Origin of the sequence: Enterococcus sp. DIV1283b, assembly GCF_051710965.1 — a bacterium.
Lineage (GTDB): Bacteria > Bacillota > Bacilli > Lactobacillales > Enterococcaceae > Enterococcus_B > Enterococcus_B lactis.
Map to the genome: position 1 here is coordinate 1 of NZ_JBIOLR010000003.1, position 99,956 is coordinate 99,956.

Sequence of the window (99,956 nt, forward strand, 5' to 3'; positions counted from 1 at the left end):
ACAACGAAGAAGCTCTCTTTTTTTATTGTCTGCTCCTTTATTGACCGTTCTGAATCTTTTTCTATTTGTATCAGTGATCCCTAGAGGCTATTTATCCTGTTATCTACTCTTTCCCTTAAATCTATTTCATACGACATTAAGGTTCGGTTTTCCAACGATTTGCGCGTTGATTGTTGGTGGATTAGGTACAGGAAGTTGGTTAATTTATTATGCTTCTTTTGTAGAAAAACGAAAAGTAATTTCGAAAGAAGAACGGCAACAAGAGATTCTAAATTCGAAAGAATATAAAGCAAGGTTGAAAAATAAGTACAAAGAATCACAAAAATATACCAAAGAATATCAACGAGAATATGCTCTAGCCATCGTTATCAAAGACGTTGCCCTTCGAAATAAACGACTAGAAGAACTGTCTAAAGTATTGTTATTGGGAACGGATGAATACGGCTTGTCTTATGTTATGACGTTTAAAGAATTGAACCAACATGCCATCTTACCTGCGACAACCGGCTCAGGTAAAACGACTTTGATTCAAGTCCTAATAGAACATGCGGCGAAGTTTTCGATGCCAGTTATTTTGATTGATGGAAAGGGTGCATTAGATACTTTAGAAACTGTTCGAGAGATTGCGGAAGCCTATGATCGTCCATTTCGGGCATTTGTCGACCATGGAGATATGCGTTATAACCCAGTGAAAAATGGGAATGATGTTGCCGTTCGAGACAAATTGATTGGACTAGCAGAAACAGAAAGTGTTTATTATTCGACAGCTGCTAAATCGTTATTAATGGTCACTATCCAGCTAATCGACGAATTCAAAAAGACACATCCAATTGAACGAAGTCTGCCTTTTATTCAAGAATATTTCTTACCTAGAAACGTCTTAAAGCTTTTTGCGGATCGAATTTTAGAAAAGAACCCTAAGCTATTTGAAATGGAAGTGGAAGCAAAATCTGAAAAGAAAACGAAAGAAAAAGACGAAAAAAACAACGAAGAAAATCATAATGAATTTGACTTGATGATGGAAGAACAAGAGGATTCTTTAGAAGTAGAGGTCATTACTTTAAATCCAGATACGCTTCGTTTATTGGATTTTTACTATTTGATCAAACAAAATAGGAGATATATGAGTGCAAAAGAACAAGATATTTTTAATCGGTTGTTTGTACGTTATGAACATAAGAAAGATCCATTTTATTTGTATGTCACATCGGAAAACTTACAAAATAATATCAATATGTTATTGGACAGTGAATTAGGAGAACTATTCCAAACAATGGGCGCAACCGATGAATTAGATATCAAAGAAGTGGTGAATCAAAATGAAATTCTTTATATCTCTTTAGATGGTTTGTTATATAGCGAGTACATTAGTGTTTTAGCACAAATGATCGTTGGAGACATTAATTTCTTTTGTTCAGAAGTCTATAAAAAAGCCAAAGAGCAACAAGAAATCAAGGATGTATTAGTCATTTTTGATGAACCTTCTTCTTATTTGAACGACGATTTCATCAGTCTTGTGAACAAAGGAAGAGGAGCAGGAATTCATGCTATCTTTGCCCCACAAACGATGGCAGATATCGACAAAATCAATATTCATTTAAAAAATCAATTGGTGGGAAATGTGAATACTTTCTTTATAGGAAAGACCAATGCACCGAATGAAATCGAATTTTGGGGAAATGTCATGGGAACTTACAGTGATATTGATGTGACAGATGTGGTCACACAAGAAGCTGGATTTTCGGATGCAAGTAAGCTTTCTTGGGAAGGAGATAAGGGAACAAAACGCCAAGTTGATCGTTTCAAAATCAATCCCAATCGACTACGAGATTTGCGACAAGGAGAGTTTGTCGTCTATCGAACTGCCTTAAATGTACGAGAGATTCCTCGTGTCGTTTATATTCGTAAGCCAAAAGTAAAGGAGTAAACAAAGGATGAAAAAGAGCTTTTTTCTTTGGAGGCTTGTATTTATCTCCGCTGTTTTTGTTTGGGTAGTGTCCATTTCTTTTAAAGGAAATGGGCATTTTTATCCAGAGAATTCTTTTCAAGAAGTGATAAAAAAGAAAGAGGAAAAGCAAACCTTTTATCTTTATCTTGGAAGAAAAGATTGCAAAGAATGTCAACGAGTCACTAAAAAAATCGAAAAACAATCTCAATTATTGCCTATGGATGTTTACTATGTAGACACGAAAGAAGAGACACAACAAAATCTTTTAAGACAATTTTTATCTAACTATCAAATCAAGACAGTGCCGACTTTTTTAGAAATCAAAAGAGGAAAAGTTCGAGTAGTAGAAGAAAAAGTTGTACTACATGATGGGTGGATCAATCAAATTTTTATGAGAAAGAAAAAATAATTTACAACTGTAAACAATTGATGTTTATAGTTGTAGACTATCAAACTATATGGTGACTTATTGTTTAAAATAGGTTGAAATTTCACTCAAGTTTTGGTGGAAAAACAAAATAAATTTTAATCAATTTTGTTGAAAAAATCATAAAAAAACAAACATAATTTTAACGAAATTTCAAAAAATTCATTTGAAATTTCGTTTATTTTTTTGGAGAATTTTGATCATCGTAGGGTCATTGTAGGATCATTATGAGATCATCGTAGGATCATCGAATAAAGTATGGGAGAGGCTTGCGGCGCTTGGTATTAAAGGCATTCTTCGCCTCCCAGGTTCCTGACCATTTTCTCTCAACGTGGTAAAAATCCCACTTATGAGAGAAAATGGTCAGGAACCTAAACGGTCGGCGAAGAAAACATACCAAGCGCCGCAAGCCAAACAAGATAGAGAAACAATAAGAAAAGTAAAATGAAATAGTAAAAGATAGCATAAAATACAAGGGAAAAGATCAACCCCTACCCCAGTCTTTGGGGTCTCAAAACTAACTCCCCCTAACCCCTCTTTCAACCTCTTTTGAAAGAGGGGAGAATCAACCCCTGGGACAGCGCCCCAATGTTCTTGGGGCTGTCCAAAATGAAGAAATTTGTAAGAGAGTAAAACTTAAAACAGATATAGAGAAAATAAAATAGAATTGGAAGAGATTAACGAATGAAATATCTATTGCATGGTTATTATATTGACTATCATTCAGAAAATAAGGCGAAACTTTGTGTATTATGTTTACTTCATGAGTTGCGAGTGATTTCTAGAACACAGTTATTGGATTTATTGAATTTAGAAATCTCTTTTAGAAGCAGTAGTCTGACAAAGGTATTACGCTACCTAAAAGCTAATAATTTAATTGATAAAAAGAAAAATGGAAAAGAGGTATATTATTTTCTGACAAAAGAAGGTCATCTTAGTATCGGTGGATTTTATACTTTTCCAAAAGTTCCAGAATATAATTTAAATCATCATCTTCAAATCAATAATTATTTAATAAAAACGATTCGTTTGGTAAAAGATCATGAACATCTAAAGCGAATTATTTCCGAACGAAGAATTGTTTATGAAGCCAAAGATTTAAATAGTCATGCGAAAGGTCGAAAATTTTTTGTGCCAGATTTTCGCGTGCGATTTCGAGATAAAAATCGATTAGAAATCAACTGGTCTTTTGAAATTGAGCTGACGATGAAAACACGAAGACGTTATCGAAGTTCGATTTTTCCTAAATATATCAAAGAACTTGAAAAAAATAGAAACGCTCATGTCATTTACGTAACACCGAGTGGAGCAATTCGTGAAGAGTTAGAAGCATTCAAACGAGTTTTTTATCAAGCAGAAACGAAAAAAGATGCTCGTTTAGGAGAACTGTTCGATCGTTTCCATATTTTGTCTGATAAAAACTTTGAGACTGAATTAAAATATTTGCTTGAAACAGATCCTGGAATCAATTGGTTACCAGAAAAAGAAAATAATCTCTATCAGGATGGATCGGTTCAGGAGACATTAGAATTATTTGTGGAAGAGAAAAAAGGAGAAGAGAAAGAGGAAACTGAAAAAGAAGAAAATAAATCGAGCAAATCAAAAATGAAATTCAATCCAGAGGCATTTTGATGGAGATTGATTGTTTTTTGTTAGGAAGGCATGCTATAATAAAAATGAAAAGAGGAGTTGCGTCAACAACTCCCCTTTGGACAGCACCGCTAAAGACGGTGGCGAGGTTAACTATTTATAAAAAGAAATAGCTTGTCGTCTCGCTAAAGTGACGGCTATTTCTTTTTGCTTTTTTTAGCTTCGATCAATGCTTGAATTAGTTTCACGACTGCAGTTAAAAACTCAAATAGAGCTTTGCCACAAGGCGCAAGAACTAAAATCAAAGCAGTGATTTCCGCAAGATGCAAAAGGCGTCTCCTTTCTATCAGATTTTGGAAGTACGCACATACGCACCACCTCACTTTCGATTGGATAGCCACCGCCATTAAACTTTACTGTCTTTAAAAATTATAACACAGAAATATGACCTCTAAAGAGAAATCTTTGGAGGTTTTTTTGTATAAAAACATGGAACAAAAGAGGTATTTCGCCAGCGGTGCAGTAGCCCTTGGCTCAGAACATACCTCTTTTTCGTTTGTTGGTTCATTGTCCATTAAATTCTTGGTGACTTCGTTCCTCCGTCAGTCGAATTTGCCTTTGTTTGCGCCGTTCCTCTACAAAGTCGGCACATGGACACTGCCCCATTTTTGTGCGAGTCACAAAAAGCCAAACGAGTAGATTGAAAGTGTGCGTTCGCTGCCCTCACGCGAAAAAGGAAATAATCCTTTCAGGATTATCCCATTCTCAATTTTTTGGTTTTGCGCTCCATTTTTACCATTTCCTACGCTTTCTAACTGCGAAAGCAGGTCGAAGCTTCAGCGCAAGCGCTGTTCAACCTGTTTCTCGTAAGAAGCTTCAAAAAAGGACAAGGGCAAGGCAAGTCGCTGCGCGCCCCTTGTCCTTTTTTTGAGGAAATGGTAAAAGCTCCGCAACAAAACGCAAAAAATTCAGCCTTTTGGCTCACGCTAGGCGTAGCGTAAAACCAAAAATTTGAGAAAAGAGGGTCATATATGTCGAAAGAAATAAAGACAATAAAAGACTTACAAGAACAATTAGATACTTATGAATCAAATCTATTACTTTCGATTGTAGATGATAAAAATGGATACTCAGATATTGAGTGGATTAAGGAAAAAGGTAGAAAACAGAATGTATTGTATCAATGGATCAAATTAGTAGCAAATCATTCTTTGAACTTAAATACCGTCGAAACCTTTAAAGAAAAAATCGCTCAATATCCTGAACAAATGATTGTGACGTTGAGAAATAGAGAGGGAAAATATTCACGACTATTTTTAGTTTTAGAAGAACTAGATAATCAAAAATGGGTCATGATTGTAGATGACTTGACGTATCAAGATTATTATCAGGAAAACGAAATCAATTGGAAAAATAAAGCCTTAGAAAAAATGTTAGAGGAAATGAAGCAAGAACATTCAGATACGGAAGATTGTATCCATACATGGTTGTGCCAACAACAAGATGAAAAATTATTTCAAGGTATTTTAAAAGAAGACCGTACAATCAAGGGTGCTGTTATGTATTGTTTATCTGAAGCCAAAAAACAAGCTGGAACAAATCAATCAGCAATGGTTTCTGATGAGGTAGTTTTTTCTTGGATAAGGGAATACTTTTTATTAGAAAAGGTAGAAGTAACACCTATTCAAGGCTCAGTTGATATGAATAAACCAAAAGAGAGAAAGTCGAAAAAGAAAGAAGAAAAGGTGGTGGACGGACAAGTTAGCTTGTTCGAGGAAGTATGAAGGATAATTTAACGAAAAAAATTGGAAACCCTTTAACACCACCAAAAGCTTTTATTGATTGGTGTTACGCTCAATTACCTATTTATGAATGGAAAAATAATCAAGAAACACTTCGTTCGTCGAATCGAGCGAATGGTTTCTTGATAAAAAAAAGACTAACAAAAGCTTCAAAATTAACCTTTCCGACTAAGTTTTACTCGTTTTCGATTATTTTAGTTTCCTCTACCAGAATAGAAATACAGTCTCATGATTTTTGGCTAGAAATTGTGAATGGAAAAGAAGAATTACATTATGAAATGACTAATTTTGAACGGTTTTCTAAAGGGGAACATTTAAAAGCACACTGTTTAAAAGGAAAATGGTATGAAGGACTTTTGAGCAATTATGGCATGATGAGTGGGGCTTATACCAATACTATTTTTTATCCAAATAAGTGGAATGAACAATTACGAAAAAGGTCAGAATTGCGTTATTTAGACTTACCGATATTAGATTTTAGAGAAATTGCCAATATCTATAAATATCGGTTAGAAATCGAATTTTGCCAAAAAATCAATGCACCTGTATTGGCAGATGAAATCATGTTTCCTTCTTATCGTTTTATTGGTGGAGAATATCGAAAACGTGTAGATATGCGTGTTTTGACAATGAAATGGCTGAAACAAAATAAATGGCGAATTAAGAATACAAAAAAGACTTTCTCTCAATTAAAAATGGAAGAAATCGCGCAACAGAGAAAAAGTCACATTGTACAAGGGATTGAGCAATACCTTGACTATCATGATTTCTCAAAAATTCCTCAACATGTCGGATTCAGAAAATTTCAACGTTGGATAATCGAAAATGAAGTGAATTTCAAGTATTATTTAGACTACATTTCAATCTTAAAATTATTGGATACGCCTCTAACCAATAGTTTAGTTTTAATGCCGAGAAATTTACAAGAGAAGCATGACGAAGCAGTAAATACTTTTAACCAGCTAAAAATCGAATTGGAAGAAAAAGCATACAAAAAACGATTAGAAAAACTAAAAAAATTAGAACAAGAGATTGATGAATATGCTTTCCTTGTGCCTAAAAAGCTTGAAGAGATTGTTGAGGAAGGAAAAAATTTAAATCATTGCGTAGGTGGTTATGTAGAAAGACATAAGAATGGGGAAACAACGATTATATTTATGCGCAAAAAAGAAGCACAAAACCAATCACTATATACGATTGAATACAAAAATAAACATATTGTACAAATTCAAGGTTATCAGAACAAAGAAGTCATACCAGAAAAGGTGCGAGAAGTAGCAAACAAGTGGGTAAAAAAAATTAGTTAAGATGTTTTCCAGTATAGAGAACAAAGAGAAGCAAAAGAGGAACACGATACTGAAGTATGAGTAGCCATTTTTTTATTTTATGGGTAATCAGCTAAAAAGAATATTTTGCATTTGTTCATTTTTATGAGTATAATATAATCAAATAATGCGTATTTTATATTTTTTTGAGTATAATACACTCCTAAGGAGAGAAGAAAATGAAAACCAAAGAAAAAGGAAGAATACAAGTAGGAATCGATAAAGAGTTAAAAGAAAATGCAGAACAAATTTTAGAAGAACTTGGTTTAAATGCTACCACAGCTATTACAATTCTATATAAGCAAGTGGTATCAAGAGGGGAATTTCCAATGGAAATCAAATTAAGTGAAGAAGAAAAGCAAGCAATCAAGTTACGTCAGTTAGCACAAAATATGCCTGTACAATTACTTGATACACAGGAAAAGCTAAATGAGTGGTTCAATGAAGACGAATGAAATAGTAACAGTTTATGTTGCATTTGCCGATAAAGAAGGTGGAAAAAGAAGACCTATATTAGTTGTACAAGATAGAAATGATCGTATTGACTTTTTTAGTATTACCAGTAAATATAAAAATAAATCCAAAAAGATACAACGAGTATATTTTCCAATAAAAAATTGGAAACAATCAGGACTAAATAAACCATCGTGGATAGATGTAGGTATTCTTAAAGCGATACCTAAAGATAATGATGAAATAAAATATACTAAAGTAGGTATGTTGACAAGCGAAGATAGCCAAAATTTGATTGATTTTATCAAGAACTTACAATAAAAATGAAATATAAAGTACGAGATAGGACAAGTAATTGCTTGTCCTTTTTTGTTTGAAATAGATAGAAGGAACAAAAGAGATATTTCGCCAGCGGTGCAGTAGCCCTTGGCTCAGAACATACCTCTTTTTCGTTTGTTGGTTCATTGTCCATTAAATTCTTGGTGACTTCGTTCCTCCGTCAGTCGAATTTACCTTTGTTTGCGCCGTTCCTCTGCAAAGTCGGTACATGGACACTGCCCCATTTTTGTGCAAGGCACAAAAAACCAAACGAGGGATTGAAAGTTGTTCGCTAAAGCTCACTCAAAAAAGGAAAAGAATAAATGTGCCATTTATTCTGATTGGTTTCGTCGTCAAGGACGACGAGGGGGTTGGACGCCTAAGCGTCCAAAAAATAGTTTTTCACGCACACAACTCCTTTCGTGAGAAATCTGTTTTCAAGGAACAAGAAATCTAAACATTTCCTAATCGTCTATCAGTCATTCGGCAAGTATAACCTAAAACATAACCTGCCAATTGCCAAGGGTAAAATGTACGCTGCGCGCCCTTGGCAATCGTCAGAACATGTTTTCGAGACGGTTATGCCGAACGACTGCTATACGAAAAGGAAATGTAAATGGCATTTCTCAGTGATCCTTGAAAACTAAATCAATTTCTCAAGAAAAGAAAGGAGTGGTGTAAAAACTATTCATTTTTAAGACCTTAGGGGCTGCCGCCCCACCCCCCGCGCCTCCGACGAACTACCGAAAAGGTTGGGGGACAGGATCAATCACAAAATATTTATTTTAAACAGGAGTTGAGCGAAATGGCAAAAAATCAAATGTATCAAATTGGAGATATCTTTTACAGCAGTTGGGGTTATGAACAAACCAATGTGACCTTTTGGCAAATTGTAAAACTAACGGAAAAAACAGCGTGGTTTCGCCCGATAAAGAAACAAAGCGTAGAATCCTATACTTCAATGAGTGGTAAAACTATCCCACTACCAAATGAATTTACTGATTATCCATTAGCCAAAACAAAAGATAGCATCGTAAGAAAGCGAATCAACTTAGAGCATCCGAATGAGTTCTACGGTACAGATGGTTGGAATACCTTTTATCGTTATAATGGTCAACCAGTCTATGAAAGTAGCTACTATTAAGGGGATTTTTCTCCTTTCAAAAATAAAAAGAGAAACGGAGAAAATAGCACATGATAATGACAGAAGAACAAGCAATATATCACTAAATATTTAGGAAAAACTTGCCAAATTGGCTATGCTTAAAAATTAATAGAAAAAGGAAAGTAGAGAAAAAAAGATGAAAAAACAACAATTAATTCAAGAAAAGAAAAAGCTATATGCAATATTTACTGAAGCAATTCCTTCTTTTCTATGTGCGCTTATGGGATTGACTGTTTCTTTTGTAGCGTATTTTCGGTATCAATGGAAGTTCCTTTGGTTTTTAATTAGCTTTTTTGGTTTGTATATAGGAGTTATTCTTCTTCTGTTTATCGTTTTTGTAGTAATCGTTAAACGAAAAGAACGAAGAATTGAAGACGAAGATGACGAACTAAAATTTTAGAAAGAGGGAAACATCATGTTAAACACAGTACATTTAATCGGAAGACTAACAGAAACAGTAGATTTAAGTTATACACCATCAGGAAATGCGGTAGGAAAATTCTTACTTGCAGTAAATCGTAACTACAAGAAGCAAAATGGTGAACGTGAAGCCGATTTTCTTCGTTGTGTCATATGGAAAAAAGGTGCTGAATTATTAGCAGATATGGCAGTCAAAGGAAGTCTAGTACGAATAAGCGGACGATTACAAACACGTACCTATGAGAATAAAAATGGACAGAAAGTTTATGTGACAGAAATTTTAGTCATAGAGTTTGAAGTATTAGAATCAAGAGAAATGACTGAAAAACGTAAAAGTAACCAAGAAAATGGTGTGAAAGAAGAACCGTCTATCAATTATCCAGATAGAGAAGAAATTGAAGTAGAAAATGATGATTTGCCTTTTTAAATCAAAGAAAAGAAAGTAGCTAAGAGAAATTAGCTACTTCCTTTTTGCGCCAAAATGGAACAAAAGAGGTATTTCGCCGGCGGTGCAGTAGCCCTTGGCTCAGAGCATACCTCTTTTTCGTTTGTTGGTTCATTGTCCATTAAATTCTTAGTGACTTCGTTCCTCCGTCAGTCGAATTTGCCTTTGTTTGCGCCGTTCCTCTGCAAAGTCGGCACATGGACACTGCCCCATTTTTATGCAGAGCATAAAAAACCAAACGAGTGATTGAAAGATGTTCGCTAAAGCTCACTAAAAAGGAAGGGAATAAATGTCCCATTTATTCTGATTGTTTCGTCGGCAAGCCAACGAAAGGTTTTCGTCCGCCTAAGCGTCCGAAAAATTTATTTTTCATAGACAATCCATACATAAGGAATCAATTTTCCAAGATAAAGAAACGACAAACATTTCCTAATCGTCTATCAGTCATTCGGCTAGATTAACCTAAAACATAACCTGCCAATTGCCAAGGGTAAAATGCACGCTACGCGCCCTTGGCAATCGTCAGAACATGTTTTCGAGACGGTTATGCCGAACGACCGATAGACGAAAAGGAAATGTAATGTTCATTTCTCATTTGATCTTTGAAAACTGAATAATTTCCTGATGAATGAATAGGATTCGTCTAAAAATCAATCATTTTTCAAGACCTTAGGGGGCGCACCCCCTAAAACCCTGCGCCTCACTCTCTCAACCGAAAAGGTGGGAGGGGTGGCAACCAAATCAAAAAATTACTTTTTCAGGAGTGAAGCAAACATGACAAAATTAATACAAGCAAAAAATAAGTTGGAACGTTTACAAAAAGAACAAGAACTAGTTTGTCAGTCAATTAGAAATGAGTATAGTGAAATTCCTCTCGGACAGCCGAATATTATCGGGCGTCCCAATATTTATAAACAAGTTAATCGCTATTTTGACAAGTCTTGTCAGTTAATGAAAGAAGAGAAAAAACAACAAGATCGTGTAGCCATGCTAGAAAAGGAGGAAAAATTAAAAAAAGAAAATGAATTATTGAAGGATACCCATGTTGTAGGAAAAACAGCTTACGCTACTATTGGAGCGAAAACGAGCGTGAATAACTTAGACTATTTCAAACAAAAATTAGTTGATTTAGAACAAAAGAATGAAGACGCAAAAGCTTACAACAAGACAAAGCCACCGATTAAGAAAAAGACATATGGGGCAGAAATTACGAAATTGAAAAGAAAAATTTCCTATTTAGAAGAAATGATAGAAAAAGACCAAAAGAAAGTTTTGAGTGAGAAAACGCAACAACTGATAGATAGTGGGGCAGTAAAGCAATGGCAAAAGAAACCCATTTATTATTTTGTTCAGGGACTGAGAAAAGTAGCCTTGGAAATTGATGAGAAAGGAAATTTTTATACTTCTGAACGTTATCCAGCCTATACAGAAAGTGAAAAACAATTTGTCAAAGAGTTACTAAAATAGCGTTGCAAGAGGTTATTCTCTTGTAACAATCAATGAAATAAGGTGAACGAAATGACGTTAAAAGAAAAAATTTTATTTTTAGAAGAAAAAACTGGAATTGATATGACAGGAATCAAAGAACAAAAGATCAATTGGTACATGGATCTTTTGAAAGATCCCTTTCCGCTATTACAAAGTGATTTAATACCAGTTATTAGAAATGATGTTTATTTTACTAGACTTTACGGACATAAATAAAATTGATCCTCGACACACTACCAAGGATAGTGTGTCGAGATAATTAATCAAATAATGATGAATTTTTAGGAGGATAAAAATGGGAATTATTGATGTATATGACGAGGTAACATTGGAATATATTGGTTCTTTTGAAAACACAAACCAAAATATTGTTAACTATGTCGCAGGACTTTTACCATTTGAGAACAGAAGATTAATTGATTATTCGAGTGATGAAATCGTGTTAACAACGATTGGTAATTTTTTAGATCACGTTCCTGACCAGTTATGGTTAGAAGAGATTCGTCCGTTATTGGTTGCGAAACAAATGGGGGAGGTTTCTATAGAAAAGGTAAAACTATTTGATCATTATGAGAAAGAAAATGAAGGATTTTGATGAAAAGGAGAGATTGTAGACGTGTTTTCAAATCGTGCATGTTTTTGGGGAAGATACAAAATCCCTGTTGACCAATTTAATCAGCAGTATTGTTGGCCACCTACTTATATCAAATGTGATTGTTCTGAATTAGCGAAACATAAAACTTATATGAAAAGTGGTCATTTTTATGATACGTATATTTGGGAATGTCCACGCTGCCAAAAAGAATATCGATTGATACGAGGAACAAAAAATTTTGAGCGATTTTCTGAAGAAAAGAGCCTTTAGGAAAGGAGTATTTTGATGGAGTTACAAGAGTATGTTGATCGCTACATTGACATGATCAAAATAGCTATCAAACGTTTATATCCTGAGTGTGACTTGACTAGCAAACATTCGAAGGAACTTTTGCATAACGAGTATCTAGTAGCCGTTCAAGATTTTGAAGACTTTGTATCCCTTCACGGACGTACTCCAGATCATTGTATTCTAATGGCTTATTTTGAACGTTGGGGGGTGAATAGATCTGATTTATTTTCGGAAAATGAACGAATTATCTCGGAAGATAATTTTGTTAATTATTATTTAAATCATGTAAAAAATAGTATGTTACTAAAAGCAACAGATTTTACAGAAGAAGATTATCATTTTATTTTACAGCGTGAAAAATATTTAGCACGCCAGATGTTTCAACAAAATTGCCCTGGTGTATATGGCTATCAAGAACTAAATATTCGTCAATCGAAAAAAAGACAAGAATATTGCTTAAAAGCATTAAAAAGACGGTTTGAAGTAGATTGTTCCGGTTTTTATGTTGGAATGAAAATCAATGCGGAAAGGGCTTATTGTGGTAGCAGCTGTTAGAAGAAAGGTGTGAGAATGAATTAGAACAAAAAAATCTTATAGAGGAGAATAATATTGAAAAAATTTCTTTCAGGTATTGTCTTATTTATTGGTGCAATAGGTATTGGAATTAGCGTATTTCAACCACAAGAAGTGAAGCAAGTCACTTCGATTGTTGATCAAATATTTAACAAGCTATCTGACAAAGAAGTTGAACAGACTTCAGATCAAGTAGAAGTAAAAAATCAAAATAAGCCAACTTTTTCTTCTAAAGACGTGTCTTTAGATAAGGGTAATTGGCAAGTATTTTCTGATTTAGATTCGCTAAATCGAGTCGGAGAAGCGAATGCGATGTTACACAAAAGTATGATGCCGACTGAAGAGAGAGAACGGTTATATATCAAACCTACAGGCTGGAAACAAAAGAAGATGAAAAATGGTGATTATCTATATAATCGTTGTCATTTGATTGGTTATCAGTTGACTGGAGAAAATAATAATCCAAGAAATCTAATGACAGGTACACGCTCGTTTAATACTCCTGCAATGGTAGAGTATGAAAACAAAGTAGCAGAGTATCTAAGAGCTACTGGAAATCATGTCCGTTATCGTGTCACACCAGATTTTCGAGGAAGTGAACTAGTTGCTAGAGGAATCCAAATGGAAGCTCAAAGCATAGAAGATAATGAAATTTCTTTCAATGTTTATATTCATAATATTCAGGAAGGCTATGTCATTGATTATCAAACAGGAAATTCTAGAGTTCAAAACTAATTAAGGGCGTAAAAATAGAGGTTACTTCCGCAAAAAGTAACCTCTGTACAATATAGAACCTACGCCCTATTCTAACAAGAGAATGGAGAGAAATCAAGATGAAGAAAATAAATAGTAATTTAGCAATGCTTATATTAACAGTAGGTATTTGGATTAGCTTTTTATCCATTGAATGGAAAGTTATTTTATCTGGAGGAACAATGACTTACTTGTTTTGTTCGTGGGATGAATATATTGTAGAAGAACTACCGAGAATTTGTAAGAAGTCATTGGAAAATCTTCAGATAAAATAAGTGGAAGAAGGTAGTTTGTGATATGGAAAATAAGCAGATAAAATTAGAATACCGGCAGCAATTATTAGATTTATTAAATAAATATCCTTATCCAGAATGGTATGAAAGGCAAGATATTAGAAAAAAAGTAGAGCATCTTGGAATGTTATTGAGTAAGAATAAAATGGATAAATGTCATCCGTTGAAATCAGGGTCAATTCAGGTATTAACTACTCAACATATTCATGATTTACTTGAGTTAGGGTACACCAAAAAACATATATGTCAAGCAGCAGGAATCTCAAAACATGAGTTTTCAAAGTTAAAGATTACTAGAAAGGAATGATTAAAATATATGGAAAAGAAATATCGAGCAAAATTATCTTCTACATTGTCTAAAAGAAAAGACGAACGTTATGTTATGATCAATTTAGAAACTGGAGAAATAGTAGACGATTGTCGAGGATATGGTTATAAGACGAAGCAATCTGCTTATGCTTGTTTTGGATATAAACTAACACGAATGAAGCGAGGAGAACCATTTTAAAGAATTGTAGGATACTTTCTTTATTCCGAAAAGTGAATAGCTCTTTTAATAAAATAGATAACTTGAAATGAACATCATTTTTGATAAACTAGTATTAGTAAGTATCCATACTCTAGACTTTTTAGGTACTGTTCGTTAGTGAAGTTTCAGGTAGTGCCTATCTTTTTAATTGATTCATAGAGGCTATACTCAAGATGCAGTAAGGTAGCATTTTTTATCTATTTCTGAAACAATTTTAGGAGCTATGTTTGTGCATAGCTTTTTTTCATGCATAGTATATTCTTTGGTAAGTGGCCAATATATTTGATGAAGGGGAAGTGAATTAGTTGTTAGTAGAAGCTGTTCATGTTCAGCCAGCACATGGAAGGATAAATGATTCCGTTTATTTGAAAAATAAAGTATTTACTTTTCGTGTAGCAAAAAAATTAGAAAAAAAGATTCAAAAGGGAATGCTTGTTTATTCTAAAGATGGCCAATTGGTTTATGTAAAAAACATAATTAGTGGTAGATCCAAAGAAGAAGAAAATGAGTATACTGCGGTCATTAGTAAAATTTTTAACGAAAACCCTAGTGTTCTCCCTGCGCGAAAAGGAGAAGGAACACCTAAAATACGGTTCATAAACAAAAATACGATTTTTGAAGGATTATTGTTGGAGTTAAAAGATAAGACCTTATACAAAACTAAATGAAAAGTTTATTTTAAAGCACCACCAACTGTTCATAAGAAAATTGGCATAGGGGATATTGTGATTTTTTCTGTTAAAGGTAAAAAGTATCATGTATTAATTATCCAAGTCTATAAACCAACAGAATTGGATAAAGGAGTATCTTTTATCCAACCAAAATTTAAATCATTCTTTTTAAAAAAAGCTGCGAAAGGTTTCCAAAAGACCCAATATGTCACTATGCCAGAAGAGGAAAGTATTGTAACTTCTGATAAAAATCAAGAAATCAATCGTAAACGTCCTTTTATAATAAGGAAAACAAGTAAATAATGTGTGCATTTGGGACGAAGAAACTATAATTCAATTCTTAAATATGAAAATTTTATACAAAAGAAGCACAAAGACAAGTTTACAGCGAATAGATTTGTCTTTTTTCATTTGTTGTACCCTTAGATTAGGTTGGGTGGCAAGTATTGATTATTCAATAGACGTTTTTAGGTTTACTATGTATGTACATTGTACATACATAGTATGTACAATGTGTTTGGTTTGTGATATAATATAATTATTAAAGGGAGTGATAAGGTGTCAAGACTAAGTATTCGAATTGATGATGAATTAAAAGAACAAGCGAGAGAAGTTTACGAAGAAATCGGGATGGACTTATCAACTGCAGTCATTGTTTTTCTGAAGCAAAGTGTACGAGAGAGAAAATTACCTTTTCAACCAGGTAATGAACCTAGAGAAGATATCATAGCTAGATATGAAGCAGAAAATGGTATTACTACAAAAGTTTCTTCTGTAGATGAGTTGATGGAGAAATTAGATGCTGACGATTGAGTTTACGTCAAGTTTCAAACATGATTATAAACGAATGATGAAAAAGCATTACAATGAAACAGAATTTAGAAAAGTGATTAATCTGTTAGTTAATCAAGAGCAGGAAGTATTGAGAACGAAATATAAAGATCATGCTCTTCAAGGCAACTGGAAAGGTTTTAGAGAATTACACGTACAGTCAGATTGGTTGCTTATTTATAAAATAGATGGTAAAAAACTAATTCTTACGTTAGTTAGAACAGGTAGTCATGACAAAATTCTATAAAAACTTGAAGTGGGGGAAGAAACTTAAAAGTTTCTTCCTCATTTTTGATTCTTCATTCCACAAATCTTTCAGTAGTCCAAATAATTAAGTCAGAAAGTCCCACTTTATAGAGTCTAACAGAGTATACTTTGTTGGACTAAACGTTGGAATAGGTACTTCATTTACAACTGATCCTTTTGTCAGTATTTGTTTTGATATAAGTACTGGTAAAGTGATTTGATTTGTATTGCCTCATCTTTGAATAGTTGAAAAAAATGTCAAATTCCGTTCTCAACAGTCCATATTCATTCTATGATCCATGTACTCATGAAGCTGATTTTAAAAAACAGCAACAAACCGAAAAAGAAGAAACGGAAAAACAAGCAATATCAAACGAGCTTAAACAAGATTTATTAGAAAACTTACAAAACTTATTCGATTGAAGCATAAGGAGTATTTATGACAGATAAAACGATCAAAGAACTCGCGGAAGAATTTCATGTTTCAAAACAAGCAATTAGGAAAAGGCTATCAGCTGATTTTAGAGAAAACTATGTGCAAACTGTTACTAGGAACGGAGTGAAAATCTTAGTTGTCAGCTACAAAGGATATTTGCTTTTAAAACAACATTTTTTAGGTAGTAACACCACTGGTAACCAAGTAGAAACCGTTACTAGTAACGATGAAAACTCGATTATTGTTTTTTTACATGAACAGCTCCAAGAAAAAGATACTCAAATAAAACAAATGCAAAAGTTACTCGACCAGCAACAACAACTCACCTTGCAGGCAAATCAACAGATAGAAAAACTGCAAGAACAGTTACAATTAGCTTATACGGAAGAACCTGAAGAAGAGGAATTAACTTCTGTCAATAAAGAAAACAACAATGCAATAACAACAGAAAAAAAGTGGTGGAAATTTTGGTAACAATTACCAACTTTCCATAAAGAAGAAATCAATTTCTATAGACTTTATCTTTCTAAAAATAAAAAATATGTTTAGGTGATCAAATGACTATAAGTAAAGTAATCAAACAAAAAAGAATAGAAAAACAACTAACTCAAGAAGATTTAGCTGAAATGCTTTTAGTATCTAAAAAAACCATTTCTAATTGGGAAAATGGTAGAACAATACCAGATACAGAAAATTTAATTCAATTTGCTAAGTTATTTGATTTATCACTAGACAATATTTTGTTAGGAGAAGAAAAATTTATGTTAAAAAATCATACAAAGACACTAATACTATTATTTCATTTTGTAATTTTTTTAAGTTTATTTTTTACCTTAATTCAGTCCAAATTCTTTTATTTTAGCCATTCAATTGCCACTTGTTTATTAATATTTTTTCTAAGTTCGCTATTAATCATCAATACTTTGATTATTATTTTTAATAAACATAAAAATTTATTTCTTCATAGTGTTTTTCCAATTATTTTGCTGAGTTTTTTATACTTTGTATAAAGTATAAAAAAAGACTGCTCTTCCGAGCAGCCAGTTAAAAAAATAATGAGAGTTTATTCTTGAAAAAGCAACGCGCTTATGAAGCGCTACCAAAAATTTATCATATTTTATGAAAAATAACAACCCAGTAAAAAATGACTGGTAAAAATTCACAAAGAAACGGAAAGAAGCAACTGTAGAAAATCAAGCCTTAAAAAGAGCTTTTTACCTAGACCAATCCAAAATCACAAAGTGAGCCCCTGTATCGGTTGATACAAGGGCTACTTGGCATACTATACATTATGTAAGCTAACTTTTAATATAACATATTTTTCTAGTCCATTATAACTATACCAGACTAACAAAAGTGTAAGCATTATCCTTATTAAACAACCATTGACAAGACTATACCTTTTATTTTATGATTTTTACATAGAAAACGCTTTCTCTAATATTTTTTATTTAGAGGTGATTTTTTATGATTTGCAAGAACAAGAAAAAAATTATTGCTATTATTGCTAGTTTCTCTTTGATTTTTAGTACTACATGTACTGTCTTATTAACAAATACTGCTAATGTTGAAGCTGCAAGCTCTTCTTACAAACATAATCATGCTGGCTATAGATGTTACAAAATGAGTTATTATGTAAGTCCTTCTAAATGCAAACAAATAGCTCGCCAAACCAATAAACTTAATACCGTCTCAGCTATTGCAAACTTTATTGGATTATCTGGATTAACACCTGGGATTATATCATTAGTTTTCGGATCAGCAGTTAGTGCTAATAATGTATTTGTTACAGCCGCTAGAAGAGGAAAAGGTGTTCAATTAAATTATATTGCTCATTTCAGTAATACAACTACCTATAATTATAGTTCTAACCAAAATTATGTTATAAGATAATTAAAACTTTAAACTAGGAGGAATACTCTATGAAATTAACAAAAATTGCTGTAATTTTAGCTGTTATTGCTGGCATTATTTTATATTTTGTATTGCCTGCTAATCAATTCTTCCTTTACTTTGGAATACCTGCGATTTTAATAGTAAATGGCGTAAGAATCTTTGAACAACGAAAAAAATGTAGCTCTAGCTAATCGTTACAAAGCAACAATTTCACCGAAGGTGAAACAAGCGAAACTTTACAAAAAGTGGCTAGCATTTGCTAGCCTTTTTTGTATTGTGGAGCGTGGGTTTTGAGGGGGATTCAAGGGGGAGCTTGCGCCAAGTTGACTATTTCCATAAGATGCTTCTTTTAAAACAGAGCAAGTTGAATCGTCTGTCATAAAGCAAGCATCTAATTTTTCAGAACTAACGTCTAAACCGACAAATAGTTTCATGTGGAAGGACCTCCTTTCATTGATTATTCGGAAATTGCTTGGGTACTGTGGGATATCCCAGAATCACGTTGTCTAACGACAGCCTCGCATAATAGAGTTTCATTCATTAAACCTCTAAGCCACCCAATCTCTACTAGGATTGGTAGAGGTCAATGGACTCAGCTAGTGTGTTGGAGGTTATACCAACGGTTCGAGTCACAGACTTTCTGTCACAGTAAAACTGCAGAAGGTGATAGCGTCTTCCCGTAAGTCCTTTCCAAGACTTATTATTCAGGAATATCCTACAGTATCCAAGTAGTAATCGTTATTTTATTTAAACATATTAGGAATAGCCCCTAAGGGCGATTGAAGGAATGAAAGTTTCTTCAAAATATATATTACGAGCAAGGTGAATTTATGTTGGATAATGAAAAAAATCGAATGGTTTATTCCTACAAAATTCTGATTAGTAAAGAGGCAGTAAGAGAAAAATATGATTCGTATTCGTTGAAAAATCATATTATGTTCAAATTACATGGATATACGTATAATCCGTATGATCGGATTAACTATACGATCAAACTTTCTCTAAAAGAAATGGTATTGACGATGACTAAAAAAGATGGACGTCCATTTTCTAAAAATGAAAGAGCATTTTTTGATCGAATTCTTTCTGAATTTTTTGAGGAGTCAGAAGTAGAGTTTATACAAGAAAAAGAAATGAGGGAGAATGAAGAGGAAGATCTGAGTGAATGCCACGGTCTCAGACTGTAGACAAAAGACGTCTCGAACTCGTAATTTGAGTTTGGGACGTCTTTTGTCTACAGTCTGCAATATTTCTAGAAAAATACCAATTAATAATCTGCTTTTATAGTAATTGATAGAAGTTATAAAGATTGATGATTAGTACCAGGAAAATCACTGTCTGAAAGACCAGTGTCACTTTTTGGGGTGAGAGAACATTGCTGACTTTTGCCCCTAACAAACCGCCAACAATCGCGGCTGGAATCACGAACCACAAAATCTTTAAGTCATAGAGGACAAATCCAGTGGTCCCAGCGATTGTCACGATTTTCGCTAATTGAGAGAAAAAAATCGTACAAATCGAATAGACTGTCGCTTCTTTGATGGGTAAAGCAAACATCAGCATCAGCAAAGAAACATTGATCGGTCCGCCGCCGATTCCTAGAAGACTGGCTAGAAAACCAAGGACTAGACCACAGAAGCAATACCAGAAGTTTTTTTTCAGTTGGAATCCGGGCCAGTCATATTTGGTATAAAAGAAAGCAAACAGCAGTGTCACAACGGTCAAAAAGATCTGAATCATTTGTACCTGATCTTCATTCTGAAATAAAAGCAGCAGGTGATCAAAAGCGACATTGCCCAAGATACCTCCTAAGACGGCGCCGCCTGAAACCCAAAGGACGATTTGCCAATTGATTTTACGTCCGCTAGCCAACTGTCTTGCGGTCGAAACCAGCGACATGGTAAACACGGCTACGGCAGAATAAAACGAGATGGCCGCAACAGAATGGGCACCGATAAAATCAAAAATAGGTTTGATCAGAACGCCGCCCCCCATGCCTGAAACGGCACCAACCGTATTCGCCAACACGATCACTATAAAATAAATGAACCCAATCACACACTTACCCCCTGTAACAAACCTAAAATCCGATTAATCTGCGGCACAAATTCCTGCAAAAGTTGCTGATAACCACAATAGTCCCCATCCACATAGATGGCATCTTTCATTCGTTTGCAGCCGCCACGACACATTTTTTGAAACGGGCAGCTCAGACATTTCTTTGGCATTTCGGGCCGTTGACACACAAACGTTTTTGCAATGTCCTGTTCAAATAACTGACGCAAGGTCTGTTCTTGAATAAACCCCATTCGATAGTCATCTAACACATAGAAATCACAAGGATAAACACTGCCATCTGCTTCAATGACATATTGCACTTGACAGTTTCCTAAGATCCCGCAGGCGGTGACTTGTTGCTTGACCAATAGATTCAAAAGATCATCAAAAAGCTTGATACTCACATAATGCCCCTCCGCTAATTCTTGCAGCCATAACTGCAAAAGCTGGTGGTAAAATCCCGCAAAACGTTTTGGTGTGAGGGCATAACTATTTCTTTCTTTCGCATCTAAATCATCTAAACAAGGAATAAACTGGACAAAATCGATTTTTTGTTCTTTTAGAAAGCGAAAGACTTTCTTAGCCTCTTTAGCCAATGGATTGGTCAGGACACAAAGCACATTGTAGTCAATCTCAAAGTGGTCAAACAGCTGCTTTGTTTGTAGCACCCGCTGAAAAGTGCCTCTTCCTTTCGGATCAACCCGATTCAGATCATGATAAAGTGGATGGCCATCGATGGACAGGCCTACTAAAAAATCGTGTTCTTTCAAAAAAGCACACCATTTCTCATTGATGATTGTCCCGTTGGTTTGAATCGCATAATGGACCTGCACTTGTTTTTGTTGTTGCGCCACTAATCGGATCACTGTACGAAAATAATTGAGGCCCGCCATCGTTGGCTCTCCACCTTGAAACGCTAATGTTAATTGATCGCCGTCTTCTAAGTCTGCATAAATATTTTCAATCATTTTCTCTGTCACTGCTTCTTTCATTTTGCCAAACGAGCGGACTTCCCGCAAGGAACTGACATTGGCATAAAAGCAGTAGCTGCAACGAAGATTACAAATAGAAGATGCCGGTTTGATCAATACTGAGATATGTTTCATAGTAAGAACCTCATTTTTTAATATAGTTTAATTATGAAAAATTACTATAACGAACAAAGTAGAATCAAATTCAGTAGTAGTTAATTAGACAGGAGTTGAATCTTATAGAAATTCCATTTTTTATAACTTTCAACATATTCTATAGGTTTATTATTTTCAGATAAGCAGGATAATTTGGTTTGAAAAACGACAGGCTCAGATTCATTTATTTCTAGTTTTTTACATACACTATTAGGAGCCGGGAATAAAATTTCGTTTGTTTCCCTAAAGTTTTCTTCGTTTAAATCAATGTTGTAGTCTGATTTTAAACGTTTGTAAATAGAATTGTAATAATTAATTTCTGGATAATTAGAATTTATATATTGTTCTGGCAAATAAGATTTATGGTAGATATAAGGTATTTCATTAGCTTCTCTAATTCGTTCGATTTGATAATAATATGAATCAGTTGATAATTTTAATGTATCTAATATTTGTTTTTTATTTTCGCGTTTAATCGAAAGAACGTGTGTTTTATCATTGTCAAATGAAAATATTTCTATATCAGAAAATTTTACTATTTTTTCTTTTCTTGCACGTGAAACGAAAGTTCCTATTCCTTGATAACGTACGATATACCCCTCGGCAACTAATTCTTTTAAGGCACGAATTGCTGTTATAGAACTAACATTATATTTTTTGATAATTTCTGATTCTGAATAGAATCGGTCGCCATTATGAAATTGACCGGTTACAATTTGTTGTTTTAAATCCTGTTTGATTTCTAAATATTTCGGTTTTATTATAAGCTCCCCCTTTAAATTACTCGCATCTATATTAACATACTTAAAAAAAATTGTTGACTTTTAATACAAAATCCTTAATATACTAAGTATATTAATTAATTGAGGTGAAAAGTAACAGATGACTACATTTGAAATAAAAGAAGAATTTTTATTAAATGGAAAAACATTTAAAATACTGTCTGGTGCAATTCATTATTTTCGGATTCCCCCATGTGATTGGGAACATTCTTTGTATAATTTAAAAGCACTAGGATTTAATACAGTAGAGACATATGTTCCTTGGAATTTACATGAGCCTCAAAAAGGAGAGTTTCATTTTGAAGGGATATTGGATTTAGAGAGATTTTTGACAATCGCTCAAGACTTAGGATTATATGCTATTGTGCGACCATCGCCTTATATTTGTGCTGAATGGGAATTTGGAGGGTTTCCGTCATGGCTACTCCGTGAACCGATTCATATCCGAAGAAATGAAACCGCTTATTTGGAACATGTAGCAGATTATTATGATGTTTTGATGAAAAGGATTGTTCCCCATCAACTTGATAATGGGGGAAATATTTTGATGATTCAAATTGAAAATGAGTATGGATCTTTTGGGGAAGAAAAGGAATATTTGCGTGCGATAAGAGATTTGATGAGTGAGCGAGGAGTGACAGTTCCTTTTTTCACTTCAGATGGACCGTGGAGGGCTACTTTACGAGCGGGAAGCATGATTGAAGATGATATTTTGGTTACTGGTAATTTTGGTTCTAAAGCAAAAGACAACTTTGACTCTATGAAGCAGTTTTTTAAAGAATATGATAAAAATTGGCCACTGATGTGTATGGAATTTTGGAATGGTTGGTTTAATCGTTGGAAAGAACCAATCATTCAACGAGATCCACAGGAACTCGCTGAAGTGGTAAAAGAGGTATTAGAACAAGGAAGCATTAATTTATATATGTTTCATGGAGGAACGAATTTTGGGTTTATGAATGGTTGTTCAGCAAGAGGAGTGATTGATTTACCACAAATTACTTCTTACGATTATGGCGCACCATTAGATGAGCAGGGGAATCCAACAGAAAAATATTATGCATTGCGGAAAATGATTCATGATAATTATCCAGAGATTAAGCAGTTAGATCCTGTCATTAAACCCACGATTGAAAAGAAAAAGATTTCTTTGACGAATAAAGTAAGTCTTTTCGCGACTTTAGATACCATTAGTCAACCAGTTCAATCAAAGTATCCAAAGACGATGGAAGAGTTGGGACAAAATACAGGTTATCTATTTTACCGAACAATGATAGAGAGGGATGCAGAGGAAGAACGATTACGGGTAATTGATGGCAGAGATCGCAGTCAATTATTTTTGAATCAAAAATTACAAGCTACCCAATATCAAACAGAAATAGGTGAAGATATACAAGTTAGTATGACAGAAGAAATCAATCAAGTGGATATTTTGATTGAAAATATGGGACGTGTCAATTATGGACATAAACTCTTTGCAGAAACGCAAAAAAAAGGAATTAGAACGGGAGTAATGGCAGACTTACATTTTATTACAAATTGGCAACAATATTCATTGCCTTTGGAGAATTGTAAAACTGTGGATTATTCAAAAGGATGGCAACCCCAACACCCAAGTTTTTATCGCTATGAGTTTCTTTTAGAGGATGTCGGTGATTGTTTTATTGATTTAAGTAAATTTGGTAAAGGAATTGTCTTTGTTAATCAGACCAATATAGGTCGTTTTTGGGAAGTAGGGCCAACGCTTTCGCTGTACATCTCTAGCGGTTTTCTAAAAGTTGGTAAGAATGAAATTGTTATTTTTGAGACAGAAGGCACCTATGAACCAGAAATCAATTTATTAAAAGCACCATTGTATAAAGAAATGAAAGAGGGATGAACAATGAGTATTATTGGAGTAAGAATTGATGGACGTTTAATTCACGGGCAGGTAGCCAATTTATGGACAACCAAATTGAATATTTCTCGAATTATGGTTGTGGATGATGAAGTGGCTCAAAATGATATTGAAAAAAGCGGATTGAAATTGGCTACCCCAGCAGGTGTGAAACTAAGTGTTTTGCCAATTGAAAAAGCAGCGCAAAATATTTTAGCAGGAAAATACGATTCACAGCGTTTACTGATTATTGCACGAAAGCCTGATCGATTATTAAAATTAGTAGAATTGGGCGTTCCAATAAAAGAGATTAATGTTGGAAATATGTCACAAACTTCTGAGACTCGATCAATTACGAAATCAATTAATGTTGTCGATCAAGATGTAGAAACGTTCAACCAATTAAATGCAAAAGGTGTCCATTTAATTGCGCAAATGGTTCCAAGTGACAAAGCAGATGACTTTATGTCTCTGTTAAATAAATAAAAATATATGTAGGGGGAGAAAAGATGACGGGGCATTTAGTCTTAATTAGTCATGGACGATTTTGTGAAGAGTTAAAGAAAAGTGTCGATATGATCATGGGAACACAAAAAGATATTTATACTGTAGGGTTATTACCTGAAGAGTCAGCAAAAGATTTTCGAGTAAATTTCGAAAAAACAATTAATGGTTTGAAAAAAGTTACAGTTATGGCTGATCTAATGGGAGGCACTCCTTGCAATGTTGTTTCTCAATTAATTTTAGAAGGAAAAGAAATAGAACTATATGCAGGAATGAATATGCCAATGGTTATAGGCTTTGTTAATAATCAATTTTTAGGAGAAGATAGTTCTTTGGTAAATAAAGGAAGAGAAAATATTATACATGTAAATGAATATTTGGAAGCAAATCCAATAGATTTAGAAGATGAATGAATGTGGAGGAATTTATGAATATAAAAAAAATCCAAATATATTTTATTGCAACTTGCTGTTTGATCAGTTTATCTATGTTAACAAAAGTCGCTCATGCTGAAAGTAAACCCATTGGTAATTGTTACTATGTTAGTTCTCAAAGAGGGAGTGATACTAATTCAGGATTATCTAAATTGGAGCCTTTTAAAAGTTTAAACAAAATAAATGAACTTAAATTAAATCCAGGGGATAAAGTTTTATTAGAAAATGGATCGGTTTTTGATGATCAGTATTTACAAATAAAAAATTCAGGAAATATAAAGGCATGTATTGAAATCAGTAATTATGGTGATAGAGGGAACCTTCCGATTATCAATACTAATGGGAAAGGAGTTTGGTATCAAGATTATGGAAAACCTTTACCAAATTCATGGCATAAATATAAAGGTAATGTGTCTAGCGCTATCTTATTAAAAGATGTTGAGTATATAAAGATTAAAAATATAGAGATAACAAATGATCGTGAAAAAAGTCAACCAGATCATTTAGCTTTTAATGATTTAAAAGTAATGGATAGAACCGGAGTTGCAAGTGTTGCTAAAAATAAAGGAACCCTTGAGAATATTGTGTTAGAAAATTTATATATTCATGATATAGATGGGAATATATACAATAAGCATATGGCTAATGGTGGAATATATTTCATTTCTGAACTTCCAGATAATGAAGAAAAAACAGGCATTCCAAAGTATGACAATATTATCATTAAAGGTAATAGAATTAAAAATGTCAGCCGAACAGGACTTGCAGTGGCATATTCTGCCTATTTTGATTTATTTCAAAATTCTGCAGAAATAGACCAGGAGCTAATAGAAAAATATGGAAATACAAATGTTTTAATTGAAAACAATTATATCGAAGATGCAGGTGGAGACGGTATTGTAACGATGTATTGTAGTTCTCCAATTATTCAAAGAAATGTTTCTAATGGAGCAGGAAGGCAAATGAATACAACAGACTATCCAATTGCCACACAACGTGTTGCAGCAGCTATGTGGCCGTGGAAGTGTAAAAATGCATTGTTCCAATATAATGAAGCATATTGTACAAAAAATGCAGATCAAGGAAATGGTGATGGTCAAGCATGGGATGCAGATTCGGCTGATGGAACTATTTATCAATATAATTATAGTAGTGGAAATTCTGGTGGAACAGTTATGTTTTGTTTAGAAAACGCAGTAAATAGTACATTCAGATTTAATATTAGTCAAAATGATAAAAAAGGCATTTTGAATTTGCCTAATAATCCTGATGCCCATATCTATAATAACATTTTTTATATAGATAAAGGGGTACCGTTTGTGAGAAAGGATATGAATACTGGGGCAGCTCTGATTGAGAATAATATTATATACAATGCTGGAAAACAACCAGTAAATGAAGAGTGGAATCCGAATAATCGCATTATCTATAGCAATAATTTATATTGTAACTATAGTAATTTACCAAGCTCAGATAATACTGCTTTATTAGTAAATATCCAAGAGTCGAATATATTTGTTTCTCCTGGAAATGGTCCCGTAAAACCTAATTTTAACTATTTGACATATGATCGATTCAGTCAGAATACAGTGTTTGATGGATATAAATTGGAACAATCATCTCCTGCTATTCATAGTGGGAAGAAGGTTATCGATAAAAATGGTTATAATTTAGGAACTGATTTTTTTGGTATTAAGTTAGATGGCATACTAGATATTGGGGCAGTGAAAAGTTCAAAATAATATAAAGGAGTTAGTTTGATCATGAATGATATTTCTTTTTTTCAGATATTTTCTTTAATATGTTTAGCTATACTAGGAGGTATAGATCCTTATCTGTCAGGGTTACAATTAAGTAAACCGGCAATTTCTGGTTTTCTAGCAGGAATTATAATGGGAGATATTAATACAGGCTTATTAGTAGGAGCAACATTACAACTGATGGTCTTAGGTGTAGGAACATTTGGTGGCTCATCAATTCCTGATTTTGGCACAGGTGCAATCATTGGTACAGCATTAGGTGTTGTTAGTGGAAAAGGAATTGAATTTGCAATAGGTATTTCTGTTCCTGTAGGCTTATTATTAGTTCAATTAGATATTTTAGCTCGTTTTTGTGGAGTTTATTTTTTACATCGTGTGGATAAACATATAGAAGAAGAAAATTTTCATAAGATTAGTTTAGAAGCATGGTTAAGTTTAGTTCCTATTGCATTATCTCGTGCAATACCAGTAGGCTTATGTTTAATTTTTGGTAATGAAGTAGTAAATACAGTATTAAATTATGCACCGGATTGGTTAATGGGAGGATTAAAATTGGCAGGAGCTATATTACCAGTTGTTGGGATTGCCATTTTACTACATTATTTGCCAATTAGGAATTTTTTCGGTTTTTTAATTATTGGGTATATTTTAGCCGCTTATTTAAATATTCCAATGATGGGTATTTCTTTTGCAGGATTGGCAGCTGCTATTATTCACTATAAAAAATTACAAGATAAACGTTTATTAGAATCAAAACTAGATACTATCAATCATATAGAAGTAGTTAACGGAGAGGTTGATGATGATGAAATCTAATGTTAGCAAATTAAGTAGCAAAGATCTGAGAAAAGTTAGTTTAAGATATATGTTTGGAGCTCAACTAGGTTGGAACTACGAACGAATGATGAATGTGGCATATGTTCAAGCTGTATATCCAGCTTTGAAAAAGCTATACAAAGATGAAAAAGAATTAAAAAGTGTGTTGCAATCAGAAATGCAATTCTATAATACCAGTCCTTTTTTAAGTGCATTTATTATTGGAATTGATTTAGCATTGCAAGCAGAAGATGGAAGCAAATCGAAAGATGCTGTTGCAGCAATTAAAACGAGTATGATGGGACCTTTTGCAGCTGTAGGCGATTCTTTATTTGGGGCAGTGATTCCAACAATTTTTGGATCTCTAGCAGCTTATATGGGATTAGAAGGAAATCCATTAGGTGTACTACTTTGGTTATTAGTATCTCTCATTATACTATTTTTGAGATATTTTGAGTTACCAATTGCTTTCCGAGAAGGTAAAAAACTGGTATCCAGTGTAGGTGGATTGTTGAAAGATTTAACTGAATCAGCAACTTTACTTGGTGTAGTAGTATTAGGAGGCTTGGTTCCTAGTGTTGTAAAGGTTGGTGTTCCATTCAAATTAGTTATTGGTGATAAGAAACTATCTTTCCAAAAAGAAATGTTAGATCCTATTATGCCAGCTATAGTACCTGTTGTTTTAGTTTTATTGGCATATTGGTTATTAAGCAAAAAATCTCTCAATTCAACCAAGGTTATTTGGATATTTTTAGTTTTATCAATACTAATGTATTCATTAAATATTTTAGCAGTTTTGTAATAGATGTGGGGGCGTGATCAACTAAATTATGGCATGTCCCCTGTTTAATTTTCTAAATATTATATTTTTAAATAAGTGAAAAGAAGATATAGTATTAGAGATTTAATGAATAATAAGTTATATAGGTAAAAAATTAAAGACATTTTGATATCAAGGTTTATTTTATTATAAAGTGTTCGTAACTAATCAATCATACGCTATAAAGTTTGGTAATCCATTTAAATTTTTTGTTATCACCAAAAAATATATTCTTTCAAAAGGAAATATCAACTTCTTAAATCAAGAGAGGTTATTTGGATATTTTGAATGATTGGAGTTTTTAATATGAAAAAGAATCAACCCAATGTTGTTTTAATTGTAGTAGATCAGATGAGAGCAGATGCGTTATCTTTGAATAGTCAAGATAAATTCATTAGTACGCCTACATTAGATATGATGGCTAGTCAAGGATATAATTTTGAGAATTGTTATTCGCCTGTTCCAAGTTGTGTTCCAGCAAGAGCAGCATTACTGACAGGATTAGATCCAGAAACTTCGGGAAGGGTAGGTTATGAAGATGAGGTTCCATGGGATTTTAAAAATACACTTCCAGAAGTTTTTAAAGAACAGGGATATCAAACTGAGTGTATTGGGAAAATGCATGTGTATCCTTCAAGAAAACGGTTGGGATTTGATCATGTACTATTGCATGATGGGTATCTTCATGTTGATCGAAAATATGATAAACGATATGGAGAACAGTTTGAATACTCTAGTGATTACTTAATGTTTCTAAAAGAAGCATTGGGCTCAGATGCAGATTTGATTGATGATGGGTTAAATTGCAATTCTTGGGAAGCACGACCATGGATGTATCCTGAAAAATTTCACCCAACAAATTGGGTGGTTTCAGAAGGAATAAACTTTTTAAGGCGGAAAGATCCTACAGTACCATTTTTCTTAAAATTATCATTTGAGAAACCTCATGCTCCATTGAATCCACCCAAATATTATTTTGATATGTATATGGATAGATTACCAGACACATTAGATTTGCATATTGGTAATTGGGAGGAATTGAAATTGGAACATAATGTTCCAGATATTTGTGCCTTAAGAGGAAAATTAAAAAAGGACGATCAAAGAAGAATGCTGGCTGGATATTATGGACTTATTTCTCACATAGATCATCAAATTAATCGATTTTTAATGGCTTTAAAAGAATTTAGACATGACAAAGATACAATCATTTGGTTTATTTCAGATCATGGAGATCAATTAGGAGAACATTTTTTATTTAGAAAGGGGTATCCCTATCAAGGAAGTATCCGTATCCCATCATTTATTTATGATCCAGGAAATATTATTTCGGCTAAAAATCATATCATCAAAGAACTTGTAAAAATACAAGATATATTTCCTTCACTAGTTGATTTAGCATTAGAACAATGTGTTGATACAGATGGGAAAAGTGTTAAACAATTACTTTATGGACATTATGAGGGATGGCGGCAAGAAATTCATGGGGAGCATAGTTTAGGTATTGATTCTAGTCAGTATATATTAACGGAGAAATGGAAATTTATATGGTTTCCCGTAAAAAATACGTATCAATTATTTGATATGATAAATGATCCAAATGAGATGAAAAACCTATTTTATGATAAAAAATACGAATCGATCATTTCTGAAATGAAACATAAATTAGTAGGATATTTAAAAGATAGAGAAGAAGGATTTGTTAAAGATGGACAGTTAATTCAAGTAGGTATTGAAAATATTGTTTCAACTTTAAATAGTAAGAAATAAATTAAAACTGAAGATTTTATAAAGAATCAAAATATATTCAGATATAAACAAAACTGGCTTTTTGTCAGTAGGCACTGACAATTTGTGCAAAATCAAAGCTGAGTTAGGATGAACCTCATTCTAGCTCAGCTTTTTTATGAGTTTAGTCAGTTTCGTTCGCGTAGCGTACGAAACAAAAAAAACGCACGTTTTTATGTGTGGACGAAATTGGATGAATTTTGATTGGAAAAGTAGTCAATATTAAACCATTTCTCCTTTTTTAATGAGTCTTTAAAAAAACTTTTCGGATGATTGAGCAGAACAAAAAAGATTTGGTAAAAAAATACAGGATTTCTATACTAGAAGAAAAAAGAAAGACAGTAAAGGAATTTGCCTATGTTTAACGAATTAGATTTTGAACGAGAATACCAGGAAAAAGCGATTGAACGGTTTCTAGAAAAGCTCCATGCGATTGAACGAAAAGTAGGGATGGAAGTTCAAGCACAAGGATGGAAATATGTGAAAACAGCTCAACGGACAGTGATTTTCACCTTTGGTGAAATTACTTTTTCTCGAAAATGTTATCGACGGAATCATGAGTATCGATATCCAGTAGATGAAGTATTAGGGTTACCCAAATATACTCGTTTTTCGATGGAATTATTGTTGCAAGTGGCAGAACTAGCGACAAAAATGCCTTATCGTGAAGTCGTAAGAACGTTTCACCTTTTGAAAGGTATTTATATCACAAAGGATACGGTTAGCAAGGCTGTACAGCTTGCAGGACAGTATTATCAAGAACGAGAAGTCTATCGTTATTATGAGGAAAACCAAATGAACCAACGTCAAAAAGTGCCGGTCTTATACATTGAAGGAGACGGGATTCGAATTAAAACGAATCGTCAAGGGGAACAGACCGCTGAGTTGGCTCATTTTGTAATCCATCGAGGTTGTGAGGAAGAATATCGCAATCGAAAACAATTAATAGATAAACATGAGATTGTATCAATGAGTAATAAAAAAGCACGGGAAGAAGTTGTGGATTATATCTATAATCACTATGAATTAGGGGAGAAAACGATGGTGATTACAAATTCTGATATGGGAAAAGGATATACTCCGTATGTTTTTAAAGAACTTGTTGCTGGATTTTCTGGCAAGCATCTTCATTTTTGGGATCGCTATCATTTGAATGAACGAATTAAGGACTTTTTTAAGAGCTATCCTCCGACACTGCAAGAACGTTTCTTTCAGGCAATCGCTACACATAATAAGCAAGAAGCTCGTTTGGTGTTAGAGACGATCGAATCAATCGTTGAGACGGAGGAAGAAATGATTCGATTTGAACAATTTAGCAAGAAATTTTTGCGTGTTTTTGTGTATACCCAATCACCTAAAACCTATGGTTTTTCTAGTGATGGAATTGGGATTATGGAGTCGCAGCAATCAAAGATTGCCAATCATATGAAGAAAAAAGGGATGTATTGGTCTGCATTAGGGGGTGAGACAATGGGAAGGATGATTGTAGATATGAAGGAAGATCAGTTAAGAGAACTCTTTTTTGGTAAGTAGCGGGAAGAGTACGCCCAATTTGAATTACTGGATCAACCAAGAGTACAATTAAAAAAAGAACGAGAAGAAAAAGATTTAACTCGTATTCGGGTGGATCAAATCCGAAAAATAATGAAATAAAAAGAATTTAGAACTTATATGCAAAAAAATCAAATAAAACTATTGCAATTTTCTAAAAAAGAGGTACACTCGTAATAACAATAGGATATAAACCTATTTAGTTTTATTTTTCGTACAATAAAATGAAAACGAATTTCTTCAAAATCCTCTAAAAAACTTCTAAAATTCTTATCAGATATGCACTCAACTAAAATTCAGACACATACAAACCCACTTTTTGTCTTGTTTAGTTTGTTTTATTTATGATAAAGTTGTTATTTTACAATGATTAATGGATAATGCTAATAATATAAAATAAGATATCGCATAGTATTTCTAGTATTCTAGATATTGTTTTTTTAGTAGAAAAAGATAATCTTTTTAGTTTCATCTTTTTATCCTCCAAAAATAATATTCCCCAAGTAATGAAGAAGATAATGATTATTTGAACAATTATTTCTGTACCAACTGATGCAAATGCTGATTTTGTGATTTTTCATTGGTCTAGCTAAAAGAGACTTTTTAAAGACTTATTATTTTTTGAGCATTTGAGATGCTTTTTTGTACTTCTTCATTTTGCAATATTTTCTATTATTGATGAATAGGATAAGCTTATTTTGAACTACTCGTTAGAGCAGTCTTTTTTTGCTTGTCTGATTCTTTTAAAAAAAACTCCTCATTAGGACTATTGTAGTAATTTGAATTTATTTTTAATTCACCTTTTTTATTTCCTTGATTGATAACAGACAATAGCATAGGACTAAATCCTAGTATACCTAAAATAATTGAACCAATAAGAAGTTGTGATTTTTTCAGCATAAGTACTCTTCCTTTCTGTTATTGTGGAACTAAGAACTTTGATAAGAAGTAGTATTTGAGATAGTATTTCTAAAACACTATCGATTATTTTTTACTGCTGTAGATAGATTCATTTTATTTATCGCTTAACTTTTATTTTTTGTTTTTCAATTATAATTCCTCTTTTCAAAAAATAGAATTTATTATATATAGCATTAGTTTTCATTTACTATAATTATTATATTAACTAAGAAATAAAACCCATAATAGTTATTTGAATGATTATTTCTGTTCAGTAAGAATAGTGAATAGAGTTAGGAAAAAAATTTTTTTCTTTGCTTGATTAGTTAATTGGTATTGCTATGATAATAATATATCTAGTAACCGAACATAACTTGTAAGTCATAGTGTTATTATTAATAAATATTTTATAATATGAATATATCAAATTTTTATCAAGATAGCGATATTCTGAGTAAAATTACTAGATAAATCTAGTCCAATATAAATTCACAAAATCATCGGCTGTATCCTTTGATAGAGGGGCGAATCGGCATACTGTACATTGTTTTTACTAGTTTTTAATATAACACATTTATAAAATAAACCCTCTTGACAACATTGAATTGTCTGATTATTTTAAATATATAAAAAATATTTTTTTATGCTCGAGGTGATTTTGATGAAAAAACAGTTATTTAAAACGTTTTTATTATCTACTTCTATTTTAGCTTTTGGTTCTGCTATTATTCCTAGTGGTGCTGTATTTGCTAATGAAAATATTAATCAAACTAACATAAGTAATAACCTAAATTTAGAACAATATGAGAATTCTCCATACTGTGACACTACTTATGATTCTGAAAATAATACGACAACTGTTACTATTTCTGATTCTAATTTAGCTCTTTTCTTAGCTTCTCAAGGTATTGATGTACCTAATGAGCTTTATAATTTAGCTAGATTAAGAAGTGCTGGAGTAACTAAAATTGTATGGCATGGAAAAGCTCGTTATGGAAATGTAGATATTTATTTAAGTAAAGCTTTTTTAACAAACATGAGTCGTAAGAGTAGAGCAGCTATTATAGGTGCTTTAGGAGGAGCTGTAATAGGAGTTATTGCTGATGACATAAAAGGAAAAACATATAAGCATGGAAAAGTATATGTATTCAGAAAATTCGGCTACCAGTATTCGTATTTACAATAACATCTATAGGACGTGATCTAAGTTGAAAAAAATTACACTTAAATCCATTCTCTATCATTTAATTTGTTTTTCACTGACTCTTATTTTAATAAAAATCATTAAAGCTTACTTTAACAACCAGTTAACATGGGAGTATTTTAAATCACATATTTTCAATGATTATTTATTTATTCTATCAGGTTATCTATTAGGATTTATTCCCATTTCTTTAATTCGAGTTCATAATTCTAAAAAAAGGTGATTTTGATGAAAAAAACAGTTTTATTAAGTATGGTATGCCTTTGTTTCCCCTTTATAGTAGCTCAAACAAGCTATACTGATGAGTTTTCATCTATAAATACTTCTTCAAAAAATGATTTTATTGATAATCAACAAACTGTTTCTGATGAAGCAATAATCACAGAAGAAAATATAGAATTTCCAAAAACTCGAGCAGCTTCTTCTATAAATGCTACAGTATGGATGAAAGTTCGAGATAATGCAGGAAAGCCGGATTTAAAAAAATATTGGCATGTCAAATACGTCAATGGTAAAAAATATCAAGGATATGTAACTTGGACCGGACAAAAACGATTATCTAAATTTGGAACTGGATTTTACTTTGAATATCAATTTAAAGGAAAATTAAACCGAGCCTGACATGTACTTGAAACTTTTCAACTTAACGAGAAACAAGAAAAACAATACAAATAAGTATCTAGCATTTGCTAGCCCAGACTGTAGACAAAAGCATCGGTTTCCTCTTTGCTAAGAGTGTAAACTGATGCTTTTGTCTATTTTTGTATAATAAGCGATATGAAGACATACGCTTCTACTGCCAAGTGGCCAATTTTTTAGGAATCGTTTTGACAGTTGCTCTTGAACTACGACTCATTGAGCCATCCATTAATTCTTCTTTTGACGCCTGTGTTGCATTTGCTTCACTTTGTCCTGCTTTTTCTGGCGCTTCCAGTATGACTTCTTGTCCATTAATAACTGCTGTTTGCGGTTGTTCTACACTATTTGTTTCATCAGTAGTAGTTGTTTCCGTTAAAGATTGTGTCTCACTGGTAACTTGTATATCCTCAGTAGAAATCATTGTTGATTCAGTCGTAATTGTCGAATTTTCTGTGTTCATTTCCTCTGCAGATACATTTACTCTCATACTAACACTCATTAGTACACTAAAACTTGTCAATAGATAAAAGTATCGTTTCATTTTTTCCTCCCAAATAAATTATTCTCATAAGAAAATTATATCGAATAAAAAAACGTATTCAATATTTCCGTTGGAAAAAATAAAAAAATTCTTCTGTTTCTAACAAGACAGAAGAACACAAAAAGAAAAATCCATTATACTATTTTTTTACGAGTTTTCTTACCATACGAATAAGTAAAGAGATAGTTGGAATAATCATCAAGTACATGACTATATACCAAAAATCCACTAATGCATTTTCCCATGTGACCGGAACAAATATCCCCATTAACAAAATGACCGCAAGAATAATCGAATTGAAAATAAATGCTGTCAAAAACTCATTTATACTAACGGTTTCTTTATACTTAAAACTATTTTTCCAATAATTAATATATAGTATATATAGTTGAATCATTATCTTTTCTCACCTCTACTTAAATTACAATAAAGTTTAGAAACAGTATAATTACAAATGTTCTACTTACAAAATATTATGATTATTGAAATCACCTTTCCCATCATATCGAGGAAAAGTATGATCTTCTTTCCGAAATTTTCTTTTTGAGATTAAATATCGTTCAACACCATAATCGGTTTCATGCTCAATAACAAACGTATTCTTTAAAAACCTAACTACTCTTCCTATACAAGGCTCCCCATTTACATCAATCGTTGAAAGTTCCATGCCTTCCTGAATCAACATATCCCTCACCTGACTTTTACTTTTCTTTTTTTCGACTGCTACCATCTAATATTAATAACTGACTCAAAGTATTCACTTGATGTATAATTTCTGGTTTTTTCATCCAATCCTTATCCTCAGTTAAATCAAGAATCTTTTTTCTAATGACTGCTTTTCTATTCATCCTATCACCTGCATAATAATAGAATAGAAAGCTTTTGTCTCATGAATCAACAAAAGCCTTCAAACATTATGACTATAAGTTTCAGAGTGTATATTATGTTAACAAACAAAAAAATCCGTTCAAGTATTTCTTAAAAAGAATTTTAATGCGTTTGAGACTAACTTATCAACTAATAGCTAATTAGTTACAAAAGAATTAAAAATCTTTTCTATATCTTTTTTGTTCCAGCTTACATCAATAACCATAAAATCCTTGAAATATTTAGAAGTAACTATTTCTAAAGACATTTTTTCATCTAATTTCACAGTTTTTGTTTTCATCATTCTTTATTTTCCCTCCAGTTTATCTAAGTAACGATAAATGGTTGTTCTAGAAACATTCCAACGTTCCGCAATTGTCTTAATCGGTGTTCCACTATCTACTAAAGTCTTCAGTAATTCCAAGTCTTGTTCAGTCAATTTTTCAGGACGACCGCCAAACCTTCCTCTTGCACGAGCAGCTGCTCTTCCTGCTGCAGAGCGTTCCAAAATTAGATTTCGTTCAAATTCCGCGAACGCTGCGAATAGATGAAACATAAGTTGACCAGTAGAGCTAGATTTATCCATCGTGATATTTTCTTGAAGACCATGAAAACTCACACCGCGTTCATTCAATCGATTGACGATTGAAATCAAATCTTCCATATTTCTTCCCAGACGGTCTAAACGCCAAACGACAAGTGTGTCTCCAGAACGAACAAAATCGATGGCCATTTCTAATCCTGGTCGATTACTTTTTGCCCCACTCATATGATCGGTAAAAATTTTCTCACAGCCAAATTTATTTAAACTATCTTCTTGTAAATCTAAATTTTGTAATCCGGTAGATACCCGGGCGTATCCTATTTTCAAAAAAATCACTCCTCATTAAAATCTATTGTACCATAACTTTATCAATATAGTTTAATTGAACATAGATTTTGTTATGGGTTTATGAACATGAAATGAATTGATTTCTTGAACAATAAAGCTAAAAAATAAAGTGTCCAGAAATGGGTCATTTTATGGACACTCGATATTTACAAACACATATTATGCAACTCTTTGCGTTACTTAGTGTTGTATAGTAATATAAATAAAAAGTAGTGATTATGTGATTATTACAAAATCTAGATTACAAGAAAGTTCCGTCGTAATCACATTGCCGTCTGATAACGGTAAAAAGCCTTCAGAGAATCAAGAATATATTGTTGTTTATTCTGAAGATAGAACAATCACGTTAGTTCCTAAAATCGAAGATCCATTTAGTGGTGGAGAAGAGGCAGAGTATTATGAAAAAGATGAATGGGGAGATGTAGCTCTTGAAGGGAGAGAAATTTTATAATGTCAGAAGAAAGAAACTATATTCCTAAAAAAGGGGATATCGTTTGGATTGATTTTGATCCTTCTACAGGAAAAGAAATTCAAAAGAGAAGACCAGGATTAGTTGTCTCTCGTTATGAATTTAATCGTAAAACAATGTTTGCGGTCATTTGTCCAATTACTTCTACTATAAAATATAAAAAAATTACCTACTCGATATACTCTGTCTGAAGATTTGGATACCAACGGACAAGTACTTATTTCTCAATTGAAATCACTAGATTTCAAAGAAAGAAAACTAAAAAAATTGAGAATTTACCTTTAAAAGATATGGCCAAAATTGATCAAATCATTGAATATATTTTTTGATAGAATTCTCGATACTTCATTATGTTATATATGACTTTAAATATTTGTTTTTATTTTATGTAAAAATAAATTGCTATTTTGTTGCTCTATGTTATAAGCGGAAAGTTATTTCTCATTCTAGTTCTGCAAAAAAATATTTTAAAATTTATAGCTTTTTCTAATAGTATCTTTTTTGGATAAAATCGTTACAAAATTTTTAGATTTGTGACGTTTTTTCAGTTTCCAGGAAAAGTAATTTCTCCATTTTTTCTAATATTTTGATCTCGTTTATGCATATAATTGGCAAGAAATACTAGTTTCAGATGTTATGATTAAAAAAGGAAAAAATCAATTATTTTTACGTGTTAAGACAGGTATAAATAAAGATTTGATGGGGAAAATATAACAGTTTATTTTGAAGTATAGAAACTTTTAGAAACTATAGGTATGTTATTGAGATTATAAAAAGAACAATCGTTTTACTGCGTGGGTCAAAAATATAAATTTATAATTTTATTCTCCTGTTTACAATAAATTTATTGTTTTTACAACAATAAATTTATTTAAAAAAAGAGGAAATAAGAATGAAGTACAAAAAATTAATGACAACAGTTTTATTGTCAACATCTATTTTAGGAACGGTGACACCTTTGACGACTACTTTTGCTATGGAACATCATTCAGAAGTAGCTACTCAAAAGCAAGAAGAATACTGGAAATGGAGCATGAAAGAAAATGTAATTACTTTAGATAGTTATGTGGGAAAGAGTAGTAATGTCGTTATTCCTACGGCTAAAGACTTAGGATATGATGGAGCGACTGTAGAAATTAGCGCAGATGTATTAAAAGAAGCTGCTAAAGATGCACAAACTCTTACTACTTCTAATAATGGAGATAAAATTATAGTTACAAGCAATTCTTTACAAAATTTATTCTATAATAACGACTCTCTTTACAAAGTTTCTTTGAACAATTTAGACACTAGAAATGTAACTAACATGATGGGGATGTTTGCTTTTTGCCGAAATTTGACTACTGTAGAAATTAGTGAGTGGGATGTAAGTAATGTTGTGAATATGTGTAATATGTTTTGGTATTGTACAAGTTTGAAAAATATAGGTTTAACTAATTGGAACACTATGAATTTGACTGATATGAGCTTTATGTTTGCTGCTTGTGTAGGTTTAGAAAACTTAGATTTAAGTAAATGGAATGTTAGCAAAGTCAACAATATGAATCATTTATTTTTTTGTTGTGAAGGTTTGATAAGTATAGATTTAAGTAACTGGAATACGGAAAATGTTACTGATATGACATTTTTATTTTATGGATGTTTAAATTTAAACTATGTTGATTTAAATGATTGGAAGATTAATGAGACTACAAAAATTCCTGAATTATTTGTAACTACGGAACCAACACCATTATTAGTTCGTGCATCAGATGAAAGGTTAAAAAAATATAACTTTTCAAAAGATAATCGTACAAAATTTGGCACATTAAAAATTGATACCCAATACGGAAGCTTTAATGGAAAACAAATTACAAACTTATTTGATTATACAACTCAATATCCATTAACAGAATGGTTAATTAAACAAAGATTAGAGGAAGCTAAAAATAGCATATCTTTTGAAAAAAGCATTTCATTTGTTAAATGGGAGTGCGAGGGTACCCCAACAACACTTTTAGAAAAATCTCAGAGCGTTTACAATGCTCATGTAAGAGCACAAACACCAGAATGGTCAATTGGAACAGTAGAAGCTGGAATAGATGGTTTGAAATCTTTAAAAGATTCGTTTGCATTAAAAAGAGAAGTCCCTTTTATTGGACAATACGGTTATAAATTTGAAGATGATAGTGATTTATATAGTGTAGGTAATAATTCTTGTGATTTTATTGGAGTGAATGAACTCACTAAAAAAGTGACTATTGCAACTTCTTGTAATGGTATACGATCAACTGTACTTTCAAGGAAATTTGAAACGAAACCTGGTCAAAAATATCATTTTTCTGTAGATATGGAAGCCAATAAAATAATTAAGAATTTTATTTCTGATTCACCAGTCCAGTCAAGTTCTCAATTTTCAGAAAAAAATATTTTGATTGAATTCCAAAATCGAGATGGCAGTCATTTAGCAACTGTTACGTCACATAGTTTAAATAAAAAAGAACAAACTTATGGTATAGATATACTTGCTAAATCCAATGAAACGAAAGCTACAGTTATGTTAGCAAATCCTGGATTAGCACTTAAGGGATTTTATAGTGTACAGTTGAGTAATTTATTTTTAAATGAAAGTACCTATTAAAATAATAGAAACAAAGATATAGAAACAAGAAATTTAAACATATATACTACCTACAATTTACTGCATTAGATTAAAAGAGTGAACAACTAGAAGACAACCAATTCTATTTGTCATAGAGTTGGTTGTCTTCGTATAAGTTAAAATAAAGATTTTCTAATAATACTTTAGAACTAACTTATTTAATATTATTAGATTCTTATTTATAAAACTAGTTAGCTATAGAAAAATTATACAAGCAATCAACAATTTGTTTAGAAATATTATTTAATTCAGATTCTGAAAGAGCAGGTAGATAAAAGTTATTTTGATGATTGTTAGAATAAGAAAAGAAGTAATCATCAGAAATAATAATATCTTCAGGACGTACGCGATTTAATAATTCTTCTTTAGAACTAATCCAATAATCAATTAGAGGTATTCTAACAGCTAGTTTATTTTTTAAGGAATCGCTTGTTTCAGTATATTTTATCCAAGAATCAGTATAAATGAAAAGTTTTGGGGAATCGTCTAAACTTTTCAATTTTATCAATTTTTCAAATAAGTTATTTAATATAGGAGTAGGAAGTATTAATTTTAAATCATTTTTTCTATTCCAGTCGTGAAAAATTTCAATGAATTGATTTTTATTATCGTCTAAATTACTTGTTAGTTCAAAGTTCAATGGAAGTTGCCAATTTATTACACAAAGTTTTAGATGATTGTACAATATATTGAACGCAATTTCATTTTCTTTTATATTAATGTTTAGCTTGTTTTCAAGTGTATGAATCAATTCAGATATTTCTGGATAATCAAATAAGAGTTTCACAATTTTATTCTTGTAATTAGGCATAATTTTAGGCGAAAAAGCATGTGTGCTGAGTAAGAAATAACATAATTTAGCATAATTTAATAAACTTTTTTTATTCTGACAATTGATTATATTAAACAAATTTTTTAAATCATTTTCTAAAAAAGGAGGTGAAATTATTGAAGCAAATAATTTTTCTTCTTTTGATGTAAGAATGACTTCATTTGGATTTCTTAAAATCAAGTTTAAATGGTATAAAAAAATTTTAGATTCTCTTTCAGTTAAGTAACAACTTTCTATATTATTAATTTTTTGAATAAATCTGTCAGCGTGGCAATAAATGAAATCGCTTTTCTGCAAGGGGTAAAACCCGTATTTTATACTTATTATAGATTTGATCCAGTTGATTTTTAACCGACTTCCAATCACCAATTGATCTTTAATTTCTAGGTCATTTATTTTAAGAAATTGTGTTACTTTAGATTTGACGTAATAAAATTTAGACCTGGAAATAGGCAATTCTAAAGTTTTTTTTCTGGTAGTGTTGAATAAATAAAACGACAAAAGTGATAAGAAATCTGACTGTTTATATAATTTATTTAAAAAGTATTCTGCTTGTTTTTCATTTATCAAATTTAGATAAACTATTCCAGACTGAATTTTCACGAGATCTTGTGATAGTTGATTTATTTGATCTATTTCTTTATATAAAGTAGGTATAGATATGTTAATAATCTCACAAATATGCTTGATATTGCTGCTTTTTTTAGAAATTAAATATTCAAAAATTTTTTGTTTTCTGTATATAGGTACTTCAATAAAATTTTTTTCAATATATTTTTCCATGTTGTTCCCCTTTCTATCTTCATTTTTTTTATTAATTTTGAAATAATGTTAAAAAATAATGTTTGTTATTGCAATAGAAATTTCTTCATTTTATAAATGTTTAAAATTTTTTACTGTCCAGTTCGTTTAAAGGGGATTGGAACGTTGACGATAAATGTATAGTATATATATCAAAAATAGAAAGAGTGAACGAAAATGAAATGTAAAAAAATTGTTGCAACTTTAATGCTTTCAGCATCGGTATTAGGAACAGTAACTCCTTTAGTTCCAACGTTCGCGGAAGAAAATAGGCAAGCAGTAACACAACAAGAAGGAGTTGTGCCAGATTCGGCTTTAAGAAAAGTTCTTAATTCAGCACTAAATCAAGAGGAAAACACAACACTTACAAAAGAACAATTAAGTTCGATTACCGAAATAACGGGTGCCTATGGTATGGCAAATGGGACCCTTTCTTCATTAGAAGGGCTACAATATTGTACGTCATTAGAAAAAATGGTTTGCTCATTTGATGGTACAGTAACAGATTTTAGCATTTTGGGAACATTGGCTCCCCATGTAGAATTCGGAATGATGAGTGAGATTGACTCTAATTTAAATAAAACTATATCTATGGAAAAAGATGGTGTAATTACGGTTGATAATCCTTACAAAGATGCTAATGGAGATGTAATGATTCCTACTAAAATTTCAAATGGTGGAACTTATGATCAAGCAACTAATAAGATTGTATGGAAAGATTTAGACGTAACGCATGATTATGATCTTAAGGTTGAATATGACCAAACACTTGCTGGTATAAATAATTCTGAATTAATTATTTCTGCTCAGATAAATGTCGATGCATTAGCTAATAATTGTGAAGAAATCAAGTTCAATGATTCTCATTTGGCAGCAGGTTTAATTAAAAATTTAAATGAGCAACAAATTAATGGGAATACTTCCCGCCAATTAACTGATCCAATTTACGAAAACGAACTACAAAAACTCACTAAACTAGATTTATCAAATCAGGAAATTCAAGATTTATCTGGATTAGAAAGTTGCACAAATTTGCAATATTTGAATCTTGCAAGTAATTTGATTTCAGATAATTCAAATCTTTCCAAAGTTATTGAGTTATCACGTTTAGCAGAAATTGATTTGTCTGATAATCAATTAACAGATGTTTCTGTTTTTTGCGCAACGAAATCTTTAGGAACAATTACAGTTAACAACAATAAAATTTCAAATATTGATCCGATGATGTTGACTCAGATGTCTACATTGCGTCATTTTAATATTTCAGGAAACTTTTTAACTAATTTTGATTTTGTGACTAATTGGGGAGATCAGTTGTATCAACAAGATGTATATTTATGGAGTCAGTGTTCTGCAGATGCGACAAATCAAAAAGTGCCCGAGATTACTGCAAAAGTAGAAAATAATGAAATTCATGTGAAAAACCCACTAAAAGGTATTTCTAAATTTACTTTATCAAATAATGGAACTTACGATAAAGAGACAAATACTTTTATTTGGAAAAATATTGCGAATATTCCATCGTTGACTGTTTCGGCGGAAGAAACTAATGGTACCTTTAAAAAAGGTGGAACAATTCAAATTAACATTGATCAATCACAAAAAGAAGAAAGTGCGACACAAACAATTAATATTGGTGGACAAGGTATTGGTGGATATTCCGATCATTCTCATGATAGTGGTTTTTCTCGAGTATCTTTAGAAGTAAAAGATCATAAAGCTTCTTTAGTAAAACACTCTGATTATCAATTTCATTGGAGCGGGTGGAAAACAAGTAAATATGCTTCAATTAAACTAACAGATCCAAATGGAAATGTATTATATGATCAAGCTTGGAAAGGAAATGAAGCTGTCAAAGGCAATGGTTATAAAAAATTTGGTGCTTTTGCTCAATACGATTTACCAGAAGGAAGTACAGTAGAAATTTATCATGCAGAAGGACCTGGGCATCGTTTGAGTACAAATGATAACGATAATTTAAAAACAAAACTTGAAAAAACAGGTTATACCTACACATATAAAATGCAAAACAACCAACTTATTTTAACAAATGTTGACGAAAATGCAAATGGAAAACATGAAGATGGAAAACAAGTGAAAAATTTATTTCATAATCCCGAATTTAAATTAGCACGAAAAGAAAATCATTGGTTAGTTTCTGATTGGTCAGTCGCAACTATTGCAGATAAATTTGATGGAGTAAATGGGTTCAACGATACATTTATGGATAAAGAACCAGCTCACAATATTGGGCAAGATAGTATAAAATTTAAAGATGGTAGTGATTTGTATCGAGTAGGGACAAAAGATTGTGACTTTATTGGCGTAAATGAAAAAACACAAAAAGTAACACTTGCTACTTCTTGTAATGGTACAAGATCAACATGCTTCTCTCAAACAGTCGATACAAAACCAGGTCAAAAATATCATTTTTCAATCGATATTGAATCAAATAAAGTGACAAAGGATACAATTGGTGGGAAAAAAGAAATTTCAGAGTTTTCAGATAAAGATTTTGTCATTGAATGTAAAAATGAAGATGGTAGTCATTTAGTGACATTGATTCCACATAGCTTAAAGAAAAATGGCAACACATACAGTGTCGATAATTTATCAGCAAAATCCAATAAAATTAAATTTTATATTTTCTTAGGTAATAGTCAGGGACTATACAATGCTTTTAATAGTGCTCAAATCAGTCATTTATCGTTAACAGAAAATAAATAATGTTAATAATCTCTTGAAACAAATCATTAATACGTTTCAAGAGATTACTTTATGTATTTCGATGATCTATTTTTTTATTTTAGAAAAATAAATTTAGACACCAATAAGACTATATACTCTTATACTAATAATAATTTTATGATAATAAAGAAAGGAACTAATTATATGGAATGGTTGAATTTAGATAAAATAGAAAAAACAATTTTGTTGTTTAGAGAAAAAGAAATGGATTCTTCAAATCAGCAGTGTTTAGAAGAACAATTAGCTATTGCTATGGAAGAAATAAATAAGCATAAGCAAAAAGGATTGAAGCTTTTAAACTATGAAGAAAATATAATGGATATATTATTTCAGTTGTTAGAGATTGAAGCAACAGTGTTGTCTATTGTCGATACTATAATTTATTCTCCGTTGGAAAAGGATTTGTATTTTTATTTAAAACAAAATAAGCCATTTATTTATAAAGATTATTTTGAAATGGTATCTTATTATGCATCAGAATTTGCAGAGTTCAGTTTTTTAGCAAGATTTTATTTAGTGAATGTAAAAAACGATAATATTTTTTAATATCATTTTAAATATAAAGTAATTAAAAAGGAGCTAAGTAATGAAGATTATTCGTGAAAAAATACAAGTAGAGGAGTTTTCTTATTTTAAAATTTGTTATTCAGAAGATGAAGAGAACATATTATCGCCTACTTTGAAAAAGAACCATCAAAATTGCTATGAACTTTGTTTGCATGTTCACTTGATCTTGGAAAACTGTCAATTTGTCGGAACCCTGTCCCAACGATTTTGTTTACAAGCTCAAAATCCAACAGAAGAACTTCAACTTCTTCATCAAGAAATTACGGATTCTTTAACAAATGAGCTTTTACAGCCTTTTTTTCAGTTACTCAATCGTTTAGTTTATGAAATTACAAAAATCACTTTTAATGACCTAGGAATAAAACTATCATTTATTACTGAGTAACAACAAAAACTATTATTTAAATAACCTAAAAAACGGGAATGAAACATATGAATATTTCTTCCTTTTAGGTTATTAAATAATTTTGAACCTTCGGAAAATAGTACTGGTAAGTTCAAATTGAAAGAATTTTATCGAGAATCAATTGAAGCAGAAATACGCTTCGATTGATTCTTTTTTGTTTTGGTTTGATCTTAGAAAAACAAGCCCTGAAACAAGAGAATACGGTAACCATAAGTGATTCGTTTAATGACCTTGATTTTATTGTTTGGCCCTTTTAATGCTTCGTTACTATGGAAGGTATTTTTGTTTTCTTTTCTTTATTTATTGAAGAAAGAGAGTTTCTTACGAAACTCCTCAGGAAGCCTTGTATCTAAGGTACTCAACACTTCGAAAAAGGAGTTCATCCTCTTTTTGCTTATAGTGATAGAGAGGGAGTTGACAAGTATCATAAGCCGACTTCAATGATGGCATTGCAACTTAGTAATTTCTCAACGATAGCTTTTTCAGTCATCGGACGTTTAAAAGAATAATAATATTGATAGGGTGATCATGATTTGAATACGTAAATGATTCAATGTCTGGTAAATATATTTGATAATATGAAAACGAACCGTAACAATTTGCGCAGGAGAAAAATACTTTTCGCTTTGTATAACAAGAGCGATTGTAATTTAAGCGTCTATTTATTACTTATTGGTATAACCGTGCTACTTTACGTTTTTGGTTTTGATAATTTTTTACTTCAAACAAATTTATATTTGAGTTTATTTATTATCAAATTTATCTGACAGAAAGAATCGCAAAATCCTGTTTAAAGGGGCCATTTTTAAATTGGCATAAACAACGAGATTGCAGGAAAAGTATTTCTAGATTTTTTTTTGAGGAGTAAAGAAAAATGGATTTTTGACAATCTAGTTTAGAGTAATCTAACTTGTGTAATCAATATACCTTTCCCTACAGATTCATTTGCTAATAAGTTAGGAGGAAAAAATGAGTAAACAAAATAAGTATTATTTTTTTTGGGGGAAAAGATTTCTAGATATTTTCTTAGGTTTGCTAGGATTGTTGGCATTACTTCCCCTTTTTTTCTTTATTTCTATTTTAATTAAACTTGATTCTAAAGGTCCTGTTTTTTTCTCACAGATACGTGTAGGAGAAAATGGGAAACTATTTAAAATATATAAGTTTAGAACGATGTGTCACCATGCAGAGGAAATGAAAATATTATTACAAGAAAAAAATGAAATGGGTAGATGTCAATTTAAAATAAAAAATGATCCACGTATTACAATAATTGGAAAGTATTTAAGAAAAAGTAGTGTAGATGAGCTTCCTCAATTATGGAATGTTTTAAAAGGGGATATGAGTTTAATTGGGCCAAGACCTGCTTTGCAAGAAGAAGTACTAGAATATTCTGATATAGAGAAAGAAAGGTTGAAAGTTAAACCAGGATGTTCTGGGTTATGGCAAGTTAGTGGACGAAATCATTTAACGTTTGATTCAATGATTGAATTAGATTTGAAATATATTGAAAATATTAATTTAAAAAATGATTTGGTTATTATATTTAAAACTGTAAAAATTATGCTGACAGGTGAAGGTGCTTATTAGGAGGAATTTTTTTGAAAGAACACTTATTCGGTATTAATATAGATAATTTAGCAATGATGGATCTTGTTCAACTAATTGATCAAAAAGTTAATAATCAAGAACCAGTACATGTTTTGGGAGTAAATGCAGACAAGATAGTAGCTATGAATAATAATAGAAAATTGCAAAATATTATGGCTTGTGCAGATATTATTCATCCAGATGGTGTTTCTATGATTTTAGCCTCACGTATTTTAAAGAAAAGAATACATGAAAGAGTGGCTGGAATTGATTTGATGGAAGAACTTTTAAGTTTAGCGAATTCTAAGAACTACACAGTTTATTTTTTAGGAGCTAAAGATTGTATTTTGAATAAGATGATTAAAAATTTGATGGGAAAATATCCCAAATTAAAGATTGATGGATTTAGAAATGGTTACTTTTCGCAAGAAGACTGGCCTAATGTAGCGAATGATTTAAAAACTCTAAAGCCAAATTTAGTATTTGTGGGAATTACTTCGCCCAAAAAAGAATATTTGATTGATTATTTGATGGCTCATGGAGTTAATACAGTGTTTATAGGCGTTGGCGGGAGTTTTGACGTGTTATCTGGAGAAATCAAACGAGCTCCTCTTTGGATTCAAAATTGTCACTTAGAGTGGTTTTTTCGCTTGTTGCAAGAGCCTAAAAGGCTGTTCAAAAGGTATTTATTTGGAAATTTAAAATTTTTGAAACTTATTATTCAAGAAAAAATCATATAAAAAATAATTTTATTGTGAAAAGGAGTGGTGAATAGATGAATAGAAAAGAATTTTTTTTTATTTTAAGAAAAAGTATCATTCCAGTAATTTTACTTGCTTGGATGACTGCATTTTTAATTGTGGGTGGAGTAAAGTATTTTAACATATTACCGAAAACTTATGTTATTCAAAGTCAATTAGTCGTTAATCCAAAAATATCAGATAAAAACGATAGTGTGAAGAGTATGGATCTGTTGAAGTATAACGAAAACTACAATCTTCTTGTTTATAGTCCTTCCTTTTTAGAGAAGGTAGCAAAAAAATTCGATAATGAACAATTTAAAGATCCTTTGAAATTAAAATCTCAAATCAAAGTCTTATATTCTGTTAACTGTCAAGTACTGACGTTACAAGTTCACATGACTAATGAACAAGAGGGAATAAAATTAGCAAATATCCTGTTAGAAGAATTGCGGACAGAAGGAAATAAGCAATTTGTTCATTGTGGTTTATCGGTACTTAGTCAGGCGGTCACCACATATGAGTTTACTTATAGTACAAGCCTACTTTTAATAGTGCTAAGTTTTGCTTTCTTGGTGGTCTATTTACTTGTCGTCTTATTTTACCATTTAAGATCAACACATAAGCATGCTAAAAAAGGCAAAGTAAAAAAAATGGTGTGATAAATGATGAAAGTAAGGCTTGCTAAAGTAATTCTAATTGTTTTTCTCTTAATGCCGGTTGTAGAGTCTATCAATGGTTATTTTTATGAAATGAACATTTCTGATATGTACCGGTTGTTTATTTTTATTTTGATAGCATGGTATTTTTTACGATATGTGAAATATTTATCCAGTAACGTATTCAAGCTTATGTTTGTTGCATGTACAATGTTGGTTCTTTTGTTACTACAGTTTTTTTTATTTCATAAAAATCAGGAAGTTTTTTTATCTGATATCAAAAGTACATTAAGAATTTTATTGACACCGATTTATGTTGTGTTTTTTTATGAAGCAATGCGATCAAAGACTATCAATCGTGAAAATCTGAGGAGATTGATTTTAGGTTATAGTTTGCTATATGGCCTGTTAGTTATCGTACCTTATTTGCAAGGGGTAGGTTACCTTAGCTATGATTTTGACAGAAACGGGTTGATGTCAAAAATGTCAGAGGCAAATGGTATAGGCTGCAAAGGTTATTTTATTGAACTCAATTCTTTGATTGCAATTTTAAGCGTTTGTTCTTTTTTTCTGAAAGATATGATTATACACACTATAAATAAGAAACAAAATGGACAGATGTTATTCGTAGCAATCATTTATCTTCTTCTAATTACTACTTTATTTATTACCGCTACAAAACTAGGAATCGTACTTGCTTTATTATGTACCGGTATACTGATTATCCAAATATTACGATGTCAAAGAATTTTTCGTTATAAATTGGGTATCATACTGTTTATAAGTTGTTTTTTGCTTTTTGTACGTTTCTTTCTAGGAAACTTGTTTACAGAAGTATTTAGCCGTTTGGATTACTTTTACAAGCAGTCAGATGGCGATGTTTTAAATGTAATTACTAGTAATAGATTTAGATATTTAATTGAAAGTATGCAGCAAATTGATCAGTCTAGTCATAGCTGGTTTATTGATTTATTTGGTGCAGGATACTCCTCTTCTTTTGTATTAGATGGATTCAAGAGAAGAATTGTGGAAATGGATTGGTTTGATCTTTATTTTTCTTATGGAATCATCGGGTTCACTGCGTATTTGTACTTTTTTAAAGATGCAATATTTTCATTGTTTGTTTCAAAAAATAATGAAATGAAAAATATGTTGCTTATTTTTTTTATGTACAGCTTTTTGGGAGGACACGTTATCGTCAATTCGATGACCGCAACATTTTTAGCGATTTGTTTGAGCTATTCATATGAGATTTGATATCACTGTATGAAATATTTACTTTTAATAAGAATAAAAGGAGGTTGGTCAGATGATATTAGTCGTGTCAAATATGTATCCATCAAAAGAATATCCTAATTATGGTGTATTTGTAAAAAATTTTTATGAACAGTTATCTTTATCAGAAAAAACAGACATCATCTATCTCCATAAAACGACAAGCAAAGTGCAAAAACTCATCAATTACTTGGATTTTTATGGCAAGACGTTCAGGCAATATGCATTTGGCAAATATGAAGTCGTCTATGTTCATTATGCTGGGTATAATGCGCCCCCCATCTTGCTTGCAAAAATGTTCAACAAATCAACAAAGCTGATCGTGAATGTTCATGGCAGTGATGTCACGCCAGAGAAAAAATTGGAAGAAAAGACTAATTTTTTAACTAAATATCTAGTCAGAAAAGCTGACTTGACGGTTGTACCTTCCAGTTATTTTGAAGAGGTCGTTATAGAGAAGTATGGGGAAAATAGCCCTATCTGGATTTCTCCATCCGCAGGTATTGATTTCAGTCTTTTTAATCACCAAAACAAGCAAGTAGAAAATGAGGTCTTCACGATCGGCTATGTCAGTAGGATAGATAAAGAAAAAGGCTGGGATACACTACTCCATGCGTTCAAAAATCTAATCCAGCATAACAAAAATATCCGTTTGATCATGGTGGGGGACGGCGCACAAAATGACGAGGCATTGGCATTGATCAAAGAATTAGGACTTGAAACGTACGTGGAAAAACATAATTGTTTGACACAAAAAGAATTAGTCAACATCTATTCAAGTCTTGATGTATTTATTTTTCCCAGCACACGAGCAGGTGAAAGCCTAGGCTTAGTCGGGTTAGAGGCCATGGCTTGTGGTACGCCGGTGATCGGAAGCAACTTAGGCGGGATTAAAACGTATGTGAAAGATGGGGAAAACGGCTTTTTGATTGCTCCCGGCAACCAGAAAGAATTGGAAATGACTATTGAAAACTATAGAAATCTAACAGTTGAAGAAAAGAAAAAGTTTTCTCAGCACGCAGTTGAAACAGCCAAAAAATATGACAGCAAGAAAGTAAATCAACAATTGATCGAGAAAATCAAGGAAGTTTCTGAGAATAGGTAGTATATATGAAATGTATTTATTATTTTATCTCGTTCTTTTTTGGTTACGTGGGAAAAAATGGTATTAACTCAAAATTAAAAATTTCGTATTTAAGCAAAATTTCTATAGGTAATTGCAATAGGATTATAACCTCTGGAGATTTGGCGACTGAGGCTGATGGGATGGATTTATGATCTTTTACTCAGAAACGTGCTATTCCTCCAATAGAATAGGAAAAAGCTGATTTAGGATAAAGTGGTAACGAGAGTACTCATTGAAGCCGATGTCTGGATTGGGTCTAAAGCTATTACTTTACCTGGGGCAGAGATTGGAAAACGAACCGTTGTTGCATGTATCATTGTCCCAGGAAAATTCTATTCAGATAGTGTTACTCTAGGAGGAAATCCGATAAAGATCATTAAATCTATAAAATTTGAAGTAAGACAATAAAGAAAGGGGTATCCGATTGAAAAAAATAGGGATTATCACATTGAATGGTGAGTTCAATTATGGGAATCGGCTACAAAATTTTGCATTGCAGAAAGTACTAGAAAGCTATAACGTACAAGCAGATACTATCGAGATTAAAACGAACAGGTTGCATAACCTTAAAAAACATTTATGGATTGGAGGTATTCATGGAATAAGCGATTTTAACCAAATGTTGAAGAAAAATTTTTCTAAGATGACTCCTTCAAGCATCGTAAGAAGAAAAAACTATAGAGCAATGCAAGCAGCAAAATGGGGAATCATTGGCCGATTTAGCCAAAAGAATATCAGTACGCTTAAAGTTGAGAAAAAGTACTTAGACCACCTAGAACAACATTATGATCTCTTTATTGTAGGAAGTGATCAGGTTTGGAATCCTCATATTATCGAGTTTGATCCAACACATTTTTTAGATTTTATACCAAAAGAAAAAAGATACAGCTATTCCGCAAGTTTTGGAGTTGAACAGCTGCCAAAAAAACCACATGGTTTAAAGGATCACTATAGACGATATTTACAGCAAATGGCCTATCTATCTGTCAGAGAAGCGTCCGGTGCAAAGTTAGTAGAGGAACTGACAGGAGAAAATGCAGATGTTGCACCTGATCCAACGTTATTATTGAGTAAAGACGAGTGGCATCGTGAATTAGGCATTACAGGTGCAAAAGGATCACGCTTTTTGCTGATTTACTTTGTAAGTGAGCTCTCCGCTGAAATTTATGAAGAAATCCAAAGATTTGCAAAGAAAAAACAATTGCAGATTGTGCAGATTATGGGGGATACATTTGGGGAAGGTCGAATAGTAGCAGATCCTCAGCAATTCGTCGAGCTGATTGCCCAGGCAGAATATGTCTTTACCGATTCTTTTCACGGGAGTGTTTTTTCGATCATTATGCAAACTCCATTCTTTGTTTACGAACGTACAGATCACCAAGAAATCTATACAAGAATCGAAAGTCTAACACGTCAATTTCATATGGAATGTGCGAACGTTTCAGTAGGAGATGAACTGACAGAAAAAGAGAGTTTATTCGATTTTGAGCAATCTGAAAGGTTACTGGAAAATGTACGAGAGCGGGGAAGACAGTTGATCGAACAAAAAATTTTGAATCATAGCAAGGCTGAAAAATAGATGACGAATAGGAGCAAAGGAATAATCCTATCGTATCTGACTGTGATTGTCAAAAACATCTCGTTACTGATCTATACGCAACTGCTTTTGAGGTTTTTCGGTAAAAGCGAATATGGGTTGTATCAAATCGCTAACTCGATTATTAGTAATCTGACTTTGCTGAATCTAGGTTTTTCATTTGCCTATATCAAATTTTACACTGGTTTTTCCATAAAAAAAGAAGAAACGCGTATACGTAAGTTAAATGGAACGTATCTTCTCTTTTTTACTTTGATTTCAGTGATTGCGTGTTTGATTGGTGCTATTCTAATGCAAAAAAGCGCCCATTTTTTATCCTCGTCTTCTGTTTATGAGCAAGAAATGCTAAAGAAACTCATGTTTTTTATGATCATGAATGTTGTTTTAACTTTCATAGGTTCTACGTTCGAATCCAATATCCTAGCGAATGAACGGTTTGTTTTCCAACAAGTCAGGCAAATGCTTCAATCCATTCTTTTGCCAGTCATGACGGTACCTGTCTTACTCTGCTTTCGTACAAATGTCGTCACAATCGTAGTGGTCCAGATAGCCATCACATTTGTTAGCCTTTTGGCGAATGTTTATTTTTGTATCAGCAAAATAAAAATGAAGTTTTCCTTTAAAAATCTGGAGTTTTCTTTTATGAAAGAAGTCGGTATTTTTTCATTTTTTATTTTTCTCAACCAATTATTCAATCAAATCAACGATAGTGCCCCGGTATTTACACTAGGGATTTTGGCAAACACCAAACAAGTAGCTGTCTATTCTGTCGTGAATCAATTAAAGGCGTTGTTCCTAACGTTATCTCAAGTGTTATCGACGATTTTCATTCCAAAGGTCAATCGCCTCGTCCATCAATCAGATGATAGCAGCGAATTGACACAATTGATGATCAAGATCGGTCAATATCAAGTATTGATCTTAGGTTTGTTTTTGGGTGGCTTCATTCTTTTAGGGAAGATATTTTTGTATCTGTGGCTGGGGAAAGGATTCGACGAGGCCTATTATCTATTGATTTCGATTGTTATTCCATTAGTGGTCCCTTTATCTCAAAATATCGCTATTGAGATCCAGCAAGCACGTAATCAGCATTTTTTCCGTTCAATCATGCTGACTGTCTTTTCTTTTTTGAATATAGGCATCACGGCAGTTTGCGTAAAAATGTTTGGCATAAATGGTGCCACTGTCGGCTATATTTTCAGTTTGATATTTGGCTATGGTTTGGTAATGAACTGGTATTACCAGAAAAAAATGAAATTGGATATGAAATGCTTTTGGCAGAAGATGTTACCTGGGATGATTCCCGTTATTTTGTCGGTGATGATAGGCAGGGTATTCCTGAATTTGTTTGGTACAGAGAATATCTTTTCATTCGTCTTAGTGGGCAGCGGATATTGTGTCATCTATGGTTTCTGTACGTTTTTGTTCATGCCGCATATTTTCCAGCAGTTTCTCCGAATATTTGCTAAAAAAGAAAAGAGGAAATGAGATGTACGATAAAGTAAAGAATCGTTTACCGTATCCTGTTTTAGATAAATTAAAAGCAGTACGAAATTACGGACGTAGTGTTTATTTGTTCAGAAAGGACAAGCAGCGGTTTTTAAAAAATTTCTCACGAAAAAATACCGTTGAAGAAGAACAGCTGAAAGCTCGATTGTTATTTTACAGTCACTCTGTAGAGAAGGGTTTATCAAGAGAGAATCTACGTTATGGATTCGGCAAAACAGTAGTCCCAGAATTATATGACTTGGTCAAGATCTATCATTCTCAAGAATATAATCCGTATAACGTCGTGTATTTGAATGCCTTGTCCGTCTTGAACCAGTATATCAATCTTCATCAAGCGCGAGGATACGATATCGAGAGTTTGATAGATACGGAAGAATTCATTACTACTTATTTGAGTTATGATTTCAAAATCGGTGGAATGAACGAGGTCAGATGTGAAACTGTCAATGAAAAAAAGATCAAGAATTTCAAAGAGCTGGCTCTCGGCAGAAGTAGCGTCCGAGATTATCAGGAGTCAGCGGTAGACGTGAAAAAAATCAATGAAGCGATTGAAATCGCCACGAAGTCTCCGTCTGTCTGCAATCGGCAAAGTACACGTGTACGAGTGATCCGCAATCAATCTGTCATCGAGCAGGCATTACGTATTCAAGGTGGTTTCAACGGGTATAGCTGTCCGCCGTGCTTGCTTCTGATCACAACCGATACTAGATATTTTATTGATGTAACAGAGCGGAATCAAGTATATGTAGATGGCGGTCTGTTTGCGATGTCTCTTTTGTATGCACTGGAGTATGAAGGTCTTGCGGCATGTGCTTTGAATACGATGTTTGATCCGAAGAAAGAAGCGGCTACAAGACAATTGCTAGCGGTCAGTGAGGCGGAGAATTTCATTATGTATATGACGGTCGGCAATTTTAAAAAAGAATATAAGGTACCTAAATCTCACAGATTAAGTGTAGATGAAATAACGACTTATATATAAGAAATAGAGGGATAGGAGGTAAGAACATGAAACGTATTTGTGTATTATCGGTCTTTGGCACGAGACCTGAGGCAATCAAAATGGCTCCATTGGTTAAAGCATTGGAACAAGACAAGCGTTTTGAATCTAAAGTAGCAGTAACTGCACAGCATCGGGAAATGCTTGATCAAGTTCTTGATGTATTTAAAATAACACCAGATTACGACTTGGATCTTATGAAGAAAAACCAAACTCTTCCGGAGTTGACTTGTAAAATTTTAGAAGGATTGACACCGATTCTGAAAAAAGAAAAACCGGATATTGTGCTTGTACATGGAGATACGGTCACAACGTTTGCCAGTGCAGTCGCAGCCTTTTACGAGAAAATAAAGGTTGGACATGTAGAAGCTGGTCTTCGAACGAGAAACAAATGGTCACCATTTCCAGAAGAAATGAATCGGCAGCTAACTGATGTGATCAGTGACCTTTATTTTGCTCCTACGATTGAAAGCAAAAGGAATCTGATAGAAGAACATCATTCGCCAGAATCCGTGTTTGTGACAGGTAATACAGCGATTGATGCAATGGCTTACACCATTAACAAGAACTATCAGCATGAAGCACTATCTGATAAGAATGACAAACTGATCTTAGTAACAATGCATCGTCGGGAAAACATGGGTGAACCAATGCAACAAGTATTTCGAGGGATTGCTCGAGTTGCGATGAATTATCCCGAAGTGCAGATCGTGTTCCCTATGCATTGTAATCCCAATGTACGAAAAGAAGCACAATTAATTTTAGGGGAAATAAATAATGTTCACTTGATCGAACCCTTGGAAGTCGATGATTTTCATAATTTTGCGGCCAAAAGTTTTCTTATTCTAACCGATTCCGGAGGCGTGCAGGAAGAAGCACCTTCTTTAGGTGTACCAGTATTGGTTTTACGGGATACGACTGAACGGCCAGAAGGTGTAGCTGCAGGAACACTGAAGCTGATTGGGACCGAAGAGGAGACTGTTTTTCAAGAAGTCGTGCGATTACTTGAAGACGAAGAAGTATATCAATTAATGGCACGAGCTTCTAATCCATATGGTGATGGAAAGGCTAGTGAAAGGATTTTATCTTTTCTTTTGTATATGTTTGGACATACAAAAACGAAACCTTCTGAATTTTCAACTTCTATATAAATTTATTTATAAAATGATTTTAAGTAGCTAAATATTTTTTTGATAATTAAGAAATAAGGACTTGTAGATAATAAGAATATATTATTTTTATGTCAGGTGTTACTTTAAGAATCACCTCCTTCAGGTGTTACTTTAAGAAACACCTGAAGGAGGTGATTCCAATGATTAATGCAACTATTTAAAATAGGAGATTGTCGATGATGTTTGTGAATTATAATATTTTTTACCGAAGGGGGTAAAAAAACAGGAAGGGAACTCTATTTTTCATATTATAATTTAAGTACATTAAATAAATGGGGGAGAGAAACAAATGAATTACAAAAAAGGAATAGCATTTTTGATGATTTCTACTACTGTGTTAGGAGCAACAGGCATGCATACTCTTTCTAGTTTTGCAGAAGAGTCGACAGTAGAAACGACAAATCTTGTAGAGAAATCAGCTGCACAATTAATGCTAGATCCATATACAGTAGGAAAAAGCAGTACCATCACAGGAAGCTATAATGGGACCAACGGAGCGTTTATCCGAGCAGAAGTAAATGGGGAGAAGAAAGCTTTAGTGAGCCCTAAAGACTTGGCACAAGGGAAAATCAACTACTACGTTGGGAAAGACTTAAAAGCCGGAGACAATGTCGAAGTAGTGATCTTTGATAAGAATTATCAAGAAATCGGGCGTCAAAAAGTGACACTCGAAGAACATGTAGCTGCACAATTAACGCTAGATCCATATACAGTAGGAAAAAGCAGTACCATCACAGGAAGCTATAATGGGACCAGCGGAGCGTTTATCCGAGCAGAAGTAAATGGGGAGAAGAAAGCTTTAGTGAGCCCTAAAGACTTGGCACAAGGGAAAATCAACTACTACGTTGGGAAAGACTTAAAAGCCGGAGACAATGTCGAAGTAGTGATCTTTGATAAGAATTATCAAGAAATCGGGCGTCAAAAAGTGACACTCGAAGAACATGTAGCTGCACAATTAACGCTAGATCCATATACAGTAGGAAAAAGCAGTACCATCACAGGAAGCTATAATGGGACCAGCGGAGCGTTTATCCGAGCAGAAGTAAATGGGGAGAAGAAAGCTTTAGTGAGCCCTAAAGACTTGGCACAAGGGAAAATCAACTACTACGTTGGGAAAGACTTAAAAGCCGGAGACAATGTTGAAGTAGTGATCTTTGATAAGAATTATCAAGAAATCGGGCGTCAAAAAGTGACATTCGAAAAACATGTGGCTGCACAGTTGACATTAGATTCTTATGAAGTAGGAAAAAGCAGTACCATCACAGGAAGTTATAATGGGATCAATGGAGCATTTATCCGAGCAGAAGTAAATGGGGAGAAGAAAGCTTTAGTGAACCCTAAAGACTTGGCACAAGGAAAAATCAACTACTACGTTGGGAAAGACCTAAAAGCTGGAGACAATGTCGAAGTAGTGATCTTTGATAAGAATTATCAAGAAATCGGACGCCAAAAAGTGACTATTTCTGTGGAACAGGTGTTTAATATTTTAGGTATAAAGTATCCTTCTGGTGAAAATAAATTATTGATTACAGTGAAGGATCATAAAATGAATATTAAAGAAAATACATCTTCTGCTCATACGATGCACGATTATTGGGGAAATGCTATTTATTTTTCAGTAAATGTCTCTGGTTCTAATGGAGAAACACTTTACCAAAAAGGTTGGAAAGGAAACGACAAAGTTAGTTATCACGATTTGGGTACGTATGACATACCAGAAGGTAGTACAGTGGTGATGTATCATGCAGAAGGAACAGGGTACAGATTTACTACAAATGATGATGCGGAATTAAAATCTAAAGCAGGACACACGTATACGTATAAAATGGAAGACAATCGTTTAGTATTGAAAAATGTAGAATAAAGTTAGGTGATTTGGATTAAATAGAACAGATATTAGATTTTAACAAATGAGTATCAGACTAAGTAATTGCTTACTTAGTCTGATCTATTTTTATAGGCTCTTCTACAAGTATTTATTAAGAAAGTGAGTTTCTTGCGAAACCACTCAGGAAGCTGTGTGGTTAAGGTATTAACCATTTCAAAAAAGTAGCTCGTATTTTTTTGTTTATAGTGATAGATAAGGAATTGACAGGTGTCATAAGCCAGCTTCAACGTAGTAGCTAGTAATTCATCGATAATGGCTTTTTCAGCGGACGTTTAAAAGAATAATTGTAACGATAGCGTGAGCTATCTAATAGATAAGAATACTTATTTAATTACTGGGCCTTCGTTTTTAATCCTACATTTTATACAATAAGAGGAAGTGTAATCAAAGTGTCCATGAATCACGTAAGATGTAATACCTCTGAAAGCCAATTTGTAGGGGAAATGATTATCTGTTAAACCAAGTAATTTTTTAGCATGATAGTCCATAGAGATAGCTTTTCTTGATAGAATTTGTTTTTAACAACTTAATTCTATCAATTTGTCTCTCTCTCTTTTTTTTATAACCTTTTTACATCTAAAAAAAGCTGTTGGCGAGTTTCATCAGCATCAAAAAGTATAGAGCTTTTTTACTCTAGACAAACGTTTAATTGTGAATGATATTCGCAGTTTAAACGTTTAGTACTTAACTATATAGGTTATTTTGAGATTAATATCAATGATGAAAAAACAATCTATTAATTGTAGAATAAACAATTACGTTAACACTTGTTGATAATTTTGTTTCAAAAGATCACTTAAATTGAAAAATGATACTGTATTTCTAATAATGAAATTGTTATCAATATAGATAAGTTTTCAAATAATTTCTTTTGAATTTAATTTTATTGGAATTTATATCCAGAGGATATTAGTAAAATAGATATATCATTCGTAATGTGTACAGGAAAGAACTTTCTATGGATAATTTTTTCCTGTATTCTCCCTTTTATAAATAATTCTTTGCAATAGCTGTCGGAAAGAAGGAGAAATTATATTGAAGAATGAAGATTTAAAGGAATATCTTAAATTAATCTGGTATGCAAAGGGAATTACTTATGAGGAATTTTGTTTAAAAGTAAGTGGTTCGATTACAAATAAAAATAAATGGTTTAGATTTCTAGTACACCATCATTATGTTTACAAAAATGGAAGAGATAAGTTTTATCTGAGTGAATCAGGGAATCAGCTTTTAAAAAGATTATGAATAAAGAAAGGAAGGAAAAATAGTGACAATTAGATATCCTAAATCTAATTGTCACTATTGAATTTAATGCAAGTGAAAATGAAAAATTACACGACCATATTTGGTGAAAAAATTACTGGTTATATCATTCATGATAAGTATGAAAAGATAGTGATTGTATCAGATATAATTGGAATCAAACATGTAGTATATAAATCAGATATATAAAATGCTTTTCGAAGTTTTTTATCACATTAAAGGTAGAAATTAAGGTGAGGGAAAAGAATGAAAAAAACAAGTATATTATTATCGACAGCCTTATTATTGGGACAATTCATTAGTTGTTCTCCAATAATTTTAGCAGAAGAGGAACAAACTAATGCTTTGACGGAACAATCAACGACAAGCGATGCGGAAAATGCAGCAAATGAGGGTTTGAATGTAGTGTTGGAAGAAACCACAACAACAGATACATCAGAGAGCAATAGTGATCAACCAACAAAGGAAACAACGGATAGTACAACCGACTCTTCGACCAATAATACTCAATCGACTGATTCGAGACCAGAAGAAACAATTCCTAGTACTTCTGATTCAAACTTGAATCAAGAGCAAACAAAACCTTCAGAGTCTAAACCAGTGACAAAGCCAAATGCCACAAAAAAGCCAACAAATAATCAAGAAGTCAGCCGACCAGAAAAGCCTGTAGAGACTAAACCCAAAGAAATATCGCAACAAGTTCCGTTTGCAGGAAGTTATTCCACAGAATCACAAGCAAAAAAAGAGGAACCGTTGCAAGTGGAACAAGCAAACAAAAACAATGAAGAAACGAATTCATTCATAGAAAAAACTTCGAAGATTGTGGTGACTGAAAACGAAGAATCTTATGAGGCTATTCATTTTGAAAAGAATAAAAATGTGGAAAGTTTTATTCGTAAAATTGGGGAATCAGCAAGAAAAGTGGGGAAAGCAAACAATTTATATGCTTCAGTGATGATCGCTCAGGCTGTTTTAGAATCTGCAAGTGGTCAAAGTGCATTGGCTCAAGCGCCGAATTATAATCTATTTGGTATTAAAGGAGAATTTAACGGAAAAAGTGTTTCTTTTGCGACACAAGAAGATGTAGGAAACGGAGAACTTTATACTATACGAGCAAGTTTTAGACAGTATAAGAATTACGAAGAGAGTTTAAACGACTATGCAAAACTTCTTAAAGAAGGACTAACTGGAAATCGTGATTATTACCATGGTGTATGGAAAACGAATGCCAAAACTTATCAAGAAGCAACCAGATTTTTAACGGGGCGTTATGCCACTGATACGAAATATGATCAAAAGTTAAATGGCTTGATTGAAACTTATGATTTAACAAAATATGATAAAGAAATAGCTGGGCCAGAATTAAGCCAAAAAGGCTATATCGTGCCAATGAAAAACTATACGATTTCAAGTCCTTTCGGAGAACGGGGAGGAGAGTTTCATCGCGGAGTAGATTTCGCAGCAGCACAAGGCGAACCTATTTATGCAAGTAAATCTGGTGTAGTGATTAAAGCAGAATTTTATCCTTCTTGGGGAAATGTTGTGGCCATCGAACATGAAGATGGTAACACCACTTTATATGCGCACCAACAAGAATATCAAGTAAAAGTTGGGGATAAAGTCGAACAAGGTCAAATCATTGGATATGTTGGTTCTACAGGAAATAGCACAGGCAGTCATTTGCATTTTGAATTTTGTGTAGATAATAGTTTAGTTCAATCTCAGTTAAGGAATCCAATGGATGTTTTAAATACTATAGAAAAATAAACGATAAAAGAAGGAGGCATTAATCTGCTTCCTTCTTTTATTACAACCATTTGAAGGAATATATAATACAAATATTTTTATTTGTAAGTAAATATGTTAGGAAAAAAGCTGGATGTTTTTTTTTTATTATACTTGTAGTTATTGTTACAAAAATAGGAAAGGTGGGGACGTATGTTTGAAAAATATATGGAGAAAGATTTAATACGTAAAATTTCAATTATCAATTTACTATGGGAAAACCAGCAATTGACTTCAATTGAATTAGCTGAGTACTTGAAAGTAACTACTACAACTGTTAAATCAGATATTAAATTTATTAATGTATATTATTGTTTAGAAGACACTCCATTGATTCTTTCTAGTTCAAATGGTTATTGTATTGCTATTAAGGAGAAGAGAAATAAAGTAGATTACCTAAAAAAAATATACAAGGATTCTCTATTTATAAGAGCTTGCTGTTATTTTTTAAAATATAATTTTAAAGAAGTAAATCAGTTTGCGGATCAAGAATTTATTTCGAAATCAAAAGCTTATTATTTAAGAGATGAGGTTATTATTTACCTCAAAGAGGTACAAGTATTAAATTCATCAGGGGAAACAGATGAATGTCGTTTACGATTTTTGTTGACATTCTTTCAAATGAAACTGGACGAAGAATTTGTTTCTATTTCTATGAATAATCAACTTGTTTTTTCTCAATTATTTGAAGAATTTGAAAAAGTAGAAGTTTGTTTGCTTTCTAATTATTCTAAACAATATGCTAGTATCTTGTTTCAACTACACTTTAATCGAAGAAATAAAAAAAAATTGTCTTTTGATGAAAATGCTTTAAATGTCTTACGAACCACAGAAGTATATGAGCGGTTAGCTCAACCCATTATATTATTTTTAGAAAAAGAATTACATGGTCAAGCAAACGAAGAAGAAATTTTCTTCTTTGTTTTAATATTTAATATTATGAATTCTAATTATTTTGATGAAACTGAGATATTAGAGAACTATCAAAGTTATGTAAATCTTATTTCTCATTCTCCTAAACTGTTATATAAAGATTTAGTTTTATTATTTGAAAAAGAATTTGATATGCCTTTAGGGGGAGAAAAGCTCTTTGAGGCTACACTTATTTCATTTTTGAGAAAATGTATATTAAATTTACAAATTTTGATTCCAGAGGAACATTTTGAGCTAGGAAATATTGCAGAAGTACCTGTAGATATTTGTTTGCGAATAAAAAACATATTTTTGGAATGGAATAATTTAACGAGGTTAGATTTAAAATATTCCGACAATCACATTAAATATTTTACGTCAAAAATATACTTTTTATTAAGTAAAATAAAACGTCCACAGAATCTTTATCTACTGACAAGTTTTTATACTGACTATTTATTAGCAAAAGAAATTTTGGTTAGAGAGTATGGAAATATTGTTTGTATTCAACAATTTAATCCCAATAAAGAATTATTTACTTATGCTTCAAATGATTTAGTTTTATATGATACTGAGTATGAAATCTTAAAAAGATTACCATGTTTAAAATTAAAAATTTCGTATGTTTTTGATTTGATAGAACTACAAATAATACGAGAACGTTTATTTGGCTACGATTTGAAAGGAATTACGTGCAATAGATATGCCTACTAGTATTAGTTGTCATTTAAAAAAGAAATAACGGAGGAAAAGCAATGCCTTTTTATATTGTTGATAGAAAAAACTATGTCGTACATGAAAGAGAATGTTCCAAAGTACCTACTGAAGATCAACAATTTCCTATAGGATTTCATTTAGATGGGGTCTCCGCTGTCAAATATATAAAATCATATTATACCCATCTTAATTTTAAAGGAGGAAAATGTTGTTGTCGGTCCTGTTATATAAAAAATCGTCAATATAAGAAAATTTAAGGAGGTGATCATTTTATAAAGTGTTTGAATATTTACTTTTAATATGGGAGAGAAGAGTTGTACTTTCACCCTTATTTAGTTATGTGACATCTTTCATGTGTATTGCCACGGAGAAATTTTCTTTACTCATGATTATATTTTCGTGGTAATACATTTAACTAAACTAATCTCATAGATTCGAATAAAATATAAAAAGATGTACTAAGGTGGTTTTATGAAAAAGTTAAGCGATTATCCTAACATTGGTAAGAAAACTGAAAAACAATTAGCTGCAGTAGAAATATATACAATCGAAGAATTAAAAAAACTCGGAGCAGAGCAAGCATGGTTAAAAATCAAAGAAATAGATCCTTCTGCTTGTTTGCATCGATTATTAGCTTTAGAAGGTGCAGTTCAAGGAGTAAAAAAAACATTAATAGATCAAATGAGACAAAATGAATTGAAAAATTTTGTAAAACTATACAATAAATTAAATGAAGAACAAAATAAGAAATAAAAGATTTATTATTTTGCCTTTTTGATTTTTAAAGTGCATTTTCACTCGATTTGAGTAACCCAATTAAATATCATAGATCCCTTCTGTGTATTATTAGTGTCTAATAAGGGTATATCTTATATAGACAAAAACTAATGATGGAGGAAATAGTATGAGAATATTTTGTAAGTATCTACTGATAACTTATTCTCAAATGTTGTAAGGATTTTATTCATTTGTTAATATTAAGTAACGGAACTCCAAAAAAGTCCGTGCTCTAATTTGCAGTCTCTCACTTTTTTAGAGTGAGAGTTTTTATTAGATTTTCAAATTAATTAATAAAATGGATAGAATAAGTTGATCATACAAATCATAAGAAGAAGCAGAGTAATAGTATGCCTATGCTTCTTTTTTTATGTATTTAGCTATTTATTCTTTACAATATCGAACATACGTTTGTATAATATGGAAGAATGGAGTGTTATTTATGATGGATTATTCAAAAGAGCCAGTAAATGATTACTTTTTAATCGATATGAAAAGCTTTTACGCTAGTGCCGAATGTGTAGAAAGAAATTTAGATCCATTAACGACTGAATTAGTTGTCATGAGTCGAGCTGATAATACTGGATCAGGGTTGATTTTAGCTTCTTCACCAGCTGCAAAGAAGAAATATGGTATTTCTAATGTCAGCAGACCACGGGATCTACCACAGCCTTTTCCTAAAGAATTACACATTGTCCCACCAAGAATGAACCTATATATAAAGAAAAACATGGAAGTAAACAGTATTTTTCGTCAGTACGTCGCAGATGAAGACTTATTGATTTATTCGATCGATGAGTCGATTCTAAAGGGAACAAAATCGCTGAACTTATTTACGACACCTGGTACAAGAAGTGAGAGACGCAGACAGCTCGCAAGACAGATACAGTTACACGTTTACCGTCAAACTGGTTTGATCGCCACTGTCGGGATCGGGGACAATCCACTTTTGGCTAAACTTGCCTTAGATAATGAAGCTAAGCATAATAAGGGATTTGTTGCGGAATGGACGTATCAAAATGTGCCAGAAAAAATTTGGACGATTAAAGATATGACGGACTTTTGGGGGATTGGCTCACGAATGAAAAAAAGACTGAATCATATGGGATTCTTGAGTATTAAAGATTTAGCCAATTGGGACCCATACGCGCTCAAGAGGCAATTAGGTGTGATTGGATTGCAAATATACTTTCACGCAACTGGCATTGATCGGACAGATATTGCAGAATCACCAGAACCAACCAAAGAGAAATCTTATGGTAATTCTCAGGTCCTACCAAAGGATTATACAAGGAAAGAAGAAGTTGAGATCGTGGTGAAGGAAATGGCGGAACAAGTTGCTGCACGTATTCGACAGCATAAGTGCAAGACTGGTTGTGTTCGCTTGTATATAGGGACGTCGATCATGGAAACAAAGTCAGGGTTTTCGCACCAAATGAAAATCCCACTCACTGATAATACGAAAGAGCTTCAGTACTATTGCCTTTATCTATTCAACAAATATTATGAAGGACAAGAAGTAAGGCACGTTGGAATTACTTACAGTAAGCTGGTTTATACTGATTCTCTTCAGCTAGATTTGTTTAGTGATCCACAACAACAGATTAATGAGGAGAAACTTGATAAGATTATAGACAAGATTCGACAGAAATATGGGTTTACGGCAATTGTTCACGCTTCTTCTAAGTTAGAAGGCGCACGTAGTATTACTAGAGGTACGTTAGTTGGTGGGCATCCAGGCGGAAACGGAGGGCTTAATAATGATTGATTATAACGATCGAGGACGTTTGAAATGGGCTGGATTTTCTCTTTCAGATCACACAGAAAAGATCGATGCTGACGTCGAGCAACGAGCTAATCAAAACTTGGCCAAGGAACAGATGACGACTGAAGAAATTACGGAAGTGTTAAACGTTGCTGTCCTTAAAAGAAAAGTTGTTTGTATCCAGAAAGAAGAACGAGATTCTGAAGGCTACTATCCTGATGATATTATTGGTAAAATCAAAGGGCATGATGAGCTTGGAATCTTTGTCGGTGATTATAAGCTGCATTATGATGAAATTCGACATGCTGAGATTCAAGAGTTAGATAAATGGAGTCAATTATGAATATCATTCGGCAGTATGAGTTAGGGTATATTACTTTTGATCAGTTATTAGAAGATATTTGGGGTTATGGTCAGCGATTAATCAAAGATGTTGGTGTAGATTGCTTCAGTTTCTATATTGCTGCAAGTTCAAGATATCATGATGATCAATACTATGTATATCCATATGGGCGATTATCCTATTAAATCCATGAAAGCATGTAATTGATTTTTTAGGCAAGTACGAGATATTGCAGTGTTTTAGAATATTTGATATACTCTCATTATCAACGATGTTCTGTCGTTGTTCCCAAACTTTTCAATATTTTGCAGTCTTCTGTCCATAATAGGCAGAAGTTTTTTGTTTTTCTTCATAAATATTGAATCCATTTTTTTTTAGTCGGTATAATTTTATCGTAAAATTATTTTTATTATGAGGGAACAATGAAGCGTTATCTTTTTTTGTTGGCAAGTATTAGTGTATTGACTAGTATTAGTGTAGGGGAATCTGTATCTGCAGAGGAAATAAACACAGAAAATTCCACAGTTGTTACTGAAGAAACGAGGATTTCTACTGAAGATACACAAGTGATCAGTGAGACACAATCTTCAATGGAAACAACAACTACTAACGAGACAAGTAATGTAGAACAACCACAAACAGCAATTATTAATGGACAAGAAGTTATACTGGAAGCGCCAGAAAAAGCAGGACAAAGTGAAGCGAATACAACACAAGCACCAAAAGAAGCACTAATGGATGGTTCGATGAGCCGTAGTTCAAGAGCTGCAGTTAAAACAATTCCTATGTATCGTCTATTCAACCCTAATAGTGGAGAACATTTTTACACACGAGATACTGGAGAACGAGATCATTTGAGAAAAATCGGTTGGAATTATGAAGGAATTGGTTGGCAGGCGCCCACAAGTGGTGATCCAGTTTATCGCTTATACAATCGCTATAACGGCGAGCATTTCTATACGTTAAATGCGAAAGAGCGAGATAGCATTACAAAATAAGGCTGGACATATGAAGGAATTGGTTGGTACTCGTACAAAGGAGCGAATGGGATTCCAGTCAGTCGTTTGTACAATAAAAAAGTTAATTGGCACCATTATACGCTAGATGAGAACGAAAAACGTGTGATTACCAAACAAGATTGGAAATACGAAGATGTAGGTTGGTATGCAGTTGGAAATGGTCAGCAAAGCAACGATGATTATAAATTATTGGGTGTGAAAAACTATAATCAGTATGCGTTAGGTGCGCCTAGCGGTTGTGAAGGAGCTTCTCTCTTGCAGGCTTTGCAATATAAAGGAAAGTTAACCAACTGGAGTTTGAGACAATTCTTGAATACGATACCTAAGTCACCGAATGGCAATCCAAATAATGGATTTGTTGGCAGTCCGTTTGTTGAAAATTCATGCACATATTCTGCTATCTACCCTGCTCCATTGACTACTTGGGGACAAAAATATGGGAATGTACAAAATATTTCAGGAAGTTCTATGAATACGTTACTTAATGAAGTGAAGAACGGAAATCCTGTGGTTGCATGGGTAACTATTAACTTCCAACCAGTTCGCTGGGGAAATTGGAGTTTTGGTGCAGCGGTCAATAATAACCATGCAGTGACACTTGACGGGTACAATAAAGGAAGTAATCAGGTACATGTGTCTGATCCAATCAGTGGCTCTTATTGGATGAGTCGTACGACATTCGAGAATATCTATAATGCTCGTAAATATGCGGTTGTTGTTCGTTAATGAATAGCAATGTCATGAACGATTAGATATGCTATAATTGAACGGTAGAAAAGTAAAACGATGGTGGCTAATCTCTTAATAAAGGGGTGATGCCTATGGTTCATAGCTTTATCCCTAGAAGGGAGTAAGCAAGTGTCAACTTTTGAAGCAATTCAACTGATGATCGCTTTTGCGACGTTAGTTTTGCTGATAATTGACCATAAGGACAAAAAATAACCATCTAAACACTTTGACAGGGCGTTAGATGGTTTGAAAAAACAATTAATAACTGTCACCGTCTTTTTAACGGTTCTACATAGGGGGCTATGTTAGTGCATAGCTCCTTTTTCTTATCATAAGTATAGCAAAGTAGTGTGAAAGTTGCAAATATATTGAAAAAGTATATAATGCTCGTAAATACTTTTTTATTGTTCTATAAAATAGAAAAGACATATTCAGGGTTTTTATAAAATATAAGTTATAATTTATATTTTATAAATTGTAAAAAGGAAGATTTAACTCTTCCTTTTCTTTTTATTCTTTTTAAAAATTTTTTCTCTCTCTTGTTCTTTTTTTCTATCTAATATTCTGTTATAAGTTTGTAATTCTTCATGATTGAATCGTGAGATTCTTTCGTGAATTAGTTCTTCTAAAAGTTCATAAGTATAATCATTGTCAGGAGTTGCGTCTAATAGTGCTGTAAATTCACACCAAACAATAGCAGGTATACCTAATGATTTATTATTAATTTTTAGTACGTCTTCTTCTACATGTATATTTTCTAGTAGTTCTGAATTGTCAGAGGTAAAAGCTGATTTAGGTTTAGGAATTGATTTGTAAGAAGTATCTGGTTTGGACTTTGAAAAGAACCCTGGTCTGTTATCAGTCATTTTAGTTTTCTCCTTCAAATAATTTAATTCTGTGAATAAAGTCTTTAGCTAGAGGAACAAAGACTTCTTCATAAGCTAAATTATCCCAATAAGTGTCTGTGTTTAATCCTGTTCTAGGTGTAGATTGTACTCTTTTTACGAAAGGAAGTATGTTGTCAAATAAGTTTTGTTCTCCAAATTGTTCAATAGCGTCTTTAACAACTGTTTGATCTATACTTCCCTTACTTAATTGATTAGGTAAAATTCCGACAATTTCAGTTTTGCAGTTAAATTTTTCTACTAGTGGAGTTACTTCTTCGGTTATATAATCAGAAACACCATCTAAACTATCAGACTGAGTTTGGAACGCCATAATAATATAATCTGAAGCATAGGCAGCATTTCTAGTGAAATCTGACATAGTTGGCGGTGTATCGATTAATATAAAATCATAGTCTTTTTTTATAGGTTGTAATAAGTCTTTTAAAACGGAGATTCTATTTTTCTCTACTTCAAAATAATTATCATCTATACCTTCAATGGCGTCTCCATATAATTTAGTAAGATATTTAGGGAAATTTTTAAAGTCTATATGTGATGGAATACAATATAAATTTTCAATTATTGGAACAACTAATTGTTCTAAATTTCTTTCAACTATTCCAGCTAACATAGTTTTATCAATAATAAATATTTCATCGTCTTTGGAGTGATAATTCTTAGTTAACAACATAGTTTTAGTTGTATTTGCTTGAGGATCAGCATCGACTACTAAAACTTTAAATCCCATATTTGCTAGCACATAACCTAGATATCGAATAATAGTTGTTTTACCGACTCCCCCTTTAGAATTAGCTACGGTAATAGTTAAAGGACGATTAACAACATTTTTGTAATCAAGTACATTTTTTAAATTTTCTGGCGTTAATTCCATATTTTAACCTCCCAAATATAAAATATAAAATATAATTTATAAAATACAAATTATAAATATTTACAGTAATATTGTATCACAAGTATTCTCTATGTCAATTATAATTTGCAATTTATATTTTATAATTTATAAATTATAAATAGAAGCTGATATTTTCTTTACAAAGTAAACTAAATATTGTAGTTTAGTTTTAGACAAAGATTTTTATTTACAAAATACTTAATCATATGATATCGTAATTCACGAAAAAATACATAAAAAAATAGAGACGGAAAATATTGACTTTGGTCGGATCAATATTTTCTGAATCACATGAAACGGACTCATGTGTTCGCGCTCGTCTCAATAAATAATTAAGTAGTCTGGATAACTACTTTATTGTTTAAAAATGTGCTTAAATTATAGCACATTTGGAGCGAGCAGTTCAATAGATAGAGCTATAGTTTTCTAGGTTTTTTACAGAAATTTAAGCCGAATATTGAAAGAGAACACAGAACAATTTTTAGAATTGGCATGTGTTCTCTTTTTCAATACAATTCGGAGGAAATTTTAAGATGGAAAACTTAGATCAATGCTATAGAGCTTTGCTAAAACAAGGCATTCGTACATACAAATATCGAAACAGCACCATGAAGCCTGTTGGGTATGAGAATACTAACAGGAATGGTGCTATCTTTGCGTACCGTAGTAAACAATTGATGAATGCAGGGCGTGGCATGGTTATTACGTCTGAAGAAGCGATTTTAGAAAATGAGTCTAAACTGACCCATTGGACACCAAATGTTTATCGATATGGAACTTATGCGGACGAAAATCGTTCAGTTGTCAAAGGACACTCAGAAAAGAATTTAAGTCAAATCAATACTTTCGTCGTAGATATTGATTCAAAAAATAATCATCAAGGAGAGATTTTCTTAGCTTGTGTGGACGAATTAGGATATATGCCAACACTCATTTTAGAATCAGAGCAAGGCTATCAAGTTTACTTTGTGTTAAAAACACCTGCTTATGTGACGAAAAAGAGTAATTTCAAGGTCATTGAAGTGGCAAAACGTATTTCTACAACGATTCGGACACAATTAGCTAATCAATTATCAGGTATCGATGTCGGGTGTAATCATTTTGGCATTGCGCGATTTCCAAACAAACAAAATATCGTGTTTTGTGAGCTAGAAAATCAATATTCTTTTTCTGATTGGTTGAACTGGTCAATGAAAATGGCGTCTAACCAAAAATTTGAGGCAGAAAGAAACGCTAAATTGATTGTTTTTCCTGAGAAAAAAGAATATCGACAAGTCGATGAACCGTGGTTTGATTTATTGTTACGTAAAGCAAACATTATTGGTGGAGAAGGTCGTTTAGGACGGAATAACGTGATTTTTACACTCTCTCTAGCTTATTATTCTTCTGGTTACGGACAAGAAACTTGTGAGTATAACATGTTTGAATTTAACGAACGCTTAAATGAGCCGTTGTCTGAAGGTGAAGTGCGAAAGATTATAAAAAGTGCGTATTCTGGCAATTATCAAGCAGCCAATCGTGACTTTGTTTTGGAATTATGCCAAGAATGGGTCGCTTCAGACATTCAAGAAAAAGAGTTATTTATCCAACGTCGTGGTTGGTGGAAGTTCAAGAAACCACGTGAACAACGAGAATATAGTCATAAACATGAATGGCAAGAAGATATCATGCGCTATTTGAGCGCAAAAAGTGATCTTCGGATGCCTTATTTGAAACTGTCCAAAAAAGAATTGTCGGAACAATTAAATATGCCATTAAGAAGTCTGGATCGTGCATTAAGTGCCTTAAAGCAAGAACACAAAGTGTTCTACCATGTCAAAAAAGGGCGTGGTGGCGGGCTTTTACTTGCTTCTGTACGTGTGTTAGTCGCAAGCTTGATTCAAGCAAAGAAAGAAGAAAAAGAAGCCTTTATTCAAGGGATCATTGCGCAATTTAAACTAACAATCGATGAATGGACAAGCACAGTTAAACAACTATTACCTGAGAAAGAAGCCCAAGAAATCAGGCTATTTGAAGTCGATACAGGTTGAAAAAATAAAAGACGCCAATTGCCATTTACAATATATCTTTGATACTTCTAGGGGTTTTCTTAGTCTGTTTTGTTATATCTTTGGGTGTCTTTTTCTCTTTATTTAGTTTTCTAGGTCTGCGCTATTATTACGTATGTAATGATGTGTAGCTATCTGAAGGAGGGGTTTTTATGTCTATGAAGTTGTATGTGTATTCTCATGCGGTAAATGTTTATATTTTGCGGTATTTAGGTATGCCTGTAGAACAATTTTGTGAACTTTATGGTTTTAATCAGGGAACTGTGGCTAGTTGGGTAACGAGGGAGCGTTCAGTAGAGACGTTGCCTGCGTCGTTTATTTATGCTTTATCTTTGGCTTCTAGCCGTAATATGGGGGAAATCTATGAAGAGCTATTAAAGCTGCAAGATGAATATTATCGTTATCGTGAACGTGTGGGATTTAAAAGAGGAAAAAAAATAAAAAAAAGATTAGACTAATTTATTATAATTTTATATATTACAATTTTTACAATAGAATTTGTTGTTTTATCTGTATTTATTATTAATAAACAATTAGTCTAATTCATAATCGTTGGTTTTGGGATCATAATCGTTAATCTTGAAACTTTTGCGAACTATTGTTCCCTTTTTAATTTTCTGTTATTCTGTTGTTGTAAAGATTTTTACAATAATTCGGTTTATCTCTATCTGTTAAAGTATTTCAATAAAATAATAGACATAAATTTATTATATATTTCTGTTTTTTTAACTTGTTGGATTTTCAGGTGGAAATAAATATATGATGTTAGATGAATAGACCAATTGTTTAAATTCATTCATGAATGAATAATAATATTAGGAGTAAAGGAGGAGAGAAGTCTACTGTTATCAGCTTTTTTATAGACAAAACAACAAAATTAGTAAATTTATTGCAGATTATCCATGAATATGCTATTTTATTTTTAGACATTCTAAAATTAAAATGAATTTAAAAGTGAATACACTTTTTTTGTTATGGTGCGTTGCTGTGCAATGTAGAGCCCAACAAAAAAAGGAGTGGTTTAGAAATCTCGCTTAGAAAGAGTTGGCGCTCTGTCTAAGGTCATAGATTTCTACCCCGACCGTTATCTCTAGCTTAACGGTGCTGCTCCTTTTTGCCGCAGGGATTCCTGCAACATGAACAATAATATCATAAATTTGTGTTAATGAACAATCATGTATTTTATACTTGTATTAGTTTTATTGCCATTTTATGGAGTAGTGTATCTAGTTTTATGAGATATAGTGCGTATATTATTTTTCTGTTACAAGGAAAATTCTGTGACATAAAGAGAGAGACTGTTATTGCTTCTTTTGAGGTAGTAGCTAGTCTCTCTCTTTTTTTGTTGAGTTCCATATTGTTCGACAACAAGTTGAACAATCATAGTTTAACACTTTTAAAGGAGTTTAAGCAATGTTTGAAAGATTTTGTACAGTAGAGGATCTGAAGCGTCAAGCCATTACGATCAAGCTTTATAACAACAGTGTATGGGCTAATTTAGGAGACGGACGGTTTATTAATCGTCAAACGAGGCAAATCCGACCAATTTCTTTGCTTTACCGTTCTACTCGAACTGTTGTGGGTGTGAATCATCAAGTGATTGCGAAGCGTAAAAAGAAACGAGAAGGACTCTTGTTTTTGGAGAAACCCTACAAGACAAAACACATGTAAGAACGAAAAGATTTTTCTTGTTTGCAAGTAAATCTCTTTACTTGTGAACACTTTTGACCCTTGACAACTGAATAAAAAGAACACAATTAAGGGTGTAAGAAAACCGTCTGTTTTCTAAATGAGGAGGTGGAAAAAATTTAGAAGGGGATACGAATGTTTTCTTACCAGTCGTAGATATTCTCGCTGTCTAATCTACGGTCGTGTTTTGAAGGACAGTACCTGAAGGCGTAGTGACCCTTTGGGATGAGTGTGTGAGGGCAAGTTGCGGAGAAATAAGTAGCGCAGGTAAGGGTTACCTCGGTAACTATCTGTTAGCAGAAGGATTTCTGATACTTGGTACATTTCGAGTGATTTGTGGTTCACAGGTTGAGCATTTACCTAACATGCCAGGTTATCGTTTTACCTAACAACGAACACTAACTTTTATTTAAATTACTTTACGATTTACTTGTAAACAAGAGAAATTTTTTATCAGGAGGCATCTAAAATGACAGAAATTCAACAATTGATTTGTTTTTTAGAATCTGGAAAACGTAAGGAAATTTCGATGGCTGAATATATTTCTCTTCAACAAAGAAGAAAGAAATGGTCAGAAAGACGTTATCGTCAGTTATTGGCAGAATTATCGAGAAGTCAGGCGATTCCTCCAAACTATGTTACTCAAAATGGGCAAGTTGTCCGAATACTAAGATTAAGAACTGCTTAGGTTTAAAAAAGTAGAGAGGACACCAATCAAAAATTCCAATGGATTATAAGTGAAGATCAAAAGAAAATGAATTAAGAGAAGGAGTAAATGCCTATGGTAAAAATTATAGGGAAAGATACTGGACATGTGTATCTTTCTTGTCAAAGTCAAACAGAAGCGAATGAATGGATTTTAGCAAAAAAAATAGTTGAGCCATTAGTATTTCTTATTCTCCCTGGAAACGAGGGAATTGTATGAGAACAAGTTATAATGATTGTCCTCTAGTCGATGGGTTTAGTCGGAATTTCAATTTACAAGAAGAACAAAAAATGATTCGACGTTTCGAAAAAGACATTTTAGCTGAGATCAAGAAAAGAAAGGATCGAAAGCTTCTAGTAAGTCAATATATTGCGAATTTTTCACCTAAGGAAAAACGTTGTTTTCTCGGTTTTTTGAAGCTATTTGAACGAGTGAAAGTCTATTACCAATTGGAAGAAGGTATGTCACGCCAATATTTGATTATGGCGTAAGACAACTGTTATTGCTAGTCAATGAAATAGCAATTTTGGAGGATAATCGTAATGAACAAAAGAAGAATACTGGGGCTTATTGTAGGACTTTATCTTTGTATAGCAGTATCTGGGTTTATTATTTATAGGATAAACAATCAGCTAAATAACGTGATTGTTTATCTAAGAGAGAGGTTTTATCTAGAAGATCTAAATGCAGGACTACAAATAATGAGTTGGATTTTATTCGCTATGATAGTTATGTTAGTCATATTCATTTGGGAAGTTTTTTCAACAGTAAAAAAACTATCTAATCAGAATCAAGAGACTGTTGAATCGAGTTTGGAAGTGAATTCAGAAGAAACAGTATCTGACCAAACAATCAAAAAACAGAAAGAAATAATGACGATTTATTTGTCTAGTGGAGATTCGTTTTTTCATGAAATAGATTCGGTGAAATTTAGTAGTCAAGAAATAATTGAGAAATGGCAAAATATGCCTTTAGGTGGCGAGCTGATAGTTGAAGATCGTGCGGGATGGTCATCATATAAGATGGAGGAGATTGTAGCTATCACGATTTTGTTTGAATAGCATGAGGAAGCTACAGCATTTGATCGTTGAATTGAAAGAAAGACTAAAAAGTTATGTCATAATATGCGATTTGTCGGCAATTTTAAGGGGATTTATTAACGTTAGAAAGCATTAATAAATTTCTTGACACGACTGAAAAGGAGCATTTTTTGGAAGTTCGTAAAAGGATGGAAAGAGAAGGAATGAAAATGAGCGTGGCGTTCACGTGAATAGAAAAATAACTAACAAATTTCAGTTACTTTCGCAGGGAAGTAACTGAGATTTGCTAGTTATTTACTAGTGAAGACTAATGTTCATTTTTATTCTTTTCTTTTCTTTTCTTTCTATTTAGTATTTTACGAGGGAAACTTCCCTCGTAAGTATTGTACGATTATGATCCCAAAAACAACGATTATGACATCTATATACACGTTGAAGAAAAAATCTGTTATAATTACTTAGTAATAGTAATTATAAATAAGCGACATCAATGATTAATCATTATCCTGTAATTGATAAGCGAAATATTTTTGTTCTTTTTGAGCAAGACCAAAGATTTCACCTATTTTTAAGTTTTTTGGTGAATAAAGTAGCTTAGGTATTTCAAACAAATTATTTTTTTTATCAGTAATTTGAATAGGTAATTGGATTTCTTTCCCATTCTCTGTTGAAAGAACTGCAATTTTTTTGTTCTGAAATAAGACGGTTACGATTTGGGTTTTCCCCAAAACTTGTATATCCGATCCTTGACAAGCTTTGACTTTAGCTAATGTAGGATAGCGATAATTAGATTTAATAACCGAAGAAGTAGTTTTAGCAGTTGTGTGATCAATTGTTTCTGTTTTCTTAGACAGAGAAAAAGCAATAACAAGTATAAATGTTAATCCGATACTTAGTAGTCCAATTATGAGGGATTTTTTTTCATAATAGATATCTCCATAATAAAATTGTTTTTTCAATGAATGAATAGAAGCAGAAACGACTTATTGTTGTTTCTGCTTTTTAGCTTGTAAACTTGCTGCATAGGTTTCTATTTCGTCTTTTAAATATAAGCGAATCAGTGTAGGCCCAGGTTCGTCTCCTATTTCAACAAAAGGTTTAATACGACCTAATTGAATAGCACGAGAAAACGCAGCATGGCTTTGACCAGTTATTTTTGAAGCTTGATTTCTATTAAGTAGATTTTCTTCGATCCATTTTTTCTGATCAATCAAATTATACATGAAAATACTCCTTTCAATAGGTGTTAATTTTAATATATCAGAAATCAAGAAAAAATTCAAAAAGATATAAAAATATAGTTGACTAAAAGGTGTTAACTTTGATACTATATTTTTGTGAATAAAACAAATAAATATTAAAAATGAAAGAAGGAATATAGAATGAAATTATTACGAGTATTTGCCATTGGAGCGACTATTGGTGGAGTTGCGTTAGCAACAGCTCACGAGAAAGTAGAAGCGGCAGAATGGACACCACGTTCAGTTGAAGCAATCAAAGCAGATGTTGCGAAATCTAATGGCAATTATACTATTGTTGAAGGTGACTATTTGTGGGGAATCAGCCAAGCAACAAACATTACTGTACAAAAATTAGCAGACATGAACAAAATTGCGAATGTAGATTTGATCTATGCAGGCAATAAACTAATTTTTAACGGAAATGTAGCAACTGTTCAGAATAACAAAGGAGAAACAGTTGCACAATCAGTGATTCAACCACAAGATAAAGTAGATTCAACTAAACCAGTGGGGCAACCAATAACTTCACAAGGAACAACAAGCAATAATTCAACAAATTCAGCAAGTCAAAACACAACAACACCTTTAATTGATAACACAGTAGCAGGTAACACACAAACTGGTGGTCAAACAACTGGCAATACTGGAACAACAACGCCAAGCACACCAGAAAACAATGGTGGTGCTACTCAAACACCAACACAACCAAGTCAACCAAATAATAATGGTAATCAAACTGGTTCAACAGGTGGAAATACTGGTGGAGGACAAACAATCCCTTCAACTCCAGGCAATAGTGGAAGTACGACAACCCCTTCACAACCTAGCAATAAACCAAGTGGAGGAAATACTGGTGGTTCCACAACAAATCCAAGCCAACCAACTACTCCTGAAAAACCAGTACAATATAAATATACTGTTTGGTACTATGCTTACGACGGAAAAGATCCTCAATATAATATTGAAAAAGGGCAACATGTATTTGACACAGAAGCAGAAGCTACGACATGGATTGACAATTACGCAGATAATTGCCCAGTAAGTGGAACATGGGGAGTAATGTCTTGGGAAGTAAAACAATAATTTATTAGTAAAGTAAAACTCACAAAGATCTTTTTGTGGGTTTTTTATTTTTTAAGGAGATAACGAGAATAATGACACTGAATTATTACGCTTTCTATGGGTATTATTCATCATATTTGAGAGAGTTTATATAAAATTAATTTAATTTTGTTTTTAAGACGCTAAAAAATCTTTTTAGTGTCTTTTTTTTTATCAAATTTTTAGGAGGGAATTACTCAGTGAAAAAAGTAAGTTCTTTGTTTAAGAAGTTTATTCAATCTAATCCTATAATGATGGCATTCTTTTTAGTATGTAGTATGGTAGGGATTGGTTTTGGAAGTGGAAATGTTCATGCGGCTGTGCCAAATGAATTTACCATGAAACCAGGAGAAACAGGAAATGTTTATTATGATACTAGTGACGTCTATATGATGTACGGAACGCGTAACGGACAACCTTGGAGCGATGTCACTGCACCAATGGCAGTAAAACCAGATGATGGTGGCACTGACATTATGACGTTTTGTGTTCAACCAGGTGTTCCATTTGTTTCTAGTAACAATCCTGGTTATCAAGCAGTTAGTGCCAATGATATTCCACACGATGCACAAGTTGCTTCAGCAATCTGGAACAATCCTATTTTAGGTATTTGTGGAGACACAAATGAAAATGACCGAATTGTAACACAGTCAGTTATTTGGGAGTTACTACCCTATGGTATTAAGGTAAATGATATTCCTCGTATTCCAAATTATGCGCAAAGAAAATCATTATTATATCAAAAAATTGCTGAATATAATCAATCCCCAGAATTTGATGGAAAGACAATTGAATTGACTTATGGTCAATCAAAAACATTAACATCTTCTGTTAACTTAAATTCATTTGAAACACAAGTTTCTAATTCAGCAAAGGTTAATTGGTCTATTGCTTCAGATGGAAAATCTGTGACAGTAACTCCAACTGATCCAAATGTCCAAAGTGGGAAAATTTCATATAAGCGTTCATATATGGAAGGAACTCCTATTGCGTTGGAGAAACAAGGATCTCAACGTGTTGTTCTTGCTTCAATTAAAGACCCTGGGAAATATGTAGTTAACTTTAAAATCAACACATTTGGAGAATTTCAAATTAAAAAAATTGATAAAGAAACAGGAAATCCAGTACCAGGAACACGTTTCAAATTAGAATACAGTAATCTTCCAAACAGTGTTGCAGGCCCTGTTATTCCTACACAAACAGAAGTGGTGACAGATCAAAATGGCTTATCACCAAAAATCAAAGCATTGAATGGGGTACATGTGAAAGCAACAGAAGTATTTGTTCCAAATCCATATGTGCTGGGATCTGCAATCGGCGATTCTGACGTAGTGGAAGGCGATATTGTCGCAGGACAAACGATTACTCTGACACAACGTAATAAAAAGGCAACGGGACAAATCATTGTCGAAAAATCAGGTGTAGAATCTGGCAAAGATATGTGGAATGGTAACTATTCTTTAGCAGGGAATGTCTTTGAAGTTAGAAAAGATAGTCCAACAGGAGAAGTTATTCGTACGATTACAACAGAAGAAACTGGTCATGCAGAGACGGCTAAAGATTTAGAATTAGGTACTTATTGGGTAGTTGAAAAGACAGCTTCTAACGGTTTCGCCAATACATTTAAACCAGTAGAGGTAAAAATCGAATATGCAGATCAAACTACTGCGGTTATTATAAAAAATACTGAAGGCACGAACCAAGAAGTAACTGGATCAACAGTATTAACGAAAGAAGACGTTGAAACTGGTTCAGAAACACAAGGACGTGCAACATTTGATGGTGCGCAATATGGCTTATTCCATGAAGACGGTACTCCTGTGAAATGGTCTGATAACTTTAAACCAACTACTTCTAAAGGAAATAAATTAGAAGGCGACGAAGTGAAATTTGAATTGTCTGATGAAGAACAACAAGCAAGCGTTGAACATTTGGCACTAGGTAAATATTATTGGCAAGGTGCGACACGTTTCCCTATAAGTGCTTAGCACGAAATGGGAGAACTAATTTTAAATCATTAGTGATAACTAATTATTCGACAACTGGAATGAAAGTCGTCATGTTGACTGAAACAGTTGGTCTAATACTCCTACATGCGTTTATGTATAACAGTACATAAGGGTGTGAAGCTAGGTGAAGACGGCAGAACAATACCTAAGTGAAATAGTTCATTCATATGGTAAAGGATATGCCGGGACGCTAAAAACTATCTATGGTGAGAATGTTCTAAATAAACTGACGAACTCGCGAATGTACGAGTCTAAAAGTAGACGTGCTTGAAAAGGCATAAGGTTGCGGTTGCAACGAGTGTCACCGAAGAGTAAAACTCTTGCCTTATGAAATTCGGGATAGAAAACAACGATTCTATAGCAACACTCAGGCTTATAGTGAGCACCTAAGGATAGATGTACAGCTAGAATAATTGGAACGTGGAAAGCGAGAACTATTTATTAACGACTGTTATCGGAATAGTGGATATAAGGTAAATAGCTGAAATTCCTTTATTCTCGTGAGAGTAGGGGCATAGTACTGAAGAAATCTCTAATAAAGGTGGAGGGATAGCCCTAAGTCTTTCAATAATAAAACACCTCGTTTGACCGAGGTGCTTCTATTTTAAGAATCTGCTATAAAGGCAAAAATTAAAATGCCTATTACAAGGGTTGCTAGGATAAAATTGATATAGGTAGAGAGTGTAATAATTCCAGCGATACCACTCAGTAATCCAATACCACTTCCTGCAATCGCCCAACTAGACATATAATTAGCCATTCTAGGAATACAATTTTTTAGAAGTAGGAAAGCGATAAAAAGCAAAATGATACTAATGATCAATGCTTTCGATCCAGCTATTCCTTTTTCAAAAATATTCATAGAAGCAAATTCACTAGGTGTAGGAAGCATTATTTTCACCTCCTTACATCAAGATATTTTTATTATAAAATATCTTGAAATAGAAGACAAAAATTGAAAGATAGAGCGCCGTATGAAGCGAAAGTTTCATGTACGGTGTGGAGCAGGGGAAAAGTTGGAGAGCGAACGATTATTGTTAAATCAAATAATAGACAATCAAAGACTTACCTATTGCTATAAACAAAAGCGCCAGAAGGTTATCAAATCGACAATACAAAACGTGAATTTGAAGTTACTTACAAAGATCAAGATACACAAGTGATTGCAACAGAATCTATTTCTAAAGAGAATGTGATCAAATTTACTCTTGATGGATTTAAGTATGTAAAATCTCAGAGTGGTTCAACTCAAAGTGGTTACAACGGTATTGAGTTGAAACTAACACCAATTGAACCAACAAAAGGAGAAGCACGTACTGTTAAAACAGAAACAGATGCTAATGGTTACGATGGTTATTGGAATTTTGAAGGAGTACCATATGGTGACTATGATTTAGAAGAAGTAAAAGCACCAGAGGGGTATGAATTAATTACACCATTAACTATCCGTTCTTCATTTGATGAAGAAAATCGTGAGTATACATTTACTATTACTGAAAAAGGCTCTAAAGAACCTTTAAAAGTGGTGACAAAAACGGAACAAGAAATTAATGAAGGCTCAAATGTCATTCATTTAAGTAAATTGTTCTTGGTAGACGAACATGCTCGTGTTCCTGAACCTCCGGAAATTACCACTTTATTTACAACATTAGAAGGTGAACAAACTTTTAATCCAACAGTGGATCAAAAGTTGATTGATAAAGTTGAAAATAAATTTGATAAACTAGATGTAGGAAAAACATTCTATTATGTGACACAATTCCATAAGATTGATAAAGATGGAAAAGATACTGTAATTGATACAGTAGAATCCCAACATAAAGTAGAAAATGAAGTATTTAGTTTTAATGTAGAGCATGAATATAAAGCTAATACATTGAAACATGGTGAAAAAATAGTTGCGACACATATTGTTTATTCGGATAAGGAACATACAGACGAGTATGCTCGTCATTTTGACTTGAACAATGAAAAACAAACGTTAGAAGCAGTAACACCTGGTATGCCAACAATCGAAACACTATTTTTAACAAGAGACGGTAGTAAAACATTCGATCCAACGGTTGATCATGAATTAATCGATGAAGTAAAAGCTACTGTACCTAAAGAAGACATTGGAAAAACATTCTACTATGTAACACAATTTTACAAAATTGATAAGGATGGAAAGGTCACAGTAGTAGGTACAGACGAATCAGAACATAAAGCAGACGAAATGTCATATGAGTTCAAAGCGATCTATAATTATAAAGCAAATATGTTGAAAGACGGAGAAAAATTAGTTGCGACCCATATTGCGTATACTGACAAAGAACACAACAATGAGTATGCAAAACACTTTGATTTGAATAACTCTAAACAAACATTAACTGCTAAAACACCTACTAAACCAGTTGTTCCAAAACAAAGATTACCTAAAACTGGAGAAATCTTGAATAATAAGCTTATATTATTAGGTTTGATTATTCTGTTTTCCATTGGTGTTGTAGTGTTTGTTCGTCGTAAGTCATATAAATAGACTATGAAACAATAGGTACAGAGTGTAATAATTCCAGTAATACCACTCAGTAACCTAATATCACTTCCTGCAATCGATCAACTAGATATATTTTTAGAAGTAGGAATAAAAAAATAAAACAGAGATAGCCGAAATTGGCTATCTCTATTTTTAGAGTGTTTGATACTTCATATAAGGAAATATTTGAGTTTGTGAAAGAGCGTAATAGGAAATGTTTAAAAAGATAAAGTGGTGATAATGGTGTTTTTGATTCGTTGGTTACTTGGTTTAGCTTTTTGGTGTTTTTTCATGCATGTGATTTTCAAAATATACGATGGGATTTATTATGTTTTGTTTGATTCTAGTTATGATTTGCTAGATAGAGGTTTTTATTCGTTATTATTATTGCTTGTTTTTTTAATAGCATGTTTCATTTACAAGAAAGTGATGAGAATGATTTTTCAAAATGATAGATAGAAAAGAAAGGATGAAAGATAATGTGTTTTCATATGGGGAAGATTATTTGTAAACCAAAACAATTATTTATAAAACCTCGTTTTGATAATTACAAATTATCAAATTGTAATGTCAATGTAATGACAAAAGAATGGGTGAGTAACTCTTCCAAGGAGGATGAGAAAAATGTTTTCTAAATTTCTGAACAATTATAATAAGAAGAAACAAGTTAGAAATCGATTCAAAAATATACATGAAAAATGTTACTTGGACATTAACAAAATGAAGAAGAATTCTATAAATCATGTTGATCAATCAAAGAAAATGAAAAAAAGCGATTATTTTATACAAGAAGACGCTTCAAACTTTCTTATTCTACCTGAATCAAGAAATCCTAAATGTGGAATAATACACGATTATTGTGAAAACAATTGAGTATTTTTGCCAAAAATAGCTTAAAAAAAGGAGGTTTCTCATGGAGATAGTACAATGTGAATATTACAGAGAGCGATCATCAAATCATCTATACAAAGCAATTGGTAACCAGCCATTGCCTGATGAATACAAGGATAAGGAAAGTGAGGAATTTTATAAAGATTATTACTATTTTTTTGGTGCGACACGTTTCCTAATAAGTGCGTAGCACGAAATAGGAACATTAATCCATGTAAGGACTAATGATAACTAATTATTCAACAGTTGGAATGAAAGCCGTCATGTTGGCTGAAACAACTGGTCTAATACTCCTACATGCGTCAATGTGTATCAGCACATCGGGGTGTGAAGCTAGGTGAAGACGGCAGAACAATACCTAAGTGAAGTAGCTGATTCATACGGTAAAGGATATGCCGGGACGCTATAAACTATCTATGGTGAGAATGTTTTTAACGGAAAACTGACGAACTCGCGAATGTACGGGTCTAAAAAATAGACGTATTCGAAAGAATATAAGGTTGTGTGCGCAACGAGTATCACCGACGAGTAAAAGTCAAAGATATGAAAATCGGGATAGAAGACAATGATTCTATAGTAATACTCAGGCTTAAAGTGAGCACCTAAAGATAGATGAACAGCTAGAATAATTGGAACGTGGAAAGCAAGAAACACCCATAATGACTGATATCAGGGTGGTGGATATAAAGCAAATGCTGAAATTCTTTCGTTCTTGCGAGAGTAGGGGCACAGTACCTAAGAAACCACGATAACAAGTGGTGGAGGGATAGCCCCAAGACTAGAATTTTGACAAGTGAATACAGTTAAATGAAACTCACAGGGTCTGGTAAGAGGATGGGAATAATCAATATAGGAGATTAAACCATCGGTGAGTGCAGAGAAACTAAAATATATTGAGTACTATAATATGCAATCGACTTTTGATTGGTTGTTTAAGAAAAGCACCGAAGGAAGAACTAAAGGAATCGATTTGTATGAAATAATCACATCTAAGCAAAATATTCTTCTTGCTTATAGAATGATTAAATCAAATCAGGGGTCCAAAACAGCGGGAACAGACGAATTAACGATTGATAATTTTAAATTCGTCAATGCAGAAAAATTTGTGGGATATATTAGAAAGGAACTGAGTTCCTATACACCACAAGCTGTAAAACGAGTTGAGATACCAAAACCTAATGGAAAAATGCGACCTTTAGGAATCCCTACAATGAGAGACAGAATTATTCAACAGATGTTCAAGCAGGTTCTTGAACCAATCTGTGAAGCTAAGTTCTATAAGCATTCTTATGGCTTTCGTCCAAACAGGTCAACTGAACATGCCATTGCTAGATGTAATCTTCTTGCACATCGATGCCATTGTCATTACGTGATAGATATTGATATAAAAGGATTTTTCGACAATGTTAATCATACAAAATTGTTGAAGCAACTCTTTACTATTGGTGTTACAGATAAAAGAGTCCTAGCGATAATATCTAAAATGTTAAAAGCGCCGGTTGACAAATTAGGTGTCCAGTATAAGGGATGTCCCCAGGGCGGGATATTAAGTCCATTACTATCGAACGTGGTACTAAACTCGTTAGATTGGTGGATCGCCAATCAATGGGAAAACTTTGAAAGTAAATATCGATACTCGAATGCAAATAACCTCTATCGAGCTCTAAAAACAACCAGATTAAAAGAAATGCATATTGTAAGATATGCAGATGACTTCAAAATATATACAAACAGTCCTCGCAACGCCATAAAGATATTCCATGCGGTACGTGGGTACATTCACAACGAATTAAAACTTGAAATATCAATGGAAAAATCGAGGATAACCAATCTTAGGAAAAGATATTCCGAATTCTTAGGTTTTGAATTAAGGGTGCAAAAACACCGTGAAAAATACAAAACAATCTCAAGAGTTTCAAGGAAATCACTAAAAAGGTTGAAAAAAGAAGTTAAGAATAGGATAAAACTGATACAAGAAAACCCGGCAAAATCGAATATAATTAAATATAATTCGTTTGTTCGAGGTATTCAAAATTATTACTGCAAAGCGACTTTAATAAATAAAGACTTTGCGGAACTATACTATTCCTGCTTACCAACAATGTATAATCGGTTACTTCCTTTCGGAAAATATGAAAAACCAAGGAGTCCACCATTAGCATACAGGAATTTATACAGCACAACTCAGAGAACTTTTATTATCAAAGGGTTGTACTTGTTTCCTATTTGCCAAATAAAATGGAAAAAGCTTAGTTACTTTAAACCTGAAGTAAACAACTTTACTCCAAATGGGAGACTATCCTTGATAAAAGCGCAAAAACTAACCATTCAAACAGAGATAATCAAAATGAGTTATTCGGCTCTAAATAGTTCGAGCATAGAATATTCCGACAATAAATTGTCCAAGTATTCAATGCAGAGAGGTAAATGTGCAGTCACAAAGCAATTTCTGACTGCAGAGGCCGCCCACTGCCATCATATTGTTCCAAAGGAGTATGGCAAAAATGACTCGTTTGATAATTTAATTATTGTACATGAATGGGTACACAAATTAATCCATGCGACTAGAAAGGAAACGATTGGAATGTACTTGGATTTAGTAAAACCAAATGCAAAAGCATTGGAAAGAATTAACAAGCTACGTAAACACTGTAATTTAACTGAAATTCACTAATAAAAGAACTAGTTGGAACGCCGTATGAGGTGAAAGTCTCACGTACGGTGTGGAGCAGGGGAAAAGTTGGAGAATGACATGCTTATTATTTGCAAAAATAAACAACTTTCAAAGACTTACCTATTGCTATTGGTTGATCCAAAAGAAACTGATCTAAAAAAGCTGATGTTTCTTGATTATGTAGACACTAAAAAATTAGATTTAGTTCCTGCTACAAAAAAGGAAGTAGAGTTCTATAAATCTGTAGAACACATACTTCAGTATCAAGAAGTGCAAATGTTATAGAAAGATTCTATGTAAATCATAAAAATTTTTTGAAAAAAATGTGAAGTTACTTTATTGTTGAAATATTTTGATTAGAATGAAGGAGGATAACTATCATGGATTTTCTTTAGATATATCCATTGTTTGTTTATTGCAGAAAAAGAAGTATATGTTCCTCGATTACCAGATTATTAGTGGGTTCAAATTCGACAAAAAATTCCTGCAGAAATTATATCGAATGAAGGAAAGGAAGAAAATTTGTAGATGAAAAAAACGAGTAAATTATTGTCTGCTTTATTGTTATTAGGTCAAGTTGTTGGCTATACTCCATCCGTCTTAGCAGACGAAGAACAACCAACTGTAGCGACAGAACAATCAACGACAGTAAATATAGATCATTCTACAACAGATAGTACAGATACAACTAAGGAAGAAACCACAACAGATTCTTCCATTGAACAACCTGAGCAAAAACCAAGTGAATCAACCGATCAAACGACAGATAGTTCACAAACAACAGAATCTAAACCAGAAACAACTACTCCTGGTACGACAGACTCTAGTCAGCCAGAAAATAATACGCAAGAATCTACTCAGCCTTCAGAAACGAAGCCTGTGGAACAGCCAACCACAAAACCAAGTGAATCAGTGAATCAAGAAGTGAAACAACCAACAAAATCTGCGGAAGTCACTCCTTCACATACATTTGAGACGCAGCCTTCAGCCACTGGACAAAATGCGCAACCAAAAGCAGAAACAAAGACACAAGCTCAACCAACTGTGCAAGAAGAGTTAAAAACTTATCATCAAGCACCAACTTCGCCAATCCAAGAATTAGTACCTTCTAGTAAACAGGATAACGAAGGAAACATTCATTTTGAAAAAAATGAGTCCGTAGAGAGCTTTATCCGAAAAATCAGCGAATCTGCTAGAAAAGTAGGACAGGAGAACGATTTATACGCTTCTGTCATGATTGCGCAAGCCATTTTAGAATCGGCTAGCGGTCAAAGTCAGTTAGCCCAAGCGCCAAATTACAATTTATTTGGAATCAAAGGCACACATAACGGAAAAGGTGTCTCTTTTGCGACACAAGAAGATTTAGGTAATGGAACGCTTTATACTACTCAAGCAACTTTTAGACAGTATGAGAACTACGAGGATAGCTTAAATGACTATGCACAGCTGCTTAAAGAAGGTTTGACTGGTAATAGTCAATTTTATAGTGGTGTATGGAAAACAAACGCAAAAACTTATCAAGAAGCAACCAAATTCTTAACTGGCAGATATGCAACGGATACGAAATATAATCAAAAATTAAATGGTTTGATTGAGACATATCATTTAACGGACTACGATAAGGAAGTCGCAGGACCGCAATTAAGTAAAGAAGGATATATTGTACCAGTGAAGAACTATACGATTTCTAGTCCGTTTGGTACTCGTGGGGGAGAATTTCATCGAGGAATCGATTTAGCCGCTGCACAAGGCGAGCCAATCTATGCTAGCAAGGCAGGAACGGTTATTAAAGCAGAGTTTCACCCCTCATGGGGCAATTATGTAGCCATCGGACATGAAGACGGTACAACGGCTTTATATGCGCATCAACAAGAATATCAAGTCAAAATGGGCGATAAAGTAAAACAAGGGCAGATTATTGGTTATGTTGGCTCTACTGGGAACAGTACAGGTAGTCATTTGCATTTTGAACTTTGTTTAGATCATAGTTTAAGCCAATCACAATTAGTTGATCCAGAAACAGTCTTATTCTAAGGAATAAGGCTGTTTTTTTAGGAGGAATAACATGCGGTTATATATTGTTCAAAAATTTTTTGATAACGAATATCTTGAAGACTATATTATCTTTTATGACAACGACATGATGCTTCAGTATTTAAGAGAGGTTAATCAATCTAGTTTCTTTACTTATAGAGGAATAGATGTTGAGCCACTTTTTGAAGATATAGGAAAAACTTTTTTTGATCCTCATAAAAGTATTTCAGAACTTTTTGATGAGTTTAGAAAAAATATTAAGCCGGAATATCAATTTTTGGCACAAGAGTTGTTTTATAGATCCTGTCCTTTTGTTATAAAAAATAAAATCTTTATTTAAATAAATTAAGGTGGGTGATTCAAAAATAAGAGAAGGAGGTATTCATATGCTATTTTGTACAGGTCTATTTGTAGGTGCTATGTTTGGAATAGGAATAATGACACTATTCATTGCAGGAAAACAAGAAGAGCAACAATTTAAAAGAGAATAAAAAACAGATTTATCTAATTTTTAGGGGGCAGTTTTATATTGGAAAACCAAAAATCAAATTTATATCCTGTGAAGGATTTATTATTAGAGGAAAAAGATTACAATTTTTATGCTTATAGTAAAGACATTATCAAATCTAGAGTCTCAAGAAAACTGAGAAAGAAAAAGAGTGGAATAATTGAAACAGAGTATTGTTATTGTTTACCTGACAATGCCATTAAGAATCAACTAAACTATCAAAAACAACTACCCAATGCTAGATATATTAAGAACTTATGTATTTTGGATGATCGAAAAAATATCATTCAAGAAGTTCCTATTTTGAGAGTAATTCAATCTCGAAGTGGAGCTTTAAATTTTGGAATTGATCGCCAGGCTTTTACGGAAAAAATGAAGGAAAATGGAAATATCTCAATTCAATAAACTTGGTCATCCCATTCGATTAGCAGATTATGTGGATGAATATGTTTATCATATTAAATACATCTTAGAAAAAATGACATTTGTAGAGTTAACAGATTCATCGATTCAAAAGATGTTAAAAATGGAAAAGATTCGCGCAGAAACAGTATGGTATATGTATTATGAAACAAATTTTCGCGCACCAGACTATCATTTTTTACAAAATGAGCTGATTAATTTTGGTTTTTGCCGGTTATCTTTTTTTGAACAAGTCACACAAGAAGAAGGGAGAGATTTTATTAGCGTTGATAATTTTGTTTATTGTTATATTTTGCGGTTAAGAGAAGAAAAATGGCTTTCTTCTCTTTTTTTTGACCCCAAAGACCTGCATTTTATCGAACGCTACGCGAAGAAAAAAGCAAGAGATTATTTTTTTGAACGAAATCAGTATATGGAAGGATATGAGTGCTTTTGTATTTCCAGGAATCCATATATGCAACGGTTAGGATATAAACAACTAAAAAAAGGTTTTTGGTCTGATCCGTTGATTTGTCAATATGTCAAAAAGGGGATGAAGCCAGTGAAAGAATAAACTGGTCAAGAATAAAAAAGAGGAGTGTAGTAAATGATTATTATTTCAGGGATTATTTTATTGATTATTGGCACATGTTTAGGTTATCAAGTTGCTTATTTCCCTAAGTTTAAAGAATTACAACAAAGGCGTGCCATACAAGATTATTTCAATCTAAAATCCAATGATTATACGTACTTTTATGAGGGAATGGAAGATTCCTACATTTTAAGTATGGAAAATCAAGAATATCGAATTAAATTCTCAATGAATAATCCGATCAAGGTAGTTTATGCAGTGGAATTAGAAATGAGTAGTGACGAAATGGTGGAATAAAAATGATCATTGAATTTTTACAAACAAATGGGGTGGAGCTTCCATTAAATCAAAAGATGGATTTAGATAAAGGTTTTGTCCAACTAAAACGTCAGAATGAGGAATTGCTTGCCCGATCAGAAATTGGCTGGTGTAGCTTTGCTATCTATGCAGAAGGTCAAGAAATACCTGCCTATGAAGGTGAATTTGATTTCCCTGTTCAAGACTTTCATTTAGTTCGAATGATTGAAGAGAATTTTAAAAAAGAAAATGAAATTGACAGTCAAGTACAAGCATTTTTAGAGGTTTTGAATCATAGTTTACCGAAATACTATCGTTTAAAACCAGAAAAAAATGTGAAGCAAGTAAAAGAGAAGAAGATTAGGAAAGTTTCTCAAAAAGAATCAAGAGAGATACCAGTAAAAATGGAACGTACCATTCAAGAAGTACCTAAAAAGAGTCAGAAAAAATGGTTTCTTATTTCTACTATTTTAATAAGTGGAATTTTATTTGCTCAAACGACCTATTTCTCAATAAAAATGAATCAGTCGACACAAGAAATTGTTCAACTTCATGATCAACTAGAAACAATGAAAGAAAATTTGGATTCTCAAGGACAATTAGATACTTTTTGTCGGTATTTTTTAACGAACTTTTATTCTAAAGAATCTGATAAAGAAGTCTATCAAGAAAAAAATAAAGTCTTTTTATCAAATCAGCTGATTGATCAAATTTCACCAAACGAAACACCAGTAAAATCCATTTTATCGTGGAGTATACAGTCAAATAAACAACAGTGGATCGTTTCTTACGTGATTTCCTTAGAAGAAAATGAAGGAAAGCAAGTCACTAAAAAAGTGACTTTTACGTTGAAAAAAAAGAATAAACAGTATCAGGTCACTCAGCTTCCAGAGTTAGAAAATTTTGAAATCAATTCGTAGAAAAGAGGAAAATAACATGAAAAAAATGATTTTAAGTACATTATTTAGTGTGACTTTATTAATGGGAACAACAGGAACTTTTGCGGATACGATCACTCCAGAAGAACCAACAACACCCCCTAGTGGAGAAGTGACTCCACCAACGGATGGAGGAGATCAGCCAACTGACCCAGTTCTTCCACCAAATATAGGAGATAGTGGCACAGGAGGAGATACTGGGACAACGACGCCACCAGATACAGGAGACAGTGGTACAGGTGGAGGAGATACTGGCACACCAACGCCACCAGATACAGGGGATAGCGGTACAGGTGGAGGAGACACCGGCATACCAACGCCACCAGATACAGGAGATAGTGGCACAGGAGGAGATACTGGGACAACAACCCCGCCAGATACAGGAGACACCGGCACAACGACCCCACCAGATACAGGAAATACTGGTGCAACTACTCCCCCAACTAATGGGAATAGTGGTGGACAAACAACGACACCTCCAACAACAAACGTAGGAATCAATTCTGATGGAACGATCAATCAATCTGGAAATGCGATACAGACAACGCCTATTCAAACAAACAATGTTAATGAGTTAACACACATTCCTACAGCTTCTACACCGGTTGAAACAGATACAGGAGAAAAAATCGTCTCTGTGATCGATGGCGTACCTTATAAGCAAACAGAACAAGGATTGACACCTGTTGCAGCGAAAGTAACAAAATTACCAAGTGGAAATATTGCGGTTAAAGGATCTGATGGGCAAGTGAAAGTGTTGCCAAAAACTGGTGAAAAAGCAATATCTGCTATAGTAACGTTAATAGGAGGTATTTTAACTTCTACTAGTGGTTGGTTCTTCTGGAAAAAACGTCGAGTGTGAATAAATCGATGAAAAAGAAAAAAATATTGATTTTGTGCGGGCTGAATCTTTTGCCCGTACTTCTTTTTATTGGCTTTTTTTTCATTTTATTGGTTAGTCTTACGACCTTATCTGAAGATGAATCGGTAGATTGTTCGGCATTAGTTGAAACACCTGCAGCTAATATTGTTGCTACAAATCAAGGTTCAGAAAAAAATGGGCTACAAATTGCGACGGAAATTAAAAAGAAATTTCCAACCACCCCACAAGGTCTTGCAGGAATGCTTGGAAATTTTGAACAGGAATCCAGAAATATGCCTACAGCAATTGAGCGTCCGAATGATCCCTTATCTGGACATGGGATTGCTCAATGGACGGCAGGAAGAACAACGAATTTGATGAATTTTGCCAAATCAAAAGGAAAAGACTGGTCAGATTTGGGCTTACAAATTGAGTTTTTGATTCACGAATTAGAAACAACAGAAAAAGCAGCACAAGCAGCTTTAAAAGCTTCAACTGTCGAAGAAGGTACAGCACAATGGCAAAAATTATTTGAACGTGCTGGTGATCCAATGATGGGCAATCGATTGAATTATGCCAATCAATGGTATGCCAAGTTGAGTTCAAACGATCCAATTGCACAAGTTACTCTAAGTAACGGTGCAACAGCAGGGCAACAAGATGAAATCGAGGCATGTATGAATGGAACTACTAATTCCAGTGCAGACGGAAACATTTTAAAAATAGCTAAGAGTTGGCTAGGATGGTTTCACTATGATCAGATACATCCTGCTCCAGATTTAGGAACAGACTTAAAGAATCCTAATAAAAATGGAAGAACTGACTGCTCTGGCTTTGTTTGGCTAGTTTTAAATAAAGCAGGGTATAAAGTACCTGCAAATATGCAATGGTTCACTGGATCAATGGCAAGTGATGCAAGAGGGGCAAAGCAATATTTACAAGAAGTATCTCCATCCGATGCCAAGGCAGGAGACATAGTAATAGTAAATTTGGGTTCAGGTGCTGGAAATGATGGACATACGGCTATACTGTCAGAAGATTGGCACGGATTAACGACTAAAATCGTTGAACAAGGTGGTATGAATCACAATGGCGTGGGAGAAGGACAAGTGGATCTATCTTTCGGCTATTTGTTGAATGGGGGAGATATTTGTTTGGCTCGTCCAATAAAAAAATGAAAGGATTTTTATATGAAAATAAAAAATTGGCTTGTTTTTTCAAGTATTTTACTTGTTTTAGTCGGCTTAGGTGGCTATTGGTTTGTTCATGAAAAAAAAGCTCTTTCTCAAGAACAAATGTCTTTAAAACAACAAAAACAAGCATTCAATGAACAAAAAAGTGATCAAAAGCAAGTCATTAGTGAATTACGTTCGTCGATTCAAAAGTTAGAAAAAGAAAAGTCAGTATTAAAAGAAGCGAATGAGGTACTAAAAAATAATGATGCTTCCGAAAAAGGAAATCTTCAACAATTTAATGAAATCGTAGGAAAGGCATTTCATGCTTTATTTGATTATGATCCAAATACTTTTTCAGAGAGAAAGCAGGCATGTGAACCTTATCTATCGAAAGATTTGATGGATCAATATTTCAAGGAAGATAAATATTATGGCGATTCTAATGGTGTTTCCTCAGAATTAGAAGCATGTACACTTTATACTAAAAGTGTACAAAGCAATGAGTTAAAGGGGTTAGTTGTTGTAGAATATCAGAATAAAATTGGGAACAGTTCATGGAACAAGGCAATGAACGTCTTTCAAGTGACATACAATCTTTCGTCAAAGAAACTAATTGCGATTCAAAATTTAGGTAGTAGCTTTAATGGCTCACTTTTAGAATAATTTAGAGAGTAGGGAAAATATGGAAATTTCTTCAAACAATTATCAAACTGAAGAAACAATTGAGAAAAAGAAAACAATTAATCCTCAAATTCCAAGATTTGAACATTATCGTCCATCGATACAATTAGCATTGTTTGTATTATGGCGTATTCATCAAAAGCAGTATCAAGTTGGCTCACGAATCTTTTATGAGGAAGTGAAGGATGCACTTAGTAGCAACAAACGTACCTATAGTTTGACTGCTTATAAAGAAGCACTGGCATTTTTGGAGGGAGCAGGTGCAGTAGTTAATGAAGTAGTGATTATTGAAAAAGTACCGAGTTCTTTGATACAACGGTACAAAATCGGACATGAGTAAAACAAAATTCAATCCAGAATTTGTCCAAAGTAAAGTAACGAAACAATCGAAAAAAACAAGAAAAAAGATTTCGTTTGGAGCGATATTTTCTAAAAAAAAGCCAGAACAATCCAGCCGAACGATTCAATTTTCAAGAAAAAGCGCGATGAGTATTTTCTCAGGCGTTTTTTTCTTTTTGTTTTTTGTCATGGGATTCGTGCTCCTCCTAAATTTTGGACGAATTGATACGTTGACTCGGATAGCAGCCAAAAAGCAAGTCAATCCGGAGGTATTGTTAACGCAAGTCAACCAAGGATTATCCAATACGGAACAAATGAAATATGAAGGAACAAAATTTGTTGAAAAACTTTTTGATTTGAATAAAGAGAAGATGGAGGAATGGGAAAATAATCTGTCTCCCTATTTATCTCAAGGACTAAATGCTTCAGATTTAGGGTTTTCCTCTACCACTTATTCAAGGGAAGCAAAACAAATTTCTTTTATCAAATCAGAAACATTGAATGAAGCAGAGGCTATGTATCGTTTATTTTATGATGTGACGTTTACAGAAGGAAATCAATGGAAAGACTGTCAAATTTCGTTTCCAGTAAGTTTTAAAGAACAAGAATTAAAACTACTTGATTCCATTGAATTTCTAAATTTACAAGCAACTGAAAGTAAAAATCATGTCACCTATCGTTCAGAAAGATTTCTAGCAAAAGGGACAAATGTTTCAGATAATGAAAAGCTAAAAATGGAAGAATTCTTAAAAAAATTCTTTGAATTATATGTCAGAAATGACGAAAAGTTGGCATTGATTGCCAGTGTGAATGGTTTAGAAGGTGGAACGTTTAATCATATGCAATTGGAGCATATTGTTCAAACGAAAGAAGGAAACTATGTGGCTCAAGGGAACTATACGTTTAGCTTCCAAAAAGATAGTTCTTTTACTTCTCAATTCACAGCAAATATCAAACCAAGTAGCGATAGCTACTTTGTCACTAAATTTAATGAATAGGGGAATAAAGAAATGAAAATATTTGATATAAAATCATTATTTGACGGAGTGTCTACACAAGTGATTTGGTTGTTAGCACTTGTCGCAATTGTAATGGCTGTTTGTGCATATGCCACACAAGGTTTTGCGAGATCTGCATTTACCATTATAGGCGTGTTTCTTTTAATCATGTTAATTCTTTTGTTATCTAATGCAACAGAAATTGGACAATGGTTGAAAGACCAGATTTGGATTGGTGGTGATGGTACAGTTCAAACCATCTTGCCATTCAGTCGATTGATGTAGTGAAAAGAGAACTATCAGGAGCTTGATGCTTCTGATAGTTAATTTTTAGATTGGGAAGTGTTGATGATGGAATATAACTATACAAAGGAATTTAAACAACCTCACAAAATATATGGAATTGGTGATCGTAAAATTCCATTTCTTAGTAATGGTGTACGATTGGAACAAATTGTTGTATTTGGTGTTTTTTTGGTAATTTTAGGTATCTTTTTTCTTTTTGGGTTACTTAGTGGAAATGGATTTTTGCATACCCTAGTCACTAAGTCTTGGATTTTGATGATTGCAGGAGTGGGTGTCATAGTTTGGACACTCTTTTCATTAAAGTGGGACAATAAAAATTTTATTGATTATCTCATTGGTAGAGGAACATACTTCAGTAAACGAAACAATCGTTATGAACATGGGTTATATGTTCCTCTTTTTCGTAAAAAAGTAACTTATTCGAATGCAAAGAAGAAAAAATTATAAATAAGATTCCTTTTTATTTACTTTACTTAAAAGTGATCCGTTTTTTTCAGGATTTTGAAATCTTAGTAAGAGAAAGGAGTGATCTATATATTGTTTAAAAAGCAAGAACCACAGTTACAATTTCCAGTAGAGACCATTATTCGTAATTTTCTTTTTACGACGTCACAAGATGTATGGGTGGGATATAAGCTTGTTCCTCAAGGATTTCCTTTAAACGATCTGGAATTTTTTGAAAAATATATTGAAGATGGCAAAGGAATGTTTGAACACGATCAATATGAGTATCATCTAGTCAATATTCCTAATTACTTTGATATCGAAGAACATATTGAGAGAACAATCAAAGAAACAGTCAAAGGAGATTTTTCAGATTTAGGTGAAATCTATTTCCGCCAAGCAGGAAAAATTTTAAAAGATGAAGTACAAATGAATGAATATGAAACGTATTTATTTGTACGATTTACGACGGTTGTTCAAGTCGCCGATCCTTTAGAATATCTGAATTTGTTAAAAGACATTGGAAAACGTCTCATGTATAAAATGACGGCACAACATGTGCCAGTTACCAGTGTACCTATTGCTTATGATCGTATGGAAAAACAATTATTTCATGATTTATCGAACTATAAAGAAATTGAACGTTTAACTCCACAAATGATGGGGCGTATTTTTTATTATCTTTTTCATAGGTCGGATAGTCGGATTCCAGAGCGAGAGTTATCGCCTATTGAAATGACGGAAGGGGTCATTTCAAATGAGAATGGCTATTTAGTAGTGGAACAAATTGATAAAAAACATTATTCCATTTTTGTTAGTTTGATCGAGTTACCAATGGCGATGTTTGGCAGTGGTTTTGTGCAGAATTTACAAGATAGTCTTTCTTTTCCGATTGAAACACATGCTCGTCTTTCCTTTAATCATGAAAAAGCAGATTTGCGAAGGATTGGAAAAATGGCGAATCGTATTTACGAACAAGATAAGGAACAAGGTCAAATTGACGGCATTTTAGATGAAGACGATGTATTGGCATTTGGTACAGAACGTCTTCAAGATTTGAAAAGAAAGTTAAAAGACAAAGATACTCGACTTTGCCAGCTATCGTTGACCTTTGTTTTATCAGCGACTTCAAAAGAAGTCGTAGAACAACGAATGAAAGATCTCGAATTTGCTTTAGATGGGACAGATTATAAGATTTATCGTTCGGTTGCGGATCAACTGACTCTTTTTAATCAGTGTCTGATTGGTAGTAATCGTACTTTTCGGAGTTATGACCAAATCGTGACAACAGGATTAGTCGCAGACTTAGGGTTTGATTTGAAAAAAGAAATTGGAAATATTATTGGGATTCCTTTAGGAAGAATCATTACTTCTAAAAAATATCATTCTGTCAAAGAAGCGTTGGCACTGTCTAGTAAAATTATTTGGTATTACCCTAATTTAACAAAAAAATACATTGAAGGGGCGATCCATACCAACGGAAATACGTTGATTATTGGTCCACCAGGTCAAGGGAAATCTGTTTTAGTCAAATATATCTTTTTGTGGTTGACCTTTTTAGGACAAAAGATTCTCTATATTGATCCTAAAAACGAAACAGAATTATTTTTCTCAAAAGCATTAGAAAAATATGGGCATATTCCTGAATTTTTAGAGTTATATCGTCGAATCAATTTTATTTCTCTGTCTGAAGATGACTCTTGTCGAGGTATGCTTGATCCACTCCTATTCTTACCAAGAGAACAAGCGATTCAGACGGCAAAAAGTATTTTAGAATTATTAGGAGAGGTAGACAAAAACCCCACAACATCCGGACAAAAGAAACGAACCATACAAAATGCGATTGTGACAGTTTTAGATAGCATGAGACGAAATCATTTGACGAATGTGATTGAGGAAATACGGAAAACAGACGTTGAATTGGCAGATTTGTTAGATGGACATCAAGTCGGACTAGGGAAGATTCTTCTAGGAAATGATCAAAGTCAGCCAATTGATCTTTCTTCTCAAATCAATGTTCTTGGTACACAAGGGCTACAAATACCTACACAAAAAGAAATTGATGCAGGTCGATTAAAACCAGAACAGATTGCTGGTATGGCGATTATGGAAGTCATTATGAAGTTTACGTATGTGTTTTCAACGAACAAAGAAGAAGACGCAGCAATCATATTTGACGAAGCCAAGGGATTCGAAGATACTGCGCAGGGACAATTCCTCATTGACGATAGTTTACGAAAGGGACGAGCAAACGGAACGGATATTATTGCCGTTACACAGGCGTTTATGGATTATGATCGTGAAGATAAGAAAGAATTGATTTCTTATAAATTTGCATTTCGTCCAAAACAAAAAGAAGCACGTAAAAAGGTATTAGGTTTCTTTGACATGGAAGCAAATGAAGCCAATTTGGAAATGATCAATCAATTGAAAGCGGGAACTTGTCTGTTTCAAGATCATAAAGGACGTAATCAACCAATTGCCATTGATGTTTTATTTGATAGTTGGATGTTAGCTATTTCCTCAACCAATAACCAAGACAAAGAAACACAAGCAGCTTTAGCAATCGAACAGCATTAGAAATAAAATCGAATAAGTTTTGAGGTGATCACTTGAAAAAAAGGTCATTGATAGGAGTACTCCTGATTATGGGGTGCTTTTTTTTATGGAAAACGCCCCTAACTAGTTATGCAGATCAATACAATGATGGGGTGGGTGTGACAGAAACAAATGAAGCCGAAAAAAAGGACGAGGTGAAAGAAAATCCGGTTACTACGGATGTAGATAAAATTTATGATACTTATAAGGATAATTCTTTTGAATTATTGACAAAAGAAAAGGAAGGGCATTTCTTAGGAAAAATCCCTGCAGCAATTGCAAATGTATCTGGAGTAATCAAAAGCTTTGTTTGGAGTGGAGTCAAAATGATTGGGAGTTTTAATGCTTCTATGGTTGAATTCCTATTTGATATGGACGTAGTATCCAATATTAGAGATTCCGTTCAAAAATTCACTTCAAATATTGCGACGAATATGCTAGGAATTGCCGGAACAATTGGGATTAGCTTTACTGCAATCGTTATGTTTGTAAAATTTGCTGGTGAAGGACAATTCAAAAAGTCGCTTTTTGTGTTTCTGATGACTATTTTAATATTTACAGGTCTTGTTTTTCTAAAAGATCCAAAAGCAAATAATCAATTATTTGACACATTTTTCTCGTTAGATTCTGCTGTTGAAACGGCTTTTCTAAAAACAACGCCTGTTTTAACAACAGAAGAAGAGGAAAAATATAATAATGCTTCAGAAAATGAAGAAGAAATAGCAGATAAGAAATTAACAACCGCAGGAGAAACGATTGCCGCCAGAGTATTCTATAGTAATGTTTATGAACCGTATTTATTGTTAAATTATGGCACAACGGATGTAAATGAAATAAGGAAACAAAAAATTGCTTACAAGAATAAAGATTATGATCGAATTAATCTTCTTTTAGACAATGATGTAGATACTAGTAACGGAGAGAAAATCCATGAGAAAGCTACAGAGTATGAAGCAGATAAGCTAAAAAATAAGAATATTCAATATTATAATAATTGGACAAATGTGGGATATGCGTTCTTTTATTTAGTGGTCAATCTGTTACAAACAATCGTTTATTTTGTTTTAGCAATGTTTAGAATCATTACAGGCGTTATGCAAGTCTTTCTAATTCCGCTATTTCCAATTCTTTTGTTCATTAGCTTATTTAAAACAGAGCTAAATGCATTTTACAATTATGCGAAAGCTTTTGGGATATTGACTGCTCTAAAAAGCATGGCGGGATTTGCTTGTATTTTATTCACCTCATTTTTAAGCTTTGGGTTCCAGCTCAGCGTAAAAGAACATGATCCATGGAAGAAAATTATGATTATTCTGGTTTATTTACTTGCACCTTTAGGCATTTACTTTTTCCGAACCTTCTTAGGTAGTCTCTTTACTGGTCGAATAACTGCCAGAAACGCGTTAGCTTTTGCGACGAACCCATTCAGTACGGAACGCCGTATGCGACGTGCTGCAAAAGAACAACAAAAAGAACGAAGAGAACAAGCGAAAAAGCGTCGTCAAGAGGAAAAAGAACAGAAGAAACGCACCCAACAAGAGCAAAGAAACAAGGGAAAAACTGGAGAAAATATCAAACAGCCCAAGAATATCCAAGGTCAAAAACGAAGTATGTATCGACGAGAAGCCTCTTCTACGTCCAATCAGCCTAGACATAAAGCACCAGGAACAATGGATAAAATGGTTCAAAAAGCGAATGATTTACATGAACGATCTAGAGAAGTAGATCAACAAGAACAAGCTCAACTTCAAGCTCAACGTGTTCGTAGACCATTTGATAAGGGGGCAGAGGAAGTCCGTCATTTATTACGGAAGGAAAACCAAGGTTCAGATGATCTAAAATCACGTTCTAAAGCAGAAGAGATAGGTAGCCCTTATCGTTATCGTCCTTCAGGCATGACTGTTGTTCCTCTTATATCAAAAATGAGAAGACAAGGTGAAAAAGTCAAACATATGCCACGAACGAATGTAAAAGATCGAAAACGAAGAAATGGACAATCCAGTCATAAACGGAGACAACAATATAGCAATACTACAGATAAAAACAATATAGAAGTTCGCCAAAAACAAAGAAATGGTAAGCAGCAAAGACCAAACAAGACAACGAGACAGATTCCAGGTCAAAAACAACGATTGACTGTGCCAACCTCGATTCATCGAGAAAGCCAAACAAGGCAACGTGTAGGTAATCAAGGGGGAGGTATTCGTCGTCCCGCAAGTGTTCGTAATCAAATGGCACGTGTGGATCGTGTCACGAAACAAATGACTCCTATTTCTGTACCGAAAAATTCAACCAAACAGGCAAAAGTACCTAATATGCCTAAAGATCCTGTATCACGCACAGAACGACGCCAAATGAAACGACCAACCAAATCTCCTAAATCCGAATCAAACGATTTAAACCGTACAAAAATACGGCGAGAAATAAAACCAAGAAAGAAAGGATGAACATTCAATGATGAAACAACCCAATTCTAATAATATTTTTGAACGAACGTTTTCAACCCAAAAAGTAGAAGAGAAAAAAATGTCTCGCTATCAACAATTGATGTTAATCGGGGTTCTTTTTGGGGTACTGTTGTACCCCTTTTTAATTGCAGGGATTGTTCCATTAGCAGTTGTGTTTTCTATCAATAAAAAGGATAAGCAGGAACATGTATACGATTTTGATTACGAGAGCTTCTT

General features: G+C 33.1%; 107 protein-coding genes and 3 pseudogenes. 93 read left to right on the plus strand and 17 right to left on the minus strand.

The genetic code is table 11. The features are described from left to right. The 3 genes from IGJ53_RS15295 to IGJ53_RS15305 form a co-directional block, all read left to right on the plus strand. A partial coding sequence (locus IGJ53_RS15295; protein ID WP_438750687.1) for a TraM recognition domain-containing protein occupies positions 1-1,927 on the plus strand: 1,927 nt, incomplete at its 5' end. A 7-nt stretch (positions 1,928-1,934) separates the two neighbouring features. Then, on the plus strand, positions 1,935-2,357 hold the full coding sequence (locus tag IGJ53_RS15300; RefSeq protein ID WP_438750689.1) for a thioredoxin family protein: 423 nt from the start codon (positions 1,935-1,937) through the stop codon (positions 2,355-2,357). A gap of 702 nt (positions 2,358-3,059) precedes the next feature. Beyond that, positions 3,060-4,007 carry a replication-relaxation family protein gene (locus tag IGJ53_RS15305; protein ID WP_438750691.1) on the plus strand — a complete coding sequence of 316 codons (948 nt, stop codon included), beginning with the start codon at positions 3,060-3,062 and terminating at the stop codon, positions 4,005-4,007. A gap of 155 nt (positions 4,008-4,162) precedes the next feature. On the opposite strand, the gene IGJ53_RS15310 is transcribed toward IGJ53_RS15305, so the two are convergent. Beyond that, the gene (locus IGJ53_RS15310) at positions 4,163-4,294 is read right to left on the minus strand and encodes a hypothetical protein (protein WP_257007406.1); all 132 of its coding nucleotides are present in this window, start codon (positions 4,292-4,294) and stop codon (positions 4,163-4,165) included. A gap of 702 nt (positions 4,295-4,996) precedes the next feature. Between IGJ53_RS15310 and IGJ53_RS15315 the strand changes: the two genes are divergently transcribed. From IGJ53_RS15315 to IGJ53_RS15430, 24 genes are all read left to right on the plus strand, one after another. Continuing rightward, positions 4,997-5,749, plus strand: a complete 753-nt coding sequence (locus IGJ53_RS15315; protein WP_438750693.1) for a Cas9 inhibitor AcrIIA9 family protein — start codon at positions 4,997-4,999, stop codon at positions 5,747-5,749. Beyond that, positions 5,746-7,074 (plus strand): PcfJ domain-containing protein, encoded by a 1,329-nt coding sequence (locus IGJ53_RS15320; RefSeq protein ID WP_438750695.1) that lies wholly within the window; start codon positions 5,746-5,748, stop codon positions 7,072-7,074. The genes IGJ53_RS15315 and IGJ53_RS15320 overlap by 4 nt, the downstream gene beginning before the upstream one ends. Positions 7,075-7,271: 197 nt before the next feature. After that, positions 7,272-7,547, plus strand: a complete 276-nt coding sequence (locus tag IGJ53_RS15325; RefSeq protein ID WP_201064866.1) for a type II toxin-antitoxin system RelB/DinJ family antitoxin — start codon at positions 7,272-7,274, stop codon at positions 7,545-7,547. Next, the gene (locus tag IGJ53_RS15330; RefSeq protein ID WP_438750698.1) at positions 7,534-7,866 is read left to right on the plus strand and encodes a type II toxin-antitoxin system PemK/MazF family toxin; all 333 of its coding nucleotides are present in this window, start codon (positions 7,534-7,536) and stop codon (positions 7,864-7,866) included. Before IGJ53_RS15325 ends, IGJ53_RS15330 begins: the two co-directional genes overlap by 14 nt. Before the next feature lie 802 nt (positions 7,867-8,668). Continuing rightward, on the plus strand, positions 8,669-9,007 hold the full coding sequence (locus IGJ53_RS15335) for a hypothetical protein (protein WP_438750700.1): 339 nt from the start codon (positions 8,669-8,671) through the stop codon (positions 9,005-9,007). Between the two features lie 157 nt (positions 9,008-9,164). Further along, positions 9,165-9,428 carry a hypothetical protein gene (locus IGJ53_RS15340; protein ID WP_438750702.1) on the plus strand — a complete coding sequence of 88 codons (264 nt, stop codon included), beginning with the start codon at positions 9,165-9,167 and terminating at the stop codon, positions 9,426-9,428. Between the two features lie 15 nt (positions 9,429-9,443). After that, positions 9,444-9,875 (plus strand): single-stranded DNA-binding protein, encoded by a 432-nt coding sequence (ssb, locus tag IGJ53_RS15345; RefSeq protein WP_438750704.1) that lies wholly within the window; start codon positions 9,444-9,446, stop codon positions 9,873-9,875. A gap of 792 nt (positions 9,876-10,667) precedes the next feature. Continuing rightward, positions 10,668-11,360: a hypothetical protein gene (locus tag IGJ53_RS15350; RefSeq protein ID WP_259742360.1), complete on the plus strand. Its 693-nt coding sequence runs from the start codon at positions 10,668-10,670 to the stop codon at positions 11,358-11,360. Positions 11,361-11,411: 51 nt separating this feature from the next. Further along, positions 11,412-11,597 carry a hypothetical protein gene (locus IGJ53_RS15355; RefSeq protein ID WP_259742361.1) on the plus strand — a complete coding sequence of 62 codons (186 nt, stop codon included), beginning with the start codon at positions 11,412-11,414 and terminating at the stop codon, positions 11,595-11,597. Positions 11,598-11,676: 79 nt separating this feature from the next. After that, entirely contained in the window at positions 11,677-11,976 is a 300-nt protein-coding gene (locus IGJ53_RS15360) for a hypothetical protein (RefSeq protein ID WP_259742362.1), read from the plus strand. Between the two features lie 21 nt (positions 11,977-11,997). Then, positions 11,998-12,246 (plus strand): hypothetical protein, encoded by a 249-nt coding sequence (locus tag IGJ53_RS15365; RefSeq protein ID WP_438750707.1) that lies wholly within the window; start codon positions 11,998-12,000, stop codon positions 12,244-12,246. Between the two features lie 15 nt (positions 12,247-12,261). Continuing rightward, positions 12,262-12,822: a hypothetical protein gene (locus IGJ53_RS15370; RefSeq protein WP_259742364.1), complete on the plus strand. Its 561-nt coding sequence runs from the start codon at positions 12,262-12,264 to the stop codon at positions 12,820-12,822. A gap of 54 nt (positions 12,823-12,876) precedes the next feature. After that, entirely contained in the window at positions 12,877-13,575 is a 699-nt protein-coding gene (locus IGJ53_RS15375; protein WP_259742365.1) for a DNA/RNA non-specific endonuclease, read from the plus strand. 98 nt (positions 13,576-13,673) lie between these two features. Continuing rightward, on the plus strand, positions 13,674-13,868 hold the full coding sequence (locus IGJ53_RS15380; RefSeq protein WP_201064886.1) for a hypothetical protein: 195 nt from the start codon (positions 13,674-13,676) through the stop codon (positions 13,866-13,868). Positions 13,869-13,890: 22 nt separating this feature from the next. Further along, entirely contained in the window at positions 13,891-14,193 is a 303-nt protein-coding gene (locus IGJ53_RS15385; RefSeq protein WP_438750710.1) for a hypothetical protein, read from the plus strand. A gap of 9 nt (positions 14,194-14,202) precedes the next feature. After that, positions 14,203-14,394: a hypothetical protein gene (locus IGJ53_RS15390; protein WP_201064890.1), complete on the plus strand. Its 192-nt coding sequence runs from the start codon at positions 14,203-14,205 to the stop codon at positions 14,392-14,394. Positions 14,395-14,720: 326 nt separating this feature from the next. Further along, the gene (locus IGJ53_RS15395) at positions 14,721-15,083 is read left to right on the plus strand and encodes a hypothetical protein (RefSeq protein ID WP_438750712.1); all 363 of its coding nucleotides are present in this window, start codon (positions 14,721-14,723) and stop codon (positions 15,081-15,083) included. A gap of 57 nt (positions 15,084-15,140) precedes the next feature. Beyond that, entirely contained in the window at positions 15,141-15,389 is a 249-nt protein-coding gene (locus IGJ53_RS15400) for a hypothetical protein (RefSeq protein WP_438750714.1), read from the plus strand. 255 nt (positions 15,390-15,644) lie between these two features. Continuing rightward, positions 15,645-15,899, plus strand: coding sequence for a type II toxin-antitoxin system RelB/DinJ family antitoxin (locus IGJ53_RS15405; protein WP_201064894.1), 255 nt, complete (start codon positions 15,645-15,647; stop codon positions 15,897-15,899). Continuing rightward, positions 15,886-16,164, plus strand: a complete 279-nt coding sequence (locus IGJ53_RS15410; RefSeq protein ID WP_438750717.1) for a type II toxin-antitoxin system YafQ family toxin — start codon at positions 15,886-15,888, stop codon at positions 16,162-16,164. The genes IGJ53_RS15405 and IGJ53_RS15410 overlap by 14 nt, the downstream gene beginning before the upstream one ends. 438 nt (positions 16,165-16,602) lie before the next feature. After that, a complete protein-coding gene (locus IGJ53_RS15415; protein WP_438750719.1) occupies positions 16,603-17,073 on the plus strand; it encodes a DUF536 domain-containing protein in 471 nt (156 codons plus the stop codon). Positions 17,074-17,156: 83 nt separating this feature from the next. Beyond that, positions 17,157-17,609 (plus strand): helix-turn-helix domain-containing protein, encoded by a 453-nt coding sequence (locus IGJ53_RS15420; protein ID WP_242478296.1) that lies wholly within the window; start codon positions 17,157-17,159, stop codon positions 17,607-17,609. A gap of 457 nt (positions 17,610-18,066) precedes the next feature. Continuing rightward, positions 18,067-18,492, plus strand: coding sequence for a bacteriocin 51 precursor BacA (gene bacA / locus IGJ53_RS15425; RefSeq protein WP_201064897.1), 426 nt, complete (start codon positions 18,067-18,069; stop codon positions 18,490-18,492). 29 nt (positions 18,493-18,521) lie between these two features. Continuing rightward, a complete protein-coding gene (locus IGJ53_RS15430; RefSeq protein WP_164978332.1) occupies positions 18,522-18,686 on the plus strand; it encodes a hypothetical protein in 165 nt (54 codons plus the stop codon). A gap of 45 nt (positions 18,687-18,731) precedes the next feature. Here IGJ53_RS15430 and IGJ53_RS15435 read toward each other — a convergent pair whose 3' ends face one another. After that, positions 18,732-18,929: a hypothetical protein gene (locus IGJ53_RS15435; RefSeq protein WP_201064960.1), complete on the minus strand. Its 198-nt coding sequence runs from the start codon at positions 18,927-18,929 to the stop codon at positions 18,732-18,734. Between the two features lie 399 nt (positions 18,930-19,328). Here IGJ53_RS15435 and IGJ53_RS15440 point away from each other — a divergent pair, with 399 nt between their 5' ends. After that, on the plus strand, positions 19,329-19,682 hold the full coding sequence (locus IGJ53_RS15440) for a hypothetical protein (RefSeq protein ID WP_201064899.1): 354 nt from the start codon (positions 19,329-19,331) through the stop codon (positions 19,680-19,682). Between the two features lie 94 nt (positions 19,683-19,776). Here the strand turns inward: IGJ53_RS15440 and IGJ53_RS15445 are convergent, their stop codons facing one another. The 3 genes from IGJ53_RS15445 to IGJ53_RS15455 all read right to left on the minus strand — a co-directional run bounded on the left by IGJ53_RS15445 (position 19,777) and on the right by IGJ53_RS15455 (position 22,444). Next, positions 19,777-20,553, minus strand: a complete 777-nt coding sequence (locus tag IGJ53_RS15445) for a TSUP family transporter (RefSeq protein WP_201064901.1) — start codon at positions 20,551-20,553, stop codon at positions 19,777-19,779. Further along, entirely contained in the window at positions 20,550-21,659 is a 1,110-nt protein-coding gene (locus IGJ53_RS15450) for an SPASM domain-containing protein (protein ID WP_431379409.1), read from the minus strand. Before IGJ53_RS15450 ends, IGJ53_RS15445 begins: the two co-directional genes overlap by 4 nt. Before the next feature lie 80 nt (positions 21,660-21,739). Further along, a complete protein-coding gene (locus IGJ53_RS15455; RefSeq protein ID WP_137264879.1) occupies positions 21,740-22,444 on the minus strand; it encodes a GntR family transcriptional regulator in 705 nt (234 codons plus the stop codon). Between the two features lie 118 nt (positions 22,445-22,562). Between IGJ53_RS15455 and IGJ53_RS15460 the strand changes: the two genes are divergently transcribed. The 8 genes from IGJ53_RS15460 (at position 22,563) to IGJ53_RS15495 (ending at position 31,993) form a co-directional block, all read left to right on the plus strand. Next, positions 22,563-24,341, plus strand: coding sequence for a glycoside hydrolase family 35 protein (locus IGJ53_RS15460; protein ID WP_438750723.1), 1,779 nt, complete (start codon positions 22,563-22,565; stop codon positions 24,339-24,341). Between the two features lie 3 nt (positions 24,342-24,344). After that, positions 24,345-24,824 (plus strand): PTS system mannose/fructose/N-acetylgalactosamine-transporter subunit IIB, encoded by a 480-nt coding sequence (locus IGJ53_RS15465; protein WP_077454256.1) that lies wholly within the window; start codon positions 24,345-24,347, stop codon positions 24,822-24,824. A gap of 23 nt (positions 24,825-24,847) precedes the next feature. Further along, positions 24,848-25,255 (plus strand): PTS sugar transporter subunit IIA, encoded by a 408-nt coding sequence (locus tag IGJ53_RS15470; RefSeq protein ID WP_103301369.1) that lies wholly within the window; start codon positions 24,848-24,850, stop codon positions 25,253-25,255. A 14-nt stretch (positions 25,256-25,269) separates the two neighbouring features. Next, entirely contained in the window at positions 25,270-27,018 is a 1,749-nt protein-coding gene (locus IGJ53_RS15475) for a hypothetical protein (protein ID WP_438750726.1), read from the plus strand. A 21-nt stretch (positions 27,019-27,039) separates the two neighbouring features. Continuing rightward, positions 27,040-27,852, plus strand: a complete 813-nt coding sequence (locus IGJ53_RS15480; RefSeq protein ID WP_002364110.1) for a PTS mannose/fructose/sorbose/N-acetylgalactosamine transporter subunit IIC — start codon at positions 27,040-27,042, stop codon at positions 27,850-27,852. Further along, positions 27,836-28,654 (plus strand): PTS system mannose/fructose/sorbose family transporter subunit IID, encoded by an 819-nt coding sequence (locus IGJ53_RS15485; RefSeq protein WP_375379633.1) that lies wholly within the window; start codon positions 27,836-27,838, stop codon positions 28,652-28,654. Before IGJ53_RS15480 ends, IGJ53_RS15485 begins: the two co-directional genes overlap by 17 nt. A 324-nt stretch (positions 28,655-28,978) precedes the next feature. Beyond that, positions 28,979-30,442, plus strand: coding sequence for an arylsulfatase (locus IGJ53_RS15490; RefSeq protein WP_431379411.1), 1,464 nt, complete (start codon positions 28,979-28,981; stop codon positions 30,440-30,442). Positions 30,443-30,817: 375 nt separating this feature from the next. Beyond that, on the plus strand, positions 30,818-31,993 hold the full coding sequence (locus IGJ53_RS15495; RefSeq protein ID WP_438750730.1) for an ISLre2 family transposase: 1,176 nt from the start codon (positions 30,818-30,820) through the stop codon (positions 31,991-31,993). A 711-nt stretch (positions 31,994-32,704) separates the two neighbouring features. On the opposite strand, the gene IGJ53_RS15500 is transcribed toward IGJ53_RS15495, so the two are convergent. Continuing rightward, positions 32,705-32,911, minus strand: coding sequence for a hypothetical protein (locus tag IGJ53_RS15500; RefSeq protein ID WP_431379413.1), 207 nt, complete (start codon positions 32,909-32,911; stop codon positions 32,705-32,707). 661 nt (positions 32,912-33,572) lie between these two features. Between IGJ53_RS15500 and IGJ53_RS15505 the strand changes: the two genes are divergently transcribed. Next, positions 33,573-34,097, plus strand: a complete 525-nt coding sequence (locus IGJ53_RS15505; protein ID WP_438750732.1) for a hypothetical protein — start codon at positions 33,573-33,575, stop codon at positions 34,095-34,097. A 246-nt stretch (positions 34,098-34,343) separates the two neighbouring features. Continuing rightward, on the plus strand, positions 34,344-34,736 hold the full coding sequence (locus IGJ53_RS15510; RefSeq protein WP_438750734.1) for a hypothetical protein: 393 nt from the start codon (positions 34,344-34,346) through the stop codon (positions 34,734-34,736). A 172-nt stretch (positions 34,737-34,908) separates the two neighbouring features. Here IGJ53_RS15510 and IGJ53_RS15515 read toward each other — a convergent pair whose 3' ends face one another. The 5 genes from IGJ53_RS15515 to IGJ53_RS15535 all read right to left on the minus strand — a co-directional run bounded on the left by IGJ53_RS15515 (position 34,909) and on the right by IGJ53_RS15535 (position 37,033). After that, positions 34,909-35,295 carry a hypothetical protein gene (locus IGJ53_RS15515; protein WP_431379415.1) on the minus strand — a complete coding sequence of 129 codons (387 nt, stop codon included), beginning with the start codon at positions 35,293-35,295 and terminating at the stop codon, positions 34,909-34,911. Positions 35,296-35,758: 463 nt separating this feature from the next. Continuing rightward, on the minus strand, positions 35,759-35,980 hold the full coding sequence (locus IGJ53_RS15520) for a hypothetical protein (protein WP_259742294.1): 222 nt from the start codon (positions 35,978-35,980) through the stop codon (positions 35,759-35,761). 16 nt (positions 35,981-35,996) lie between these two features. Next, positions 35,997-36,143: a hypothetical protein gene (locus IGJ53_RS15525; RefSeq protein ID WP_438750736.1), complete on the minus strand. Its 147-nt coding sequence runs from the start codon at positions 36,141-36,143 to the stop codon at positions 35,997-35,999. A gap of 176 nt (positions 36,144-36,319) precedes the next feature. Beyond that, the gene (locus tag IGJ53_RS15530) at positions 36,320-36,466 is read right to left on the minus strand and encodes a hypothetical protein (RefSeq protein ID WP_259742296.1); all 147 of its coding nucleotides are present in this window, start codon (positions 36,464-36,466) and stop codon (positions 36,320-36,322) included. A gap of 3 nt (positions 36,467-36,469) precedes the next feature. Beyond that, on the minus strand, positions 36,470-37,033 hold the full coding sequence (locus tag IGJ53_RS15535; RefSeq protein ID WP_438750738.1) for a recombinase family protein: 564 nt from the start codon (positions 37,031-37,033) through the stop codon (positions 36,470-36,472). Between the two features lie 241 nt (positions 37,034-37,274). Here IGJ53_RS15535 and mazE point away from each other — a divergent pair, with 241 nt between their 5' ends. The 3 genes and pseudogenes from mazE to IGJ53_RS15550 all read left to right on the plus strand — a co-directional run bounded on the left by mazE (position 37,275) and on the right by IGJ53_RS15550 (position 40,143). Next, on the plus strand, positions 37,275-37,505 hold the full coding sequence (mazE, locus tag IGJ53_RS15540; protein WP_438750740.1) for a type II toxin-antitoxin system PemI/MazE family antitoxin: 231 nt from the start codon (positions 37,275-37,277) through the stop codon (positions 37,503-37,505). Next, positions 37,505-37,852, plus strand: a pseudogene (locus IGJ53_RS15545) (type II toxin-antitoxin system PemK/MazF family toxin). The gene mazE and the pseudogene IGJ53_RS15545 overlap by 1 nt, the downstream one beginning before the upstream one ends. A gap of 563 nt (positions 37,853-38,415) precedes the next feature. Beyond that, the gene (locus IGJ53_RS15550; RefSeq protein WP_438750742.1) at positions 38,416-40,143 is read left to right on the plus strand and encodes a BspA family leucine-rich repeat surface protein; all 1,728 of its coding nucleotides are present in this window, start codon (positions 38,416-38,418) and stop codon (positions 40,141-40,143) included. 208 nt (positions 40,144-40,351) lie between these two features. Here IGJ53_RS15550 and IGJ53_RS15555 read toward each other — a convergent pair whose 3' ends face one another. Then, positions 40,352-41,779, minus strand: coding sequence for a hypothetical protein (locus IGJ53_RS15555; RefSeq protein ID WP_438750745.1), 1,428 nt, complete (start codon positions 41,777-41,779; stop codon positions 40,352-40,354). Between the two features lie 195 nt (positions 41,780-41,974). Between IGJ53_RS15555 and IGJ53_RS15560 the strand changes: the two genes are divergently transcribed. From IGJ53_RS15560 to IGJ53_RS15665, 22 genes and pseudogenes are all read left to right on the plus strand, one after another. Further along, a complete protein-coding gene (locus tag IGJ53_RS15560; RefSeq protein ID WP_438750747.1) occupies positions 41,975-44,524 on the plus strand; it encodes a leucine-rich repeat domain-containing protein in 2,550 nt (849 codons plus the stop codon). Positions 44,525-44,689: 165 nt separating this feature from the next. Further along, a complete protein-coding gene (locus IGJ53_RS15565) occupies positions 44,690-45,091 on the plus strand; it encodes a hypothetical protein (RefSeq protein ID WP_438750749.1) in 402 nt (133 codons plus the stop codon). Between the two features lie 40 nt (positions 45,092-45,131). Beyond that, positions 45,132-45,497, plus strand: a complete 366-nt coding sequence (locus IGJ53_RS15570; RefSeq protein ID WP_438750751.1) for a DUF1149 family protein — start codon at positions 45,132-45,134, stop codon at positions 45,495-45,497. Positions 45,498-46,487: 990 nt separating this feature from the next. Then, positions 46,488-47,108: a sugar transferase gene (locus tag IGJ53_RS15575; protein ID WP_438750754.1), complete on the plus strand. Its 621-nt coding sequence runs from the start codon at positions 46,488-46,490 to the stop codon at positions 47,106-47,108. A gap of 53 nt (positions 47,109-47,161) precedes the next feature. Next, on the plus strand, positions 47,162-47,848 hold the full coding sequence (locus IGJ53_RS15580) for a WecB/TagA/CpsF family glycosyltransferase (protein WP_438750816.1): 687 nt from the start codon (positions 47,162-47,164) through the stop codon (positions 47,846-47,848). Positions 47,849-47,883: 35 nt separating this feature from the next. Beyond that, positions 47,884-48,510: a hypothetical protein gene (locus tag IGJ53_RS15585; RefSeq protein WP_438750756.1), complete on the plus strand. Its 627-nt coding sequence runs from the start codon at positions 47,884-47,886 to the stop codon at positions 48,508-48,510. A gap of 3 nt (positions 48,511-48,513) precedes the next feature. After that, complete coding sequence (locus tag IGJ53_RS15590; RefSeq protein ID WP_438750758.1) at positions 48,514-49,764, plus strand: O-antigen ligase family protein; 1,251 nt, start codon at positions 48,514-48,516, stop codon at positions 49,762-49,764. Positions 49,765-49,816: 52 nt separating this feature from the next. Continuing rightward, entirely contained in the window at positions 49,817-50,887 is a 1,071-nt protein-coding gene (locus IGJ53_RS15595; RefSeq protein ID WP_438750761.1) for a glycosyltransferase family 4 protein, read from the plus strand. Between the two features lie 445 nt (positions 50,888-51,332). Continuing rightward, positions 51,333-52,487 carry a polysaccharide pyruvyl transferase family protein gene (locus tag IGJ53_RS15600; protein WP_438750763.1) on the plus strand — a complete coding sequence of 385 codons (1,155 nt, stop codon included), beginning with the start codon at positions 51,333-51,335 and terminating at the stop codon, positions 52,485-52,487. Then, positions 52,488-53,993, plus strand: a complete 1,506-nt coding sequence (locus tag IGJ53_RS15605; RefSeq protein ID WP_438750765.1) for a lipopolysaccharide biosynthesis protein — start codon at positions 52,488-52,490, stop codon at positions 53,991-53,993. 1 nt (position 53,994) lies between these two features. Then, complete coding sequence (locus tag IGJ53_RS15610; RefSeq protein ID WP_438750767.1) at positions 53,995-54,996, plus strand: nitroreductase family protein; 1,002 nt, start codon at positions 53,995-53,997, stop codon at positions 54,994-54,996. Between the two features lie 26 nt (positions 54,997-55,022). Then, on the plus strand, positions 55,023-56,165 hold the full coding sequence (gene wecB / locus IGJ53_RS15615; protein WP_438750769.1) for a non-hydrolyzing UDP-N-acetylglucosamine 2-epimerase: 1,143 nt from the start codon (positions 55,023-55,025) through the stop codon (positions 56,163-56,165). 310 nt (positions 56,166-56,475) lie between these two features. Next, on the plus strand, positions 56,476-58,050 hold the full coding sequence (locus tag IGJ53_RS15620) for an immunoglobulin-like domain-containing protein (protein ID WP_438750771.1): 1,575 nt from the start codon (positions 56,476-56,478) through the stop codon (positions 58,048-58,050). A gap of 1,059 nt (positions 58,051-59,109) precedes the next feature. After that, complete coding sequence (locus tag IGJ53_RS15625) at positions 59,110-59,319, plus strand: hypothetical protein (protein ID WP_438750773.1); 210 nt, start codon at positions 59,110-59,112, stop codon at positions 59,317-59,319. 264 nt (positions 59,320-59,583) lie between these two features. Further along, positions 59,584-61,104 carry a peptidoglycan DD-metalloendopeptidase family protein gene (locus IGJ53_RS15630; RefSeq protein WP_438750775.1) on the plus strand — a complete coding sequence of 507 codons (1,521 nt, stop codon included), beginning with the start codon at positions 59,584-59,586 and terminating at the stop codon, positions 61,102-61,104. Between the two features lie 171 nt (positions 61,105-61,275). Then, positions 61,276-62,748, plus strand: a complete 1,473-nt coding sequence (locus tag IGJ53_RS15635) for a helix-turn-helix domain-containing protein (RefSeq protein WP_438750777.1) — start codon at positions 61,276-61,278, stop codon at positions 62,746-62,748. 474 nt (positions 62,749-63,222) lie between these two features. Further along, positions 63,223-63,504 carry a TfoX/Sxy family protein gene (locus tag IGJ53_RS15640; RefSeq protein ID WP_438750779.1) on the plus strand — a complete coding sequence of 94 codons (282 nt, stop codon included), beginning with the start codon at positions 63,223-63,225 and terminating at the stop codon, positions 63,502-63,504. 466 nt (positions 63,505-63,970) lie between these two features. Beyond that, positions 63,971-65,296: a Y-family DNA polymerase gene (locus tag IGJ53_RS15645; RefSeq protein ID WP_438750781.1), complete on the plus strand. Its 1,326-nt coding sequence runs from the start codon at positions 63,971-63,973 to the stop codon at positions 65,294-65,296. Continuing rightward, on the plus strand, positions 65,289-65,636 hold the full coding sequence (locus IGJ53_RS15650; protein WP_438750783.1) for a hypothetical protein: 348 nt from the start codon (positions 65,289-65,291) through the stop codon (positions 65,634-65,636). The genes IGJ53_RS15645 and IGJ53_RS15650 overlap by 8 nt, the downstream gene beginning before the upstream one ends. Continuing rightward, positions 65,633-65,821, plus strand: a complete 189-nt coding sequence (locus IGJ53_RS15655) for a hypothetical protein (RefSeq protein WP_438750785.1) — start codon at positions 65,633-65,635, stop codon at positions 65,819-65,821. The genes IGJ53_RS15650 and IGJ53_RS15655 overlap by 4 nt, the downstream gene beginning before the upstream one ends. A gap of 237 nt (positions 65,822-66,058) precedes the next feature. After that, positions 66,059-67,381: pseudogene (locus IGJ53_RS15660) on the plus strand (C39 family peptidase). A 132-nt stretch (positions 67,382-67,513) separates the two neighbouring features. Then, positions 67,514-67,597 (plus strand): putative holin-like toxin, encoded by an 84-nt coding sequence (locus IGJ53_RS15665; RefSeq protein ID WP_219336905.1) that lies wholly within the window; start codon positions 67,514-67,516, stop codon positions 67,595-67,597. A gap of 278 nt (positions 67,598-67,875) precedes the next feature. On the opposite strand, the gene IGJ53_RS15670 is transcribed toward IGJ53_RS15665, so the two are convergent. Continuing rightward, a complete protein-coding gene (locus IGJ53_RS15670) occupies positions 67,876-68,250 on the minus strand; it encodes a hypothetical protein (protein ID WP_025481679.1) in 375 nt (124 codons plus the stop codon). 1 nt (position 68,251) lies between these two features. Then, the gene (locus IGJ53_RS15675) at positions 68,252-69,163 is read right to left on the minus strand and encodes a ParA family protein (RefSeq protein WP_016631595.1); all 912 of its coding nucleotides are present in this window, start codon (positions 69,161-69,163) and stop codon (positions 68,252-68,254) included. Between the two features lie 554 nt (positions 69,164-69,717). Here IGJ53_RS15675 and IGJ53_RS15680 point away from each other — a divergent pair. From IGJ53_RS15680 to IGJ53_RS15710, 7 genes are all read left to right on the plus strand, one after another. After that, positions 69,718-71,214, plus strand: a complete 1,497-nt coding sequence (locus IGJ53_RS15680; RefSeq protein ID WP_438750788.1) for a primase C-terminal domain-containing protein — start codon at positions 69,718-69,720, stop codon at positions 71,212-71,214. 170 nt (positions 71,215-71,384) lie between these two features. After that, positions 71,385-71,690, plus strand: a complete 306-nt coding sequence (locus IGJ53_RS15685) for a type III secretion system protein PrgN (RefSeq protein WP_438750791.1) — start codon at positions 71,385-71,387, stop codon at positions 71,688-71,690. A 955-nt stretch (positions 71,691-72,645) separates the two neighbouring features. Then, on the plus strand, positions 72,646-72,903 hold the full coding sequence (locus IGJ53_RS15690) for a hypothetical protein (protein ID WP_201065434.1): 258 nt from the start codon (positions 72,646-72,648) through the stop codon (positions 72,901-72,903). 487 nt (positions 72,904-73,390) lie between these two features. Then, complete coding sequence (locus IGJ53_RS15695; protein ID WP_201065436.1) at positions 73,391-73,609, plus strand: hypothetical protein; 219 nt, start codon at positions 73,391-73,393, stop codon at positions 73,607-73,609. A gap of 93 nt (positions 73,610-73,702) precedes the next feature. Beyond that, positions 73,703-73,846 carry a hypothetical protein gene (locus IGJ53_RS15700; RefSeq protein WP_201065438.1) on the plus strand — a complete coding sequence of 48 codons (144 nt, stop codon included), beginning with the start codon at positions 73,703-73,705 and terminating at the stop codon, positions 73,844-73,846. After that, complete coding sequence (locus IGJ53_RS15705) at positions 73,843-74,118, plus strand: hypothetical protein (RefSeq protein ID WP_201065440.1); 276 nt, start codon at positions 73,843-73,845, stop codon at positions 74,116-74,118. Before IGJ53_RS15700 ends, IGJ53_RS15705 begins: the two co-directional genes overlap by 4 nt. 51 nt (positions 74,119-74,169) lie before the next feature. Further along, positions 74,170-74,688, plus strand: coding sequence for a hypothetical protein (locus tag IGJ53_RS15710; protein ID WP_201065443.1), 519 nt, complete (start codon positions 74,170-74,172; stop codon positions 74,686-74,688). Between the two features lie 473 nt (positions 74,689-75,161). On the opposite strand, the gene IGJ53_RS15715 is transcribed toward IGJ53_RS15710, so the two are convergent. Both IGJ53_RS15715 and IGJ53_RS15720 read right to left on the minus strand, forming a co-directional pair. Then, entirely contained in the window at positions 75,162-75,626 is a 465-nt protein-coding gene (locus tag IGJ53_RS15715) for a hypothetical protein (RefSeq protein WP_207189165.1), read from the minus strand. A gap of 24 nt (positions 75,627-75,650) precedes the next feature. Further along, entirely contained in the window at positions 75,651-75,890 is a 240-nt protein-coding gene (locus tag IGJ53_RS15720) for a hypothetical protein (protein ID WP_201065446.1), read from the minus strand. Positions 75,891-76,049: 159 nt separating this feature from the next. On the opposite strand from IGJ53_RS15720, the gene IGJ53_RS15725 reads away from it, so the two are divergent. Continuing rightward, a complete protein-coding gene (locus tag IGJ53_RS15725; protein ID WP_438750795.1) occupies positions 76,050-76,991 on the plus strand; it encodes a LysM peptidoglycan-binding domain-containing protein in 942 nt (313 codons plus the stop codon). 218 nt (positions 76,992-77,209) lie between these two features. Beyond that, on the plus strand, positions 77,210-78,997 hold the full coding sequence (locus tag IGJ53_RS15730) for a SpaA isopeptide-forming pilin-related protein (RefSeq protein ID WP_438750797.1): 1,788 nt from the start codon (positions 77,210-77,212) through the stop codon (positions 78,995-78,997). Positions 78,998-79,622: 625 nt separating this feature from the next. Here the strand turns inward: IGJ53_RS15730 and IGJ53_RS15735 are convergent. Then, positions 79,623-79,910, minus strand: coding sequence for a hypothetical protein (locus IGJ53_RS15735; RefSeq protein ID WP_201065552.1), 288 nt, complete (start codon positions 79,908-79,910; stop codon positions 79,623-79,625). Between the two features lie 267 nt (positions 79,911-80,177). On the opposite strand from IGJ53_RS15735, the gene IGJ53_RS15740 reads away from it, so the two are divergent. The 21 genes and pseudogenes from IGJ53_RS15740 to IGJ53_RS15840 all read left to right on the plus strand — a co-directional run. Beyond that, positions 80,178-81,536 (plus strand): SpaA isopeptide-forming pilin-related protein, encoded by a 1,359-nt coding sequence (locus IGJ53_RS15740; RefSeq protein WP_438750800.1) that lies wholly within the window; start codon positions 80,178-80,180, stop codon positions 81,534-81,536. 910 nt (positions 81,537-82,446) lie between these two features. Continuing rightward, entirely contained in the window at positions 82,447-82,614 is a 168-nt protein-coding gene (locus tag IGJ53_RS15745; RefSeq protein WP_201065510.1) for a hypothetical protein, read from the plus strand. A gap of 678 nt (positions 82,615-83,292) precedes the next feature. After that, positions 83,293-85,098, plus strand: a complete 1,806-nt coding sequence (ltrA, locus tag IGJ53_RS15750) for a group II intron reverse transcriptase/maturase (protein ID WP_438749841.1) — start codon at positions 83,293-83,295, stop codon at positions 85,096-85,098. 66 nt (positions 85,099-85,164) lie between these two features. Next, positions 85,165-85,383, plus strand: a complete 219-nt coding sequence (locus IGJ53_RS15755) for a hypothetical protein (RefSeq protein ID WP_201065513.1) — start codon at positions 85,165-85,167, stop codon at positions 85,381-85,383. A 243-nt stretch (positions 85,384-85,626) separates the two neighbouring features. After that, positions 85,627-87,132, plus strand: coding sequence for a glucosaminidase domain-containing protein (locus tag IGJ53_RS15760; protein WP_438750803.1), 1,506 nt, complete (start codon positions 85,627-85,629; stop codon positions 87,130-87,132). Positions 87,133-87,163: 31 nt separating this feature from the next. After that, entirely contained in the window at positions 87,164-87,472 is a 309-nt protein-coding gene (locus IGJ53_RS15765) for a hypothetical protein (RefSeq protein ID WP_201064813.1), read from the plus strand. Between the two features lie 46 nt (positions 87,473-87,518). After that, complete coding sequence (locus IGJ53_RS15770; protein WP_201064815.1) at positions 87,519-87,623, plus strand: DUF3789 domain-containing protein; 105 nt, start codon at positions 87,519-87,521, stop codon at positions 87,621-87,623. A gap of 38 nt (positions 87,624-87,661) precedes the next feature. After that, positions 87,662-88,045, plus strand: a complete 384-nt coding sequence (locus tag IGJ53_RS15775; RefSeq protein ID WP_438750805.1) for a hypothetical protein — start codon at positions 87,662-87,664, stop codon at positions 88,043-88,045. Then, entirely contained in the window at positions 88,023-88,616 is a 594-nt protein-coding gene (locus IGJ53_RS15780; protein WP_201064819.1) for a hypothetical protein, read from the plus strand. Before IGJ53_RS15775 ends, IGJ53_RS15780 begins: the two co-directional genes overlap by 23 nt. Before the next feature lie 33 nt (positions 88,617-88,649). Next, a complete protein-coding gene (locus IGJ53_RS15785; RefSeq protein WP_201064822.1) occupies positions 88,650-88,931 on the plus strand; it encodes a hypothetical protein in 282 nt (93 codons plus the stop codon). A gap of 2 nt (positions 88,932-88,933) precedes the next feature. Then, positions 88,934-89,851 (plus strand): hypothetical protein, encoded by a 918-nt coding sequence (locus tag IGJ53_RS15790; protein WP_438750807.1) that lies wholly within the window; start codon positions 88,934-88,936, stop codon positions 89,849-89,851. A gap of 16 nt (positions 89,852-89,867) precedes the next feature. Continuing rightward, positions 89,868-90,731, plus strand: a complete 864-nt coding sequence (locus IGJ53_RS15795; RefSeq protein WP_438750809.1) for an LPXTG cell wall anchor domain-containing protein — start codon at positions 89,868-89,870, stop codon at positions 90,729-90,731. A gap of 8 nt (positions 90,732-90,739) precedes the next feature. Beyond that, the gene (locus IGJ53_RS15800) at positions 90,740-91,909 is read left to right on the plus strand and encodes a phage tail tip lysozyme (protein WP_259742306.1); all 1,170 of its coding nucleotides are present in this window, start codon (positions 90,740-90,742) and stop codon (positions 91,907-91,909) included. 12 nt (positions 91,910-91,921) lie between these two features. Then, entirely contained in the window at positions 91,922-92,569 is a 648-nt protein-coding gene (locus IGJ53_RS15805) for a hypothetical protein (protein ID WP_259742307.1), read from the plus strand. Positions 92,570-92,588: 19 nt separating this feature from the next. Continuing rightward, positions 92,589-92,927, plus strand: a complete 339-nt coding sequence (locus tag IGJ53_RS15810; protein WP_259742308.1) for a hypothetical protein — start codon at positions 92,589-92,591, stop codon at positions 92,925-92,927. After that, positions 92,920-93,924 (plus strand): conjugal transfer protein, encoded by a 1,005-nt coding sequence (locus IGJ53_RS15815; RefSeq protein WP_438750812.1) that lies wholly within the window; start codon positions 92,920-92,922, stop codon positions 93,922-93,924. Before IGJ53_RS15810 ends, IGJ53_RS15815 begins: the two co-directional genes overlap by 8 nt. A gap of 12 nt (positions 93,925-93,936) precedes the next feature. Next, positions 93,937-94,209: a hypothetical protein gene (locus IGJ53_RS15820; RefSeq protein ID WP_201064843.1), complete on the plus strand. Its 273-nt coding sequence runs from the start codon at positions 93,937-93,939 to the stop codon at positions 94,207-94,209. A 66-nt stretch (positions 94,210-94,275) separates the two neighbouring features. Further along, positions 94,276-94,677, plus strand: coding sequence for a conjugal transfer protein (locus IGJ53_RS15825; RefSeq protein ID WP_259742310.1), 402 nt, complete (start codon positions 94,276-94,278; stop codon positions 94,675-94,677). A gap of 87 nt (positions 94,678-94,764) precedes the next feature. Beyond that, positions 94,765-97,254 carry an ATP-binding protein gene (locus IGJ53_RS15830; protein ID WP_438750819.1) on the plus strand — a complete coding sequence of 830 codons (2,490 nt, stop codon included), beginning with the start codon at positions 94,765-94,767 and terminating at the stop codon, positions 97,252-97,254. A 68-nt stretch (positions 97,255-97,322) separates the two neighbouring features. Next, positions 97,323-99,719 (plus strand): hypothetical protein, encoded by a 2,397-nt coding sequence (locus tag IGJ53_RS15835; protein ID WP_438750814.1) that lies wholly within the window; start codon positions 97,323-97,325, stop codon positions 99,717-99,719. Between the two features lie 7 nt (positions 99,720-99,726). Beyond that, positions 99,727-99,956: pseudogene (locus IGJ53_RS15840) on the plus strand (type VI secretion protein); the annotation flags it as partial.

Excerpts from the sequence above, each read along its gene's own strand:
- IGJ53_RS15300 (WP_438750689.1), top strand. The coding sequence starts at position 1,935 with ATGAAAAAGAGCTTTTTTCTTTGGAGGCTTGTATTTATCTCCGCTGTT.
- IGJ53_RS15305 (WP_438750691.1), top strand. The coding sequence starts at position 3,060 with ATGAAATATCTATTGCATGGTTATTATATTGACTATCATTCAGAAAAT.
- IGJ53_RS15315 (WP_438750693.1), top strand. The coding sequence starts at position 4,997 with ATGTCGAAAGAAATAAAGACAATAAAAGACTTACAAGAACAATTAGAT.
- IGJ53_RS15320 (WP_438750695.1), top strand. The coding sequence starts at position 5,746 with ATGAAGGATAATTTAACGAAAAAAATTGGAAACCCTTTAACACCACCA.
- IGJ53_RS15325 (WP_201064866.1), top strand. The coding sequence starts at position 7,272 with ATGAAAACCAAAGAAAAAGGAAGAATACAAGTAGGAATCGATAAAGAG.
- IGJ53_RS15330 (WP_438750698.1), top strand. The coding sequence starts at position 7,534 with ATGAAGACGAATGAAATAGTAACAGTTTATGTTGCATTTGCCGATAAA.
- IGJ53_RS15335 (WP_438750700.1), top strand. The coding sequence starts at position 8,669 with ATGGCAAAAAATCAAATGTATCAAATTGGAGATATCTTTTACAGCAGT.
- IGJ53_RS15340 (WP_438750702.1), top strand. The coding sequence starts at position 9,165 with ATGAAAAAACAACAATTAATTCAAGAAAAGAAAAAGCTATATGCAATA.
- ssb (WP_438750704.1), top strand. The coding sequence starts at position 9,444 with ATGTTAAACACAGTACATTTAATCGGAAGACTAACAGAAACAGTAGAT.
- IGJ53_RS15350 (WP_259742360.1), top strand. The coding sequence starts at position 10,668 with ATGACAAAATTAATACAAGCAAAAAATAAGTTGGAACGTTTACAAAAA.
- IGJ53_RS15355 (WP_259742361.1), top strand. The coding sequence starts at position 11,412 with ATGACGTTAAAAGAAAAAATTTTATTTTTAGAAGAAAAAACTGGAATT.
- IGJ53_RS15360 (WP_259742362.1), top strand. The coding sequence starts at position 11,677 with ATGGGAATTATTGATGTATATGACGAGGTAACATTGGAATATATTGGT.
- IGJ53_RS15370 (WP_259742364.1), top strand. The coding sequence starts at position 12,262 with ATGGAGTTACAAGAGTATGTTGATCGCTACATTGACATGATCAAAATA.
- IGJ53_RS15380 (WP_201064886.1), top strand. The coding sequence starts at position 13,674 with ATGAAGAAAATAAATAGTAATTTAGCAATGCTTATATTAACAGTAGGT.
- IGJ53_RS15385 (WP_438750710.1), top strand. The coding sequence starts at position 13,891 with ATGGAAAATAAGCAGATAAAATTAGAATACCGGCAGCAATTATTAGAT.
- IGJ53_RS15390 (WP_201064890.1), top strand. The coding sequence starts at position 14,203 with ATGGAAAAGAAATATCGAGCAAAATTATCTTCTACATTGTCTAAAAGA.
- IGJ53_RS15410 (WP_438750717.1), top strand. The coding sequence starts at position 15,886 with ATGCTGACGATTGAGTTTACGTCAAGTTTCAAACATGATTATAAACGA.
- IGJ53_RS15415 (WP_438750719.1), top strand. The coding sequence starts at position 16,603 with ATGACAGATAAAACGATCAAAGAACTCGCGGAAGAATTTCATGTTTCA.
- IGJ53_RS15420 (WP_242478296.1), top strand. The coding sequence starts at position 17,157 with ATGACTATAAGTAAAGTAATCAAACAAAAAAGAATAGAAAAACAACTA.
- bacA (WP_201064897.1), top strand. The coding sequence starts at position 18,067 with ATGATTTGCAAGAACAAGAAAAAAATTATTGCTATTATTGCTAGTTTC.
- IGJ53_RS15430 (WP_164978332.1), top strand. The coding sequence starts at position 18,522 with ATGAAATTAACAAAAATTGCTGTAATTTTAGCTGTTATTGCTGGCATT.
- IGJ53_RS15435 (WP_201064960.1), bottom strand. The coding sequence starts at position 18,929 with ATGAAACTATTTGTCGGTTTAGACGTTAGTTCTGAAAAATTAGATGCT.
- IGJ53_RS15450 (WP_431379409.1), bottom strand. The coding sequence starts at position 21,659 with ATGAAACATATCTCAGTATTGATCAAACCGGCATCTTCTATTTGTAAT.
- IGJ53_RS15460 (WP_438750723.1), top strand. The coding sequence starts at position 22,563 with ATGACTACATTTGAAATAAAAGAAGAATTTTTATTAAATGGAAAAACA.
- IGJ53_RS15465 (WP_077454256.1), top strand. The coding sequence starts at position 24,345 with ATGAGTATTATTGGAGTAAGAATTGATGGACGTTTAATTCACGGGCAG.
- IGJ53_RS15470 (WP_103301369.1), top strand. The coding sequence starts at position 24,848 with ATGACGGGGCATTTAGTCTTAATTAGTCATGGACGATTTTGTGAAGAG.
- IGJ53_RS15475 (WP_438750726.1), top strand. The coding sequence starts at position 25,270 with ATGAATATAAAAAAAATCCAAATATATTTTATTGCAACTTGCTGTTTG.
- IGJ53_RS15480 (WP_002364110.1), top strand. The coding sequence starts at position 27,040 with ATGAATGATATTTCTTTTTTTCAGATATTTTCTTTAATATGTTTAGCT.
- IGJ53_RS15485 (WP_375379633.1), top strand. The coding sequence starts at position 27,836 with ATGATGATGAAATCTAATGTTAGCAAATTAAGTAGCAAAGATCTGAGA.
- IGJ53_RS15490 (WP_431379411.1), top strand. The coding sequence starts at position 28,979 with ATGAAAAAGAATCAACCCAATGTTGTTTTAATTGTAGTAGATCAGATG.
- IGJ53_RS15495 (WP_438750730.1), top strand. The coding sequence starts at position 30,818 with ATGTTTAACGAATTAGATTTTGAACGAGAATACCAGGAAAAAGCGATT.
- IGJ53_RS15500 (WP_431379413.1), bottom strand. The coding sequence starts at position 32,911 with ATGCTGAAAAAATCACAACTTCTTATTGGTTCAATTATTTTAGGTATA.
- IGJ53_RS15505 (WP_438750732.1), top strand. The coding sequence starts at position 33,573 with ATGAAAAAACAGTTATTTAAAACGTTTTTATTATCTACTTCTATTTTA.
- IGJ53_RS15510 (WP_438750734.1), top strand. The coding sequence starts at position 34,344 with ATGAAAAAAACAGTTTTATTAAGTATGGTATGCCTTTGTTTCCCCTTT.
- IGJ53_RS15515 (WP_431379415.1), bottom strand. The coding sequence starts at position 35,295 with ATGAAACGATACTTTTATCTATTGACAAGTTTTAGTGTACTAATGAGT.
- IGJ53_RS15520 (WP_259742294.1), bottom strand. The coding sequence starts at position 35,980 with ATGTTGATTCAGGAAGGCATGGAACTTTCAACGATTGATGTAAATGGG.
- IGJ53_RS15525 (WP_438750736.1), bottom strand. The coding sequence starts at position 36,143 with ATGAATAGAAAAGCAGTCATTAGAAAAAAGATTCTTGATTTAACTGAG.
- IGJ53_RS15530 (WP_259742296.1), bottom strand. The coding sequence starts at position 36,466 with ATGATGAAAACAAAAACTGTGAAATTAGATGAAAAAATGTCTTTAGAA.
- IGJ53_RS15550 (WP_438750742.1), top strand. The coding sequence starts at position 38,416 with ATGAAGTACAAAAAATTAATGACAACAGTTTTATTGTCAACATCTATT.
- IGJ53_RS15555 (WP_438750745.1), bottom strand. The coding sequence starts at position 41,779 with ATGGAAAAATATATTGAAAAAAATTTTATTGAAGTACCTATATACAGA.
- IGJ53_RS15560 (WP_438750747.1), top strand. The coding sequence starts at position 41,975 with ATGAAATGTAAAAAAATTGTTGCAACTTTAATGCTTTCAGCATCGGTA.
- IGJ53_RS15565 (WP_438750749.1), top strand. The coding sequence starts at position 44,690 with ATGGAATGGTTGAATTTAGATAAAATAGAAAAAACAATTTTGTTGTTT.
- IGJ53_RS15570 (WP_438750751.1), top strand. The coding sequence starts at position 45,132 with ATGAAGATTATTCGTGAAAAAATACAAGTAGAGGAGTTTTCTTATTTT.
- IGJ53_RS15575 (WP_438750754.1), top strand. The coding sequence starts at position 46,488 with ATGAGTAAACAAAATAAGTATTATTTTTTTTGGGGGAAAAGATTTCTA.
- IGJ53_RS15580 (WP_438750816.1), top strand. The coding sequence starts at position 47,162 with ATGATGGATCTTGTTCAACTAATTGATCAAAAAGTTAATAATCAAGAA.
- IGJ53_RS15585 (WP_438750756.1), top strand. The coding sequence starts at position 47,884 with ATGAATAGAAAAGAATTTTTTTTTATTTTAAGAAAAAGTATCATTCCA.
- IGJ53_RS15590 (WP_438750758.1), top strand. The coding sequence starts at position 48,514 with ATGATGAAAGTAAGGCTTGCTAAAGTAATTCTAATTGTTTTTCTCTTA.
- IGJ53_RS15595 (WP_438750761.1), top strand. The coding sequence starts at position 49,817 with ATGATATTAGTCGTGTCAAATATGTATCCATCAAAAGAATATCCTAAT.
- IGJ53_RS15605 (WP_438750765.1), top strand. The coding sequence starts at position 52,488 with ATGACGAATAGGAGCAAAGGAATAATCCTATCGTATCTGACTGTGATT.
- IGJ53_RS15610 (WP_438750767.1), top strand. The coding sequence starts at position 53,995 with ATGTACGATAAAGTAAAGAATCGTTTACCGTATCCTGTTTTAGATAAA.
- wecB (WP_438750769.1), top strand. The coding sequence starts at position 55,023 with ATGAAACGTATTTGTGTATTATCGGTCTTTGGCACGAGACCTGAGGCA.
- IGJ53_RS15620 (WP_438750771.1), top strand. The coding sequence starts at position 56,476 with ATGAATTACAAAAAAGGAATAGCATTTTTGATGATTTCTACTACTGTG.
- IGJ53_RS15630 (WP_438750775.1), top strand. The coding sequence starts at position 59,584 with ATGAAAAAAACAAGTATATTATTATCGACAGCCTTATTATTGGGACAA.
- IGJ53_RS15635 (WP_438750777.1), top strand. The coding sequence starts at position 61,276 with ATGTTTGAAAAATATATGGAGAAAGATTTAATACGTAAAATTTCAATT.
- IGJ53_RS15640 (WP_438750779.1), top strand. The coding sequence starts at position 63,223 with ATGAAAAAGTTAAGCGATTATCCTAACATTGGTAAGAAAACTGAAAAA.
- IGJ53_RS15645 (WP_438750781.1), top strand. The coding sequence starts at position 63,971 with ATGATGGATTATTCAAAAGAGCCAGTAAATGATTACTTTTTAATCGAT.
- IGJ53_RS15650 (WP_438750783.1), top strand. The coding sequence starts at position 65,289 with ATGATTGATTATAACGATCGAGGACGTTTGAAATGGGCTGGATTTTCT.
- IGJ53_RS15655 (WP_438750785.1), top strand. The coding sequence starts at position 65,633 with ATGAATATCATTCGGCAGTATGAGTTAGGGTATATTACTTTTGATCAG.
- IGJ53_RS15670 (WP_025481679.1), bottom strand. The coding sequence starts at position 68,250 with ATGACTGATAACAGACCAGGGTTCTTTTCAAAGTCCAAACCAGATACT.
- IGJ53_RS15675 (WP_016631595.1), bottom strand. The coding sequence starts at position 69,163 with ATGGAATTAACGCCAGAAAATTTAAAAAATGTACTTGATTACAAAAAT.
- IGJ53_RS15680 (WP_438750788.1), top strand. The coding sequence starts at position 69,718 with ATGGAAAACTTAGATCAATGCTATAGAGCTTTGCTAAAACAAGGCATT.
- IGJ53_RS15685 (WP_438750791.1), top strand. The coding sequence starts at position 71,385 with ATGTCTATGAAGTTGTATGTGTATTCTCATGCGGTAAATGTTTATATT.
- IGJ53_RS15690 (WP_201065434.1), top strand. The coding sequence starts at position 72,646 with ATGTTTGAAAGATTTTGTACAGTAGAGGATCTGAAGCGTCAAGCCATT.
- IGJ53_RS15695 (WP_201065436.1), top strand. The coding sequence starts at position 73,391 with ATGACAGAAATTCAACAATTGATTTGTTTTTTAGAATCTGGAAAACGT.
- IGJ53_RS15700 (WP_201065438.1), top strand. The coding sequence starts at position 73,703 with ATGGTAAAAATTATAGGGAAAGATACTGGACATGTGTATCTTTCTTGT.
- IGJ53_RS15705 (WP_201065440.1), top strand. The coding sequence starts at position 73,843 with ATGAGAACAAGTTATAATGATTGTCCTCTAGTCGATGGGTTTAGTCGG.
- IGJ53_RS15710 (WP_201065443.1), top strand. The coding sequence starts at position 74,170 with ATGAACAAAAGAAGAATACTGGGGCTTATTGTAGGACTTTATCTTTGT.
- IGJ53_RS15720 (WP_201065446.1), bottom strand. The coding sequence starts at position 75,890 with ATGTATAATTTGATTGATCAGAAAAAATGGATCGAAGAAAATCTACTT.
- IGJ53_RS15725 (WP_438750795.1), top strand. The coding sequence starts at position 76,050 with ATGAAATTATTACGAGTATTTGCCATTGGAGCGACTATTGGTGGAGTT.
- IGJ53_RS15735 (WP_201065552.1), bottom strand. The coding sequence starts at position 79,910 with ATGCTTCCTACACCTAGTGAATTTGCTTCTATGAATATTTTTGAAAAA.
- IGJ53_RS15745 (WP_201065510.1), top strand. The coding sequence starts at position 82,447 with ATGGAGATAGTACAATGTGAATATTACAGAGAGCGATCATCAAATCAT.
- IGJ53_RS15760 (WP_438750803.1), top strand. The coding sequence starts at position 85,627 with ATGAAAAAAACGAGTAAATTATTGTCTGCTTTATTGTTATTAGGTCAA.
- IGJ53_RS15765 (WP_201064813.1), top strand. The coding sequence starts at position 87,164 with ATGCGGTTATATATTGTTCAAAAATTTTTTGATAACGAATATCTTGAA.
- IGJ53_RS15770 (WP_201064815.1), top strand. The coding sequence starts at position 87,519 with ATGCTATTTTGTACAGGTCTATTTGTAGGTGCTATGTTTGGAATAGGA.
- IGJ53_RS15780 (WP_201064819.1), top strand. The coding sequence starts at position 88,023 with ATGGAAATATCTCAATTCAATAAACTTGGTCATCCCATTCGATTAGCA.
- IGJ53_RS15785 (WP_201064822.1), top strand. The coding sequence starts at position 88,650 with ATGATTATTATTTCAGGGATTATTTTATTGATTATTGGCACATGTTTA.
- IGJ53_RS15790 (WP_438750807.1), top strand. The coding sequence starts at position 88,934 with ATGATCATTGAATTTTTACAAACAAATGGGGTGGAGCTTCCATTAAAT.
- IGJ53_RS15795 (WP_438750809.1), top strand. The coding sequence starts at position 89,868 with ATGAAAAAAATGATTTTAAGTACATTATTTAGTGTGACTTTATTAATG.
- IGJ53_RS15800 (WP_259742306.1), top strand. The coding sequence starts at position 90,740 with ATGAAAAAGAAAAAAATATTGATTTTGTGCGGGCTGAATCTTTTGCCC.
- IGJ53_RS15805 (WP_259742307.1), top strand. The coding sequence starts at position 91,922 with ATGAAAATAAAAAATTGGCTTGTTTTTTCAAGTATTTTACTTGTTTTA.
- IGJ53_RS15810 (WP_259742308.1), top strand. The coding sequence starts at position 92,589 with ATGGAAATTTCTTCAAACAATTATCAAACTGAAGAAACAATTGAGAAA.
- IGJ53_RS15815 (WP_438750812.1), top strand. The coding sequence starts at position 92,920 with ATGAGTAAAACAAAATTCAATCCAGAATTTGTCCAAAGTAAAGTAACG.
- IGJ53_RS15820 (WP_201064843.1), top strand. The coding sequence starts at position 93,937 with ATGAAAATATTTGATATAAAATCATTATTTGACGGAGTGTCTACACAA.
- IGJ53_RS15825 (WP_259742310.1), top strand. The coding sequence starts at position 94,276 with ATGGAATATAACTATACAAAGGAATTTAAACAACCTCACAAAATATAT.
- IGJ53_RS15835 (WP_438750814.1), top strand. The coding sequence starts at position 97,323 with ATGGGGTGCTTTTTTTTATGGAAAACGCCCCTAACTAGTTATGCAGAT.